The organism is Streptomyces sp. NPDC091272 (assembly GCF_044757485.1).
Lineage (GTDB): Bacteria > Actinomycetota > Actinomycetes > Streptomycetales > Streptomycetaceae > Streptomyces.
This window is the reverse complement of the sequence record NZ_JBIVVC010000011.1, coordinates 166,047-276,649: the sequence shown is the minus strand read 5'-3', so window position 1 is coordinate 276,649 and position 110,603 is coordinate 166,047. Positions and strand designations below refer to the sequence as shown.

91 protein-coding genes, 1 pseudogene and 1 riboswitch are annotated in these 110,603 nt (G+C 72.0%); of the genes and pseudogenes, 32 read left to right on the top strand and 60 right to left on the bottom strand.

Features of this window, described 5'->3' with window-relative positions; all coding sequences use genetic code 11:
- Window positions 1-404 precede the first annotated feature (404 nt).
- Together ACIQM4_RS27595 and ptsP are read left to right on the top strand one after the other, a co-directional pair.
- On the top strand, window positions 405-854 hold the full coding sequence (locus ACIQM4_RS27595) for a PTS glucose transporter subunit IIA (RefSeq protein ID WP_401596838.1): 450 nt from the start codon (window positions 405-407) through the stop codon (window positions 852-854).
- Window positions 855-931: 77 nt separating this feature from the next.
- Window positions 932-2,602 carry a phosphoenolpyruvate--protein phosphotransferase gene (gene ptsP, locus ACIQM4_RS27590; protein WP_401596835.1) on the top strand — a complete coding sequence of 557 codons (1,671 nt, stop codon included), beginning with the start codon at window positions 932-934 and terminating at the stop codon, window positions 2,600-2,602.
- 81 nt (window positions 2,603-2,683) lie between these two features.
- On the opposite strand, the gene ACIQM4_RS27585 is transcribed toward ptsP, so the two are convergent.
- Together ACIQM4_RS27585 and ACIQM4_RS27580 are read right to left on the bottom strand one after the other, a co-directional pair.
- On the bottom strand, window positions 2,684-3,592 hold the full coding sequence (locus ACIQM4_RS27585; protein ID WP_401596832.1) for a hypothetical protein: 909 nt from the start codon (window positions 3,590-3,592) through the stop codon (window positions 2,684-2,686).
- Between the two features lie 139 nt (window positions 3,593-3,731).
- A complete protein-coding gene (locus ACIQM4_RS27580) occupies window positions 3,732-5,735 on the bottom strand; it encodes an acetoacetate--CoA ligase (RefSeq protein WP_401596829.1) in 2,004 nt (667 codons plus the stop codon).
- Between the two features lie 637 nt (window positions 5,736-6,372).
- Between ACIQM4_RS27580 and ACIQM4_RS27575 the strand changes: the two genes are divergently transcribed.
- On the top strand, window positions 6,373-9,063 hold the full coding sequence (locus ACIQM4_RS27575; RefSeq protein WP_401596826.1) for a glycoside hydrolase family 31 protein: 2,691 nt from the start codon (window positions 6,373-6,375) through the stop codon (window positions 9,061-9,063).
- 166 nt (window positions 9,064-9,229) lie between these two features.
- Here the strand turns inward: ACIQM4_RS27575 and ACIQM4_RS27570 are convergent, their stop codons facing one another.
- Entirely contained in the window at window positions 9,230-9,730 is a 501-nt protein-coding gene (locus ACIQM4_RS27570; RefSeq protein WP_401596822.1) for an NUDIX domain-containing protein, read from the bottom strand.
- 194 nt (window positions 9,731-9,924) lie between these two features.
- On the opposite strand from ACIQM4_RS27570, the gene ACIQM4_RS27565 reads away from it, so the two are divergent.
- The 4 genes from ACIQM4_RS27565 (at window position 9,925) to glpK (ending at window position 14,007) form a co-directional block, all read left to right on the top strand.
- Window positions 9,925-10,773 (top strand): M15 family metallopeptidase, encoded by an 849-nt coding sequence (locus ACIQM4_RS27565; RefSeq protein WP_401596819.1) that lies wholly within the window; start codon window positions 9,925-9,927, stop codon window positions 10,771-10,773.
- Window positions 10,774-10,900: 127 nt separating this feature from the next.
- Window positions 10,901-11,332, top strand: a complete 432-nt coding sequence (locus ACIQM4_RS27560) for an Mpo1-like protein (protein ID WP_401596817.1) — start codon at window positions 10,901-10,903, stop codon at window positions 11,330-11,332.
- A gap of 350 nt (window positions 11,333-11,682) precedes the next feature.
- Window positions 11,683-12,417 carry an MIP/aquaporin family protein gene (locus ACIQM4_RS27555; RefSeq protein WP_401596815.1) on the top strand — a complete coding sequence of 245 codons (735 nt, stop codon included), beginning with the start codon at window positions 11,683-11,685 and terminating at the stop codon, window positions 12,415-12,417.
- 69 nt (window positions 12,418-12,486) lie between these two features.
- Window positions 12,487-14,007, top strand: a complete 1,521-nt coding sequence (glpK, locus tag ACIQM4_RS27550) for a glycerol kinase GlpK (RefSeq protein WP_401596812.1) — start codon at window positions 12,487-12,489, stop codon at window positions 14,005-14,007.
- A gap of 208 nt (window positions 14,008-14,215) precedes the next feature.
- Here glpK and ACIQM4_RS27545 read toward each other — a convergent pair whose 3' ends face one another.
- The 4 genes and pseudogenes from ACIQM4_RS27545 to ACIQM4_RS27530 all read right to left on the bottom strand — a co-directional run bounded on the left by ACIQM4_RS27545 (window position 14,216) and on the right by ACIQM4_RS27530 (window position 18,823).
- Entirely contained in the window at window positions 14,216-14,830 is a 615-nt protein-coding gene (locus tag ACIQM4_RS27545) for a GTP-binding protein (RefSeq protein ID WP_401596810.1), read from the bottom strand.
- 105 nt (window positions 14,831-14,935) lie between these two features.
- Window positions 14,936-15,364: pseudogene (locus ACIQM4_RS27540) on the bottom strand (DUF742 domain-containing protein); the annotation flags it as partial.
- Window positions 15,365-15,554: 190 nt separating this feature from the next.
- Window positions 15,555-15,995 carry a roadblock/LC7 domain-containing protein gene (locus ACIQM4_RS27535; RefSeq protein ID WP_401596807.1) on the bottom strand — a complete coding sequence of 147 codons (441 nt, stop codon included), beginning with the start codon at window positions 15,993-15,995 and terminating at the stop codon, window positions 15,555-15,557.
- Complete coding sequence (locus ACIQM4_RS27530) at window positions 15,992-18,823, bottom strand: nitrate- and nitrite sensing domain-containing protein (protein ID WP_401596805.1); 2,832 nt, start codon at window positions 18,821-18,823, stop codon at window positions 15,992-15,994. The genes ACIQM4_RS27535 and ACIQM4_RS27530 overlap by 4 nt, the downstream gene beginning before the upstream one ends.
- Window positions 18,824-19,338: 515 nt before the next feature.
- Between ACIQM4_RS27530 and ACIQM4_RS27525 the strand changes: the two genes are divergently transcribed.
- Window positions 19,339-19,911, top strand: a complete 573-nt coding sequence (locus tag ACIQM4_RS27525) for a hypothetical protein (RefSeq protein WP_401596802.1) — start codon at window positions 19,339-19,341, stop codon at window positions 19,909-19,911.
- Between the two features lie 167 nt (window positions 19,912-20,078).
- On the opposite strand, the gene ACIQM4_RS27520 is transcribed toward ACIQM4_RS27525, so the two are convergent.
- From ACIQM4_RS27520 to ACIQM4_RS27500, 5 genes are all read right to left on the bottom strand, one after another.
- Window positions 20,079-25,001 carry a hypothetical protein gene (locus tag ACIQM4_RS27520; protein ID WP_401596800.1) on the bottom strand — a complete coding sequence of 1,641 codons (4,923 nt, stop codon included), beginning with the start codon at window positions 24,999-25,001 and terminating at the stop codon, window positions 20,079-20,081.
- Window positions 25,002-25,068: 67 nt separating this feature from the next.
- Window positions 25,069-25,962, bottom strand: a complete 894-nt coding sequence (locus tag ACIQM4_RS27515; RefSeq protein ID WP_401596798.1) for a hypothetical protein — start codon at window positions 25,960-25,962, stop codon at window positions 25,069-25,071.
- 180 nt (window positions 25,963-26,142) lie between these two features.
- Window positions 26,143-27,681: a hypothetical protein gene (locus ACIQM4_RS27510; protein WP_401596796.1), complete on the bottom strand. Its 1,539-nt coding sequence runs from the start codon at window positions 27,679-27,681 to the stop codon at window positions 26,143-26,145.
- A gap of 409 nt (window positions 27,682-28,090) precedes the next feature.
- Window positions 28,091-29,509 carry a HEAT repeat domain-containing protein gene (locus tag ACIQM4_RS27505; RefSeq protein ID WP_401596793.1) on the bottom strand — a complete coding sequence of 473 codons (1,419 nt, stop codon included), beginning with the start codon at window positions 29,507-29,509 and terminating at the stop codon, window positions 28,091-28,093.
- Between the two features lie 281 nt (window positions 29,510-29,790).
- Window positions 29,791-30,183 (bottom strand): ankyrin repeat domain-containing protein, encoded by a 393-nt coding sequence (locus ACIQM4_RS27500; RefSeq protein WP_401596790.1) that lies wholly within the window; start codon window positions 30,181-30,183, stop codon window positions 29,791-29,793.
- Window positions 30,184-30,439: 256 nt separating this feature from the next.
- Here ACIQM4_RS27500 and ACIQM4_RS27495 point away from each other — a divergent pair, with 256 nt between their 5' ends.
- Window positions 30,440-30,634 carry a hypothetical protein gene (locus tag ACIQM4_RS27495; RefSeq protein ID WP_018534760.1) on the top strand — a complete coding sequence of 65 codons (195 nt, stop codon included), beginning with the start codon at window positions 30,440-30,442 and terminating at the stop codon, window positions 30,632-30,634.
- 36 nt (window positions 30,635-30,670) lie between these two features.
- The gene (locus ACIQM4_RS27490) at window positions 30,671-32,317 is read left to right on the top strand and encodes a hypothetical protein (RefSeq protein ID WP_401596787.1); all 1,647 of its coding nucleotides are present in this window, start codon (window positions 30,671-30,673) and stop codon (window positions 32,315-32,317) included.
- Window positions 32,318-32,443: 126 nt separating this feature from the next.
- Here ACIQM4_RS27490 and ACIQM4_RS27485 read toward each other — a convergent pair whose 3' ends face one another.
- A complete protein-coding gene (locus ACIQM4_RS27485) occupies window positions 32,444-33,940 on the bottom strand; it encodes a PLP-dependent aminotransferase family protein (protein WP_401596785.1) in 1,497 nt (498 codons plus the stop codon).
- A 100-nt stretch (window positions 33,941-34,040) separates the two neighbouring features.
- Between ACIQM4_RS27485 and ACIQM4_RS27480 the strand changes: the two genes are divergently transcribed.
- From ACIQM4_RS27480 to ACIQM4_RS27465, 4 genes are all read left to right on the top strand, one after another.
- Window positions 34,041-34,712 (top strand): YitT family protein, encoded by a 672-nt coding sequence (locus ACIQM4_RS27480; protein ID WP_401596782.1) that lies wholly within the window; start codon window positions 34,041-34,043, stop codon window positions 34,710-34,712.
- On the top strand, window positions 34,709-35,479 hold the full coding sequence (locus ACIQM4_RS27475; protein WP_401596780.1) for a glycerophosphodiester phosphodiesterase family protein: 771 nt from the start codon (window positions 34,709-34,711) through the stop codon (window positions 35,477-35,479). Before ACIQM4_RS27480 ends, ACIQM4_RS27475 begins: the two co-directional genes overlap by 4 nt.
- A 48-nt stretch (window positions 35,480-35,527) precedes the next feature.
- Entirely contained in the window at window positions 35,528-36,886 is a 1,359-nt protein-coding gene (locus ACIQM4_RS27470; RefSeq protein WP_401596777.1) for an MFS transporter, read from the top strand.
- Between the two features lie 260 nt (window positions 36,887-37,146).
- Window positions 37,147-37,521 carry an RNA polymerase-binding protein RbpA gene (locus ACIQM4_RS27465; RefSeq protein ID WP_142215978.1) on the top strand — a complete coding sequence of 125 codons (375 nt, stop codon included), beginning with the start codon at window positions 37,147-37,149 and terminating at the stop codon, window positions 37,519-37,521.
- A gap of 138 nt (window positions 37,522-37,659) precedes the next feature.
- On the opposite strand, the gene fxsA is transcribed toward ACIQM4_RS27465, so the two are convergent.
- From fxsA to ACIQM4_RS27445, 4 genes are all read right to left on the bottom strand, one after another.
- Window positions 37,660-38,274: an FxsA family membrane protein gene (gene fxsA, locus ACIQM4_RS27460; RefSeq protein ID WP_401596773.1), complete on the bottom strand. Its 615-nt coding sequence runs from the start codon at window positions 38,272-38,274 to the stop codon at window positions 37,660-37,662.
- 153 nt (window positions 38,275-38,427) lie between these two features.
- Window positions 38,428-39,195: a polyprenol monophosphomannose synthase gene (locus ACIQM4_RS27455; RefSeq protein WP_401596771.1), complete on the bottom strand. Its 768-nt coding sequence runs from the start codon at window positions 39,193-39,195 to the stop codon at window positions 38,428-38,430.
- A gap of 503 nt (window positions 39,196-39,698) precedes the next feature.
- On the bottom strand, window positions 39,699-41,351 hold the full coding sequence (locus ACIQM4_RS27450; protein ID WP_401596769.1) for an amidohydrolase: 1,653 nt from the start codon (window positions 41,349-41,351) through the stop codon (window positions 39,699-39,701).
- Window positions 41,352-41,463: 112 nt separating this feature from the next.
- Window positions 41,464-41,904 (bottom strand): Lrp/AsnC family transcriptional regulator, encoded by a 441-nt coding sequence (locus ACIQM4_RS27445; protein ID WP_401596766.1) that lies wholly within the window; start codon window positions 41,902-41,904, stop codon window positions 41,464-41,466.
- Between the two features lie 253 nt (window positions 41,905-42,157).
- Between ACIQM4_RS27445 and ACIQM4_RS27440 the strand changes: the two genes are divergently transcribed.
- Window positions 42,158-42,565, top strand: coding sequence for a hypothetical protein (locus tag ACIQM4_RS27440; protein WP_401596763.1), 408 nt, complete (start codon window positions 42,158-42,160; stop codon window positions 42,563-42,565).
- Here ACIQM4_RS27440 and ACIQM4_RS27435 read toward each other — a convergent pair whose 3' ends face one another.
- From ACIQM4_RS27435 to ACIQM4_RS27420, 4 genes are all read right to left on the bottom strand, one after another.
- Window positions 42,566-43,681, bottom strand: coding sequence for a phosphotransferase family protein (locus tag ACIQM4_RS27435; protein ID WP_401596760.1), 1,116 nt, complete (start codon window positions 43,679-43,681; stop codon window positions 42,566-42,568).
- A gap of 42 nt (window positions 43,682-43,723) precedes the next feature.
- Complete coding sequence (locus ACIQM4_RS27430; protein ID WP_401596895.1) at window positions 43,724-44,788, bottom strand: hypothetical protein; 1,065 nt, start codon at window positions 44,786-44,788, stop codon at window positions 43,724-43,726.
- A gap of 592 nt (window positions 44,789-45,380) precedes the next feature.
- Complete coding sequence (locus ACIQM4_RS27425; RefSeq protein ID WP_401596757.1) at window positions 45,381-46,562, bottom strand: acyl-CoA dehydrogenase family protein; 1,182 nt, start codon at window positions 46,560-46,562, stop codon at window positions 45,381-45,383.
- 227 nt (window positions 46,563-46,789) lie between these two features.
- Window positions 46,790-47,434: a TetR/AcrR family transcriptional regulator gene (locus ACIQM4_RS27420; RefSeq protein WP_401596754.1), complete on the bottom strand. Its 645-nt coding sequence runs from the start codon at window positions 47,432-47,434 to the stop codon at window positions 46,790-46,792.
- A 109-nt stretch (window positions 47,435-47,543) separates the two neighbouring features.
- Between ACIQM4_RS27420 and ACIQM4_RS27415 the strand changes: the two genes are divergently transcribed.
- Together ACIQM4_RS27415 and ACIQM4_RS27410 are read left to right on the top strand one after the other, a co-directional pair.
- Window positions 47,544-48,170 carry a DUF6230 family protein gene (locus tag ACIQM4_RS27415; protein ID WP_401596751.1) on the top strand — a complete coding sequence of 209 codons (627 nt, stop codon included), beginning with the start codon at window positions 47,544-47,546 and terminating at the stop codon, window positions 48,168-48,170.
- A 201-nt stretch (window positions 48,171-48,371) separates the two neighbouring features.
- Window positions 48,372-49,481 carry a DUF6114 domain-containing protein gene (locus ACIQM4_RS27410; RefSeq protein ID WP_401596748.1) on the top strand — a complete coding sequence of 370 codons (1,110 nt, stop codon included), beginning with the start codon at window positions 48,372-48,374 and terminating at the stop codon, window positions 49,479-49,481.
- A gap of 69 nt (window positions 49,482-49,550) precedes the next feature.
- Here ACIQM4_RS27410 and ACIQM4_RS27405 read toward each other — a convergent pair whose 3' ends face one another.
- Complete coding sequence (locus ACIQM4_RS27405) at window positions 49,551-49,706, bottom strand: SCO1431 family membrane protein (RefSeq protein ID WP_401596745.1); 156 nt, start codon at window positions 49,704-49,706, stop codon at window positions 49,551-49,553.
- A gap of 108 nt (window positions 49,707-49,814) precedes the next feature.
- A complete protein-coding gene (locus tag ACIQM4_RS27400; protein WP_401596743.1) occupies window positions 49,815-51,227 on the bottom strand; it encodes a peptidase C39 family protein in 1,413 nt (470 codons plus the stop codon).
- A 260-nt stretch (window positions 51,228-51,487) separates the two neighbouring features.
- Here ACIQM4_RS27400 and ACIQM4_RS27395 point away from each other — a divergent pair, with 260 nt between their 5' ends.
- On the top strand, window positions 51,488-52,090 hold the full coding sequence (locus tag ACIQM4_RS27395; RefSeq protein ID WP_401596740.1) for a uridine kinase: 603 nt from the start codon (window positions 51,488-51,490) through the stop codon (window positions 52,088-52,090).
- 424 nt (window positions 52,091-52,514) lie between these two features.
- Complete coding sequence (locus tag ACIQM4_RS27390) at window positions 52,515-54,404, top strand: AAA family ATPase (RefSeq protein WP_401596893.1); 1,890 nt, start codon at window positions 52,515-52,517, stop codon at window positions 54,402-54,404.
- 58 nt (window positions 54,405-54,462) lie between these two features.
- On the opposite strand, the gene ACIQM4_RS27385 is transcribed toward ACIQM4_RS27390, so the two are convergent.
- From ACIQM4_RS27385 to ribD, 10 genes are all read right to left on the bottom strand, one after another.
- Entirely contained in the window at window positions 54,463-55,623 is a 1,161-nt protein-coding gene (locus ACIQM4_RS27385; RefSeq protein WP_401596738.1) for a hemolysin family protein, read from the bottom strand.
- Entirely contained in the window at window positions 55,620-56,981 is a 1,362-nt protein-coding gene (locus tag ACIQM4_RS27380; RefSeq protein ID WP_401596735.1) for a hemolysin family protein, read from the bottom strand. The genes ACIQM4_RS27385 and ACIQM4_RS27380 overlap by 4 nt, the downstream gene beginning before the upstream one ends.
- Before the next feature lie 238 nt (window positions 56,982-57,219).
- A complete protein-coding gene (locus ACIQM4_RS27375) occupies window positions 57,220-57,666 on the bottom strand; it encodes a PH domain-containing protein (protein WP_401596733.1) in 447 nt (148 codons plus the stop codon).
- 70 nt (window positions 57,667-57,736) lie between these two features.
- Window positions 57,737-58,585 (bottom strand): ATP phosphoribosyltransferase, encoded by an 849-nt coding sequence (gene hisG, locus ACIQM4_RS27370; RefSeq protein WP_401596730.1) that lies wholly within the window; start codon window positions 58,583-58,585, stop codon window positions 57,737-57,739.
- Between the two features lie 64 nt (window positions 58,586-58,649).
- On the bottom strand, window positions 58,650-58,922 hold the full coding sequence (locus ACIQM4_RS27365) for a phosphoribosyl-ATP diphosphatase (RefSeq protein WP_401596727.1): 273 nt from the start codon (window positions 58,920-58,922) through the stop codon (window positions 58,650-58,652).
- A gap of 35 nt (window positions 58,923-58,957) precedes the next feature.
- Window positions 58,958-59,443, bottom strand: a complete 486-nt coding sequence (ribH, locus tag ACIQM4_RS27360; RefSeq protein WP_401596724.1) for a 6,7-dimethyl-8-ribityllumazine synthase — start codon at window positions 59,441-59,443, stop codon at window positions 58,958-58,960.
- 35 nt (window positions 59,444-59,478) lie between these two features.
- Window positions 59,479-60,825, bottom strand: a complete 1,347-nt coding sequence (locus tag ACIQM4_RS27355; protein ID WP_401596721.1) for a bifunctional 3,4-dihydroxy-2-butanone-4-phosphate synthase/GTP cyclohydrolase II — start codon at window positions 60,823-60,825, stop codon at window positions 59,479-59,481.
- The gene (locus ACIQM4_RS27350) at window positions 60,822-61,478 is read right to left on the bottom strand and encodes a nicotinamide riboside transporter PnuC (protein ID WP_401596718.1); all 657 of its coding nucleotides are present in this window, start codon (window positions 61,476-61,478) and stop codon (window positions 60,822-60,824) included. Before ACIQM4_RS27350 ends, ACIQM4_RS27355 begins: the two co-directional genes overlap by 4 nt.
- Window positions 61,475-62,092, bottom strand: coding sequence for a riboflavin synthase (locus ACIQM4_RS27345; RefSeq protein WP_401596716.1), 618 nt, complete (start codon window positions 62,090-62,092; stop codon window positions 61,475-61,477). The genes ACIQM4_RS27350 and ACIQM4_RS27345 overlap by 4 nt, the downstream gene beginning before the upstream one ends.
- A gap of 5 nt (window positions 62,093-62,097) precedes the next feature.
- Window positions 62,098-63,213 carry a bifunctional diaminohydroxyphosphoribosylaminopyrimidine deaminase/5-amino-6-(5-phosphoribosylamino)uracil reductase RibD gene (gene ribD / locus ACIQM4_RS27340; protein ID WP_401596890.1) on the bottom strand — a complete coding sequence of 372 codons (1,116 nt, stop codon included), beginning with the start codon at window positions 63,211-63,213 and terminating at the stop codon, window positions 62,098-62,100.
- A 200-nt stretch (window positions 63,214-63,413) separates the two neighbouring features.
- A riboswitch (FMN riboswitch) is annotated at window positions 63,414-63,544 on the bottom strand.
- Window positions 63,545-63,881: 337 nt separating this feature from the next.
- Here ribD and ACIQM4_RS27335 point away from each other — a divergent pair.
- Window positions 63,882-66,296 carry a chitinase C-terminal domain-containing protein gene (locus ACIQM4_RS27335; protein WP_401596713.1) on the top strand — a complete coding sequence of 805 codons (2,415 nt, stop codon included), beginning with the start codon at window positions 63,882-63,884 and terminating at the stop codon, window positions 66,294-66,296.
- A 31-nt stretch (window positions 66,297-66,327) separates the two neighbouring features.
- On the opposite strand, the gene ACIQM4_RS27330 is transcribed toward ACIQM4_RS27335, so the two are convergent.
- Window positions 66,328-67,491 (bottom strand): ROK family transcriptional regulator, encoded by a 1,164-nt coding sequence (locus tag ACIQM4_RS27330; protein WP_401596710.1) that lies wholly within the window; start codon window positions 67,489-67,491, stop codon window positions 66,328-66,330.
- Between the two features lie 114 nt (window positions 67,492-67,605).
- Here ACIQM4_RS27330 and ACIQM4_RS27325 point away from each other — a divergent pair, with 114 nt between their 5' ends.
- Both ACIQM4_RS27325 and ACIQM4_RS27320 read left to right on the top strand, forming a co-directional pair.
- Entirely contained in the window at window positions 67,606-68,790 is a 1,185-nt protein-coding gene (locus tag ACIQM4_RS27325; RefSeq protein ID WP_401596708.1) for an MFS transporter, read from the top strand.
- An 80-nt stretch (window positions 68,791-68,870) separates the two neighbouring features.
- Window positions 68,871-70,379 carry a uracil-xanthine permease family protein gene (locus ACIQM4_RS27320; protein ID WP_401596706.1) on the top strand — a complete coding sequence of 503 codons (1,509 nt, stop codon included), beginning with the start codon at window positions 68,871-68,873 and terminating at the stop codon, window positions 70,377-70,379.
- A 242-nt stretch (window positions 70,380-70,621) separates the two neighbouring features.
- Here ACIQM4_RS27320 and ACIQM4_RS27315 read toward each other — a convergent pair whose 3' ends face one another.
- Complete coding sequence (locus ACIQM4_RS27315; RefSeq protein WP_401596887.1) at window positions 70,622-71,743, bottom strand: glycoside hydrolase family 6 protein; 1,122 nt, start codon at window positions 71,741-71,743, stop codon at window positions 70,622-70,624.
- A 239-nt stretch (window positions 71,744-71,982) separates the two neighbouring features.
- Between ACIQM4_RS27315 and ACIQM4_RS27310 the strand changes: the two genes are divergently transcribed.
- Window positions 71,983-72,711 carry a DUF5995 family protein gene (locus ACIQM4_RS27310; RefSeq protein ID WP_401596704.1) on the top strand — a complete coding sequence of 243 codons (729 nt, stop codon included), beginning with the start codon at window positions 71,983-71,985 and terminating at the stop codon, window positions 72,709-72,711.
- Window positions 72,712-72,761: 50 nt separating this feature from the next.
- On the opposite strand, the gene ACIQM4_RS27305 is transcribed toward ACIQM4_RS27310, so the two are convergent.
- The 4 genes from ACIQM4_RS27305 to ACIQM4_RS27290 form a co-directional block, all read right to left on the bottom strand.
- A complete protein-coding gene (locus ACIQM4_RS27305) occupies window positions 72,762-74,456 on the bottom strand; it encodes a flavin monoamine oxidase family protein (protein ID WP_401596702.1) in 1,695 nt (564 codons plus the stop codon).
- A gap of 91 nt (window positions 74,457-74,547) precedes the next feature.
- The gene (locus ACIQM4_RS27300; RefSeq protein ID WP_401596700.1) at window positions 74,548-75,375 is read right to left on the bottom strand and encodes a carbon-nitrogen hydrolase family protein; all 828 of its coding nucleotides are present in this window, start codon (window positions 75,373-75,375) and stop codon (window positions 74,548-74,550) included.
- 342 nt (window positions 75,376-75,717) lie between these two features.
- On the bottom strand, window positions 75,718-76,173 hold the full coding sequence (locus tag ACIQM4_RS27295; RefSeq protein WP_266656338.1) for an Lrp/AsnC family transcriptional regulator: 456 nt from the start codon (window positions 76,171-76,173) through the stop codon (window positions 75,718-75,720).
- 18 nt (window positions 76,174-76,191) lie between these two features.
- Complete coding sequence (locus tag ACIQM4_RS27290) at window positions 76,192-77,676, bottom strand: amino acid permease (protein ID WP_401596696.1); 1,485 nt, start codon at window positions 77,674-77,676, stop codon at window positions 76,192-76,194.
- Window positions 77,677-78,155: 479 nt separating this feature from the next.
- On the opposite strand from ACIQM4_RS27290, the gene ACIQM4_RS27285 reads away from it, so the two are divergent.
- From ACIQM4_RS27285 to ACIQM4_RS27255, 7 genes are all read left to right on the top strand, one after another.
- Window positions 78,156-79,142 carry a GDSL-type esterase/lipase family protein gene (locus ACIQM4_RS27285; RefSeq protein WP_401596693.1) on the top strand — a complete coding sequence of 329 codons (987 nt, stop codon included), beginning with the start codon at window positions 78,156-78,158 and terminating at the stop codon, window positions 79,140-79,142.
- A gap of 160 nt (window positions 79,143-79,302) precedes the next feature.
- Complete coding sequence (locus ACIQM4_RS27280) at window positions 79,303-80,184, top strand: STAS domain-containing protein (RefSeq protein ID WP_401596690.1); 882 nt, start codon at window positions 79,303-79,305, stop codon at window positions 80,182-80,184.
- Complete coding sequence (locus ACIQM4_RS27275; protein ID WP_401596687.1) at window positions 80,181-80,585, top strand: STAS domain-containing protein; 405 nt, start codon at window positions 80,181-80,183, stop codon at window positions 80,583-80,585. The genes ACIQM4_RS27280 and ACIQM4_RS27275 overlap by 4 nt, the downstream gene beginning before the upstream one ends.
- A complete protein-coding gene (locus tag ACIQM4_RS27270) occupies window positions 80,569-81,039 on the top strand; it encodes an anti-sigma regulatory factor (protein ID WP_401596684.1) in 471 nt (156 codons plus the stop codon). The genes ACIQM4_RS27275 and ACIQM4_RS27270 overlap by 17 nt, the downstream gene beginning before the upstream one ends.
- Before the next feature lie 109 nt (window positions 81,040-81,148).
- Window positions 81,149-82,420, top strand: coding sequence for a PP2C family protein-serine/threonine phosphatase (locus tag ACIQM4_RS27265; RefSeq protein ID WP_401596681.1), 1,272 nt, complete (start codon window positions 81,149-81,151; stop codon window positions 82,418-82,420).
- The gene (locus ACIQM4_RS27260; RefSeq protein WP_401596678.1) at window positions 82,417-82,893 is read left to right on the top strand and encodes an STAS domain-containing protein; all 477 of its coding nucleotides are present in this window, start codon (window positions 82,417-82,419) and stop codon (window positions 82,891-82,893) included. The genes ACIQM4_RS27265 and ACIQM4_RS27260 overlap by 4 nt, the downstream gene beginning before the upstream one ends.
- Window positions 82,894-82,910: 17 nt before the next feature.
- Entirely contained in the window at window positions 82,911-83,294 is a 384-nt protein-coding gene (locus tag ACIQM4_RS27255; protein WP_401596676.1) for an ATP-binding protein, read from the top strand.
- Window positions 83,295-83,469: 175 nt separating this feature from the next.
- On the opposite strand, the gene ACIQM4_RS27250 is transcribed toward ACIQM4_RS27255, so the two are convergent.
- The 7 genes from ACIQM4_RS27250 to fmt form a co-directional block, all read right to left on the bottom strand.
- Complete coding sequence (locus tag ACIQM4_RS27250; RefSeq protein ID WP_401596673.1) at window positions 83,470-84,309, bottom strand: RNA polymerase sigma factor SigF; 840 nt, start codon at window positions 84,307-84,309, stop codon at window positions 83,470-83,472.
- A 193-nt stretch (window positions 84,310-84,502) separates the two neighbouring features.
- Entirely contained in the window at window positions 84,503-85,165 is a 663-nt protein-coding gene (locus tag ACIQM4_RS27245) for a response regulator (protein WP_401596670.1), read from the bottom strand.
- A gap of 300 nt (window positions 85,166-85,465) precedes the next feature.
- Complete coding sequence (locus tag ACIQM4_RS27240; RefSeq protein WP_401596668.1) at window positions 85,466-86,908, bottom strand: GuaB1 family IMP dehydrogenase-related protein; 1,443 nt, start codon at window positions 86,906-86,908, stop codon at window positions 85,466-85,468.
- Between the two features lie 290 nt (window positions 86,909-87,198).
- Window positions 87,199-88,212, bottom strand: coding sequence for a sugar-binding transcriptional regulator (locus ACIQM4_RS27235; protein WP_401596884.1), 1,014 nt, complete (start codon window positions 88,210-88,212; stop codon window positions 87,199-87,201).
- A gap of 161 nt (window positions 88,213-88,373) precedes the next feature.
- A complete protein-coding gene (rpe, locus tag ACIQM4_RS27230; protein WP_401596665.1) occupies window positions 88,374-89,060 on the bottom strand; it encodes a ribulose-phosphate 3-epimerase in 687 nt (228 codons plus the stop codon).
- Window positions 89,061-89,211: 151 nt separating this feature from the next.
- Entirely contained in the window at window positions 89,212-90,672 is a 1,461-nt protein-coding gene (locus ACIQM4_RS27225; protein WP_401596662.1) for an RsmB/NOP family class I SAM-dependent RNA methyltransferase, read from the bottom strand.
- A 34-nt stretch (window positions 90,673-90,706) separates the two neighbouring features.
- Window positions 90,707-91,648, bottom strand: coding sequence for a methionyl-tRNA formyltransferase (gene fmt, locus ACIQM4_RS27220; protein WP_401596659.1), 942 nt, complete (start codon window positions 91,646-91,648; stop codon window positions 90,707-90,709).
- A 282-nt stretch (window positions 91,649-91,930) separates the two neighbouring features.
- On the opposite strand from fmt, the gene ACIQM4_RS27215 reads away from it, so the two are divergent.
- A complete protein-coding gene (locus tag ACIQM4_RS27215; RefSeq protein ID WP_401596658.1) occupies window positions 91,931-92,707 on the top strand; it encodes a hypothetical protein in 777 nt (258 codons plus the stop codon).
- A gap of 95 nt (window positions 92,708-92,802) precedes the next feature.
- Here the strand turns inward: ACIQM4_RS27215 and ACIQM4_RS27210 are convergent, their stop codons facing one another.
- The 14 genes from ACIQM4_RS27210 to pyrR all read right to left on the bottom strand — a co-directional run bounded on the left by ACIQM4_RS27210 (window position 92,803) and on the right by pyrR (window position 109,682).
- On the bottom strand, window positions 92,803-94,974 hold the full coding sequence (locus ACIQM4_RS27210) for a primosomal protein N' (protein WP_401596655.1): 2,172 nt from the start codon (window positions 94,972-94,974) through the stop codon (window positions 92,803-92,805).
- 209 nt (window positions 94,975-95,183) lie between these two features.
- Window positions 95,184-96,392 (bottom strand): methionine adenosyltransferase, encoded by a 1,209-nt coding sequence (metK, locus tag ACIQM4_RS27205; RefSeq protein WP_401596653.1) that lies wholly within the window; start codon window positions 96,390-96,392, stop codon window positions 95,184-95,186.
- Window positions 96,393-96,705: 313 nt separating this feature from the next.
- On the bottom strand, window positions 96,706-97,938 hold the full coding sequence (gene coaBC, locus ACIQM4_RS27200) for a bifunctional phosphopantothenoylcysteine decarboxylase/phosphopantothenate--cysteine ligase CoaBC (protein WP_401596651.1): 1,233 nt from the start codon (window positions 97,936-97,938) through the stop codon (window positions 96,706-96,708).
- A 126-nt stretch (window positions 97,939-98,064) separates the two neighbouring features.
- Entirely contained in the window at window positions 98,065-98,337 is a 273-nt protein-coding gene (rpoZ, locus tag ACIQM4_RS27195; RefSeq protein WP_003970369.1) for a DNA-directed RNA polymerase subunit omega, read from the bottom strand.
- Between the two features lie 81 nt (window positions 98,338-98,418).
- Window positions 98,419-99,012: a guanylate kinase gene (gmk, locus tag ACIQM4_RS27190; protein WP_401596648.1), complete on the bottom strand. Its 594-nt coding sequence runs from the start codon at window positions 99,010-99,012 to the stop codon at window positions 98,419-98,421.
- Window positions 99,013-99,071: 59 nt separating this feature from the next.
- The gene (locus ACIQM4_RS27185; protein ID WP_014157387.1) at window positions 99,072-99,395 is read right to left on the bottom strand and encodes an integration host factor; all 324 of its coding nucleotides are present in this window, start codon (window positions 99,393-99,395) and stop codon (window positions 99,072-99,074) included.
- 256 nt (window positions 99,396-99,651) lie between these two features.
- On the bottom strand, window positions 99,652-100,491 hold the full coding sequence (gene pyrF, locus ACIQM4_RS27180; protein WP_401596646.1) for an orotidine-5'-phosphate decarboxylase: 840 nt from the start codon (window positions 100,489-100,491) through the stop codon (window positions 99,652-99,654).
- The gene (locus ACIQM4_RS27175; protein ID WP_401596644.1) at window positions 100,488-101,597 is read right to left on the bottom strand and encodes a quinone-dependent dihydroorotate dehydrogenase; all 1,110 of its coding nucleotides are present in this window, start codon (window positions 101,595-101,597) and stop codon (window positions 100,488-100,490) included. The genes pyrF and ACIQM4_RS27175 overlap by 4 nt, the downstream gene beginning before the upstream one ends.
- Before the next feature lie 80 nt (window positions 101,598-101,677).
- Entirely contained in the window at window positions 101,678-104,989 is a 3,312-nt protein-coding gene (gene carB / locus ACIQM4_RS27170) for a carbamoyl-phosphate synthase large subunit (protein WP_401596641.1), read from the bottom strand.
- Window positions 104,982-106,118 (bottom strand): glutamine-hydrolyzing carbamoyl-phosphate synthase small subunit, encoded by a 1,137-nt coding sequence (gene carA, locus ACIQM4_RS27165; protein ID WP_401596638.1) that lies wholly within the window; start codon window positions 106,116-106,118, stop codon window positions 104,982-104,984. The genes carB and carA overlap by 8 nt, the downstream gene beginning before the upstream one ends.
- Window positions 106,115-106,705 (bottom strand): hypothetical protein, encoded by a 591-nt coding sequence (locus ACIQM4_RS27160; protein ID WP_401596635.1) that lies wholly within the window; start codon window positions 106,703-106,705, stop codon window positions 106,115-106,117. Before ACIQM4_RS27160 ends, carA begins: the two co-directional genes overlap by 4 nt.
- Window positions 106,702-107,988: a dihydroorotase gene (locus tag ACIQM4_RS27155; RefSeq protein WP_401596632.1), complete on the bottom strand. Its 1,287-nt coding sequence runs from the start codon at window positions 107,986-107,988 to the stop codon at window positions 106,702-106,704. Before ACIQM4_RS27155 ends, ACIQM4_RS27160 begins: the two co-directional genes overlap by 4 nt.
- Before the next feature lie 2 nt (window positions 107,989-107,990).
- The gene (locus ACIQM4_RS27150; RefSeq protein ID WP_401596629.1) at window positions 107,991-108,974 is read right to left on the bottom strand and encodes an aspartate carbamoyltransferase catalytic subunit; all 984 of its coding nucleotides are present in this window, start codon (window positions 108,972-108,974) and stop codon (window positions 107,991-107,993) included.
- 99 nt (window positions 108,975-109,073) lie between these two features.
- Window positions 109,074-109,682: a bifunctional pyr operon transcriptional regulator/uracil phosphoribosyltransferase PyrR gene (gene pyrR, locus ACIQM4_RS27145; protein ID WP_401596626.1), complete on the bottom strand. Its 609-nt coding sequence runs from the start codon at window positions 109,680-109,682 to the stop codon at window positions 109,074-109,076.
- 240 nt (window positions 109,683-109,922) lie between these two features.
- On the opposite strand from pyrR, the gene bldD reads away from it, so the two are divergent.
- Window positions 109,923-110,423: a transcriptional regulator BldD gene (gene bldD / locus ACIQM4_RS27140; RefSeq protein WP_401596623.1), complete on the top strand. Its 501-nt coding sequence runs from the start codon at window positions 109,923-109,925 to the stop codon at window positions 110,421-110,423.
- The last annotated feature ends 180 nt before the right edge of the window (window positions 110,424-110,603 follow it).

Genomic DNA, 110,603 nt, shown 5'->3' with positions numbered 1-110,603 from the left:
TCAGACCGTTTCCAGTGCCGATTTCCTCGGTCCCGCTCGCTTTCCAGGTTCTTCGCTTTCGCGTTTTCCCTTTCCGGCGGTTCCGACTCTATCAGGGCTTTTCCGTCTTCCTGACCGCTCGATCCAAGGCATACGGAAAGAGAGATTCAGGTTAGGATCTGCGTTCTAGAGGCGCTGCCGACGCAACGAACCGCAAGAGAGCGGGACGTGTTGGGGTCAGGCAGGAGAACGACACTACAGGGCACCGGGTTGTTGAGGCAAATCGTTTCCGGTGCATCCCAAGGTCGTCCAAGTGGCACCTCTCGTGCGGAACCGGGACTTCTTATGACATACCCTCTGAAGCAGGTATGCCGTCCAGGACAGGTAGTGACGGCGCCGCACAAACTCCGCCCCTGGGAGGCCCCATGACCAGCGTGACGTCCCCTCTTGAAGGTCGTGCCATCGGACTCGCCGCAGTCCCCGACCCCGTGTTCTCCGGAGCGATGGTCGGTCCCGGCACCGCGATCGACCCCGTGCGCGAACCCTCCGCGGCGGTGTCGCCCGTCGACGGTGTCGTCGTCTCCCTGCACCCGCACGCTTTCGTCGTCGTCGACGGTGAGGGCCACGGCGTGCTCACCCACCTCGGCATCGACACCGTGCAGCTGAACGGCGAGGGCTTCGAGCTCCTCGTCAACAAGGGTGACAGCGTGACGCGCGGCCAGGAGATCGTGCGCTGGAACCCCGCCGCGGTCGAGGCCGCCGGCAAGTCGCCCATCTGCCCGGTCGTGGCGCTCGAAGCCACCGCGGACGCGCTCTCGGACCTGGTCGAGAGCAACGACGTCAAGCTTGGCGACGCTCTCTTCAACTGGAAGTAGACGTCATCGCCGTCCTGACGGCAGGCAGTACATCCACCGCGGCGGTTGGTTCCGTCGCAACTAGCGGAGACGGTGAAATGGAGACAACGCTGCGAGGCGTCGGCGTGAGCCACGGTGTGGCGATCGGCGAGGTTCGGCACATGGGCACGGCGGTTCTCGAGCCGCCGGCCAAGCAGATTCCCGCGGAGGAGGCCGAGCGCGAGCAGGGGCGCGCCCGGCAGGCCGTGGAGGCTGTGGCCGCCGACCTGATGGCGCGTGGCAATCTGGCGGGCGGCGAGGCTCAGGCCGTTCTCGAGGCCCAGGCGCTGATGGCCCAGGACCCCGAGCTGATGGCCGACGTGGACCGTCGGATCGCCGTCGGCAGCACGGCCGAGCGTGGGGTGTACGACGCGTTCGCCGCGTACCGTGCGCTGCTCGCCGGTGCCGGGGAGTACCTGGCCGGCCGGGTGGCCGACCTCGACGACGTGCGGAATCGTATCGTCGCCCGTCTGTTGGGCGTGCCGATGCCGGGCGTGCCCGACAGCGACGAGCCGTACGTGCTCATCGCGCGGGACCTCGCGCCTGCGGACACCGCTCTGCTCGACCCGGCGCTGGTGCTCGGGTTCGTGACCGAGGAAGGCGGGCCGACCAGCCACAGCGCGATCCTCGCGCGGGCGCTGGGTGTGCCCGCTGTGGTGGCCCTGCCGGGCGCCGGTGAGCTGGCCGAGGGCACGGTCGTGGCCGTCGACGGCAGCACGGGCGAGATCTTCGTCGAGCCGAGCGCCGAGAAGCGGACCGAACTGGAGTCCGCTGCCGCGGCCCGCAAGGCGGCGCTCGCTGCCACCACGGGTCCGGGTGCGACGTCCGACGGTCACAAGGTGCCGCTGCTCGCCAACATCGGTGGCCCGGCGGACGTGCCGGCCGCCGTCGAGGCGGGCGCCGAGGGTGTCGGTCTGTTCCGGACCGAGTTCCTCTTCCTCGACGACAGCAAGCAGGCTCCTTCGGAGGAGTCGCAGGTCGAGGCGTACCGCAAGGTGCTGGAGGCCTTCCCCGAGGGCCGTGTGGTCGTGCGCGTGCTCGACGCCGGTGCGGACAAGCCGCTCGACTTCCTGACGCCCGCCGAGGAGCCGAACCCGGCGCTCGGTGTGCGTGGTCTGCGTTCGCTGCTGGAGCACCCCGAGGTGCTGCGGACGCAGCTGACCGCGCTGGCCAAGGCCGTCGAGGGTCTGCCCGTGTACCTGGAGGTCATGGCCCCGATGGTGGCGGACCGCACCGACGCGAAGGCGTTCGCGGACGCCTGCCGTGCGGCCGGTCTGGAGGCCAAGTTCGGCGCGATGGTGGAGATTCCGTCCGCAGCGCTGCGGGCCCGCTCCATCCTGCAGGAGGTCGAGTTCCTCTCGCTGGGGACCAACGACCTGGCGCAGTACACCTTCGCGGCCGACCGCCAGGTCGGTGCGGTGTCGCGTCTGCAGGACCCGTGGCAGCCCGCGCTGCTCGACCTGGTGGCGGCTTCGGCCGATGCCGCCAGGGCCGAGGGCAAGAGCTGCGGCGTCTGTGGCGAGGCCGCTGCCGACCCGCTGCTGGCCTGTGTGCTGACCGGTCTTGGTGTCACGTCCCTGTCCATGGGTGCGAAGGCCATTCCTTACGTCCGCGCGACGCTGGCCAAGTACACGCTGGCGCAGTGCGAGCGGGCGGCTGCCGCGGCGCGCGCCGTGGACACCGCCGACGAGGCCCGAGCGGCCGCGCAGGCGGTGCTGTCCGGGGAGTGACCCGACCAGCGCTGACGCTTTCCTGGGCCCGAGGGGCTGCCGGCACGGCCGGCAGCCCCTCGGGCTTTTCCCGGGGTCCTCTCAGTGGCCGCTCCCGGGCGGCTCGTCGAGAGGGTGCCCCGCGCAGTATTCGACGCCGTGTTCCGGTGCCACCGGTTCGCCGGTCTCGGCGTCCGTGCAGTACGCGCTGAACACCTCGCCCGCGGTCAGGGCGACCAGGTTCCCCCGGTCGAGGCGCCAGCCGTGCAACCGGTCGGGTTCGCCGGGGCGGGTGGTCCGCAGGACGATTCCGCCGGGGCTTTCGAGCGCGACTCCCACGGCGAGGACCGTTACGAATTCGGCGCCCTCGTCGTCGTCGAGTTCGGGGATACCGTCGTCGCCCACCTCTGCGTGGAGGACGGCGAGGAGTTGTTCCTCCTCTGCGGGAACGCTGCACACGAGGTGGTGGAGACCGGTGCCGGCTCCCTGCAGCAGGGTGACGAGGAGGTGCGAGGACCGCTCGAAGGCCTCACGTCCGACGTCCTGCCCGCACTCCGCGCAGTTGCCGAGGTCGGCGAGGAGCAGGGACGCACAGTCCCAGGTGGCCTGTCGGACCGCCGCGTCGACGAGCAGGGGCACGAGTCGGTCGAGCGGTTGGCCCGTGTACGGGAGGCAGACACCACGGGACGCCGTGTGCGCGGTGAAGCGGGCGCGGGTCTCCGGCCGGTCCGGGTCGAGTCCCCCCGTCGTACAGAACTCCGCGAACTCTCCCGGGTCGAAGAGCGTGACGCTGGTGTGCAGGCCCTGGGCTGCGAGCGTTCTGAGCAGCGCGTCGACCTGCTGAAGGTAGGCCCGGTGGTCGTCAAAGATGAAGGTGCGGTACCCCGTCATGGTGGCGAAGTCCTCGGCGTCGGCCAGCACGCCCACCGTGCTGGGCGCCTCGCGGCGCAGGACGCGGCGCATCGACTTGGTGGTGCGGGTGCGGTTCCGGTCGTTGCTGATGTGCTCCATTGCTCCCCCTGAGCGCGGTTGAATATTGCTCACTCACAGTAACCAGGGGGACTGACAACGCCCGCTCCTCGACAGGCGAGGAGCGGGCGTTGCGCGGTCAGCGGCGGGTGCGGGCCGGTCGGGTGCGGGCGTTTGCGGGTCAGCGGCGGGTGCGGGCCAGCTCCTCGTAGAAGTGCAGGAGGCCGATGTTGTCGACCGAACCCGGGTTGACCGCCTTCGCCAGAGGGGTGCCCTGGAGGAGACGTTTCACCGGTACCTCGATGCGCTTGCCGGTGAGGGTGTGCGGGACGGCGGGGATCTCGATGACCTCGTCGGGGACGTGCCGGGGGGAGAGTGAGGTGCGGATGGTGTTCTTGATGCGGGTACGTAGGTCCTCGTCGAGTACCGCGCCCTCGGTGAGGTGGACGAAGAGCGGCATCCAGTAGCCGCCGTCGGGCTCTTCGAGTCCGATGACCAGGGACTCGCGGATCTCGGGGAGCCGTTCCACCGCCTCGTAGATGTCGGCGGACCCCATCCGGACGCCCTGCCGGTTGAGAGTGGAGTCCGAACGCCCGTGGATGATCACGGAGTGGTGGTCGGTGAGCGTGATCCAGTCCCCGTGCCGCCAGACACCGGGGTAGGTGTCGAAGTAACTGTCGTGGTAGCGGCTGCCGTCGGGGTCGTTCCAGAAGCGGATCGGCATGGACGGCATCGGTTTGGTGACGACGAGTTCGCCGACCTCGGCGGTGAGCGGCTTGCCCTGCGGGTCCCAGGCCTGTAGGTCCGTACCGAGACAGGCGGCCTGGAGTTCCCCGATGTGTACGGGGAGGGTGGGGACCGCGCCGGCGAAGCAGCTGCAGACGTCGGTACCCCCGCTGACCGAGGCGATCCACAGGTCGTGGTCCTGGGCGGCGAATTCGTCGTGGAGCCAGCGGAAGCCGTCGGGCGGGAGCGGGGAGCCGGTCGTGGCGACGCACTTGATGCGGGACAGGTCGTGATCGGCGGCCGGGTGCACGTCTGCCTTGCGGCAGGCCATGACGTACGCGGCGGAGGTGCCGAAGAGGGTGGCGCCGGTGCGCTCCGCGATCTCCCACTGGGCGCCGGTCCCGGGGAAGCCGGGGCTGCCGTCGTACAGCACGATGGTGGTTCCGGTGAGCAGCCCGGAGATGAGGAAGTTCCACATCATCCAGCCGGTGGACGTGTACCAGAAGAAGCGGTCCTGCGGGCCGAGATCGCAGTGCAGGCCGATCTGCTTGAAGTGTTCCAGCAGGATGCCGCCCTGGGACTGGACGATGGCCTTGGGGAGTCCGGTGGTGCCGGATGAATAAAGAACCCAGAGCGGGTGGTCGAAGGGAACTTGCTCGAAGACCGGCTCGTTGTCACTCTCAGTAAGGGAAGACCATTCGAGAGTGCCGGCGGGGGCGGGTGTGTTGAGCAGGGGGATGTGGACGACCGCGCGGAGGGTCGGTAGTTCGCGGCGGAGTTCGGCGACGGTTTCCGTGCGGTCGTGGGACTTGCCGCCGTAGCGGTAGCCGTCGACGGCGAAGAGCACGACCGGCTCGACCTGCTGGAAGCGGTCGAGGACGCTGCGGGCGCCGAAGTCCGGGGCGCAGGAGGTCCATACGGCGCCGACGGCGGCGGTGGCGAGGAGGGCGGTGACGGCTTGCGGGATGTTGGGGAGGTAACCACTCACGCGGTCTCCCGGCTGGACGCCGAGGGCGCGGAGTTCGGCGGCCAGGGAGGCCACCTGACGGCGGAGTTCGGCCCAGGAGACGGGCTCGGGGTGCTGGGACTCGTCGACGTGCAGCAGGGCGGGTTCGTCGGCGCGTGCCGGGTCCTCGGCGGTGCGCAGGGCGTGCTCGGCGTAGTTGAGGGTGGCGCCGGGGAACCACTGGGCGCCGGGCATGGCGCGATCGCCGAGGACCTTCTCGTACGGGGTCGAGAAGCGGACGTCGAACCAGTCGGCGACGGCTTTCCAGAAGGTGTCGAGTTCGTTGACGGACCAACGGTGGAGAGCGTCGTAGCCGCCTTCCGCGGGGGCGCCGTAGCGCTCGGCGGCCCAGGCCTGGAACCGGGTGACCGCTGCCTCGGCGATGCGGTCGGGACCGGGTTGCCAGAGAGGGGTGGGCTGGGACGCGGCGTTCGTCGCGGGGGTTGAGGTCATGGGGCGGCTCCCGGGTCTTCGGCTCTGCTGCTCTGCGGCTCTGCGATGCGGGCTGGGAATGAGGGGTGGGGCGGGCGACGGGTGTGGCTGTCGGTGGCGGTGGGGCCGCGCGTTACGGGCTTGTCGGTGCGGGACGGGGTGGACGTGTCGGTGCGGGGCGGAGCTGGACCTGTCCGTACGAGGCTCTGCACGGAATGGGCTGGACCAGTCCCTGCGGACGGGACAAGACCAGTCCCTGCGGACGGGACAAGACCTGTCCGTGCGGACGGGACAAGACCTGTCCGTGCGGGACGGGACAAGACCTGTCCGTGCGGGACGGGCTGGACCTGTCCGTGCGGGACGGGCTGGACCTGTCCGTGCGGGACGGGGCTGGAGGGGACGATGCCATGTGATCGACTCCCGCACCAGGGCGGGCGGCGCGCGTGTGTACCGCGCGCGGCGCGCCTCGGTGGGGCGGCGAGGTGGCTGCTCTCCCTCCCCTCCCCCGCTGGGTCTGCGCTGCGGAGCGGCCGCCGGCTGTGCGTGCTGGGTCTGGGCGTGGGGTCGGACCCGCAAAGGAGAGACCGTGATTGAGGGGTGGGTGAACGGGAGTTGAACGGGCGGCGCCGGTGCGAGGACGGGTGGCAGGGTGAGGGGTATGGACGGTCATGACCTGGTGCGCTCGGTGAAGATGGTCGGTTCCGTGCGGGGGCTTAGGTCCGTGCGGGCCGCTTGGCGACGGAAGCGCGCGGATGCTTGGGGACTGCCACCTCGCACGGCCGAACGGGCGCGGGTGCCGGGAGCGGTGACGGGGGCCGAGCCGCTGCCCGGCGGCGGGGTCGTCAGGTTCGCGCGCTCCGAACTGCGGATCTTCGTCGCGGCGGGCGGTGCGGTGTTCTGGGGGTGGGACGGGACCGGGCCCGAGCCGTCGTACGCGCTGGCCGGGACGTGTCCCGCCGCGGACGTCCGGGTCGTTCTGGAGCCGGACAAGGACGGCGGGTGGCAGGTCGTGTCGGAGCGGGTCACGGTCGCGGTCTCCCGGCACGGTGCGATCGAGATCCGTACCCCGGGCGGGGTACTGCTGCGGCGGGAGCTGCCGCCGCGCTGGTGGGAACCGGTGCGGGGCGAGGCGGGGGCAGCCGGTGGCCGCGGTCCACACGGCGGGACAGGGCGCGGCCGGGGCCACGAAGGGGCGGGGGAACCGAGCCGCACCGCGGTACGAGGCGTGAGCGGTGGTGGCGCTGAGGCGCACGGGCAAGGGGCGGACCCGGCCGGACGGGACCCGGGTCGCGGTGTGGAGGGGGGTGCCCCGGGCCCAGCGGGGAGCGGCAGCGGTGACAGCGGGGGTGCTGGTCAGGTCGAGCGCGGTGGTGTGCGTGGGACAGGTGCGGCGGGCCGGTGGTTGCAACGGTCGGAGGTGGCGGCGGACGCACGGTTCTTCGGACTCGGTGGGCGGGCCGGCGGGCCCCGGCTGCGGGACGGGACGTACCGGTTGTGGAACACGGACCCCGGCGGGCAGTTCGAACCCGCGGACGATCCGCTGTACCTCACGATGCCGGTGCAGTTCGTCGTGGCCGATGCGGGTACGCACCTCGCGTTCTACGACAACACCTGGGACGGCCGGGTCGATCTGCGCGAGGGCGAGGAGGGTGGCGGTTCGGGCCACGACCGGCGGGGGTGCAGCGAAGTCCGCATGACAGGGGGCCCGTTGCGGTGCTGGGTCGTGGTCGGCTCGCCCGCGCGCGTGCTGCACGGGTGGACGGCACTGACCGGGCGGCCCGCGGTGCCGCCGTCCTGGGCGCTCGGCCCGCAGCACGCCCGGTGGGGGTTCGGGAGTGCCGAAGAAGTACGGCGGGTCGTCGCCGGCTATCAGGAGCGGCGGCTTCCGCTGTCCGCGCTGCACCTGGACATCGACCACTTCGACCGGCACCGGGTGTTCACGGTCGACCGGGAGGCGTTCCCCGACCTCCCCGGGCTGGCGAGGGAGCTGGGCGAGGGCGGCGTACGGCTGGTGTCGATCGTGAACCCCGCGGTACGGGCGGAGGCCGGGACCGCCGTGTACGACAGCGGGGTCGAGGCCGGGGCCTTCGTACGTGACGCGCGGGGGCGTGAGGTCCGGGGCGAGGTGTGGCCCGGGGAGTGCGCCTACCCCGACTTCACCGATCCGCAAGCACGCGAGTGGTGGGGCAGCTTGTACGCGGAGCGGCTGGCTCAGGGGTTCTCCGGCATGTGGCACGACATGAACGAACCGGTGTCCCTCTCCGCCTTCGGCGACCCCACGCTGCCGAGATCCGCCCGCCATGTGCTGGAGGGCCGGGGCGGCGATCACCGGGAGGCGCACAACGTGTACGGGCTGGCGATGGCCCGCGCCGGTTACGAGGGTCTGCGCCGACTGCGCCCCGAGGAGCGGCCGTTCCTGTTCTCCCGGTCCGGGTGGGTGGGGTTGCAGAGGTACGGGGGAACCTGGTCGGGGGACGTAACGACCGGGTGGCCCGGGTTGCGGGCATCCCTGTCCCTGGTGCTGGGGCTCGGACTGTGCGGCGTTCCGTACTCCGGTCCGGATGTGGGCGGATTCGGCGGGAGTCCCGGGGCCGAGCTGTATCTGCGCTGGTTCCAGTTGGGGGCGTACCTCCCGCTCTTCCGTACCCATGCGGCGATCGACGCGGGACGGCGGGAACCGTGGGAATTCGGACCGCGGGTGCTGGAGCACGCACGGGCCGCGCTGGCGGAACGGGAGCGGCTGCGCCCTTACTTCGTCACGCTGTCCCACCTTGCGCGGCTCACCGGCGCGCCCTACGTACGCCCCGTGTGGTGGGAGGCGCCCGACGACCGCGCGTTGCGGGGCTGTGAGGACGCGTTCCTGCTGGGGGACTCGCTGTTGGTGGCACCCGTGCTGGAGCCGGGGGCGGACCGCCGGGCGGTGCGGCTGCCGCGGGGACGCTGGTACGACACCGTCACCGGTGTGTCGTACGAGGGGCCGGGCCAGGTGCTGCTGGACGCACCGGGCGTCGACGGTTCCTGGCCGGGCAGGGCTGGAGCCGTCGGGGAGCGGACCGGCGCCTCCCGGATTCCCGTACTGGCGCGGGCCGGAGCGGTGATCCCGGTGTACGACGAGAGTGGCGGGCTGCAGTTGGAGGTGTGGGCTCCGGCCACCGGAAGGACAGGGAGCGGGCTGGTGGTGCGAGACCCGGGTGACGGTTGGGAGCAGCCGGGGGTCGAGCGGTACACGTCACGTGTACGGGAGGGCCGGGTCGTGGTCGAGCGGGAGGGAGGTCACGAGGTGGATCTCCCGGTGCGGGTGAGGGGCGGGGACGCGGACGGGGTGGCAGGCGGGGCGGAGCGGGAGTGAGCCGGTGCGGGTGGGCGCACGGACGCGGGGCGGTGGCGGGAGGGGGACGGATGCCGGGGCGTGAGCCTCGGGCGTGAAGGCTGGCGCCGGGGCGTGGGGCGCCTGCCCGTGCGGTGGTTGGTTCGGGGCGGGGGCGGAGCATGTCGCGCTCGCGGGGGGCGGGTGGTCAGGAGTACGTGCCGGAGAACCACGAATGGGCGGCAGCGGTGTGGAGGGGGAAGGCCAGGGGCGCCGGGGTGTGCAGCAGGTGCCAGCCTGCGGTCTCAGGTTTCGGCTCCGACGGAGGTAGTTCCGCGGCGTCCTGCGTGGGGAGCAGCCCGAAGATCAGCAGGTGGCCCGCCGGGGAGCTCATCGCGTCGGCGAGATGGACCTCCGCGGCCGGGATCTCGATTCCGGTCTCCTCCCGGAGTTCGCGGACGACCGCGTCCCGCCAGTCCTCACCGTGGTCGATGAACCCACCGGGCAGGGCCACGCCACCGAGGCACGGCTCGATGGTGCGGGTGATCACCACCAGGCCGGTCCGTTCGGCCGACCGTACGGGAAGCAGCGCGACCGCCACCGGCAACGGGTTCCGGTACGCCGTCTCGCCGCACGCGGCGCACGTGCGGGGCCAGTCCGTGGTTCCGGCGTACGACGCGCCGCAGTGGGCGCAGTGGGAATGGTTCACGGCGAAGACTCTAGGGCCCGGACCGGTCCGGCCCGCGGGTTCGGGTCGTACGAGCGGCGGGATTGCCACAGCGCGGGCGGGGGCATCCGCGGGGTCCGCAGGGTCCACGGAAGTAGCCGGCCCGGGTTGTTGGTAGGGGTGGCGGTCTCCGTGGGGCTCTTTCGCCGGTGGGCGGGGAGTGGTAGACGGGGCGCATGAGACCACGACTTGGTTCCCTGTGCGCCTTCGGTGCCGCCGCCCTCGCCTTCCTGACCGTTGCCGCCGGGCCCGTCTCCGCGGCCCCTTCGGCGCCCGAGGGCATGGAGACCGCTGCCGGGTCCCGGCCGGCGAGCACCGATCGTGCGCCCGCCGCGTTCGTATCGCTGCGGTCGGTCGATCCGACGATCCTCCAGGACATGCGGTACGCCACCGCCCACAACTTCATGGGTGAGGCCGTGGACGGTTACCGGCAGCCGCTCTGCCTCCTCACCCGCCCCGCCGCCCAGGCCCTCAAGAAGGCCCAGCGCACCTTGCTCCGCTCCGGCCACACCCTCAAGGTGTACGACTGCTACCGCCCGCAGCGCGCCGTCGACCACTTCGTGCGTTGGGCCAAGGACCTCGACGACACAGCGATGAAGGACGAGTTCTACCCCAGGGTCGACAAGTCCCGGCTTTTCGCCGACGGGTACATCGCGGAGAAGTCCGGGCACAGCAGAGGCAGCACCGTCGACCTGACGATCGTCCGGCTGCCGGCCAAACCCACAAGACCGTATGTGCCGGGCGAGCAGCTGAAGCCCTGCTTCGCACCTCAAGGTGAGCGTTTTCGCGACAACTCCGTGGACATGGGCACGGGTTACGACTGCTTCGACACTCTTTCGCACACCGATGATCCGCGTGTCCAGGGCGTGCAGCGGGCCAACAGGGAACTACTGAAAAGCACCCTCGCCGCGCAGGGATTCACCAACCTGCCCGAGGAGTGGTGGCACTTCACGCACAAGCCCGAACTCTTCCCCGACACCTATTTCGACTTCCCGGTCTCGCGGCGGTCCCTCGGCGGCCACTGACACCGTCGAACGGGCTGCCAGGCCCACCCCCGTCGGCCCCGGCAGCCCGTTCTCTCCTACCGGACGCCGGATTCCCATGTCCGGTTCTCCGTTTCGCGATTTACGGCGAACGAATACGGTGCCCCCCATGACACAGACGCCCACGACCCGGACAACCGGGGCGCAGCCGGCCGGGGCCCATGCCACCGGAGCGCCCGCAGCCGCGGCAGCGGACGAGGGACGCACCTTTGCCTCGTACGAGGAGTTCTGGCCGTTCTACGTCGCCATGCACTCCCGCGCCGCCACCCGCTGGATCCATCTGACCGGCACTCTGACCGGCCTCGCCGTCACCGTGTACGGCTTGGCGCGCGGGCGCAGGCGGTACGCCGCCGCGCTGCCGCTCATCGGGTACGGCACGGCCTGGCCCGCCCACTTCCTGATCGAGAAGAACAACCCGGCCACCTTCGGCAACCCCGCCTGGTCGTTGCGCGGCGACGCGCAGATGATCCGGATGATGCTGGCCGGGCGCGACCGGGAACTGGCCGAGACCGCGGCGAAGTGGCTCGCCGAGAACCGCTGAGCGCAGTTCGCCGCCGTTCCCGGACGGGGCGCGAAGGACCAGTTAGGACGCAAGTACCGGTGCTGTTCAGCTTCTTGACGCTCACTCACCATCGGTGAACACTTCCCGTTGTCAGTCGGCGTCGCCTGCACCACCGGCCCGGCGTGCGCGGGGCTCCGCCGCGCCGCGCCCTCCCCCACCGGCGGTCCCGACCGGCCCGGCAGCGCGCCGGGTGTGTATCGCGGGCACCGGCGGGGGGACGGGACTCCCTGCTTCCGGCCCCCGCGGTCACGGCCTCCGCCGCCGGGTACGCCCCCTGCACCTTCAGGACCGGGGCCCCGCCCCGGGCGAAGCCTAGGAGCCGCCACCTCATGACCACCTGGAGCAACTGGGAAGTGTTCCGCGGGGAGTTGATCGGTACCGCGATCCTCATCCTCTTCGGCGCGGGCGTCTGCGCCGCCGTCACCCTGAGATTCTCCAAGGCGAGGGCCGCGGGCTGGCTGGTCATCGCCTTCGGCTGGGGCTTCGGCGTGCTGGCCGGCGCGTACACCGCGGCCCCCCTGTCCGGCGGCCACCTCAATCCCGCGGTGACCCTGGGCATCGCCGTCGACACCGGCCGGTGGAGTCAGGTCTGGGTGTACGTACTCGGGCAGATGGTCGGCGCCATGACCGGGGCCGTGCTGACCTGGCTGGTGTACCACGCGCAGTTCGGTGCCAACAGGGAGCAGGAGACGGCCCTGCCGACCCTGGGAATCTTCTCCACCGTCCCGGAGGTCCGGAACCCGGTCGCCAACCTCGTCACCGAGATCATCGCGACCTTCGCGCTGGTGCTGCCCATCCTGGCCTTCGGGCTGACCAAGGGACTCGGCACCTCGGGCACCCAGACCCTGATCGTCGCCTTCCTGGTCGTGGGCATCGGTCTGTCGCTCGGCGGGCCGACCGGGTACGCCATCAACCCGGCCCGGGACCTGGGCCCGCGGCTCGTGCACGCGATGCTGCCGATCCCCAACAAGGGTCCGTCCGACTGGGGTTACGCCTGGGTGCCGGTGGCAGGACCGCTGATCGGCGGCGCCCTCGGCGGTCTCGTCTACAACCTCGCCTTCTAGCACCCGGCTCTCCGGTGCGGCCGGTACCGCGGGTACCTGCCGGACGCAGCTTCCGAACGAGGGGACCTCATGACCGACAGCAGTGAGAAGTTCGTCGCGGCGATCGACCAGGGCACCACGTCCAGCCGCTGCATCATCTTCGACCACGACGGGGCCGTCGTCGCCGTGGACCAGCGCGAGCACCGCCAGATCTTCCCCAAGCCGGGCTGGGTCGAGCACGACGCAGGCGAGATCTGGTCGAAGGTCCAGGCGGTCGTCGCGGGGGCACTCGCCAAGGCGGGTATGCGCGCCGACCGGTTGAGCGCGCTGGGCATCACCAACCAGCGTGAGACGACGGTGCTGTGGGACCGCGCCACCGGCAAGCCCGTGCACAACGCGATCGTCTGGCAGGACACCCGTACCTCCGCCCTCTGCACGGAGCTGGGCGGGGCCGACGGGCAGGACAGGTTCCGGGAGAAGACCGGGCTGCCGCTGGCGAGTTACTTCTCCGGGCCGAAGGCCGCCTGGCTGCTCGACAACGTGCCCGGACTGCGCAACCGTGCGGAGCGGGGCGAGATCGCCTTCGGCACGATCGACTCCTGGCTGATCTGGAACCTGACCGGCGGCACCCAGGGCGGGGTGCACGTCACGGACGTGACCAATGCCGGGCGGACCATGCTGATGAACCTGGAGACCCTCCAGTGGGACCAGGAGATCCTCTCCGCGATGCGGGTGCCCGAGGCCGTGCTCCCGGAGATCAGGTCGTCCGCCGAGGTGTACGGAACGGCCGTCGGGCAGCTGGCCGGGGTACCGGTGGCGTCCGCGCTGGGTGACCAGCAGGCTGCGGTGTTCGGGCAGGCCTGTTACGACACCGGCACGGCCAAGAACACGTACGGGACGGGCAGCTTCCTGCTTCTGAACACCGGCAACCGGCCGGTGCCCTCGAAGAACGGACTGCTCACCACGATGGGTTACAAGATCGGCAGCGATGCGCCGGTCTACTGCCTGGAGGGCTCGATCGCGATCACCGGGGCCCTGGTCCAGTGGTTCCGCGACCAGTTGGGGATCATCCGCAGCGCCGAGGAGATAGAACCGCTCGCGGCGAGCGTGGACGACAACGGAGGTGCCTACATCGTCCCGGCGTTCTCCGGTCTGTACGCGCCGTACTGGCGCTCCGACGCGCGCGGAGTGATCACCGGGCTGACCCGGTACGTCACCAAGGCGCATCTGGCGCGGGCGGTGCTGGAGGCGACGAGCTGGCAGACCCGCGAGGTCGTCGACGCGATGTACCAGGACTCCGGCGTGCCGATCACCACGCTCAAGGTGGACGGTGGGATGACGGTGAACAGTCTGCTGATGCAGCATCAGGCGGACGTGCTGGACGTGCCGGTGATCAGGCCGAAGGTGTCGGAGACGACCTGTCTGGGCGCCGCCTACGCGGCGGGGCTGGCGACCGGCGTGTGGTCGGACCTCGACGAGCTGAAGGCGCACTGGCAGCGCGACGTGGAGTGGACGCCGCGGATGGCGGCACCGGAGCGCGAGCGCGAGTACCGGAACTGGCGCAGGGCGGTGGAACGCAGCTTCGGCTGGCAGGAGGACGGCCAGGAGTAACGGCACTACGATCGTCCTGCGCCGTGCGGTGTCTCGCGCGGCGCGCGGGAGAGGCAACTGCCGCGGCTCGCACCCCAGTCGGCGGGGGTGCGGGCCGCTTCCCGAGCGCGGGGCGCCGGCGACGCCCCCGGCCGGTCCGCGCCGTCTGCTCGGTCCACCTGGTCTGCTCGGTCCACCCGGCTTGCTCGGTCTGCTCGGTCCGCCCGGTCTACGAAGTGACGGACGCGGCGGCCCTGCGGCGGCTCGCGGAGACTTCCAGGGCGTGCTCGACCACCGCGATGAGGACCTCCTTCACCGACTCGCGGTCGCGGGCGTCGCACAGCATCACGGGGACGTCGGGGTCGAGGTCGAGGGCCGCGCGGATCGTCTCGGCGGGGTGCCTGTCCGCGCCGTCGAAGCAGTTGACCGCGACCGTGAAGGGGATGCTGCGGCGCTCGAAGTAGTCCACGGCCGCGAAGCAGTCCTCCAGCCGGCGGGTGTCCGCCAGCACGACCGCGCCGAGTGCGCCCTGTGCCAGCTCGTCCCAGAGGAACCAGAAACGGTCCTGCCCCGGCGTTCCGAAGAGGTAGAGGACGAGGTCCTCGCGCAGGGTGATGCGTCCGAAGTCCATGGCGACGGTGGTGGTCGTCTTGGTCTCGACACCGTGGGTGTCGTCGACCGGCCGGCCCGCCTCGCTCAGGGTCTCCTCGGTGCGCAGCGGTCTGATCTCGCTGACCGCGCCGACCAGGGTGGTCTTGCCCACCCCGAATCCGCCGGCGACCAGAATCTTCAGCGTCACCGGCTCCACGAGCCGCTTCTTGCGGCTGGAACGCCCGAAGACCATCGTTTGGGTTCTCCCGATCTCGCTGCTCTCGCCGCGCGAACGGCTGTGTCCACGCGGTGTTGGGCGGTGTTTTCCGTACGGCGGCGTAGCCGGGCGCGCGGTGCCTCAGAGCGCTCTGAGGCCGTCGATCACTTCGCGCAGCAGGCTCTCGTCCGGCAGCTCGGCAGGTTCCACCGGCCGTGTGACGTGCACGAGCTGATCCTCGACCAGGTCGCCGACCAGGACCCGGACCACACCGACCGGCAGGTCGAGGGTCGCGGCCAGTTCGGCGATGGACTGCGGGCTCTCGGCGCACAGTTCGACGATCTCGACGTGCTCGGGTGCCAGCGTCCGGTCCCGGCCCGGGTCGTCGACCGCGGGCTCCGGGATGACGATCGCGATGAGGTCCAGGCGGTGCCGGGTGGCACTGCTGGTGCGCCCTCTGGTCATCGCGTACGGGCGTACGACAGGTCCCGCGTCGTCGTCGAACCAGTGCGGGGCCGGCTGCCGCCCGCCCGGGTCGGGCCCGGGGCCTTGGCGGGCGTCCGCGGCTGCGCGTGCCGCGGCGTCCGCCCTTCGGGCACGCCCGGCGGCCGGACGGCCCTCGGCGTCGAAGTCTCCTTCGCCCCCCGGACGCTCTGCTCCGTCCAGGTGCCTTCCGGCGGTCCGGGCGCCCGGCGGGCCGGCTGCACCCGTCGGTCCCGCCCTGCCCGTCTCCGTACCTGCGTCGCTCATCCCGGTCCGCTCACCCTCCGGCGGGCAGGCCGGTCCGTGGCGCCGTCCGGAGGTGGGCGCCGACGCGCTTGACCATCAGCGTCATCTCGTAGGCGACCTGTCCGACGTCGGAATCGGCGTCGGACAGGACGGCGAGACAGCTGCCGTCGCCGGCCGCGGTGACGAAGAGGAACGCGTCGTCGAGCTCGACGACCGTCTGGCGGACCCGGCCCGCCTCGAAGTGCCGGCCGACGCCCTTGGCGAGGCTGTGGAACCCGGAGGCGACCGCGGCCAGGTGCTCGCCGTCCTCGCGGGTCAGGCTCTGCGAGGCGCCGGTGGGGAGCCCGTCGCTGGAGAGCACCAGCGCCTTGCGGATGCTCTTGACGCGTTCGACGAGTTCGTCCAGGAGCCAGTTGAGCTCGCCGGAGCCGCGGCCCGAGGCGTTGTGTACTGCGGCGTTCGGTGCGGTCATCGACCGTCCCCCTCTGCTGTCGTTCCTGATGCTGTCCTGGCCGTTCCTGCGGTGCCGGCCGGGGCAGTCGTGCCGGTGGTGCCGGCCGGCTCCGGGTGGGCCGGGTCCGGGTCGGCCTCGTTCTGGAGGCGGCCACGCTGCCAGCCGCGCTGGAGGGAGGCCATCCGGCTGCGTACCTCTTCGGCGTCGCGCTCGGTGTCCTCCTCGGCGGCCGGGCGGACGCTCCCGGCGGTGCGGGCCGCTTCGGTTTCCTTCTTCAGCTGTGGGGCCAGACTCGCCTGCCGCACCCGGCGCGGAAGTCCGCCGAGGGACGGCGTGGCCTCGTGGCCGGCCACGGCGCCGTCCTCGTGCCCGTTCGTCGGGCCGGTACGCCCCGTGGGCCGCAACTGCCGGGTCTCCGCGGGCTGCCTGGCCTCTTCCGGCCGCTGCGGTCCGACGCGGCGGCCGTGCTCGGCGACCAGCGAGGGCTTGCGCCGGGGCAGCGGCACCGGGCCTCCCGGCCTGGCCGTGTCCGCGCCGTCCTGGGCGAGGTCGGCCGCCTGCTGGTGCTGTACCCGGGACGCGTCGGCGATGCGGCCCCGCGGGGCGCCGCGGCTCGCGCCCGTAGCGTCTGCGGCGGTGCGGCGGTGCGTTTCGCGGCTGCGCGGCTTGTCCAGCCCGCGGGACCGGAAGATGCCGCCGCGCTCGCTCTCGCTGTCCTCCAGGTCGCCCAGCGGGTCGCCTGAGCCGTGGCCGAGGGCAGGTGCGGGTTCGAGGCCCAGTGTGCCCAGCGGCGGTTCCAGCTCGACCGGGCCGTCCAGGACCGCCGGTCGGGAGGTCGCACGGCCCACGGCGGCCATGTCCCGGCGGCGGCCGGGGCCGGTCGTGGCCGGCTCGCCCACCGGTGCCCTGTCCGGTTCGCGGTCGACGCGGAATCCGCTGCCGTCGGTGTCCGGGGCCTCGGTGAGGAGGGCGGCGGGGATGAAGACGACCGCCGTGGTGCCGCCGTACGGGGACTGCTGGAGGGAGACCCGGACGTTCTGCCGCTGGGCGAGCCGGCTGACCACGAAGAGGCCGAGCCGGTCGGTGTCGGACAGCTCGAACTCGGGGGTCTCCGCGAGCCGCAGGTTCGCGTCGAGGAGGACGTCGGCGGCCATGCCCAGGCCCCGGTCGTGGATCTCCAGCGTGAAGCCGTTGGCGACGCGCTCGCCGAGCACCTGTACCGCGGTGTGCGGGGGCGAGAACACCGTGGCGTTCTCCAGGAGTTCGGCGATCAGGTGGGTGAGGTCGGCGACGGCAGGGCCCCCGACGCCGATCCTCGGCAGCCTCCGTACCTCGATGCGCTCGTAGTCCTCGACCTCGGCGACCGCGGCGCGTACGACGTCCATCAGCTGAACGGGCTTGCGCCACTGCCGGGACGGCGCCGCCCCGGAGAGGATCACCAGGCCCTCGGCGTGCCGGCGCATACGGGTGGTGAGGTGGTCGAGACGGAAGAGGTCGGCGAGCTCGTCGGTGTCCTCGGTGCGGCGCTCCATCGTGTCGAGGAGCGTCAACTGGCGGTGCAGCAGCACCTGGTTGCGGCGTGCGAGGTTGACGAAGACCTCCGAGACGCCGCGGCGCATGTCGGCCTGGCGCACGGCCGACTCGACGGCGGCCCGCTGGAGGGTGTTGAGGGCCTGGCCGACCTGCCCCATCTCGTCCTTCGGGTAACTCAGCCGGGGGGCCTCGGTCTCCACGTCGACGCTCTCGCCCGCCGCGAGACGGCGCATGACGGCCGGAAGCCGCACGCCCGAGGCCTCGTGAGCCTCCTTGCGCAGCCGGTTCAGGTCACGGACGAGCTCGCGGCCGATGCGGACGGAGACGACGACGGAGACGATCAGGGCGAGGAAGCCGAGCACACCGGCGGAGCCCGCCTTCAGGAGGACGCCGAAGGCAACGGGCTCGACACGGTCCTGGAAGTTGTCGCTGGTCTCGGCGCCCTGCCTGGCGAGACGTTCGAGCACCGGCGGGGCCGCGTCCTTCCAGGAGGCGGTGGACACCGCGGTGGGACGGCGTTTCGCCCCTTGCTCCAGCAGCCTCTTCTCTGCGGCGAGCAGCGCTCCGGTGTCGGGGCCGTTCCAGATCTGTTCGTAGTCCTGCCGGTCGGACGCGGGCAGCTGCTCAAGGCTGGTCTCGTACAGGATCCGGCGGCCGGCTATCAGCCCGGTGAGGTCGCGCAGCTCCTCGGCGGTGATCTCCCGGGCGACGAGCGCGGAGGCGACCAGGGCGTCCTCGCGGGCGAGGAGTTCGCGGGCGCGGGCGGCACCGACCAGCGCGCGGCCCTGCTTGTCCATCTCGACGTCCCGCACCACGTGCAGGTTGGCCAGGAAGGTGTGGCAGGGGTCGACGAGCCGGTTGTAGAGCGTGAGTGCCTGGCTGCGGGAGAGGGTGCTGTTCTCGACGGAGCGGCGCAGGGCGGAGATGCCGTCGAACGCCTCCAGGAGCGAGCTCAGGCGCTGTGCGGCCTGCGGGCTCAACTCGCTGTTGACGTCCGGGTCCTGGGAGTTGCGACGGATCCTGGCGACGGCCCCGTCGGTCTTGTCGCGTTGGACGCGCAGGGCGGTGAGCGCCTCCGAGCCGCGCTCGTCGGCGAGGTAGACCAGGGTCTGGCGGCGTTCCTCCTGAACGACCTGGACGGCTTCCTCGACCGGCGACCCGATCCTCTCGACGACATAGGCGATGTCCATCAGTTCACTCGCCTCGCGGCCCGTCAGTACGGTCGCGAATCCCCAGAGCGCGGTGAGGGACACGAGCGGCACCAGCAACAACGCCACGATCTTCCGGCGGATGGACTTCCCGCGAAAGCGCATGGCCTCCCCCAGCTCAACCCCGCGCGGCGGGGGTGGTGTTCCGTTTGGTCGATCTTGTCGATCTGGTCGAACTGGTCCGCCCGGTGATCTGGTCCGTCCGGAGGATCCAGCAGCGCGTTCGTCAACGCAGCGCGTCAACAAACGGCGTGAGCCTACTACTGACCCCCTGGTAACTCGAAGACACGTCCGGTCGGTTTTCGGCCGACACCTCCGGAACCGATCATGACTTGTCCCGGAATCAAGGGAGTTGGAAACGTTGCCTGTGGCACGGGACACCCGCCGAAACAGGCCCTTCCGCATCTCGGGGGATGGCTGGAAGTGTTCGTTCCGTGTCCATTCGGCGGGAATCTTTCAAGCTGGATGTTCGTCTCTGTGTACGGGGAGACGAAAGTCCTGGGGTACGGGTACGGGGAGACGAAGGGGAGCAGTAGTGGCTGCGTGAAGCGGCACAAGCCGGGCAGTCACTCCTGAAGGCGCGGATTCCGGGCCTGGGTTGAGCGGTGGGGAGTGGGGACATGAAGGCGCAGGAGCTTCCGGCGGTCGCGGGCACGGTGGCGAGGGGCCGACCGGGCACGGACACGACGGCGGTGCGGACGGACGCGGGCACGACGGCGGGGCGGACGGACGCGGGCAGGGACACGGGCACGGGCAGGGACACGGATCCGGGCACAGGAGCCGTGGCAGGACGGGGCGCCGGCCCCGCGGTACGGCAGTTGTGGGTGGAGGAGCCGGCCCTCAGGTGGCGGCTGCCCGATCCGGTCCGTACCTCCGCGGTGCGGGCGGTGATCATAGTTTCGCTGACGCTGATCCAGGCGATGGTGGCCTACCTGTCCACGTTGGCGGGGTCCTGGCTCGCCTTCCCGATGACGGTGAGCAGCGTGGCGAGCACGGTTGCCGCGACATGGGGTGTGCTCGACGTGTGGATCACCCGCCAGGTGTGGAACCAGCGCAACGGCGTGGTGTCCGTCCCGAGCAGTACGGCACGCCGGCTTCGGCGCGAGCGCCGCAAGGCACGGCGCACCGCCCGGAAGGACGCCCGAATACAGGACCGCGGCCGCGGGAACGCGGGGCGGCTGTCGCGGGCGTGAGCGGACGGCGCCGTGCCGCGCCGTGCCGTGCCGTGCCGTGCCGTCCGCATGAGCCGACGGCCGGACCGACGGTGCGTCTTCGTCGGTCCGCCCGGAGACCGGGCCGGGGCCGGGATTGGGACCGGAGCCGGAGCCGAAGCGGGGGCCGGTGCGGCCCCCGCTCCCGACTAGTCCACCTGGGCCGTTTCCCCTTGTGTCCGCCTGAACATCCGGGTCGCGGTGATCTCGCCGTGGATGGTCTCGCCCTCGGTGCTCTGCTGCGGCAGTCCGGGCCGCAGGTGCTCCTCCACGCTGATGTACTTCAGGCCCGCCCTGAGGTCCGCGTCGTTCCGCAGCCGGATGACCAGCGGGAACTCGGCGAGAGCCGTCGTGTCGAACAGGCCGGTCGTGTAGAGCAGTTGGACCCCGAGCGCGTCGGAGACCGCCCGCTGGAGCTCCAGCAGATACGTCGCGTTGGCGCGCCCGATCGGGTTGTCGAGGAAGAGCGTGCCCGCGTGCCGGTGCTTGTCGCGGCCCCGGTCGTTGCTGCGCAGCGCAGCCATCGTGCAGTACAGGGCGATGGCTGCGGTCAGCAGCTGACCGCCGGAGAAGACGTCGCCCATCTGCCCGACGGGCACCCGCTCGGCGCGCAGCACCGCGTCCGGCTTGAGGATCTCCACGGCGATTCCCCTGGGTTCCAGGGCCGCCTGCACCCCGCGCAGCAGCAACGACATGCCGTCCCGCCGCATGTCGGAGTTCTTCCGCACCGCGGCACTGGTCGCCTCGTCGATCACCTCGCCGAGCCGCTCGGCGAGCGTCGCCTGGTCGGGCTCCTCGAAGCGGATGCGCAGGAACTCCTGCCCTGACCACTCCCCCAGCCCCTCGGGCAGCTGCGACAGCCGCTGCGCCGAACGCAGCGTGGCCAGCGCGGACTCGACGAGGCCGCGCAGCCGGTCGACAATGCTGTCGCGGTTGCGCTCCAGCTGCGCCAACTCGTCCGTCAGGACCCGCAGTCGGGGGGCGAAGGCAGCCGCCCAGGCCGCCGCGTGCTCGGGCAGCGCGGCAGCGGGCAGTTCCCTGATCTGCTGGCGCGCGGGGGTGCGTACCTGCTCGTAGCGGGTCGAGTTGGCGTGCCGTACGAGCACGTCGCTCGCCTCGCGCACGGCGGCCTCGGCCGCCGAGAGTTCCCCCGCGCAGCCGCGCAGCGAACGACGGGCCTCCGTCGCCGAGTGACGGGCCTCCTCCAGCGTGCCGGGGTAGGGCGCGGGGGTCTCCTGGCCCTCCTCGTCCTGGTGGTCGCGCAGCAGGTCACGCAACAGGGCCGCGGTCTCGTCGAACCCGCCCGCCGCGTCCTCGGCGGCGCGGTGCGCGTGCAGCAGGTCACCGTGTGCGGCGCGGGCGGTGTCCCGCGCGTCGCTGCGGGTGGCGAGTTCGGTGCTGGCCGTGCGGAGCAGCGCCTGCGCGTGCTCGGCGTCGGAGGGTACGAGGCCCTCGGGGAGCTCCGTGTGCGCGTCACCGTCCTCGGGGGCCAGGCGTTCGGCCTCGCCGCGCAGCCGGCCGAGCTGCTCGCTGGCGGCGGACGCGCGGGTCTCCAGGGTCTGTACGAGGGATTCGGCGCGGGCTGCCGCGGCCTGCCGGGACGGGCCGTCGGCGCCGTCGTTGCTCTCCAGGAGCTGTCCGGCCCGGTTGCGGACCTTGTTGGAGAGGCGGTTGAGCTCCGCGAGGGCGGCGCTCTCGTCACTTTCCGAGCGGGCCTGTTCGGCGCGCAGGTCGGCGCCCACGCCGACTTTCTCGTACAGCTGGGACGCGGCGCGGTAGGCCTCGCGCAGGGCGGGGAGCGCGGCGCGCGGGGCGTCCGGGTCGGGTTCGGGCAGCGTCTCGGGGGCGCCCGCGATCTCGGCGCGCTCGGCCCGCAGGGTGCGGGAGGTGCGGTGGGCGTCGTCGGCGGTGCGCTGGGCGGTGCGGCGGTCCTCGTCGGCGGCCTTGGCGCGGTCCAGGAGGGTGGCGGCGCGGGCCTCGGACTCAGCTGCCTCGTCGGCGAGTTCGCGCAGCCTGTGCTGCCAGCCTGCGCGTTCGCGCAAGCGGTGGGCGAGTCCGGCGAGGGCGTCGGCGACCCGGCGGGCACGCTGTGCGGCGTCCTGCCGCTCGTCGCGTACCCGGGCCGCTTCGGCCGCGGCCTCGTCCGCTTCCGTCCGGGCCGACCGGGCCTCGGCTCGGACCGCCTCGGCCGTCTCGGCCGCCGCACGGGCGGCTGCCGCGGCCTGCGCCAGTTCGGTGAGCATCCCGGGCGGGCAGTCCTCGCGCCAGGAGCCGAGCCTGGCCGCCAGGGTGCGGTCGCCGGTCAGCCGGGCGGCCAGTGCGCGGATCTCCTCGTCGCGGGCGGTGGCCCGCGCGCGCAGGGTCTGCCTTTCCTCGTCCGCGGCGTGCTCGTCGTGCATGGCCGGGTTCGGCGGTACGAGGAAGACTGCGCCCTCGTCGGCGCTGCCGCTGCCCGCCGCGGGTACGGGCGCGAGCAGGGCGGACGCCGTGCCGACGGCGACGGCGGAACGCGGCAGCAGGGCCGCGCCCGCGAGGACCTCGCGGGCTCGGGCGTGCGACCGGGGGTCGGTGATGACGACGCCGTCGACGAGCTCCGGCCGGGCGGCGAGAACGGCGGCGTGGTCGGCGGGGTCGACGGACTGGGCGAGGTAGCGCCAGCCGGGCAGCGCCGGGATGCCGTGCTCGCCGAGGTGTTCCACCGTCGCGAGGACGTCGGCGCTGGGCGGCAGCAGCCCGCCGTCGCCGAGGGCGCCGAGGATGCGGGCGTCGTCGGCCGCGGCGGTGCGCAACTCGAAGAGCTGGCGTTCGGCGGACGCCACGCCCTGGTCCAGGAGGGCCAGCAGGTCCTCGGCGCCGCGGTCCAGCTCCTCGACGGTGAGGGGGCCTTCGGCGACGGGGCGCGGGGCGCGGCGGACGGGCCCCACGGTGGCGGTGGAGCGGCCGTCGCCGTCCGAGGCGGCGTGCTGGGAGCCGCGCCGGGCGCCGTCCGACACCGGGTGCGGCCGGAAGTCCCGCCGGTCGCCGTCCGAAGCGGCCTGCGGCCGGGGGTCCCGCCGGTCGCCGCCCGAGACGGGGTGCGGCTGGGAGCCCCGCCGGGCGCCGAGGGGGTCGCGGCCCGTGGATCCGCTGCCGTACGCTCCCGGGTTCTCCGCTGCGGACGCGCCGTCGTCCTCGCCGCTGCGGGGCTGCGGGAAGCCCGCGGCGGCGACGCCCGCAGGCGCGACGGCGTGCGGCAGACTGAGCAGCTCCGCGAGGCGTTCCTCCGCCGCGATGGACGCCGCCGCGCGGTGCTCCGCCTCGTACGCGGACGAGGCGGCGTGTGCCGCGTCCGCCGCGCGTGCGGCGCTGAGTTCGGCGCGGGCGTCCTGCGCTGCCGCCTCGCGCGCCCGCTCCGCCGTCGTACGGGCGGCTTCCCGCGCCACGTCCCACGCGTCGACGGCGCTCTTCTCGGCGTCGGTGGCGGCCAGGGCGGCACGCGCCGGGTCGGCGTCGGGTGCGGTGTCGTCGAGCCACCCGGCCCGTACCGCTTCGGCCGTCTCCTGCTCGACCTCGGTGAGGCGCTGGCGCAGGTGGCCGATCTCGCTGCGGGCGCGCTGCGCCTCGGTCGCGGCGACGGTGGCGTCACGGTGCGCGGCCTCGCCGGCCTCCTGGAGGGCCGCGGACCGCTCCTCCTGCTCGGCGGCGATGCGCTCGCCCTCTTCCGCCGCACCGTGCAGTGCCCGTACGAGATCACCGGCGGCGCCGGCGCGCGCGGCCAGCGCGGGGGCGGCGTCGCGCTCGGCATCGCGGATGGCGACGGCCACGCGTGCGGAGCGGTCGGCGGCGGCCCGGTGGCGCAGCACCGCCTCGGCCCCCTGCCATGCGGAGTGCAGGGTGCGGGCGTCGGCGAGCTCACGGCGCTGGAGTGCCGCGCTCTTCTCGGCGGCGGCGAGGGACAACGAGGCGTGCCGGTAGGCAAGTTCGGCGGAGATCAGGGCGCTGTGGGCGCGCGCCTGCTCGGTCTCGGTGACGGTGTGCGCCGCGGCGGCGACCTGCTGGGCGAGCTCTGCCGTGCGGCCGCGCTCGTCGGCCGCGCGCGCGGACAGCCGGCGGGACAGGGTACGGGTGCGCCGTTCGGCGGCGTTGTGGACCTCGCGGGCCTGTGCGCGGGTGCCGGTGGCGTCGACGATGCGGCCGAGGAGGTCGACGGATCCGGCGGTGAAGTCGCGTTCGGCCATCAGCTCGGCGCGGCGGCCGAGTTTGTTGCCGAAGCCGTGGACGAGGTCGGCGAGGCCGTCGGTGTCGCGGGTGTCGGTGACGGCGCGCAGCAGCAGGTCGGTGAAGTCGGAGTCCTTCTTGACCGCGAAGAGGCCGGCGGCCTCGCCCTCGTCGGCGTTCATCTCGCGTTGGTAGCGGAAGAGTTCGGGGTCCAGGCCGAGCTCGCCGAGGTGCTCGTTCCAGCGGTCGTGGATCTCTTCCCAGTGGATGTCGAGGTGCGGGTACGCCTTGCCCGCCTCGGTGATCGCGTCGCGGAAGCCCTTCATGGTGCGGCGGCGGCCCTGTGCGCCGGACGCACCCTCGACGGGGCGCCGCACGGCGGTGGACTCGGCGACCGGCAGGGAGTCCAGGCTGAGACCGGGGCCCGGGCGGAAGGAGTACCAGGCCTCGGCGAACTTCCGGGGGTCGCCCGAGACCTGGCGTCCGCGCCATTCGCTGACCTTGCCGACGACGACGCACTCGCCGGTGAGGGTGTGCTGCCACTCCAGCGCGACGTGTCCGCAGTCGTCGGCGAGCAGGAACTTGCGGAGCACGCCGGAGCTGGCACCGCCGAGGGTGTTGCGGTGGCCGGGCAGCATGACCGAGAAGATCAGCTTGAGGAGGACGGACTTGCCGCCGCCGTTCTCCAGGAAGAGGACGCCCGCGGGCGCCGGGCGGCGCGGCGGCCCGACGGGCTCGTCCTGGAAGAACTCCGCCTGGGCGGGGGCGGGGTGCGGCACGGGGGCGCCGACCCCGCGCAGGTCGAGCACGGTGTCGGCGTAGCGTGCGCCGGCGGGCCCGATGGAGTAGAGGCGGACCCGGGACAACTCGTACATGGCGGCGGACTCTCAGTCGTCTGGAACGGGCGCTGGTGAAGGCGTGACAGGGCGGAAGGCGGCGCGGTTACGCGTGGAAGGGCAGGCCGGCGTCGGCTGCCAGGTCGAGGTCGTCGGCGTCGGACGGCGGCACCAGCGTCGCGGTGCCGTCGGTCACGGGGACGACGCCGAGTTCCAGCAGTTCGGCCATGGCGGCGCTGCCCGCCATGTCGCGGACCTGCAACTGGTAACGGGCGGTGGTGCGGTAGGCGCCGCCCGCATCGTCCCCGGTGCGCTGGAGGAAGCCGGACTCGGTGAGGAAGGAGACGGCCTTGCCGACGATGCCGGTGGTGGAGCCCGCGAGGCGTCGGGCGTCCTTGGTGGCGCCGGTGGCGCTGCGCCGCGAGTAGATCCGCCAGGCGGACTCCAGTCCCGGCGCTTCGGTGGCGGGGTCGGTGTTCTGCCCGGCCTCCTCGGCGCGCTCCTCAAGCCGGCGGCAGGCCTGCCGGACGAAGGCGTCCGCACCGTTCACGGTCAGCCGGCCGATGTACCCGTCGTCGGCGAGGTCCTCGGGCCGGGGGAAGGCCATGGCGGCGACGGCGAGGTGGGCGAGGCCGTGCAGGAACCGGTCGGCGGACTCGGCGGAGGCGCGGCGCGCGTAGTCGCCCATGCGGACGGCGAAGACCGAGTCCTCGTCCGCGGACACGGCCATGCCGGCGCGGGTGGAGACTTCGAGCACGACCAGGCCGAGGCCGGTGGCGACGGCGTCGGCGAGCCGGGCGAAGGGGGCTTCCTCCCGGTAGCGGCGCAGCAGTTCGGCGTACTCGGCGTCACGGGCCGGCAGCAGCTTGGGCTGGAGCCCGAAGGAGACGAGCCGCGCGGCGTCGGCCGCGTCGGCGGGGGTGAGGGGGGCGGGAGCGGGAGGAGCCGTGTCGACGGGGTCGCTGCTCCACGCGGGGGGTTCGGCGTGGGGGTCGATCACGGGTGGTGCTCCTTGGGGGGTACGGGGGTGGAAGGTTGGGCGCGGCCCGAACGGTTTGCGGGGGTGGGGGGTTGGGGGGTTGGGCGCGGCCCGAGGGGTTTGCGGGGGTGGGGGGTTGGGCGCGGCCCGAGGGGTTTGCGGGGGTGGAAGCTGGGCGCCGCCCGAGGGGGTGTGGTGGGTTCATGGTGTCTCTGCCCGTCCCGATGCCATGCCCGCCGCGTCCAGCAGGGCGGTGCCCACGATGAGGTCCGCGCCGCCGAACTCGGGGTCGTCCAGCAGGGTTCCGTCGTCGACGGCGAACAGCAGCCGTTCCTCGCCCTGCCGGTACGCCGTGCCGACGGGCGGGCTCGCCGCGTGCACGGCGAGCAGCGCCACCAGGTAGGGCAGGTCCGCGTCGCGGCGGCGGGCGTCGGCGAGCAGCCCGGACAGCCGGCGTGGGGCGTCGTGCGGGAGGTCGAGCAACTCCATGGCGACGGCGAGTTGCGCCTCACTGAAACGGCTGTCGTCCGGGGTGGCGATGAGGTCGGGCTCGGGCATCTCGGCGCCCAGGTGTTCGCGCTCCTGCGGCGGGGCGAGCAGTATGTCCACCAGGTCGCCGACTCGGACCGAGACGGGCGTGCGCAGGCCCGCGCCGTGGGCGAAGAAGGCGTCTGTGACGCGGATCGCCCGCTCCAGGGGCAGTGGCAGCAGCGGTGCGACGAGCTGTCCGTACAGGTCGAGTCCGGAGTGTGCGGAGAGCGGGGCGAACGCCTGGCGGTCCTGCTCGGCGCGGAACAGCGGCCCCGCTTCCAGGAGCCGGGACTGGAGCTGGGTGTGGCGGCGGATGCAGTCCTTGACGATGTCGACGAGCTCCGCGGCGCGGCGCTTCTGCTCGGGGTCCTCGGACTCGTCGCGGGCCTTGCGGATGTTGGTGAGGATCGCGTTCTCGTGGCGGTAGCGGTCGGCGACGTGGTCGAGGGCCTCGGCGATCATGTCGGGGACGGCGTTGAGCCAGTCGACGGCCCGGACGTTGCGCCGGGTGGCTTCCAGTGTGCGGCGCAGCGTCTCGGCGTACTGGACGGTGCGGTAGCGGGCCTGTTCGGCCGCGAGCTGGGCGTCGGCGAGGCGGCCCCTTCTGATCAGGACCTCCAGCTTGACCTCGGCCGCGATCTGGGCGCTGGTGACGTCCGTGTCGAGGGCGCCGACCAGGACGTTGACGGCTTCGTCCGTGGTGCGCAGGAAGACTCCGCCGCCGAACCCCGCGACTTCCTCGACGAGTTTGAAGTCGTAGTCGCGGCGGGTGTAGACGCCGTCGGCGGAGAAGGTGCCGTAGACGGCGCGGAAGCCGCGGTCGACGCTGCCGACGTTGATCAGGTTCTCCAACACCCAGCGGGCGACGCGCTCGTGCTCGGCGGCCGGGCGGCCGGGCGCCTGGGCGGCGGCCCGGGGCAGCAGCCGCGAGACGATCTGCTCGTGGTCCGCGCCGGTGTCGAAGTCCATGTTCAGCGTGATCAGATCAATGGCGGCGAGGGCGACTTCGGCCATGGCGTAGACCGTGTACTCACCGGCGAGGTTCGCCTTGCGCACGTCGAGGTCGTGCAGCGGGGCGGTGCAGGCGAGCGCGCGCAGCCGCCGCGCCAGCCCTTCGTCGGCGGCCGGGCCCTGAGCGGGCCGCGGCCCCGCGCTGAGCTGGGGCGGAACGAATTCCGCGGGCGTATCCGTCGAGGCAGGCGAAGTCACGAGGCACAGATTAGGTCCTCACACTGACAACGGTCGAAACGGCCCAGATGGGAACGCTTGCCCCGGGAGTTCCGGCGCCTGCCCGACGCGGGCGCGGTGCCTGTCCGACGCGGGTCCAGCCGGTCCGATGCGTGTCCGACGCGGGTCCAGCCGGTCCGATGCGTGTCCGACGCGGGTCCAGCCGGTCCGATGCGTGTCCGACGCGGGTCCGGCCTGCCCGTCGCGTGTCCGGCGAGGGGCGGGGCGGCGGGCAGCCGACAGGGGCTGCGCCCAGGAGCCACGTCTGCCGGGGAGGGGCCGTGCTCGAGGAGCACGACCCCTCCCCCTCCGACGCCCGGACGGCGGGGACGGCCCGCCGCGTCAGGTCGGACCGCCGTGGGGGTCCGGTCAGACCACCGTGGGGGTCCGGTCAGACCGCCGAGGTGTCCGGCCCGATCCTGCTGCGTACGGCGGTCTGCACCTCGGCCTCCTCGGCCGGGTCCGCGGCCAGCCGGCGCAGCCGGTCGGCCACTCGCGCGTCGCCCGTCTCCGCGTGCAGCGCGGCGACCTCGCGCGTCGTCTCCTCGCAGTCCCACAGGCACTCGACGGCGAAGCCGGAGGCGAAGGACGGATCGGTGGCGGCCAGGGCGCCTGCCGCGCGCTGCCGCAGATGGGAGGAGGCGGTCTCGCGGTAGACGTGGCGCAGCACGGGTGCGGCGGCGCAGATGCCCAGGCGTCCGGTGCCGTCCACCAGGGTCCACAGCAGCGGTGCGTCGGGGCCGTCGGCCCGTACGGCTTCACGCAGCGCCCCGAGGACGAGCGGCGCGTCCTGTGCCGTCCCCCGGGAGGCCAGCACGCCCGCGGCGGATGCGCCCAGCGTGTCCGGCCGGTGCACCCAGCCCCTGGCCCGGTCCACGGCTTCGGGTCCGCACATCCGCTCGAACGCGGCGACGGCGGCGTCCGACACGGTTCGCGACGGGCTCTGTGCCGCGGCCTCGATCAGGTCGAGGACTGCGGGGTCCCGGCCTTCCGCGAGGTGGTGGAGCGCCGCACAGCGCGCCCCGTCGGTCCCGTCGCGTGCCGCTCCGAGGATCGCGGAACGGTCCTCGGGCCCCGCGACGGCGGAGAGGCAGCGGGCAGCGGGCACGTGCAGCACCGCGCCCCGCTCAAGGCCCTCCTCGGCCCAGTCAAAGATTGCCTGCACGCTCCATCCCGGGCGGGGCCCCGCGGGTCGCAGCTGGCGCTGCCAGCGGTCGAACGAGCCCTGCTCCTGCGCGGCGCGCACCCGGCCGCCCACCGCATCGCGCGGGTCCTCCGCCCACAGCCGCCAGGGCCTGGGCTCGAAGGCGTCGCGCACGGCGGCGGACAGCTCCGCCTCCCCCTCGGCGGAGACGGCGAACCGAGCGAGCACCGGGCCCGCCAGCGACCGCAGTCCGGCGTCGTCGTCGCGCAGCGCGAGCTCGTCGAGCGCCCAGGCCCAGTTGGTGCCGGTCCTGGCGTACTTGCGCAGCAGCACCAGGGCGTCGTCCCTGCCGTACGAGGCGAGGTGCCCGAGGACGGCGAGCGCGAGCCCGGTCCGGTTCTCGTCCGTGTCGAGGACGTCCTCGGCGTCGAAGAGGTGGCTCTCGATCTCGTCGAGGCCGCCGTCGAGGTCGAGGTAGAGGCGGGCGTAGTAGAGCGACCTGTTCTCGACCTGCCAGTCGTGGCGGGGGTCGTTCAGCACGCAGTGGTGCAGGGCCGCGAGGGCTTCCGGGCGGGGCGCGGCGAGCGCGTGCAGCGTGCCGTCACCCCGGCCCCTCTGCAGGAGGCCGAGCATGGTACCGCTCGGCGCTATGGCTGGTTCAAACATGGGAAAAAGCCTCACATCAAGCTGTCGACGCAACCGGGAAACGTGCCGTGCCTACGCCGTGCGCCAACATGCCGGGCCGCCCGTAACCGTCTCGTGCTTGCTGAAGACCATCTTCCTCTGCCTCTCGTAGGTGGCCCGGAGCGGGCCTGTTCCACATATCCGTAATGCGGCGACTTCCGCCCGCACCTGGTGTTTGTGAATCCGTCGTCATGATGGCCCAGCGATTTCGCCACCGCGACCACATTTACGACGCCCCCCGGGACTCCCTCACCAGGAAGCCTTCACTGGGCTCCGAACAGCCCCAGCAGGTCCTTCTTGTCGAACATCCGCGCGGTGTCGACGGCGGAGGGCGTTCCGGCCGAAGGATCGGCCCCGCCCGCCACGAGTACCCGCACCACGGCGTCCTCACCCTTGAAGACGGCGCCCGCGAGCGGTGTCTGCCCCCGGTCGTTGGCACGGTTCGCGTCGGCCCCGCGCGCCAGCAGCGCCTCGACCGCGCCCGCGTGCCCGTGGTACGCCGCGAGCATCACCAGGGTCTGCCCCTGGTCGTTGGTGAGGTTCGGCGAGACCCCCGCGTCGACGTACGCGGCGAGCGCCTCGGCCTCCCCCTGCCGGGCAAGATCGAAAATCTTGGTCGCCAGCTCGACGACCTCGGGGTCCGGAGCTTCGCTCATCGCGGGAAGCCTGCCTTTCTCATGCCGTGACCAGGCACGCACGACCGGAGGGCCGTACGGGTGAATCGTCAGGGTACTGCCCGCCGGGCGACATGACCCGGGCCCCCGACGGCAAAGATCACCGCGAGGACAGCGGGCTCTGCCAGTGCAGTGAAAAGGACGAAAAATAACCCGATTGCACGATTTCCGGCGCGGGTACTTTCTGTGAGCCTGGAAGGACTCATGGTGACTGTCCCCATCGACCAGGAGAACACTCATGATCCTGTCCATCTCGGGTGTCGTGCTGCTCGGCATCATTGTCTTCCTGTTCTTCAGGAAGGACGGACTCAAGGCGTCCCACGCCCTGGTCTGCGCACTCTTCGGCTTCTACCTCGCGGGCACCGCCATCGCCCCGAGCATCAAGGCCGGAGGCGCGAGCCTCGCCAGCCTCTTGGGCGGGATCAAGTTCTGACCCCGCGTTTCCCCACTCTCACCTCAGGAGTCCGACGTGGCCCGGCGCCCCCTCCCCCGCATTCTGAGCAGCAGCAGTGCCTCGGTGGCCCGCAGCCGGGAGCTGGCGCGCACTGCCGCCGACAGCGCCACGGACGTGCTCCATCCGCTCATCACGATCAGCCGCGGTCTGCGCAAGCTCGCCGCGGCCGCTCGGACCAGGTGGTCCGGCACCCCCAAGGAGCGGCGCGGTCCCGCGCTGTTCCTGACGGGCTCCGTCGTCCTGGTGGTCGCTCTCATGCCGTACGGGCCGCTGCTCGCCCTGATCACGGTGATGGCCGCGGCTGCCTGGAAGGGCCGTGACCACGCGCCCGTGCAGACCGGGCCGTCCCCGGAGCAGACGGAGCGTCTGCAGTCCCTCTACGAGGCGCTGGTGCCCTACCTCTCCGTGCCCGAGGACCCCGACCCCCTCTTCGCGTACGGCGGCGAGTGGGACAGGGCCTTCAGCGAGTACGAGTTCGACGGGACCGGCCGCCCGTCCCGGCTGCTGATCCGCTACCCCGCGTACTTCCCCGACGGCGAGGCCCCGTCCCGGGCCCGCATCGAACAGCTGCTGTACGCCAAGTCCGGGCGGGGCCGGGAGTACCGCTTCGACTGGGACGAGGAGGGCAACCAACTGGTCATGACGGTGCTGGACGCGCTGCCCACCACCATCGCCGCCCAGCGCTTCGTCACCGCCCCCGGCGAGACCGTCCTCGGCTTCACCGACGCGGGCGCCGTGCCCCGCACGGTGCCGGTGCAGGGAGCGGGAGGGACGGCCGACGCGACACCGGTGATCTGGCGGACCGGACCACGCTCCGGCGAGCCGCACCTGCTGATCGTCGGCCAGCCCGGCAGCGGCACCACCGGCCTGCTGCGGTCGATCGCCCTGCAGGCCCTGGAGGACGGCGACGTGCTCGTCGCCGAGGGCAGCGGCACCGGCGAGTACGCGTGCCTCACCGGACGCGACGGCGTACTGGCCGTCGAGTGCGGTCTCTCCGGCGCCCTGGCGAGCCTGGAGTGGGCCGCCGCGGAGACCGAGCGGCGGCTGATCTCCGCCAACCTCGCCCGGCAGGCGGGCCGACCCGCCCCGGACGACACCAGGCGTCCGCTGTGGATCCTGCTGGACCGCCCCGGTGTCTTCGGCCACCTGGCCGCCGCCGACGGGCGCACGGACCCGCAGCAGCTGCTCCAGGTGCCGTTGCGGCACGGCCGGGCGGCCAACGTGACGGTGGTGGTGGCCGAACAGTTCGACACACTGGACACCTTGAGCGACTCGGTGCGCGCGCACACCCGCGCGCGGGTGGTGCTCGGGCCGGCCGCGCCCGCCGAGGTGGAGGCCGTCCTCGGCGCCCCGCCGCACACCACCCCGACCGCACACGTCCCGCCGGGGCGGGGCTACGCCCGGCTCGGCGCCGGCCAGGTGATGCGGCTTCAGGTGCCCGCCACTCCCGACCCGTACGACGACGCCACGAGCGAGGAACACCGGCAGGCCGTACTGGCGCTGCTGCCGGAGCGGCCCGTCCCCGTGCAGGACGCCCAGGACGTGCCGGACGGCCAGGACCCGGAGGGCGCGGAGGGCGCGCAGCGCGTCCCCGCCGACCGCGCCCCGGCCCCGGCCCGGAGCGAGGACCGGAATCCGGACCCGGTGCCCGCGGAGAGCTGACCGGCCCACCGGCCGAGACCCTTCACCGCCGAGGCCCGGGCGGTCTCACGCGCCCGGCGCCCCTACGCCGCCGACGTGCACGGAGTCTCGGCCCCCGGCACTCGTCTCCGGCGCCGCCCGGCGCCCCTACGCCGCCGAGGTCCGCGACGTCTCCGCGCCCGGCGCAGCACCGGTCTCCACGAGCCGTGCCGCGGCGGCGAGCCGTACGGCGGCCTCCTCGGCCACCGGGCCGCCCACCGTGAACGGCAGCCGCACATACCCCTCGAAGGCGCCGTCGACACCGAACCTGGGCCCCGAGGGCACCCGTACACCCACCCGCTCGCCCACCGCGGCGATCCGCGACCCCGACAGGCCCCCCGTACGCACCCAGAGGGTGAGCCCGCCACCCGGCACGTCGAACTCCCAGTCCGGCAGTTCCCTGCGCACGGCGGCGACCAGCGCGTCGCGGTTCTCCCGCGCCTGCTCCCGGCGGACCGCGACGGCCTGTTCCCAGCCGCCGGTGCCCATCAGCCAGTTGATGGCCAGCTGTTCGAGGACGGGCGTGCCCAGATCGGCGTAGGCGCGCGCCGAGACCAGACTGCGGATCACCTCGGGGGCGGCCCGCACCCAGCCGATGCGCATGCCCGCCCAGAACGCCTTGCTCGCCGAGCCGACCGTCAGCACGGTGGAGCCCGCCGGGTCGAACGAGCAGACCGGCCGGGGCATCGTCAGGCCCTCGTCCAGGTGCAGTTCGGTCATCGTCTCGTCGACGACCAGGACGGTTCCCGCCGAGCGGGCCGCCTCGACGAGCTCGCGGCGCTGGTCCTCGCCCGCCAGCGCCCCGGTCGGGTTGTGGAAGTCCGCCACGACGTAGGCGAGCCGGGGCGCGGCGTCACGCAGTACCTGCCGCCAGCGCGGCAGGTCCCATCCCGTCAGTCCCTCCGCCATCGCGACGGGCACCAGCCGGGCCCCGGCCTCGCGCATCAGCTGGAGGATGTTGGCGTACGAGGGGGACTCGACGGCGATCCGCTCGCCACGGCCGGCGAAGAGGTGGCAGATCGCGTCCATGGCGCCCATCGCGCCGGTGGTGACCATGATCTGCTCGGGCATGGTGGGGATGCCCCGCGCGGTGTACCGGTCGGCGAGCATCTGCCGTAGCGCGGGCAGCCCGGCCGGGTAGTCGCCGTGGGTGTGCGCGTACGGCGGCAGCTCCTCCAGCGCACCCTGCACGGCGCGGGTGAGCCAGGGCTCGGGGGCCGGCAGGGCGGCCGTACCGAGGTCGATGACGGACCCGAGGGACTCCGGCGGAAGCGGCTCCAGGCCACGGGCGGGCAGCGGATTGCCCGCGGGCACGGCGGTCCAGCTGCCCGCGCCCCTGCGGGACTCCAGGAAGCCTTCCGCGCGCAGGGCCTCGTACGCGGCGGCGACGGTGGTGCGGCTCACCGCGAGGGCCACCGCGAGCTCGCGCTCGGCGGGCAGCCGGGCGGCGACCGGGACGCGGCCCTCCAGCACGAGCAGCCGGATTCCGTCGGCCAGCGAGCGGTAGGCCGGCGGCCTGCGGACGCCCGGGCCCGCGGGGCGGGACTGGGAGCTCAACTGGCGGGCGAGCTGGGCCGCCCCGACCGCCGAAGTCCACTGCACCATGAAATCAGTCCACCTTCCCCGAATTGGCCATGGCTGGCCTGTCCTTACGGGCCACAGAGTGTCATGCGTCGGTCCACCCACACCACACAGGGGGCGCTTCGTGTCCGGGTCATCGCTGTCCACCACCCATCTCTCGCGACGGCTCGGGCAGCTGTACGTGGGACTTGTGCTGTACGGGGTGAGCTCCGCGGTGCTGGTGCGCGCGAACCTCGGCCTGGAGCCCTGGGGCGTGCTGCACCAGGGCCTCGCGGAGCGCACCGGGCTCGCGATCGGGGTGGTCTCCATCATCGTGGGGGCGCTCGTGCTGCTGCTGTGGATCCCGATGCGCCAGCGCCCCGGGCTCGGCACCGTCTCCAACGTGGTGGTGGTCGGCCTGGCCATGGACGGCACCCTGGCCCTGCTGCCGGAGCTGCACTCATTGGGCGCGCGGATCCCCCTGATGGTGGGCGCGATCGTGCTCAACGGGCTCGCGGGCGGGCTGTACATCGCGGCCAGGTTCGGCCCCGGCCCCCGTGACGGCCTGATGACGGGGGCGCACCGGTTGACCGGGCGCTCCATCCGCCTGGTGCGCACGTGCATCGAGCTGGCGGTCGTGGCGACGGGCTTCGTGCTCGGTGGCTCGCTGGGGGTGGGCACCGTCGCGTACGCCCTGTCGATCGGCCCGCTGTCGCAGTTCTTCCTGCGGCTGTTCGCCGTGCCGGAACGCCAGGTGCGCCCGGCGGACGGGCCCGCCGTCGCCCCGCCGCGGGGCCGGGCGATACTTCCCCGGTGAACCACGCACCGCGGCACAGCTATCTGGACCACCCCGGTCCTGTCCTCCCGTTCGCCCACCGCGGCGGGGCGGCCGGCGGCCTGGAGAACACCGCTGCCGCGTTCAGGACCGCCGCCGCAGAGGGCTACCGGTACTTCGAGACCGATGTGCACGCCACGGCGGACGGCAGGCTGGTGGCCTTCCACGACGCGACCCTGGACCGGGTGACGGATGCGCGGGGGCGCATCGCCGACCTGCCGTGGAGCCGGGTGCGCGAGGCGCGGGTGGCTGGCACCGAGCCGCTCGCGCTCTTCGAGGAGCTGCTGGAGGAGTTCCCCGGGGCGCGCTGGAACGTCGACGTCAAGGCGGAGCCCGCCCTGCTCCCCCTCGTCGAGCTGGTACGCAGGACGAACTCGTGGGACCGGATCTGCGTGGGGTCCTTCAGCGAGAGCCGGGTGGCCCGTGCGCAGCGTCTCGCGGGACCGCGCCTGGCCACCTCGTACGGCGTCGGCGGTGTCCTGGCACTGCGGCTGCGCTCGCTCGGCGTCCCGGCGCCCCTGCGGCGCGGTGCGGTGTGCGCCCAGGTGCCCGAGGAGCAGCACGGCATACGCGTGGTGGACGGCCGCTTCGTGCGGACCGCGCACGCGCTGGGCCTCCAGGTCCACGTCTGGACGGTCAACGAGGCGGACCGGATGGCCGCTCTTGCCGATCTTGGCGTGGATGGCATCATGACCGACCAGATCGCCACGCTGCGGTCGGTGCTGACCGAGCGGGGGGCCTGGGCCTGATCCCGGCCCCGCCGCCCGTTCACGCGTCGGCACGGGGACCAACAGGGAGTGCACGTGGCGTCCGGTTCAGCAGCACCGCCAGCGAAGACCCCCGCGGAACGCAGACGGGAACAGCGGGGCTGGTACTTCTACGACTTCGCCTGCTCGGTCTACTCGACGAGCGTGGTGACCGTCTTCCTCGGCCCCTACCTGACCTCGGTGGCCAAGGCCGCCGCCGACGCGGAGGGCTTCGTCCATCCACTGGGCATACCGGTGCGGGCGGGCTCCGTGTTCGCGTACTCGGTGTCCCTCTCGGTGATCGTCGCCGTCGTGCTGATGCCGGTGGTGGGGGCGGTCGCCGACCGCACGGGACGCAAGAAGCCGCTGCTGGCGGCAGCCGCGTACCTGGGGGCCACCGCGACGGCGGGCATGTTCTTCCTGGAGGGCGACCGCTATCTGCTGGGCGCGCTGCTGCTGATCGTCGCCAACGCCTCGCTGTCCGTCTCGATGGCGCTCTACAACGCCTATCTGCCGCAGATCGCCGAACCCCACGAGCGCGACAGGGTCTCCTCCAGGGGATGGGCCTTCGGCTACACCTCGGGCGCACTGGTGCTCGTACTCAATCTTGTGCTCTACACCGGACACGACAGCTTCGGTCTGACCGAGGCGACGGCGGTGCGGATCTGTCTGGCGTCGGCGGGGCTCTGGTGGGGTGCCTTCGCGATCGTCCCGCTGCGGCGGCTGCGGGACCGCGCGGTGGCGACGGACGGGGCCCGGATCGGCATGGGGCAGGGCTGGCGGCAGCTGATCGCCACGCTCAAGGACATGCGCCGGCATCCGCTCACCCTGTCGTTCCTGCTCGCCTATCTGGTCTACAACGACGGCGTCCAGACGGTGATCTCCCAGGCGTCGGTCTACGGCTCCGAGGAGCTGGGGCTCGACCAGACGACCCTCATCGTCGCGATCCTGCTGGTCCAGGTGCTCGCCGTGTTCGGGGCGCTGGGGATGGGACGCCTGGCGCAGCGGTACGGGGCGAAGCGGACCGTGCTCGGCTCCCTCGTGGCGTGGACGGCGACGATCGGGGTGGGCTTCTTCCTGCCGGCCGGCGCGCCCGTCGGCTTCTTCCTGCTCGCCGCGGCGATCGGTCTGGTGCTCGGCGGCAGCCAGGCGCTGTCCCGTTCGCTGTTCTCACACATGGTGCCGCGCGGCAAGGAGGCCGAGTACTTCTCCGCGTACGAGATGAGTGACCGGGGCATGAGCTGGCTGGGACCGTTGGTGTTCGGTCTGGCGTTCCAGCTGACGGGGAGCTACCGGGACGCCATCATCTCTCTGGTGGTCTTTTTCGTGGTGGGATTCATCCTGCTCGCGCGGGTACCCGTGAGGGAGGCCGTCGCGGCGGCGGGAAACCCCGTACCGGAAAGAATTTAGACCTTGAAGTAAAAGGCCGGTAGTGTACGCCTTTGGCTTGCCAGGCGGACCGTTACTGCGCACTTGTGCAGGAAAAAGACTGGGTGACATCTGATGTCAGATGTGACAAAGCGGTCACTGGTGGGTACAACAAGGGGCGGCACGACGGGCGACGCACTGACCCGCAACGGGAATCTTTACCGCCGACCGGACGTTGACCGGATGACGACGACAGCGACAAATACCTGTCCTGTGGGCGACAAGCCCGGGAGGCACGATTCATGAGTGAGCGAGCTCTCCGCGGTACGCGGCTCGTGGTTACCAGCTACGAGACGGACCGCGGCATCGATCTGGCCCCGCGCCAGGCGGTGGAGTACGCATGTGAGAAGGGCCATCGCTTTGAGATGCCCTTCTCCGTGGAAGCGGAAATTCCGCCGGAGTGGGAGTGCAAGGTCTGCGGGACCCAGGCACTCCTGGTGGACGGCGATGGGCCGGAGGAGAAGAAGGGCAAGCCCGCGCGCACGCACTGGGACATGCTCATGGAGCGACGCACCCGTGAGGAACTCGAAGAGGTCCTGGCCGAAAGGCTCGCGGTACTGCGTTCAGGCGCCATGAACATCGCGGTGCATCCGCGGGACAGCCGCAAGTCCGCCTGACGTCCAAGGACGCCCGGCACTGGAGAAGTACAGCGCAAGAGCCGAGGGGCTCCGGCACACCGAGTGTGTGCCGGAGCCCCTCGGCTCTTGTCGTCGCTCCCCCGCCACGTGGTCAGCGGGGGGGGCCTGCCACCGCGCTCACGGAATCAGCGGGGTCCTCGGGCCTTCGTCACGACGCGGCGGGTGGGGCTGTGACGACGGCGCCCCGTCCCGGATGACCTCGCCCTGGACGACCTTTCCGTCCGGCTGGTGGATCCGCGCCTGCTGGAACATGTCCCCCACACTGCCGGGCTGCTGCGCCGCGTTCATCCGGCGCTCCAGGGACACCTGCGTGTACTGCCCGAGCTTCGCGCGCACCGGCGGCAGGAGCACCAGCAGGCCCAGGACGTCCGAGATCAGGCCGGGCAGGATCAGCAGCAGTCCGCCCAGCATCACGAAGCCGTTGCCCGAGCCCTTGCGTCCCTGGGCCTCGGCGGGGTCGTACGCGCCGCCGCCCTGCTGCTGGCGCTGGACGGTCTCGCTGAGGTTCTTGAAGGCGCGCCGCCCCGCCCGCTTGATCACGGCCCCGCCCAGCACGACCCCGCCGACCAGCAGCAGGAAGACGGTCAGACCGCCTGCCGCGCCTGCCACCAGGGTCAGCAGCCAGATTTCCAGAGCCAGCCAGACGGCGATGCCGAGCGGTACGAACGTACGGGCGCGGGAGCGCTTGCGGGCGGTCGTCGGGGCGGGCGGGGGCGGGGTGCCGGTCGTCATGCTCCCAGTGTGCCTGGCAGGGCGCCTGAACGGCGTAAAGAGGGCGTGAGTGACCGCTCGTGGTGGCCCGCGCCCCCGGAAGGCGCTCCGCTCCTGTCGGGGGCTCACGGACGCCGCCAGGGCTCCTGCGGCAGCGGCAGGCTGCCGGCCCGGCTAGAGGGGCTTACGGCCGAGCAGCTTGTTGGCGCGCGTGCCGACCCCCCAGGCGGTGACCCGCCACAGGGCCTCGACCAGGATGTCGTTGCTCATCTTCGACTCGCCGATCTCGCGCTCGACGAAGGTGATCGGCACCTCCACGACGTGGAAGCCCGACTCGACGGCGCGCCGGGCCAGGTCGACCTGGAAGCAGTAGCCCTGCGAGGCGACCTCGTCGAGCCCAAGGCCCTCCAGGGTCTCGGCCCGGAAGGCGCGGTAGCCGCCGGTGACGTCGCGCAGCGGAACCCCCAGCAGCATCCGGGAGTAGAGGCTGCCGCCGCGGGAGATGAACTCGCGGGACTTGGGCCAGTTGACGATCCGGCCGCCCGGCACCCAGCGCGAGCCGAGCACGAGGTCGGCCCCCTTCAGGGCGGTCAGCAGGCGGGGCAGTTCCTCGGGCTGGTGGGAGCCGTCGGCGTCCATCTCGACGAGGACGCCGTAGCCGTGCTCGATGCCCCAGCGGAAGCCCGCCATGTAGGCGGCGCCCAGGCCTTCCTTGCCCTGGCGGTGCATCACGTGGACCTGGTCGTCGACGGCCGCGAGTTCGTCGGCGAGCTTGCCGGTGCCGTCGGGGCTGTTGTCGTCGGCGACGAGGACGTGCGCCTCGGGAACGGCCTCCCGGACCCGGGCGACGATCGGCTTGACGTTCTCGGCCTCGTTGTAGGTCGGAATGATCACCAAAACACTGCCGAGCGGGCCGTAACGCCTCTGACCGCCGTCGTTCACTGATGCCCCTTTTCACGCCCGTACACAGAGGACCACCATAGCGAGCGGGTACGGGGGCGGGGTCGAGGCCCCGGTGGGAAGGTGCCCCGCGATCTGCGGATGGGGGCCCGGCGTCCTTCGGGCCGACCAGGTGCCCGCCGGCTGCGGACATCCTTGCCGTTGTCTACTGAACGCCGGGGCCCTACCCGGGTCGCACCGTCGGCCGGAAAAAACCTTCCCTCGCCCCCGAGGCGCGGGCGCTGAACCTGGTTCCGGGACGTGTGCGCCGTGTGGCGCACCACCCATGACCCAGCGGCGTTCGACGACTGCGTGGAAGGTTTCCGGCCGGACGTTTCGTGGTGGACCCGGCCGAACCTACCCGCCGATGGCCGCTTTCTGTCAACACCCGTGCGACCTGCGGTGTTTGCCGGCGGTTCGCCAAATCACCAGGTCAGTGCCGAGAGGACGAGGCGGGTCGCGGTGGCTCTCGGCGCACCGATCGGCGGTACGCGACCCGCCGGGCGTCACGCGTTCGGCCGTACGAACACCGTGTGCCCGGCGACCACGGTCCGCAGGCAGACCGGGAGTTCGGTGCCGGGGGTGAGGTCCGGCAGCCCCGGCGTGCCCGAGCGGGGATCGGTGGACCAGCGGGCGACCCGGTCGTCCGGCGCCTGGACCACCAGGTCGCCGGTGTGCCAGATCGCGTAGTCGGCGGGCGCGCCCGGGACCAGCGTGCCCGCGTCGTCGCGGCCGACCGCCCGCCAGCCGCCCCGGGTGTGCGCGGTGAAGGCGGCCCGTACGGAGACCCGGTGCGCGGGGGTGCGGTGGAACGCCGCGGCGCGGACGGTGCCCCAGGGGTCGAGCGGGGTGACCGGGCTGTCGGAGCCGAGGGCGAGCGGGATCCCGGCCTTGAGCATGGCGGCGTACTGGTTGAGGGTGCGGGCCCTGTCGACGCCGAGGCGCTGGGCGTACATGCCCTCCTCGCCTCCCCAGGCGGCGTCGAAGGCGGGCTGCACGGAGGCGGTGAGGCCGAGGTCGGCGAAGGCGGTGAGAGTGGCGGGGGTGAGCATCTCGGCGTGCTCGACGCGGTGCCTGGCGGCCCGCACGCGCGGGAGGCCGATCCGGTCGGCGGCGGCCCTGACGCCGTCGGCGACCGCACTCAGGGCGGCGTCGCCGATGGCGTGGAAACCGGCCTGGAGGCCCGCCTCGGTGCACGCGGCGACGTGCGCGGCGATCGCGGCCGCGTCCAGGTGGGCGGCGCCGGTGTGCGGGGCGTCGGCGTACGGCTGGTGCAGACAGGCGGTGTGCGAGCCGAGGGAACCGTCGACGAAGAGGTCACCGGCCGCGCCGACGGCCCCGAGTTCACGGATTCGCCGGGCGTCCTTCGCATTCGCGACCTGTTCTGCCCAGTAGCCGAAGACGCGGGGGCCTGGTTCTTCGGCGGCCAGCTTCAGCAGTCCCGTGAGATCTGCCTCGTCGGAGATCTCGGGCCCCGCGCACTCGTGCACGGTGCCGATGCCGAGCGAGGCGGCGTGGGCGAGCGCGGCGCGCTGGGCGGCGGTCCGCTGGGCCGTACCGATGGCACCGTGCGCGGCGGCCCGTACGGCGTGGTGGGCGGCGCCGGTCAGCGGCTCGTCGGCGGCGTAGCCGCTCAGCCCGGTGATTCCGGGGACGGAGTCCAGCAGGGCGGTGCTGACGACTGCCGAGTGCACGTCGACGCGGGGCAGGTAGAGCGGGCGTCCGCCGGCGGCGGAGTCGAGTTCGGCGCGCGAGGGGTGGCGCTGCTCGGGCCAGCGGGAGGCGTCCCAGCCGCCGCCGAGCAGCACCTCGCCCGTCGGGCGGGCCGCCGCGTGGGCGCGTACGAGAGCGAGCGCCTCGTCCAGGGTGCGGGCCCCTGACAGGTCGAGGCCGGTGAGGGCGAGACCGGTCGACGTGGTGTGCACATGTGCGTCCGTGAACGCGGGGGTGACGAGTGCACCGTCGAGGTCGAGCACCTCGTCGACCCCGCCGGCGAAGGCGTCGGCCGCCCCTTCGGAGCCCACCCACGCGACATGCCCCCGTTCGACGACCATCGCGGTGGCGAAGGGGTCGGCGGGACTGTGGACCTCTCCGCCGCGCAGCAGCACGGTGCGGTCGGAGGGGGTGGCGGGCGAGGAGGGGGAGGTGCGCTCGGTCATGACCACAAGTCTCGCCCAGCGCGCACACCCGTCTCGACCAGGGTCCCCGTGGGTTCGGGTGGGGCGGGTCGGCCCGCCGGCCCGGACGGGGCCAAGGACGCCCGATGCCCGGTCAGACGCGGGGCGGGCGCGCCTCGTACGGGGTGGAGAGGACGACCGTGGTGCGGGTGGAGACTCCCGCGAGGGTACGGATGCGGGAGAGCAGGTGCTCCAGCTCCAGCGGGGTCGCGACGCGCACCTTGAGGATGTAGTTCTCGTCGCCGGCGACGCTGTGACAGGCCTCGATCTCGTCGACGCCCGCGAGCCGGTCCGCGATGTCGTCCGGGGCGCTGGCGTCGAAGGGGGCCACCGAGATGAACGCGGTGAGCGGCAGACCGACCGCCTCGGGGTCCACGACCGCGGCGTACCCACGGATCACTCCGCGCTGTTCGAGCCTGCGGACACGCTGGTGCACCGCCGATGTGGACAGGCCCGTGGCCTTGCCCAGGTCGGTGTAGCTCATCCGCCCGTCCTTGACGAGCAGGTCCACGATCTGACGATCCAACTCCTCCATGGGCCAAGAACCTACAGGGCTAAGGGGTGCACGGTGCACCTGAGCGCCGTGCGTCTTGCCTGGTGAACAACCGGTGCCGGGTGCGCCTCCCCGAGGCGACCGGCACGCGTCTGCGCGGGGCATGTGACGAAGACCACACACCTGTAACCGTGTCCTTCGGCCTTGTGCGGTTATCGCGCAGGCGCGCAGGGAAGTGCTTGGTGTGGTCGAGGCCGCAGCGCCTTGTCGGCCCACCTCTAGGGGGAGAGTCTCCATGCAGAGTTTGAAGCGCACCGGACGTACCCAACCGGAACCCGTCACTGTCGTTTCCTTCGACAGCGGCGAGGACGACGGTTCCGACTCCTGCGACACCTTCGAGATGTACCGGGTGATCTGCCCGGACTGCGCGCAGCCGATCGCGCTGCTCGCGGAGGAGGACGTCCTGCCGGAGCACGCGAAGTGCCCCACCCCGTGGAACCCCTTCGGGCTGACTGCCTGCGCCGGTACGGGGCGTCCCGCGGCCGACGCGAAGCCGGCCGACGAGACGCTGACGGTGCAGGAGCAGGACACCGCACTGCTGCTGACGCTCCCCCAGGGCCTCGACTGGCGGACCCAGCCCTTCTCGCACGTCGGCGGCCCGGGGTCGCGACCGGTGAAGGTCCCGCCGCAGCGCGCGGCGTGACTAGCGCCCCTCGCCGCCCGGTTCGGCCCAGTAGCTGCCTCGTACCATCGCTTCGAGCGACGCCCGGTGCAGGATGAGTGCGTCCGGGTCCTCGGGGATCCGGACCTCGCCGAAGTGCACCTGCCGGTAGGCGATGCGCAGCATGACGACGGCGTGCCGCAGCGCGGCGTAGAGGGTGTGGAACTCCATGTGCCGCGGGGTGTGGCCGGTCAGCCGCGCGTAGCGGCTCTCGATCGCGTCGCGGCGCAGGAAGTCCGGCAGCCCGTCCTGCCCGAAGGTGACCGTGAGGTCCTGGAAGAAGCGGTGCAGGTAGACCGTCCAGCCGAGGTCCAGCTCGCGGGGGCCCAGGGCGGCCATCTCCCAGTCGAGCACGGCGGCGGGGACGAACCCGTCGTAGACGATGTTGCCGATCCGGGCGTCGCCCCAGCACAGGACGGGCTCGCCCTCGTCGTCGGGCCAGTGCGCGTCGAGCCAGTCGAAGGACTCCTCGATGAGGGGCGAGCGGGGCAGGCCGTCAACGACCCATGCGTAGTAGTCCCGTTGCGCCGCCACGTGCCGGCGCAGCGGTGACCCCGCGCCGTCGGGGAGCAGGAACTCCGCCTCCTTTGCGGGGAACTGGTCGTGCAGCCGGGCGAGGATCGCGATGCTGGCGGCCTCGAGTCCCGCGCGCTCGCCGTCGGTCGCCGCGTGCAGCCAGTTGCCCTCGTACGTGTAAGGCATGACGTCGGGCGGCACGCGGCCCTCGGCGCGCGCCATCACGAAGAAGGGCGCGCCGAGCGGGCCGGGGTCCTCCTCCAGCCACAGGACGCGCGGCACCGGCAGGTCGGTGTGGGCGGCGACGAGGCTCATCACCCGGTGCTGGCGGGCCATGTCGTACACGGGGAAGACGGTGTACGCGGCGGGGTCGGCGGCCAGCCGCAGGGCGCAGCCGGTGACCGGGGCCTCGGGGTGGTCCAGGTCGAGGAGCAGGGTCTCGCTCGACATGCCGTTGGAACCGGGGACGCGGACACCGGTGACACGTGCACCCGGAAGCCGGGTGTCCAGCCACGCGGTGAGCCGGCGGCCCAGTTCCTCGGGATCGCGGGTGGTGGTGCGGGGGCGGGGTGCGGTGGCCATGTCCGTACTCCTCCATGGGGGCGTGATGGATCGCGGTCCCGGTCAGGGCGCTGTGGACTCGTAACCGGTGAAGCCGCTCGGGTCGTGGCGGCCGAAGGTGCCGTGCTCGAAGATCCCGTAGCCGGTCCGCCCGTCGAGCGTGAAGCGGGCGGCGTGGTCGATGACGCCGTACGCGGCCATGGGGTGGGCCGACGGGTCGGACAGGTCGTAGGCACGGCGGTCCGTCCAGCCGCGGCCCTGCCAGCTGCCGTGCTGCCAGTCCGCGGCGGGCGGGTAGCCCGCGCCGACGGCGAGCGGTGAGGAGGCGAGGATCTCGACGCCCAGTTCGAGGGGTTTGCGGGCCGGGTCGACGAGGTGCACGACGGCGCGCTCGGGGTGGCGGGTGCCGGAACGGTAGGTGATGTCGGTGTGCGGCCAGCCGAGTTGGACGTCGTGCGTACCGTTGCGGACGAGCAGGGCCTCGTTGAGGTTGCGGCGGCCTTCGGCGTCCTCCTGGGCGATCACCATCACGAAGCGGTCGTCGAACCTGGCCGGTATCCAGAGCCAGTGGAAGCCCTCAGGGCGCAGCTCGGCGGCGGCCCGCCCGCCGTCCTCGCCGGGTATCGGGCGCACCCCCCAGCTGCGGTCGCGGGTTCCGGTCCACTCCCCCGCCACGACGGCGATCTGCTCCCCGCCGACACGGATCATGCCGCTGCAGCCGCCCGCCTGGACGAAACGGCGGCCTTCGAGCATCAACCGGTCGCCGCGGTACTGGACGTGGTGGGGCTCCCAGACGGCCGGGAAGTCCGCGGTCCAACTGATCTCGTACGAGAGCGAGTCGGGGTCGCCGGGGTCGGTGTCGCAGCTGAGGGTGAAGCGGCGCAGCGGCTCGTCGACCGTGATGCGCAGAGGACCCACCGAGAGGTTCATCCGGTCGTCGGTGAGGGCGTCGGACGCGCGTACGGCGTGCAGGGTGTCGCCGATGCGGAGGGTCGCATAGGCGTCGATGACACCGGTGTTGGGGTAGACGCCGAGGCCGGCGACGAGGAGGGCGCGTCCGGTGTGGTCCACGAGGTGGAAGATGCAGCGGTCGTAGGCGTTCCGGTCGCCGGTGACGACGTGCTTCATCGACAACGGGGCCTGGTGGACGGGGTATTCGTCGAGGGCGACGGGACGGTCGTCGTCGGGCACGGGGCCTCCTGGCGGGAGTGGCGTGGGGTGGGGTGGGGTGACGCGGGGCGGGCGCGGGGCCGTGCGTCTTGTTGCGGGGCGGCTTGCTGCGGGGCACGGAAGGGGTGGGGCGCGGAGGGTGCGGCTCGGCGACTTGCTGACGGTACGTCAGGAATTGGGGTGAGGGCCAGAGTTGTGCGGGCAGGTGGTGCCGGTCGGGGCTGTGGTACGGGTCTGCGGTGCCGGCGGGGCTGCGGCGCGGGGCTGCGGTGCGGCGCGGGGCTGCGGGTGATGCGGGGCTGCGGGTGGTGCGGGGCTGCGGTGCCGGCGGGGCTGCGGTGCGGCGCGGGGCTGTGGGTGGTGCGGGTTGCCTGCGGCGCATGCCCCTCCCCGCCCCTTCCCGAAACTGCTCGCCGCAGGGCGGGGCACCGCCGGGGCCGGTGGGGGCGGGGGTCCGGGCTGCGCCCGGTGCACGGCTGCGCCGCGCGTCCTCAAACGCCGGACGGGCTGAGCTTGCCCTCCGTGCGGCATTCGCGGGTGCGCGGTGTTCTCAGCGGGACTCCGGGCCCGCCAGGTGGCGGGCGATCACCATGCGCTGGATCTGGTTCGTGCCCTCCACGATCTGGAGCACCTTCGCCTCGCGCATCAGCCGTTCGACCGGGAAGTCGAGCGTGTAGCCGTACCCGCCGAGCACCTGCACCGCGTCCGTGGTGACCTTCATCGCCGCGTCCGTGCAGTAGAGCTTCGCCATCGCGGCCTGCCGCGTGAAGGGGCGGCCGGCGTCCCGCAGCCGTGCCGCCGCCAGGTAGAGCGCCCGACCCGCCTCGATCTGGGTGGCCATGTCGGCCAGCATGAAGCGCAGCCCCTGGAAGTCGGCGATGGGGCGGCCGAACTGCCGGCGCCCGGTCGCGTAGGAGAGTGCTTCGCCGAGGGCCGCCTGGGCGACACCCACCGCACAGGCCGCGATGCCGAGGCGGCCGGAGTCGAGGGCGGACAGCGCGATGGCGAAGCCCTGGCCCTCCTCGCCGATACGTCGCGCGTCGGGCACCCGTACGCCGTCGAAGTGCAGTTGCGCGGTGGGCGAGCCCTTCATGCCCATCTTCCTCTCGGGGGCCGCCGCGCTCAGGCCCTCCGCGTCGCCCGGTACGAGGAAGGCGGTGATGCCGCGCGCTCCCTCGGCGCCCGTGCGGGCCAGGACCGTGCAGAAGTCGGCGATGCCCCCGTGGGTGATCCACGCCTTGGTACCCGTGATCACCCAGTCCTGCGAGGCGCCCGCCCGGTCCCGGACGGCTTTCGTACGGAGCGAGGCGGCGTCCGAGCCGGACGTGGGCTCCGAGAGGCAGTAGGCGCCGAGGAGCCCGCCGCCGAGCATCGCGGGCAGGTGGGCGGCCTGCTGCTCCTTGGTGCCGTACCCGGCGAGCGCGTGGCAGGCGAGAGTGTGCACGCTGACGCCCAGGCCGACGGTCAGGCGGGCCGCGGCGAGCTCTTCGAGGACCTGGAGGTAGACCTCGTACGGCTGGTCGCCGCCGCCGTACTCGGAGTCGTACGGCAGGCCGAGCAGTCCCGAGTCGGACAGGAGCGTGAAGACCTCGCGGGGAAAGTGCCCCGCTTCCTCCTCGGCGGCGGCCCGCGGAGCGATCTCCCGCTGGGTCATGTCGCGTACGAGCGCGAGCAGGTCGCGGGACTCCTCGGTGGGCAGCTGTCGTTCCACCGGCTGCGGGGCGTCGGGCATCGCGGCGCTCTCCTGACTGCTCGGGCCCTGTCGGGCGCGGCGGCGGGCGCACGCGCAGGGTGTGGCGGCGCCGCCGGGTGTCTGGTGTCCAGCCTGGGGCACGGTTCCGGGTTACGGAAGCGGACTGGCCGGGGCCGGGGCGGCCGAGTATGCCCGATCGAGGCTGTCCCGTCGCCGGTCATGAGGCGTCGCCCCCCTGTGTCCGCGTCGCCGCGGCAGGCGTCGCGCTACGCGTCGTCCGTCGTGTCGTCGAGGTGCGGGGCCGGGCACTCCGGCACCAGTGCGGCCACCGTGTCCAGCGTCGCGCGCAGCAACCGTACGACCAGTTCGCAGACCTCCTCCTGCGCCGGCTCCCCCGTGTCGATCCAGTCGAGGGTGATGCCCTCCACGCCCGTCATCCAGCCGAGCAGTGCCAGCCTGGCCGTCGGCGGGATGTCGGTGCGCCCGTACGCCCCCTCGGCGAGGGTGGTGATCAGTTGCTCGCGCACGGTGTCGCGGATCTTCTGGACCTCGATGTCGAAGCCGACGCCTCCGGTGACGATGGTCCGGTACGCCGCCTGGTGGTGCCGTGCGTAGTGCAGGAAGCCGTCGACGGTGCGCCGCACCCGCTGCCCGCGTGGCAGTTCGCGATGGCTGCCCGCGCGCGCGACGAGGTCGGCGACGGACTCCTCCACGACGGCCAGGTAGTAGCCGCGCTTGTTGGCGAAGTAGTAGTAGATCAGCCCCTTGGCGACGCCCGCGTGGCGTGCGATGTCATCCATCGACAGCGCGTCGTACGAGGTGTCGGCGAACAACTTCCGCCCGGTCACTATGAGTTCGGCTCTGCGCGCCTGCGATTTGCCGGTCGCGCCGCGCTGTTGACTCTTATTCAAATTAGGCCCTAGTCTCCCAGTCCGGAAGGATGGCCGCAGTATTCCACGGGCCTCCCTCCGCTTCTCATGCACTTCCCCTGCGCAATTTCGCGACGTACGGGAGGAACAGGTGAGCGCAGCAAAGAGGCCGCCGAAGCAACTGCCCCCGGAGGGCAGGACGGGCTGGCGCAGAACCGCGGTGACGGCGGTGCCGGCCGTTCTCGCGGTCGCGGCCATGGCGGCGATGATGGGCCAGGGCGCGCTCGCCGCGTCGTTCGCCGTGTCGGGCACCAGCTTCCAGGTCGCCTCCGGCAAGCTGACCAGCAACGGCCTGTCGTCGTACGTGCAGACCGACCGGTCCGTGGACGGCAAGGGGCACCCGGTGGCCCTGCTCGGCATCGGAGACGCCAGGCTCTCGGACATCTGTCAGTCCGCGGAGGTCGAGACACCGCTGGGCACCGTGGTGTTCAAGCTGACGGCGGGCGGCGAGGCTGGCGAGGTCACCGCCAGCAGCCTGATCATCGACGGCGAGGACCTGACGGGTGACGCCCGCTTCGGCACCGCCCAGATCGGCCGGGACGCCTCCACCCTGGACGCGGTGCCGGGCGTCAAGGGAGAGCCCGGCAAGTTCGGGCTCCAGGCCGGGGACATCGAGGTCGCCGGGGTACGGTCGCACGCCTGGTCGGCGACCGGCGGGAACTTCCGGCTCAAGGGCCTGAAGCTCGCGGTGAGCCTGGACGGCAAGCAGTGCTTCTGAACCGGGACGAGGGCGGGAGCCCGCGCCGGGGCCGGAACCTGAGCAGGGACAAGCACCGAGGCAGGCTCCCGGGCCGGGGCGGTGACCTGGACGGAGGGGTGCACCGGGGCGGACTCGCGGGCCGGGGCGAGGGGCCGGGGCCGGGCCGCCGGTCCGGGCCACGACCAGGCCAGCGGACCCGGCCACGATCAGGCCGGCGATTTGGGCCACGATCGGGCCGGAGGGCCGGGCCAGGGCCGGGCCGCCGGTCCGGGCCACGATCGGGCCGGGGGGCCGGGCCACGACCAGGCCAGCGGACCCGGCCACGATCACGCCGGAGGGCCGGATCCCGGCGGCCGGTCGAAGCCGGTCCTCCTGCGCAAGGGATGGCTCGACGAACGGCTGCCCTGGCCCGAGCGGCGCCGGCAGTTCCGGTCCTGGCGGCGACGCCGGCCGTTCTGGGCGGGGCTGCTGTTGGCGCTGGCCGGCGCCGAGCTGCTGCTCGTGCCGCTCTCGCCGCTGACGATCCTGGTGAGTCTCGGCCTCGGCGGGCTCGCCGCGCTCGGTATCGGGCTCGCCCTGATGGCGGCGGCCCTCTTCCTGTGGTTCCTGCCGCACACCCGGCACTACGTCAGTATCAACGCGCTGATTCTCTCGGTGCTCTCGTTCGCGGCGACGAACCTGGGCGGTTTCCTGGTGGGCACCATGCTGGGGATCGCGGGCAGCGCGATGGGTTTCGGGTGGTCGCCGCTGCCGGAACCCGGCGCACCGGACGCGGAGCCGGATGACGGGCGGCGCCGGGCTCCGACCGTCCGGGAGCACCAGGGCCCGCGCACCCTCGCCCTGGCGTTGCCCGTCGTCCTGCTGGTCGCGATCGCCGGGCCCGTGCACCGGGCCGAGGCCGCGGCGGCGGTGCCCACCGCCCCTCGGACCCCTCCGACGGTCACCACGACCCGCTTCGCCCCCGACGGCTTCCTGATCGCCGGGGTGAAAGAGGTGCAGACCATTGACGGCCCGCTCAAGGTGATGGTCCTGAGGATGAAGGCCGCCTCCCTCTCCGACTACCGGCTGCGGACCCGCGACGGCCGCGACGAACTCGCGCTGGGCGCGGACACCCTGGATCTCAGCGGCAACGTCACCCTCTACCTCACCCGGTTCAGCGGGTGCCTGGAGGGGCTGATCTGTCTGACCTTCACCCCGGACGGGCTGCCGGTGCCCCCGGTGGTGCCGCCCTTCGTCTTCATGACCGACGTCACTGCCGAACAGGCGCTGGTCACCTCGGACTCGATCGTCACCAACGGTCTGACGCTCGGGGCGTCCGGAGGTTCCTGAGACCGCCGTACCTGCCGGTACCCGCCGGCGGGCACCAGGGATCACCGGATTACAGGCCGCAGGGGCAGGTCACAGCAGGCCCGCTCCCGTGACGAACATCGCCACGACGACCACCAGGGCCCAGCCGAGCACGTGTTCCAGGAGCTTGGGCCCGTCGAAGTCGTCGTCCGGGCCGCCGGTACGGGCACGGACGCGGGCGGACAGGGCGGCGGAGGCAGCAGTCATCGGATCTCGCAGTGCAGGAGGAAAGCGGAACGGATCCCTCCACAGTGCCAGCGGGCCCGGCCCCGGAACAGATGACGTTCATCACTGCCCAGGGGCCGGAACGCGCCCTCAGCGGACGCCGACGGCCTCAAGGGCCTTGCGCTGCGCGGGTGTCGCGCGCACCGGCCAGAACAGGTAGCAGACGCCCCCTGTGCCGGAGGCCACTTTCCCGCTCGCGTTGTACCGCTTGGTACGCAACCAGATGTTCTCCCACTCCCGCCGCCGGTAGACGCGGCGGACGGCCTCGTTGCTGGGGGCCGCCGGGTCGTTCGCGATCACGTCGCCGTCGGCGGTGAAGCCGATGACGGTCATCAGGTGGCCCGCGGTGCCGTAGCCCGCGCCGGTCAGCTCCTCCTTGAGGAACGACTGCGACGTTATGGCCGGGATGCCCGCCCGGACGAGCACCTCCAGCTGGTCCAGCGTTTCCAGCCGGGTGACCACCGCGTTCATGTCCCGGTACGTCGCCGCGTACGCCGTGTTGAAGGGCCAGTTGCCGCAGCCCTGGTACTGGTGGTCGTAGGTCTGCCGGGCCGCGTGGCAGACCTGGGGATCGGCGTACGCGGGGTCGACCCAGGCCAGTTCCTCGGGGGTGGGCCCGCGCCCCCAGTACTCCAGGATCATGGTCGACGAGGTCGGGCTGCACCACGCCTCTCCCCCGTTGTCGTACTCCGGGTACTGCCCCTTGTGGATCTCCTGCGAATGGCGCGGCACCCGCAGTTCGTGGGGGCGACCGGGCTCGGAGGCGGGGACGGTGAACCTGTCCGGCACGTCGGACGCCATCGCGCCGAGGCGCCACACGGTGGGCGTACGGCGGCTGCCCGGCGTCCGGTGCAGGACGAGCCGCAGCTGGTAGCCCGTGAGCCGGGTGCCGGACGCCGGGTCGTCGACCGCGAGGGTGTCGGTGTAGACGCTGCTGCGGCCGTCGCCCTGCCCGTCGACGGAGGTGCGCCGGATGTCGCTCTCCCCCGCGGCCCAGCGGCCCATCACGTACCAGGGGGTGCGCGAACCGTCGGCGTACGCGGCGGAAAGCTCGACGGCGATCCAGGTGCCGGGCGGGGTGTCGGCGTTCCAGGACGCGATGATCTCGGTGGCGGGCACGCGGCTGCAGTGCAGCGGCGAGGTCCACACCGCGTACTCGTAGCTGGCGGTGCGCCCCGTGTGCGGGTCGCGGTAGGGGGCCACCCCGTCGGGTGCCCCGATGACGAGCCCGGGGCGGGGCCCGCCGACGGCACGGGTGCCGGGGCCAGTGCCGCAGCGCCAGTCCGTGTACGTCGTCCAGAAGTGGTTGTCCACGGCTCCGGCCCCCTCGGGAGGAGGGGCGGAGGCGGAGGATGAGGCGGACACGGCCGCGGATTCGGACGCGCCCGCAGGTCGTGGCGCGGGCTCGGCGGCGGCTGCCGGCAGCACCGGTGCGGCGGCGGCCGCGAGGGCGGCGGTCAGTACGGTCCGGCGAGCGGCGGGCGGCAGATCGGGTCTGGTCACGGTGGAGGACCCCCAGTCGGATGGCGGATGAGCACGGTCCGGGCAGGCGGTATGGCTACCCCGCCGGAGCCGGTGGCACCCCGAACCCGCCCCATACTGCGACCGGCCGGCCCCCGACCCGCGACGGCACGCGGGCCACGCCCGCCAATCGGCTCCCGGGGACGGGGGTCGCAGACAGCGGGGACCGCCCATCACCCTCGCCCATACCCGCACCCGGCACCGGGCACCCCGCACCCCGCGCCCCGTCTAGGGTGGCCGCAATGAACAGCGCCGCCCCTCCCGACTCCCTCGTCCCTCTCGCCGCGCGGCTCCGTGCCCTGCCGCCGTCCTGCGGTCCGGTGCGGCTGATCGCCGTGGACGGTCACGCGGGCTCCGGCAAGAGCACCTTCGCCGGGCACCTCGCGGACGCGCTCGGCGGGGCTCCCGTGCTGCACCTGGACGACCTGGCGAGCCATGAGGAATTGTTCGCCTGGACGGACCGGCTGTGCACACAGGTCACCGGACCGCTGTCGCGGGGCGAGCGTGCGCGGTACGCGCCGTACGACTGGACGCTCCGCCGCTTCGGCCCCCAGCGGTACGAGCTGCCGCCCGCCCCCGTCGTCCTGGTGGAGGGGGTGGGGGCGGGCCGCCGCGCGCTGCGCCCCGTTCTCGCGCACCTGCTCTGGATGGATCTGGACGCCGATCGGTCCTGGCGGCGCGGCCGGGAGCGGGACGGAACCGAGCAGTCCGCCTTCTGGGACGGCTGGACGAGGGCCGAGACGGAACACTTCTCCGCGGATCCCTCGCGCCCGTTCGCCGACACCCTGGTACGGCAGTTGCAGGAGGGCTACGAGTGGCGGCAGGGCGCTCACGCGACCGCGTGAGCACACCACTCCGTCACCGACCGTGACCGCTCACCCCGGACTTGCGGAACGTGCCGAAAAGCGCCCCCGCGAGTGCCCCAACTCCGCTTGACCCGGGGGGCGTACAGGTCTTACGTTCTCAATGTGCGGCTTTCCGGAGTCGCCCGCAGACACGAAGCCCCCGGTTGTTCCCCCGTGACCGGGGGCTTCGTTCTGCCCTTACCGGTCATTCCGGAGCGCACATTGACCCTCTTCGCTCACCCAGGGTCACCAACCGTGCAGGCCTCGCGCCACCCTTATTTCCCTCTCCCTGCCCAGGTACGATGCCCTTCGGTGCGGTCAATTCCCGTCCGGGACACAGCGGTTCGGGCATATGCCAACGACAATGGGTCACTGGCACACGCCCGACGGCACATCACGGGGGGCACGGTCTGTGGGGGACGTGATGGACTTCGGCGCGCAGGGCACGCACGCCCCGGCCGACCTCGCCTGGCTGCGCGGCGTGGACGCCTACACCATGGGGGCGTACCCGCAGGCGGAGGAGGAGTTCCGGACGGCGGTACGGCTCGATCCCGGGATGGCGGACGGCTGGCTCGGTCTGCACGCCCTGCGCATCGACACGACGACGGCGCTCTTACGCATGTACCGCCACCGCGAACGGTTCGGCGAGCAGCGTGCCAGGCTCCGCAGGACGCTCAACTCCTGGTACTGGCTCGGCTGGTGGGTGCAGCCGGTGCTGGAGAGCCCGCGGGACCTGCTGCTGGCGCATGCCTCGCACTGGCTTGACGGGCGCCATGTCCCGGAACTGGACCGGGCGTTGGCGGGGCTGCCGCCCGTGGACACCGACCAGCAGGTGCGGTTCCTGCACGGGTGCCGCGCGTATCTGGTCAAGGACTGGGAGCAGTTGGTCCGGCACACGGACCCCCTCGTGGACGATCCGCTGCTGGGCATCGAGTCGGGCCTCTTCGGCGGGATGGCCCGGGTACGGCTGGAGGAGTTCGGGCAGGCGGAGCCGCTGCTCGCCGCCTCCTTGATGCGCTGCCGCAGCGAGCAGCCGCAGCGCAAGGAGCTGCGTTACTGGCTGGCGCGCGCGCACGAGGGCACCGGGCGTTCCGCGGCGGCGCTCCCCCTGTACCGGGCGGTGCACCGGGTGGATCCGGCCTTCATGGACACGGCGGCCCGGCTGGCGGCGATCTCCGAGGGCGACGGTCTCGACGGGTACGACGAGTCGGCGGCCGGCCTCGCGACGGTGTCGATGGCCGGGATCGGACAGGACGCCGCGGAGTTCCAGGGTGAGTTCGACCCCGTGGAGGGCGCCGGGGAGCTGCGGATGGGCGGCGACGGCCAGCTGCCGTTCGGCGGCGCGGTACCGCCGGGCCCGCCCGCGGGCGTACGGGAGAAGGCGGGGCCGCCGCCGGCCGGGCTGCCGCCGTTCCCCGCCGGGCCCTCCGACCCCGCGCTGCTGGAGCAGGCGCTCGGCGAGCTGGACCGGATGGTCGGCATGGAGCCGGTCAAGCGCCAGGTGCGCGCGCTGTCCGCCCAGTTGAACATGGCCAGGCTGCGGGCCGGGCAGGGGCTGCCGGTCCAGCCTCCGAAGCGCCACTTCGTCTTCTCGGGGCCCTCGGGGACCGGGAAGACGACGGTGGCGCGAATCCTCGGCCGGGTGTTCTACGCCCTGGGCCTGCTGGGCGGGGATCACCTGGTGGAGGCCCAACGCGCCGACCTGGTGGGCGAGTTCCTGGGCCAGACCGCGGTGAAGGCGAACGAGCTGATCGACTCGGCGATGGGCGGGGTGCTCTTCGTCGACGAGGCGTACAGCCTGGCCAACTCCGGCTACAGCAAGGGCGACGCGTACGGCGACGAGGCGTTGCAGGTGCTGCTCAAGCGGGCCGAGGACAACCGGGACCACCTGGTGGTGATCCTGGCCGGGTACCCGGAGGGCATGGACCGGCTGCTGGCCACCAACCCGGGGCTGTCGTCCCGCTTCACCACCCGCGTGGACTTCCCGAGCTACCGCCCCGCGGAACTGACCAGCATCGGCGAGGTCCTGGCCGGGGACAACGCGGACGCGTGGGACGAGGAGTCGCTGGAGGAACTGCGGAGCATCAGCGGACACGTCGTCGAGCAGGGCTGGATCGACGAGCTGGGCAACGGGCGGTTCCTGCGCACGCTCTACGAAAAGAGCTGTGCCTACCGCGATCTGCGGCTGTCCGGGTACGCGTCGACGCCGACACGGGACGAGCTGGCGACGCTGCGGCTGCCGGATCTGATGCAGGCGTACGGGGAGGTGCTTTCGGGGCGGGGGCCGGTGGGGAGGGGGCAGACGGAGGGATGAGCGCACCCTTGCCCGTGCGCCCGCCCCTCCCCCTGCCCCGCGCCCTCGGCGGCCCGGCCTACCGCGCCAGTACCCCCGCCTCCGTCTCCGTCTCCGCCCCGGCCCTCGGCTGCGAGAGCACCTGCACGGGCACGGCGGGTACGCCGCCGGGCGCGCCCGGGGCGGCGGTCGTGCCGGGCTCCTTGCCCCGGTGCGCCGGGTCCCGTACCTCTCCCACCAGTGTCTCCAGTACGTCCTCCAGGGCGACGAGCCCCAGCACCCGCCCCGAGGCGTCCGCCACCTGCGCCAGGTGGGTCGCCGCGCGCCGCATCACCGACAGCGCCTCGTCCAGCGGGAGTTCCGACCTGAGCGTGGTCATCGGGCGCCACACCTGCTGCGGCACCGCCCGGTCCGCCTCGTCCAGGTCGAGGACGTCCTTGACGTGGACGTACCCCATGAAGGCGCCCGCAGGGCCCGTCGCGCAGACCGGGAAGCGGGAGTAGCCGGTGCGGACCGTCAGCTCCTCGATCCGGCGCGGGGTGACCGACGGATCGACGGTCACCAGGGCGGAGCGCCGCAGCAGGACGTCCGTGATCGGGCGGCTGCCCAGTTCCAGGGCGTCCTCCAGCCGCTCCTGCGCGCCGGGGTCCAGGAGTCCGGCCTGGCCCGAGTCCTCGACCAGCCGGTTGAGCTGTTCGCTGGTGAAGACGGACTCGACCTCTTCCCTGGGTTCCACCCGGAACAGCTTCAGGACCATCCGGGCGCACCAGCCGAGCGCCGCCGTGACCGGCCGGCAGAGCCGGGCGAAGCCGACCAGGCCGGGGCTGAACCACAGTGCGGTCTTCTCGGGGGCCGCCATCGCCAGGTTCTTCGGCACCATCTCGCCGATCACGAGGTGGAGCGAGACGACGACCGCGAGCGCGATCGCATAACCGAGCGGATGAATCAGCCCTTCGGGCACGTGCGCCGCGTGGAAGAGAGGCTCCAGGAGCCGCGCGACGGTGGGTTCGGCGACGGCGCCCAGCGTCAACGAGCAGACGGTGATGCCGAACTGGGCCGCCGCCATCATCTGCGGCAGGTGCTCAAGGCCGTACATCACCTGTTTGGCGCGGGCGGAGCCCGCCGCCGCGAGGGGTTCCATCTGGCTGCGCCGCACGGAGACGAGGGCGAACTCGGCGCCGACGAAGAAGCCGTTGGCCAGCACCAGGAACAGTGCCAGCAGGAGTTGGAGGGCGCTCATCGGGCGGCCTCCGTGAGCTGTTCGGCCCGGTGGGCGAGGGGAAGCGCGGTCGTACGCACCAGGCGTACCCGCTCGGCCCGGTAGCGGTCGACCCGGCGGACCGAGAGGGTCCAGCCGGGCAGTTCGGCCCGGTCGCCGGGGGCGGGGATGCGTCCCAGCAGGTCGGCCACCAGGCCCGCCACCGTCTCGTAGGGACCGTCGGGCACGTCCAGGCCTATCCGGCGCAGGGTGAGCACCCGGCAGCTGCCGTCGGCCTCCCAGGACGGGCTGCCGTCGTCGGCGGGGGCGACCGCGGCCAGCTCGGGCCGGTCGGCGCCCTCGGCGTCGTGCTCGTCGCGGACCTCGCCGACGAGTTCCTCGACGATGTCCTCCAGGGTGACGACGCCCGCGGTGCCGCCGTACTCGTCGACGACGACCGCTATCGGCTGCTCGCTGCGCAGCCGCTCCAGGAGCCGCTGCACGGGCAGGGTCTCCGGTACGAGGAGCGGCGGTACCGCGATCCGGCCGACCGGGACACGCATCCGCTCGTGCGCAGCCACCCCGAGCGCGTCCTTGAGGTGCACCATGCCGACGATCTCGTCGATGCGCTCCCGGTAGACGGGGAAGCGTGAGAGTCCGGTGGCCCGGGTGAGGTTGAGTACGTCGGCGGCGGTCGCGGACGACTGGAGCGAGCTGACCTTCACGCGCGGTGTCATCACGTGCTGCGCGGTGAGGTGGCCCAGGGACAGGGTCCGTACGAACAGGTCGGCGGTGTCCTGCTCCAGCGTGCCGGCCTGCGCCGAGTGCCGGGCCAGGGAGACGAGTTCGCCGGGCGTGCGGGCGGATGCCAGCTCGTCCGTCGGTTCGACCCCCAGGGACCGTACGAGACGGTTGGCGACGGTGTTCAGCAGGGAGATCACCGGCCGGAACACGGTCGAGAAGCGGTGCTGCGGGCCGGCCACGAACCGGGCCACCTGGAGCGGCCTGGAGACCGCCCAGTTCTTGGGCACGAGCTCGCCGATCACCATCTGCACGGCGGAGGCCAGCAGCATGCCGACCACGACGCTGATGCCGGAGACGGCGCCCGCCGGGATGCCGGTGGCGGTCAGCGGCCCGTCGAGGAGCGCGGCGAGCGCGGGTTCGGCGAGCATGCCGACGACGAGGGAGGTGATCGTGATGCCGAGTTGGGTGCCGGAGAGCTGGAAGGACAGCTCGCGCAGGGACTTCACGACCGTACCGGCTCGTCTGTCGCCGGCTGCGGCGGCGCGTTCGGCTTCGGGCCGCTCCACCGTGACGAGGCCGAATTCGGCCGCCACGAAGAAGCCGTTGGCGAGGATCAGGAGGAACGCTGCGGCGAGCAGCAGTAGCGGGATGGTCATGCCGCCGCCTGGGCGGGAGAGGGGGCGGCGCAGGTACTACCGGACGATCCGTCCATTGCTGGAGGGAGTCACTCCTTGGGTCGAAGGTGCGACCCCGCCGGCCGCGTGGGCCGTTCGGGCGGGGTTGGGGCGCACTTGGCGCCCCACCCCAGAGTAAACAGGACTGCCCGCGCGACGGCAGGGGCTCCGCCGGTGAGTGTCCGTCCGCGGCGGGCGGAGGGCGGGAAGCCGGCTCCGGTCAGCCGCTGTGCGTGCCGCGCGCCTCGACGAGGGCGCGCAGCGCGCGGGCGTCCCTGATGGCCTGCTCCTTGGCGATGCCGGGCTGGATGCCGAGGGCGGGCAGGCTGGTGCCGTCGCTGAGGTCCAGGAACACCCAGGCGTCGCCGGGGCGCAGGTTGACCTGCAGGATCTCCGCCCACTCCAGGTGCCGCTTCGTGGTGAGGTTCACGACGGTGACACCTGACTCGTCCGCGACGACCTTGGGCCGGCTGAGCAGCACCAGGACGGCGAAGAGCAGTGCTCCGGTGAGGATGAAGCTCAGCCGCTCCCCCGGGCTGAGCATCTCCAGCATCAGTCCGATCGCCGAGACCACGGCGAACAGCGCCACCCCCACGCTCAGCAGGACGGCCCGGGTGCGGTTCGGCCGGAAGGTGACCGGAAGGGCGGGGAGAGCGGGCTGCGGCACGGCGGACGGCATCCTTCTGCGTACGTGACGAAAACTGGCGGACCGGCGGCGAACCCGAAGGCCCGCTGGTTCAGAGCCGGCAGGCGTGGATGGCGGTGGTGAGGATGGCCCGCGCGCCGAGCGCGTACAGGTCGTCCATGATCCGCTGGGCCTCCTTGGCGGCGACCATGGAGCGGACGGCGACCCAGCCCTCGTGGTGGAGGGGGGAGATCGTCGGGGACTCCAGGCCGGGGGTGAGGGCCACGGCCTGCTCCAGGTGCTCGACCCGGCAGTCGTAGTCCATCATCACGTAGGACCTGGCCACCAGGACGCCCTGGAGGCGGCGCAGGAACTGCTGCACCTTGGCGTCCTCGGGGTCGGCGCCGGTGCGGCGGATGACGACGGCCTCGGACTTCATGATGGGCTCGCCGATGACTTCCAGGCCCGCGTTGCGCAGTGAGGTGCCCGTCTCGACGACGTCGGCGATGATCTGCGCGACACCCAGTTCGATGGCGGTCTCGACGGCGCCGTCCAGGTGGACGACGGAGGCGTCGATGCCCTGCTCGGCGAGGTGCCCCGCGACGATGCCCTCGTACGAGGTGGCGACCGTCATGCCGGAGAAGTCCTGCACGCCGGTCGCGGTGCCCGGACGGGTGGCGTAGCGGAAGGTGGAGCGGGCGAAGCCGAGCTGGAGGATCTCCTCGGCCTTCGCCCCGGAGTCGAGCAGCAGGTCACGGCCGGTGATGCCGATGTCGAGCTTGCCGGAGCTGACGTAGATCGCGATGTCCCGGGGGCGGAGGTAGAAGAACTCGACCTCGTTCTCCGGGTCGACCAGGACGAGCTCCTTGGACTCCTTGCGCTGCTGGTAGCCGGCCTCATGGAGCATCGCCGACGCAGGTCCGGAGAGGGAGCCCTTGTTCGGGATGGCGATGCGCAGCATGAGGTCAGCTTCCTTTGGTGCGAAGGGAATTGCGGAGGGAACTCGCGGAGGGGGAGAGTCGTGCTCAGAGGTGGGCGTAGACGTCGTCGAGGGAGATCCCGCGGGCGACCATCATCACCTGGACGTGGTACAGCAGCTGCGAGATCTCCTCGGCGGCTGCTTCCTTGCCCTCGTACTCGGCGGCCATCCAGACTTCGGCGGCCTCCTCGACGACCTTCTTGCCGATGGCATGCACGCCCTTTTCCACCAGTTCGGCGGTGCGGGAGGTGGTGGGGTCGCCTTCGGCGGCCTTCTGCTGGAGCTCGGTGAAGAGATCTTCGAAAGTCTTGTTGGCCATGATGGTCCTTAGGGTACGGGGTCCGCCTCCCGCACTCAGCGCCAGGGTTCGGCGACCGTGCGCAGCGTGGTCGCGGTTGCGACGGCGGCGGTGACGGCCTCGTGCCCCTTGTCCTCGACGGACCCGGCGAGTCCGGCCCTGTCCAGGGCCTGCTCCTCGGTGTCGCAGGTCAGCACGCCGAAGCCGATGGGTACGCCGGTGTCAACGGAGACCTGGGTGAGGCCGTTGGTGACGCCCTGGCACACGTACTCGAAGTGGGGGGTGCCGCCGCGGATGACGACTCCGAGGGCGACGATCGCGTCGTAGCCGCGGCCCGCGAGGACCTTGGCGACCACGGGAAGCTCGAAGCTGCCGGGGACCCTGAGCAGGGTGGGCTCGTCGATGCCCAGCTCGTGCAGGGCGCGCAGGGCGCCGTCGACGAGTCCGTCCATGATCTTCTCGTGCCACTGGGCCGCGATCACCGCCACCCGGAGGTCGTTGCAGTTCTTCACGCTCAGTTCGGGTGCGCCCTTGCCGCTCACGCTGGTTCTCTTCTCTGTGGATCGATGAGGTGTGGTTACTGGTTGCCGCAGGTGGGGGTGGCCGCGCCGTCCAGCCAGGGCAGGTCGTGGCCCATCCGGTCCCGCTTGGTGCGCAGGTACCGCAGGTTGTGCTCGCTCGCCTGTACGGGCATGACCTCGCGTCCGCTGACGGTGAGGCCGTGCCGTACCAGCGCGGTGATCTTGTCCGGGTTGTTCGTCATCAGCCGGACGCTGTGCACGCCGAGGTCGGTGAGCATCTGCGCGCCGGCGGCGTAGTCGCGGGCGTCGGCGGGCAGCCCCAGTTCGAGGTTGGCGTCCAGGGTGTCGACGCCGCGCTCCTGGAGTTCGTACGCGCGCAGCTTGGACAGCAGGCCGATGCCGCGCCCCTCGTGGCCGCGCAGGTAGACCACGACGCCGCGGCCCGCCTCGGTGACCTTGCGCATGGAGGCGTCGAGCTGGGGCCCGCAGTCACAGCGCAGCGAGTGGAAGATGTCGCCGGTGAGGCACTCGGAGTGCAGCCTGACCAGGACGTCCTCGCCGTCGCCGATGTCGCCGTGGACCAGGGCGACGTGCTCGACGCCGTCAGAGGCGCGGTAGCCGTAGGCGGTGAACTCGCCGAGGGAGGTCGGCAGGTGGACCGCCGCCTCACGCCGTACGGCGCTGTCGGCGGGCTGCACCGCTTCGGGGGCCTCGGTGGCGCGGCGGTGGGCGATCAGGTCCTCGATGGAGATGATCGTCAGGCCGTGCTTACGGGCGAAGGGGACGAGTTCGGGCAGGCGGAGCATCACGCCGTTCTCGTCGGCGATCTCCACGATGGCCCCGGCGGGACGCAGACCCGCGAGGCGGGCCAGGTCGACGGCGGCCTCGGTGTGACCGTTGCGGACCAGGACGCCGCCGGGGCGGGCGCGCAGCGGGAAGATGTGCCCGGGGCGTACGAAGTCGCCGGGGGTGCTGTCGCCCGATGCCAGCAGCCGCAGGGTGGCGGCGCGGTCGGCGGCGGAGATGCCGGTGGTCACGCCGTGCGCGCCGGAGGCGTCGACGGAGACGGTGAAGGCCGTCCGCATGGACTCCGTGTTGTGCTCGACCATCTGCGGCAGGGCGAGGCGTTCCAGCTCCGGGCCCTCCATGGGGGCGCAGATCAGTCCGCGGCACTCGCTCATCATGAAGGCGACGATCTCGGGGGTGATCAGTTCGGCGGCGACGATCAGGTCGCCCTCGTTCTCCCGGTCCTCGTCGTCGACGACGACGATCGGGCGGCCGGCCGCGATGTCGCGGATCGCCTGCTCGACGGGGTCGAGGGCGAGGCCCAGGTCGTCGTGGAGGTCGTCGCTCACCAGTGCCTCCCGGCTGTCGTACGGGGCGGGGGTCAGGGCGGTGGTCATACCGTGGCTCCTTCGAGGGCGGGCGCCGCGGCGGCGCGACGGGAGCGCAGCCACCAGTCCCGCATCCCCCACAGGACGAGGACGAGGTAGATGACGTAGACGAAACCGGAGAAGGCGAGCCCGCTGGTGAAGGCGAGCGGGACGCCGACGAGGTCGACGAGCAGCCAGGCGAACCAGAACTCGACCAGGCCCCGGGCCTGCGCCACCATCGCGGCGAGGGTGCCGACGAAGATGTACGCGTCGGCCCACGGGCTCCAGGACAGCGACGGGTAGAGGCTGAAGAGGCCGCCGACCGCGAGGGTGCCGAGCGCGGCGCCGCCGAGCAGCAGACCGCGCTCGCGCCAGGTGGCGAAGCGGACGGCGATCGTGCCGTCCTGTGCGTGCTGCCTGCCGCGCTGCCACTGCCGCCAGCCCCACAGGGCGACGCCGATGACCAGAAGCTGCTTACCGACCCCGCCGCTGAGCTGCACGGACGCGTACGCGGCGACGAGGATGACACCGGAGAGGAACTGGGCGGGCCAGGTCCATATCGAGCGCCGCCAGCCCAGCGCGAGGGCCAGCAGACCGATGGTGTTGCCGACCATGTCGGACCACAGGATGTGCTGGCCGAAGGCCGTGAAGGCCTCGGAGTTGAGCCAGTCGAAGGCACTCACTTCACGGACTCCTCAGAGGTGTGGTCGCGGGTGGTGAGCAGTCGCTCGACGTACTTGGCGAGGACGTCGACCTCCAGGTTGACCGGGTCGCCCGCCTTCTTGATGCCGAGCGTGGTCAGCGCGAGGGTGGTGGGGATGAGGCTGATGGTGAAGTGGTCGTCGCCCGCGTCGACGACGGTGAGGCTGACACCGTCGACGGTGATGGAGCCCTTCTCGACCACGTACCGCGCGAGCCCGTCCGGCAGGGCGACCTTGACGATCTCCCAGTGCTCGGAGGGCTTGCGGTCGACGATGGTGCCGGTGCCGTCGACGTGGCCCTGGACGAGGTGGCCGCCGAGCCGCCCGCCGAGCGCCGTCGGACGCTCCAGGTTGACCCGGGAGCCGACGGCGAGGGCGCCGAGGCTGGAGCGGTTGAGGGTCTCGGCCATGACGTCGGCGGTGAACTCGCCGTCGGCGGTGTCGACGACGGTCAGGCAGACCCCGTTGACGGCGATCGAGTCGCCGTGCTTGGCGCCCTCGGTGACCAGGGGGCCGCGCAGGCGGAAGCGGGAGGAGTCGCCGAGGTTCTCGACGGCGGTGATCTCACCCAGTTCTTCGACGATTCCGGTGAACACGCTGCTCAGCGCTCCTTCGGGAGGGCAGTGGTGGGGACGGCCTTGGTGGCGGGGACAGCGGTGATGCGCAGGTCGGGCCCGAGGCGGACCGTTTCGGTCACCTCAAGGCGCAACGCCTCGGCGAGAGTGCTGATTCCTGCGTCGGCGAGCACGGCGGGGCCGGCGCCGAGGAGTACGGGGGCGAGGTAGCCGACGACCTTGTCGACGGCGCCCGCGGCGACGAACGCACCCGCGAGGGTGGGCCCGCCTTCGAGGAGCACGGAGCGGACCCCGCGTGCGTACAGGGCGTCGAGCAGGGCGCTCACGTCCAGCCCGGTCGCGGCGCGCGGCAGCCGAAGGACCTCGGGGCCCGAGCCGCCGGCAGCGGGCGTCCGCAGCGCCTCGGTGGCGCTGTCCTTCGCGTCGTCGGCGACCGCGATCAGCGTCGGCGCCGCGTCGTCCAGGACCCGGGCGCCGGGGCGGACCGTGGCGTTCGTGTCGAGTACGACGCGCAGAGGCTGCACGGCGTCCTCGATGCCGCGGACGGCCAGGTGCGGGTCGTCCGCGCGCAGGGTTCCGGAGCCGACCACGACCGCGTCGGCCTCGGCGCGCAGCCGGTGCACGTCGGCGCGGGACGCGTCCGAGGTGATCCAGCGGCTGGTGCCGTCCGCGGCGGCGACGCGGCCGTCGAGGGTGGCCGCGTACTTCCACAGGACGTACGGGCGGTGCAGTCGTACGGAGGTGAGCCAGGCGGCGTTCCCCGCGGTGGCCTCGGCCTCAAGGAGGCCCTGCTCGACCTGGATCCCGGCGGCGCGCAAGGTGTCGGCGCCCCCGGTGGCCGTGGGGTTCGGGTCGGCGACGGCGTACAGGACGCGGGTGATGCCCGCGTCGATGAGGGCCTGGGCGCAGGGACCGGTGCGTCCGGTGTGGTTGCAGGGCTCCAGGGTGACGTAGGCGGTGCCGCCGCGGGCCCTGTCGCCCGCTTCCCGCAGGGCGTGGGCCTCGGCGTGCGGGCCGCCCGCCCGCCGGTGGTGGCCCTCGCCGGCAAGGGCGCCCGAGGCGTCGGTGATGACACATCCGACGACCGGATTGGGGCTGGTGGCGCCGAGTGCGCGAGCGGCGAGCCGTACGGCTCGGTGCATCGCTGTCTCATCGGCTGCGGCGGTTGCCACCGGGTCCTCCTGCCTCTGGGGGCACGGACTCCGGGGCCTGTCGATGACGACAGATGAACGGACTCGTCACGGGTACGTCAGCGGCCACGCCGGGCCGGGAAAGAGGGGCCTCCCCGGGTAGGGGGCGCCCGCCGACGGCGGCGTACCGAGAAAAGACCTGTGAGGGCCCGCCGCGCACTGCCTCCCATCCGGACTTTCACCGTCGGTCCAGGAATTACACCTGGTCAACCGACCACTGGAGGTGGCCGGGTCGCGGACTATAACCGCCGGTTCGGAATTACACCGACCCCGGAGTGCGCTGCTGCTGGTACCCGCTCAGTGTGCCACGACTGATCCGTGCGGGGCCATAGCGATCCTGTGCGGTCATTCACAGACAAGTGGGAGTCAAGTCCGGTGCGAGGAGCCGCGGCCCGCCGACGGGACGTGTGGGCGTGATCTGCGGGGCCGGCGCGTCGGAGCGACATGTGGGACGAGTCACATTCAAAGGTCCAGACCTATTGACGCGCTGGTCTAGTCCTCTTAACGTCTGCGTCACCTCCCTGGAGACAGCCCGCCGGGTGTGCGCACACCCCGGGCACGCAACACGGACCATCCCCCGTCCCTTCGTGTGACGCCGAGCCTCCCCAGGAGGACCTGACGTGCTGTCCCCCACCCGTCCCAGATCCGCGTCCGGCCGCAGTGCCGGATCCGCCCGCGCCACGCTGCTGGCGGCGGGCACCGCCACCGCCGCGCTCGCCGCCCTGCTCGCCGGCACCCTGTCCGCCGAGGCGGCGCCCGCCGCACCGGCCGCCGCAGCCGCTCCTGCCGCCGTCGGCAACGAGTCCTGTCGACCGGACGGGCTGTACGCGACGCCGGGCGTGGACGTGCCGTACTGCTCGGTCTACGACACCGAGGGCCGCGAGAAGATGGGCGCCGACCACCAGCGCCGCGTCATCGGCTACTTCACCGGGTGGCGCACCGGCAAGGACGGCCTGCCGTCCTACCTGGCGTCCGACATCCCCTGGGACAAGGTCACCCACCTCAACTACGCGTTCGGGCACATCGACGGCGCGAACAAGCTGTCCGTCGGCGCGGACGGCGAGAAGAACGCCGCCACCGGTATGACCTGGCCGGGCGTCGCAGGCGCCGAGATGGACCCCGCACTCCCCTACAAGGGCCACTTCAACCTGCTGAACAAGTTCAAGAAGCAGCACCCCGACGTCAAGACCCTGGTGTCGGTGGGCGGCTGGGCCGAGACCGGCGGTTACTTCGGCGAGGACGGCAAGCGCGTCGGCTCCGGCGGTTTCTACACGATGGCGACCAACGCCGACGGTTCGGTGAACCAGGCCGGCATCAACACCTTCGCCGACTCGGCCGTCTCGTTCATCAAGAAGTACGGCTTCAACGGCGTCGACATCGACTACGAGTACCCGACGTCGATGAAGGACGCGGGCCACCCGGCCGACTTCGGCATCTCCAACGCCCGGCGCGGCGGCCTGGTCAAGGGCTACGCGGCGCTGATGAAGACCCTGCGCGAGAAGCTCGACCGGGCCGGCGCCGCCGACGGCAGGCACTACCTGCTGACCGTCGCCGCCCCCTCGTCCGGCTACCTGCTGCGCGGCATGGAGACCTTCCAGGTCCAGAAGTACCTGGACTACGTCAACATCATGTCCTACGACCTGCACGGCGCCTGGAACGAGCACGTCGGCCCGAACGCGGCCCTCTTCGACAACGGCAAGGACGGCGAACTCGCCGGGGCCAACGTCTACGGCAGCGCGCAGTACGGCGGCATCGGCTACCTCAACACCGACTGGGCGTACCACTACTTCCGCGGCTCGATGCCCGCGGGACGCATCAACGTCGGCCTGCCGTACTACACCCGCGGTCACAAGAACGTGCAGGGCGGCACCGACGGACTGTGGGGCAAGGCGGCGGCCACCAGCTGCCCGGCCGGGTCGGGGCTCACCAAGTGCGGTGACGGCGCGGTCGGCATCGACAACCTGTGGCACGACAAGGACGACAACGGCAAGGAGTCCCCGGCGGGCTCCAACCCGATGTGGCACGCGAAGAACCTGGAGAAGGGGATCGTCGGCGACTACGTCACCAAGTACGGCTTCGCGGCCGGCACCACGCTGAGCGGCACCTACGCCCGCAAGTACGACTCCTCGCTGGTCGCGCCGTGGCTGTGGAACGCCGAGAAGAAGGTCTTCCTGTCCACGGAGGACGAGCAGTCGATCGGCGCCAAGGCCGACTACGTGGTGGACCGCGGCATCGGCGGCACGATGATCTGGGAACTGGCCGGCGACTACGGCTGGAACGCGGCCAAGGGCCAGTACGAGACCGGCTCCACGCTGACCTCGCTGATGTACGACAAGTTCAAGGCGGCCAAGCCGTACGGCGCCTCCGTCTCGAACAAGGCGCTGCCGAAGAAGGCCGTGAACATCGGCGTGGAGTTCGGGGAGTTCAAGCTCGGCGACTCCAACTACCCGATCACGCCGAAGCTGAAGATCACCAACAATACGAAGGCCACGCTGCCGGGCGGCACGGAGTTCCAGTTCGACTACTCGACCTCGGCCCCGGCCAACGCGTCCGACCAGTCGGGCTTCGGCACCAAGGTGATCAGCAGCGACCACACCGGAAGCAACGTCGGCGGACTGAAGGGCGACTTCCACCGGGCCTCGCTGAAGCTCCCGGCCTGGCAGACGCTGGCACCCGGCGCTTCCGTCGACCTGTCCTTCAACTACTACCTGCCCGTCTCCACCCCGTGGAACTGGACGGTGAACATCGGCGGCACCTCGTACGCGCTCGCCGGTGACCTGGCGCGCGGCACCGAGCCCGTGGAGCCGGGCACGGGCACCGGGCCCGGCCCCGACCCGACGCCCACCCCGACCCCGACCCCGACCCCGACCCCGGGCGCGTGCACCGCGCCCGGTTACGCCGCAGCCACCGCGTACAGCGGCGGCGCGACCGTGTCCCACAAGGGGCACCAGTGGAAGGCCAAGTGGTGGACGCAGGGCGCCGAGCCCGGCACCACCGGCGAATGGGGCGTCTGGCAGGACCTCGGTACCTGCTGACATTCCCCGCCCCACCTCTTCGCCCCGGCTGTCATGGCGCCGGGGCGAAGAGCTCTTCCTGGGCCGCCTCGCGGGCGATGAGCAGGGCGCCGCCCAGGACCGCGCCGCCGCCGAGCTCGCAGGCCCGCACCTCGGTGCGCAGCGGGGACAGTCCGGCGAGACGGGCCTCGACGCGGCCGGCCAGGGCCTTGCCGCCGGCGAGGCCCATCTCGCCGCCCAGGACGACGCAGCCGGGGTCGAGGACGGACACGACGGCGGCAACCCCCAGCGCGAGACGCTCCGCGAGCGCGTCGAGGAACGGCTCGGCCCGCTCGCCCGCCTCCAGGGCGCCGGTGATGACCGCAGGCGCGTCGGGGCCGCCGGCGAGACCGTGCGCGGTCGCCAGCGCACGGACCGCGGCTCCTCCCACCAGGGAGTGGAAACCACCGCCGCAGTCCGTGGCCGAGGGGAGCCCGGTGGTGCCCGGCACGGGCAGGAAGCCGATCTCCCCCGCACCGCCGGACGCCCCTCTGCGTACCTTTCCGTCCAGCACGAGCGCGGCGCCCACCCCGGTTCCCAGCCAGAGGAACGCGAAGGTGTCGTGGTCCCGCGCGGCGCCCAGGCGCTGTTCGGCGACGGCGGCGAGATTGGTCTCGTTCTCGACGAGGACGGCGGCGGGCAGCCGTTCCTGCAGTACGGCGACGAGCCTGCGGTGCCAGGCCGGCAGCCCGGAGGAGTCACGCAGCTCCCCGGTGGCCGGGTCGATCAGGCCGGGCGCGCCGATCCCGACGGTGTGCAGGACACCGGCCCCCGCGCCGCGGGCGGTGCGCTCCAGCAGGGCGACGGCGGCCTCGACCGCCTGGTCGGTGGACACCTCGTCCTCCATCGCCAGGGTCGCCTCGGCAAGGGTCCGGCCGAGCAGGTCGGCGACACCGACGGCGACGCTGTCGGTCCGTACGTCCAGGGCTGCCAGATAGGCGCGGCCGGCGACGATTCCGTACACGCGCGCGTTGGGACCGCGGCGCTCGGCGCCGCTCTCGCCGACGACCGCGATCAGCCCCTCCCCCTGGAGCCGTTCGACGAGGTCGGCGACGGAGGGGCGGGAGAGACCGGTGAGGGTCTTGAGCTGTCCCGCGGTCAACGGGCCCTCCTCCTGGAGCAGTTGCAGGGCGCGCCGGTCGTTGATGGCGCGGGCGGTGCTCGGAGAGGCGGGCATGGGCCAGATCCTTCCAGATCTATTTATCAGGCAGGCTTCCTGATAGTTTACGGCGCGAAACGGAGACCCGGGCCGTACCGGGCCGAGCGGGACCAGCGGCGGGAAGAGGGAGACATGGAGATCGGTACGCAGCGGTTGAAGCGGGCGAGGTACGCCGTCGCGGCCGTCTTCTGCGTCCACGGAGCGGTGACCGGCAGCTTCGCCACCCGCATCCCGTGGATCCAGGACCACACCTCGATCAGCGCGGGCCAGCTCGGGCTCGCCCTCGCCTTCCCGGCGATCGGTGCGTCCCTGGCCATGCCGCTCGCCGGGGCGATAAGCCACCGCTTCGGCGCCCGCAACGCGCTGCGGGGCCTCCTCGCCCTGTGGACGCTCTCGCTGGTCCTGCCCGCGCTGGCCCCCAACATCTGGACGCTGTGCGCGGTGCTCGCGGTGTACGGGGCGTGCGCCGGCATGTCGGACGTGGCGATGAACGCGCTCGGCGTCGAGGTCGAGAACCGGCTCGACAGATCGATCATGTCCGGGCTGCACGGCATGTGGAGCGTGGGCGCGCTGCTCGGCTCGGCCGGAGGCACGCTGGCCGCCCATCTGGGCAGCGACGCGCGGTTGCACCATCTGCTCGCCGCCCTGGTGCTGACCGTCGTCGGGCTGCTCGCGTGCCAGGGCGTGCTGAATCTGCAGAGCGCGCCGGACGCGCAGGCTCCGCCGCGCTTCACCCTGCCGCCGAAGTCCGCGCTGGTGATCGGCGCCGTCGGTTTCTGCGCGGTCTTCGCGGAGGGCGCGAGCCTGGACTGGTCGGCGGTCTACCTGCGGGACGTGCTGGACACGGAACCGGGGCTCGCGGCGGCGTCCACCACGGCGTTCGCACTGACCATGGCGGTGGCGCGGCTCGCGGGCGACAGGGTGGTGGACAGGTTCGGCCCCGTGCTGACCGTACGGGTCGGCGGCGTGCTGGCGACCGTCGGCGGACTGCTGGTGACACTGGCCCCCGGCGTGCCGGTGGCGCTGGCCGGGTTCGCCCTGACGGGTCTCGGCATCGCGGTCGTCGTGCCGTTGGCCTTCGCCGCGGCAGGCCGCAGCGGGCCGAACCCGAGCCAGGCGATCGCGGGCGTCGCCACGATCACCTACACCTCGGGGCTGCTCGCGCCGTCGGCGATCGGGGCGGTGGCGGACACGACGTCACTGGTGGTGTCGTTCGCCCTGGTGACGGTGTTGAGCTTCGGTCTCGTGGTGGGCGCGCAGGTGCTGCGCGGCGCGGGCCGGGCGGCCGTCCCGGCCGAGACGCCGGTCGGGAAGTAAGAGGTCCTTTTCAGCCATAGCATTTGGTTCGATCGTTTTCGATCGCATCGGATCTTTTGGAAAGCTGAACGGGAGCACTCATGGGCCTCGGCGTCCGCTGGACCTTGCACGGCGACGGGCGCAATCCGGCGCCGGGAGCCGTCGTCCGCCCCGACGAGCGGCTGTCCTGGCCGCGGACCGCGGGACTGGGCGCGCAGCACGTGGTGGCGATGTTCGGGGCGAGCTTCGTCGCGCCCGTCCTAATGGGTCTCGACCCGAACCTCGCCATCATGATGTCGGGTGTCGCGACGATCGTCTTCCTGCTGGCGACGAAGGGCCGGGTCCCCTCCTACCTGGGCTGTTCCCTGGCCTTCGTGGGCGTGGCCGCCGCGATCCGGGCGACCGGCGGCAACAGCGCCACGGTGACCGGTGCGGTCTTCGTGGTGGGCGGCGTGCTGTTCCTGGCGGGCCTCGCGGTCCAGCGGTTCGGGGCACGGATCATCCATGCCGCGATGCCGCCGGTGGTGACCGGTGCGGTCGTCATGCTGATCGGCTTCAACCTGGCGCCGGTGACCGCCTCGACCTACTGGCCGCAGGACCAGTGGACGGCGCTGCTGGTGATGCTGTTCACCGGTTTGGCCGTGGTGGCGCTGCGCGGCTTCCTCTCGCGCATCGCGATCTTCCTCGGACTGGTCTTCGGGTACGGGATCTCCTGGGTCTTCGACCAGCTGTTCGGCAAGATCCACTCGTCGGTGGGCGGCGGCGCCGCCGTCGATCACTGGCGGCTGGACCTGTCGGCCGTCGGCAAGGCGGACTGGATCGGGCTGCCGTCGTTCCACGCGCCGAGCTTCGAGTGGTCGGCGATCCTGGTGGCTCTGCCGGTCGTGATCGCGCTCATCGCGGAGAACGCCGGACACGTGAAGGCCGTCGGCGAGATGACCGGCGACAACATCGACGACAAGCTCGGCACGGCGATCGCGGCGGACGGCGCGGCGTCGATGCTGTCGACGGCCGTCGGCGGGCCGCCCAACACGACGTACTCCGAGAACATCGGCGTGATGGCGGCCACCCGCGTGTACTCGACGGCGGCGTACTGGGCGGCGGCGTTCTTCGCCCTGCTGTTCGGTCTGTGCCCCAAGTTCGGGGCGGTCGTGGCGGCGATCCCGGGCGGGGTGCTCGGGGGAATCACCGTGATCCTTTACGGAATGATCGGGCTGCTGGGCGCACAGATCTGGATCAACGCGAAGGTGGACCTGAGCAATCCGCTGAACCTGGTGCCGACGGCGGCGGGCATCATCATCGGGGTCGGCGGGGTCAGCCTGAAGTTCACGGACAGCTTCGAGCTGAGCGGGATCGCGCTGGGGACGCTCGTGGTGATCACGGGTTACCACGTGCTGAGGGCGCTGGCGCCTGCGCACATGCGGGAGAGCGGTGGGGGTGGGGAGCGGGGGGCGTTGTTGGACTCGGGGACGTCTTCGTATGACGAGGGTGGGGGTTCGGGGGATTCGGGTGGTCCGGGTGGGGCGGATGGTCCCGGTGGGGCGGATGGTCCCGGTGGGGCGGCTCGTCCCGGTGGGGCGGATGGTTCGGCTGGTCCGGGCGAGCGCTGAGCCGGGGTGCATAGCGGGGCAGGGCAGGGCCAGGGCGGGCGGTCGCGGGGGGTGGGGGCCTCCGGGGGGCCGCCCCTGTGCCCACCCGTTCCGCCCCCAGGGGCGGCCCTGATGCCCACAGGGGCGGGGGCGGGCCTGATGCCCACAGGGGCGGGGGCGGGCTTGATGCCCACAGGGGCGGGGCGGGGGCTGATGCCTATAGAGGCGGGAGCGCGGGGCGGGCCTGATGCTGCTCGTTGCGGTCAGCCGGTGGCCAGGTCCATGGCGTAGTCCGGGGTGAAGCTGCCTGCGGCGCCCTTGCAGCCGTCGGACTCGCCCGGGAGTTTCACCCACAGGTAGGCGTCGATCCGGGACTCGCCGGTGCGGGTGGTCGGCGGCCGGCCCAGGGCGCGGCCCTCCGGGTCGCACCACTCGCCCGCCGCCGGTGCGCCGTTGCCGTTGCGGCTGGTGTCGATGACCGCGCCGAGGGACGAGGGGCCGCCCACGGCGGCAAGCACCTGGCGAGCGTACGCGACCTCGTCGGCCGTGCGGTGGAAGTTCGACACGTTGGTGAAGATGCCGTCGCCGCTGGTCGCCACGTTCGCCTGGCGGAGTTGGCCCGCCATCTTCTCGGGGGCGTGCCAGCCGGAGTGTCCGGCGTCGAAGTACACCCGGGCGTTCGGATTGGCGGCGTGGACGGCCTTGCCCGCCCGGGAGAGCGCGGCGAAACGATTGGCCCGCTGACTGTCGTCGAGGCAGTCGGTCTGCGCCATCGAGTCCGGTTCGAGGATCACGATCACGTCGCCCTTGCCGAGCCCGGACGCGAAGTTGCGTATCCAGCCGTCGTAGGCGTCGAAGTCCGGAGCTCCGCCCTGGGAGGCACCGCCGCAGTCCCGTTCCGGGATCGCGTACGGGACGACGACGGGCACCCGCCCGGCCGCCGCAGCGCCGGACGTCACGGCGCGGACCTTGCTCGCGATGGTGCTGGGGTTGTACTCGGCGAACCAGACGGCGGCCGGCTGCGCGGCGATCCTCGACTGGATGAGCGCGCGACGCGGATCCCCGCGGTTGGCCCGTACCCAGTCCAGGACCTGCGAGTCGGGGTGGAGGTAGAGGCTGCCGGAGACCGGTGCGCTCTGCTGCCGGGGAGGCTGTTTCTGCTTCGGCGGCTTCTTGGCCACCGGCTTCTTCGTCGCGGTGGCCGTGGCCGTGGGCGTCGGTGACGCGGTGGTCGCGGACGGGCTGGGCACGGCGGGCAGCGGGGGCATCACCGGCGACCTGGTCACTTCGGGGACCGCCGTGGTGCGCTCGGTCTCACCGGAGGACGCGGAGACCACTCCGCTGACCGTACCGACGGCCACCACCGCCGACGCGAGGACCGTCATCGCACCGCGCAGGGACGAAGCGTTCACCCGCTTGTCACCCCTGGCGGCGGCGCGGCCCCGTCCCGCGGCGCCGTGACCGCTTCTGCTCCCGGCGCGGCCCTTGCGGCGCCGGCCCGATATCCCTGACACCGTGCCACTCCCCCCTCTCCCCCCGGTTCCGGGGGCTCGTCGTTCCCTCGTTCTGGGGAAGCCCCGGCCCGGCTGTGTCGCGCACAGCCTATGACTGGGACGCTGCCCCCATGGCACAGATCGAGCACTACGCAGTTCAGAGGGACCGTACACGGCTCTTCGCACTGCTCACTCCACGGCCGACCGTGGACAGCGTGGTGGAGCGGATGCGTACGGTGCGCTCCGGCTGGCACCCCGACGACGGGGTCGCGGTCTTCAACCGGGTGTATCTGACGGTGACCGAGGAGATCGGCCGGCAGATCGACTTCGGCCGTTTCGCCGACCGCCACGCCGCGGCGACGCTGGACGTGCTGTTCGCGGAACGGTACCTGGCGGCCGTGGAGGCCGCGGCCTCGGGCCGCCGGACCCCCGCCTGCTGGCGACCGCTGTTCCAGTACCGGCGCCACCCGGGGCTGCGTCCGCTGCAGTTCGCGCTCGCGGGGATCAACGCGCACATCGGGCACGACCTTGCGCTCGCGGTCGTGGACACGTGCACGGCGCTCGGCTGCGAACCCGCCGACGTGGAGGCGGACTTCGACCGGGTCGGGGCGACGCTGGTCGCGCTGGAGGAGCGGATCCGGGAGGAGCTGATGCCGGGCCCCGACCTGCTGGAGATCGCGGACCCGCTGACGCACCTGGTGGGGACGTGGAGCCTGGAGCGGGCCAGGGACGCGGCCTGGTCGGCGGCCCGGGTGCTCTGGAGCCTGCGTGAACTCCCCGAACTGGCCGAGGAGTTCACGCAGCGGATGGACGCGGGCGTGGGGCTGGTGGGGCGCTTCCTGCTGACCCCGCTCCGCTAGGGTCGCCGGGGGGCCGACGGACCCCGGCACGGCGCGGGGCGCCCGGTCGGTCAGTCCTCCGGCAGTTCCACCGGGGCGATGTCGTCGTACACGTCCCCCGGGCCCGGATTCGTGCTGTCGGTCGTGCCGCCGAAGTGGTGCATGACGCCCCAGACCGCGTTCAGCGCGGTCTGGACCGCGCCCTCCGCCCAGCCGGCCGTCCACGAGATGTCGTCGCCCGCGAGGAAGATGCCGCGCTTGTCCTCGGGGAGGCGGTCCTGCATGAAGTGGGTGAACAGACGCCGCTGGTAGCGGTAGTGGCCGGGCAGGTTCGCCTTGAAGGCGCCCATGAAGTACGGCTCGTTCTCCCAGGACACCGTCACCGGGTTGCCGATGATGTGCTTGCGGATGTCGACCTTCGGGTAGATCTCGCCGAGCGACTTGAGCATGACCTCCATCCGCTCCTGGGCGGAGAGCGGCAGCCACTTGAGGCTGTCGTCGCACCAGGTGTACGAGAGGCAGATGGTCGCGGGCCGGTCCGGGCCGTCGTCCAGGAGGTACGTGCCCCGGGTCATGCGGTCGGTGAGCGTCATCGACATCACGTCACGCCCCGTCTCCTCGTCCTTGTCCAGCCAGAACGGCCGGTCCACGGGCACGAAGAGCTTGGAGGACTCCATGTAGTGGGTGCGCTCCATCGCCGTCCAGTGATCGATGGGGAAGAGCGAGTCGTCGCACTCGATCTTCGACAGGAGCAGCCAGGACTGGGCGGTGAAGATCGCAGCCGGGTACGTACGGATGTCACCCGAGGCGTCCGTGACGGTGATCCGGTTGCCTGCGGTGCGGTTCAGCCGGGTCACCGCGGGCTTCGGGTCGCCCCCGTGCAGCGAGGCCAGCGAGGTGCCGAGCGGCCAGTGCACGAGCTTGTGCGGTTCGCGCTCCCACAGCCGCACCGGGAGCTGCTGGCTGCCGCCCTCGATGCCGCGGTGGTGGTCGTCCGCCTCGGTGTAGACGACCCGGAGGATCTCCAGGATCGAGTTGGGGAAGTCGGTGTCCCAGCCGCCGGTGCCGAAGCCGACCTGGCCGAAGATCTCGCGGTGCCGGAAGGACTTGAAGGACTCCGACTCGCAGAGGAAGCCGTAGAAGGTCTGGTTGTCCAGCTTCTCGACGAGCTCCGCCCAGATCTCGCGGATGCGGGGCACGTCGCGCTCGCGCATCGCCTGGTTCATGTCGGAGAAGTCGGCGCCCTCCTCCAGGCAGGCGTTCCAGGCGGCGGCGACGTCGCGGTAGACCTGCGGGAGGTCGGCCACCGTCTCGGCGTAGTGGGACTCGCCCTTGAGGTCGACGACGGTGGAGGGGGTGCCGGGGGCCAGCGGGTTGGGGAACGGCCGGGTGGTGAGGCCCACCAGGTCGATGTAGTGCTGGAGCGCGGTGGAGGACGGCGGGAAGCGCATGGCGCCCATCTCCGCGGTCAGGCCCTCGGTGCTGGGGCCCTCGAAACCGACGGTGCGCAGCCGGCCGCCGATCTGGTCGGCCTCGTAGACGACGGGCCGCAGGCCCATCTTCATGAGCTCGTACGCGGCGACGATCCCGGACAGGCCGCCACCGATGACGGCCACCTCGGTGCCGTGCGCGGCCGCGGGTATCTGACCGAGGCCCGCCGGGTGGGCGAGGAAGTCGTCGTACGCGTACGGGAAGTCCGGTCCGAACATGGTGATCGGCGGCTGCGCGTCGGTGTGCTGGACGGCGGTGGGCACCGTGGACGTCATGAGGGTACGGACTCCTTGCGGGACGGAACAGAAGGCAGGAAAAAGGCGGGCTCGACGCAGCTGAGCTCAGGTCAGCTCAGGTCAGCTCAGCTCAGCTCAGCGAGTCGTACAGCCCGGGGCGGCGGTCGCGCAGGTACGGGTTGGTCTCCCGCGAGGCGGCCAGCAGGGCCGGGTCCACCTCGCCGACGAGGAGTTCCTCGCCGTGCCCGCCACGGACCCTGGTGGCCCCGTCGGGCCCGGCCAGGCAGCTCAGTCCGACGAATTCGAGGGCCGCGTCGCCCTCGCCCTCGGGGCCGGTCCTGTTGACGTACGCGACGTACATCTGGTTCTCCCAGGCACGTACCGGGACGACGGACTCGGCGACGAACTGGAAGGGGTGCATCTGGGCGGTGGGCACCAGGAGGAGGTCGGTGCCGGCCAGTGCGTGGGCCCGTACGTTCTCCGGGAACTCCACGTCGTAGCAGACCATCAGCCCCACCCGCAGACCTGCCAACTCGACCTGGACGACGGGCTGTTCGCCGGGCACGAAGACCTCGCGCTCGAAGCCGCCGAAGAGGTGGGTCTTGCGGTAGCCGGCGCGCCGGGTGCCGCTCGCGTCGATCAGCTGGACGGAGTTGAAGACCTGGGTGCCGTCGCGCTCGGGATAGCCGTAGACGATGGCGACGCCGTGTCGTGCGGCGATCTCGGCGACCGCGTCGGCGCCCTCGCCGTCGGCGCTCTCGGCGAGGTGGTGGACGTCCGCCCCGATGGCGTACCCGGTCAGGAACAGCTCCGAGGTGACCAGCAGCGAGGCCCCGGCGGCGGCGGCCCGGCCGGCGGCCTCGTCGAGTGCCTTGAGGTTCGCCGCCACGGAGCCGGGACGCCCGGAGCTCTGGAACAGGGCGAGGCGCAGCGGCTGCGCGGACAGGGGCGACGGCATGGCGGACCTCGGGCGGTGGGAAGGGTGGGGTGGAAGACGTAATGACGGTACGGTCCGCCACTCACCCCCGACAAGACTCGACCGTTGCGCACCGACCGCCGATCCGTTGCGCAGAAAACCCCCGAAACAGCGATTCGTTGCGCCTCGCCCCTCAGGAGTACGGGGAGCCGCGCCACCACCCACGACGGCCCCCACCACAAGGGGCACGGGGAACTGCGCGACCACCCACGACGGCCCACAGCAAGGGGCGCGGGGAATTGCGCGACCAGCCACGACGCACCCGCACGGAAATCCACTCCCCCGCCCGCCCGGCCCCCGCCCCGCGCAACCGCCACGGCCCGCCTAGGCCGGCGACCCCGACGAATACCGCCGCAACAGCGGCGAAAGCACCAGCACCGACTTCGTCCGCTCCACGAACGGCTCCCCCGCGATCCGCTCCAGCACCCGCTCGAAGTGCCGCATGTCGGAGGCGAAGACCTGGACGATCGCGTCCGCCTCACCGGTGACGGTGGAGGCGGACGCGACCTCGGGGTAGCGCTCAAGACCCCGGTTGATCGCCTCGGGCGACGTGTTGCGACGGCAGTAGATCTCGATGAAGCCCTCGGTCTCCCAGCCGAGCGCCGCCGGGTCCACCCGTACGGTGAACCCGGTGATGGCACCCTCCGCCCGCAGCCGGTCCACCCGGCGTTTCACCGCGGGGGCGGACAGGCCGACCAGGGAGCCGATGTCGGCGTAGGAGCGGCGGGCGTCCGCCGCCAGGGCGTGGACGATTCGCTCGTCGAGATCGTTGAGTCGCACTGCGGGTGGATCACATTTCTACGCGTCTGCGGAAGTCTTCTCCGGCGCGCCCTTCGCCAGCCGGGAGTGACGAATGCCGTACCCGAAGTAGAACACGAGACCGACGGCCATCCAGATTCCGAAGACGATCCACGTCGGCGTGCCGAGCCCGAACATGTTGTACACGCAGAAGCCGAAGCCCAGGATCGGGAAGAGGGGGCCGAGCGGCACCCGGAAGGTCCGGTTCATGTCCGGCCGGGTCCTGCGCAGGATGACCACGGCGATGTTGACCAGGCCGAACGCGAAGAGCGTGCCGATGCTGGTGGCGTCCACGAGGTTGCCCAGCGGGATGGCGGCGGCCAGGACGCCGCAGAACAGCGACACGATGACCGTGTTGACCCTCGGCGTGCCGGTGCGCGGGCTGACCTTGGAGAAGACCCGCGGCACGAGACCGTCGCGGGACATCGCGAACAGCACGCGGGTCTGGCCGTACAGCACGGTCAGCACGACGCTCGCGATGGCGATCACCGCGCCCGCCGCGAGCAGCGTGCCCCAGAAGGCCTGCCCGGTGACGTCCTTCATGATCCCGGCGAGGGCGGCCTCCGAGCCCTCGAAGCCCTTCCAGTTGCGCGCGCCGACGGCGACGGCCGCGACCAGGACGTACAGGGCGGTGACGATGATCAGCGAAAGCATGATCGCGCGCGGCAGGTCGCGCTGCGGGTTCTTCGCCTCCTCGCCGGCCGTGGAGGCGGCGTCGAAGCCGATGTAGGAGAAGAAGAGCGAGGCTCCGGCGGCGCTGACACCGGCCATGCCCAGCGGCATGAAGTCGGCGTAGTTGCCGGACTTGAACCCCATGAAGCCGATCACGCAGAACAGCAGCAGGGCGGCGATCTTCACCCCGACCATGATGGTGTTGGCACGGGCGGACTCACGGGCCCCGCCGAGCAGGAAGACCATCGCCAGGAGCACCACGACCAGCGCGGGCAGGTTGAAGACGCCCCCGTCGCCCGGCGGGGCGGAGAGCGCGTCGGGGATGGTGACGCCGATCGTCCCGTCGAGCAGTTCGTTGAGGTACTCGCCCCAGCCGACGGCCACCGCCGCCACCGAGACGCCGTACTCCAGGACCAGGCACCAGCCGCAGATCCAGGCGATCAGCTCACCCATCGTTGCGTACGCATACGAGTAGGAGGATCCGGAGACCGGGATGCTGCCCGCGAGCTCGGCGTACGAGAGTGCCGAGAAGAGGGCGGTGAGGCCCGCGATCACGAAGGAGATCGTGACGGCGGGGCCGGCCTCGGGAACGGCCGTGCCCAGCACGACGAAGATGCCGGTGCCGAGGGTGGCGCCGATGCTGATCATCGTCAGCTGCCACATCGAGAGCGACCGTCGCAGCGATCCTCCCTCGCCCTGGCCTCCCTCGCTGACCAGCAGTTCCACCGGCTTGCGGCGCATCAGGCGAGAGCCGGCACAGGCTCCGGAAGCGGGCGGTGGGGCAACGGGGGACGCTGCGCCTTGATCCAACACGGGGGTGGCTCCTTCTGGCTTCCTCATCGGGCGGCGGTGACCGCGGCGGAGCGTTCCGCGGACACGGCGAGACTGCCGCACACCCGGGGGGCCGCCGAGCAGGCGGTCCCCGCCACTCCACGTACAGCGGTGAAGCCTATGAGGTGTCCGTTCCCACACGTAATGCAGCAACCTTGCGCATCGACAGTTGATCATTGCGCGCAACGTCCACCGATGGCTGTTCGTTGCGCCTCAGTTTTCGATTTCCCTTTTGTCCGGTACGGGAGGCCGGTGGTGCGAAGATCCCGCTCATGTCCTGTGCCGGGAGTGGGCAGGGTGACGGGAACCACCTGCACAACTGCTGCACAACCGGGACCGCCGCGCGAACCTGGTGGCGACACCGTCCGCACCACCACCGCGACCGGCGCCACCGCACGGGCCCGGCCGCGTGCGGCCCGGCGCCCCGCACGCACGCACGCACCACCGAGGGGGACACACCGATGACCTGGCTGGATCCGGAGCTTTTCCTGCGCGGAGCGGCATGGCGCGACGCGGAGGGCCGGCCGCTGCGGGCGGCCCCGGACGACCTGGACCGGCTGCCGTGGGACATCCTGGAACGGGCGCGGGTGCCCGTCGGCGTACGGCTGGAGTTCGTCTCGTACGGGGCGCGGGCCGTGGAGCTGCACTACCGCGCCGACGCGGGCTCAGTGCCGCACGCGTTCGGTCTCTGGGAGGACGGCTCCCAGCTCGCGGAGACGCTCTCCGACCCGGCCGAGGAGTCCGTGGTGCGCCTCGAACTCCCCCCGCGCCAGGGCCCGTTCACGGTGTACCCGCCCGAGTCGCAGTCACCGCACTTCCAGGGCGTACGGGCCGTGGGCGGGCGCGTCGAACCCGCCGGACCGCGCCCGCGCTGGCTGGTGCACGGCGACTCGATCACCGAGGGCTGGTGGTCGACCCGCCCCGCGCACGCCTGGCCCGCGACGGTCGGCCGGCGCCTCGCACTGGACACCGTGAACCTCGGCTACGCGGGCGCCGCCCGAGGCGAACTGGCCACCGCGCAGCAGCTCGCCGCACTCCCCGCCGACGCCCTCACCCTCGCCTTCGGCACCAACTGCTGGGGCAGCACACCCTGCACCCCGGCGCTGCTGCACGAGACGGTGCGTGCCTTCCTCGCCCTCGTACGAAAAGGCCACCCGCGCACCCCGCTGCTGGTGCTCTCCCCCGTCCTGCGCCCCGAGGCCGAGCACGCCCCGAACGCCCTGGGGGCGACGCTGGCCGCACTGCGCGAGGCACTGGAGGACGCCGTACGGCGGGAGATGTCGGCAGGCGACGAGGGGCTCGCGCTGCTGCCGGGGCACGGGCTGCTGGGCCCCGAGCACCTCGCGGACGGGCTGCACCCCAACGACGCGGGGCACGCGGCCCTCGCCGACGCTGTCGCGGGAGCGCTGGGCAAGCTCCTGGGGACCTCGTCGCCCCCACTCACGTGACCGGACGCATGGTTGGCGACTGATGGGGTAGCCGGGGCCCCGTGGGCTGCACGACTGCGGGCAGCCGGCCGCGGCGACCGGAGCCGGGGCCGAGCGCCACGCGGGAGGCGGTCCGGCAGGCTGCCGCCCCGGCAAGCGATGCCAACGGCGAGAGGTGTGTGTGAGTACCAGCGAGTCAACCGTGCGGGAGCGTCTGCTGGACGCCCTGCGCGAACGGGAACAGGAGATCGCAGATCGCTGGGTCCGGCTTCAGCTCGAACAGTCGGCCCCCGGCGCCGACCTGAGGGAACGCGAGCTGCGCGAGGAGGCGGACCTCCTGATCTCCGCCCTCGGCGGAGCCCTGGCCGCTGACGTGCCCGTGGAGCGGCTGGTGACGTCCCAGCACGAGCTGCGCAGCGCGGTCATAGAGCTCTCGCTGTGCCGCGCCCGCGCGGGCGCGTCCCCGACGGCCACCTCCCTGGCTGTGCTCTCCCTCAAGGAGGCCCTGCTGGAGGCCGTGCAGCACACCACCACGGACACCGCCGAGCTGTTCTGCGCCGCGGTGCTCGTGAACCGGCTGCTCGACGCGGCGGGCGCGCTGTCCTTCGAGACATACGTGGAGGGGCGCGAGGAGATCATCCAGCGCCAGTCGCAGCAGCTGACGGAACTGTCCACGCCCGTCGTGCGGCTGTGGCACCACGTCCTGGCCGTATCGCTGATCGGCACGCTCGACACGGCCCGTACGCAGGTGGTGACGGAGAACCTGCTGCAGGGCATCCAGGAACACGAGGCCAAGGTGGCCATCGTCGACATCACCGGCGTCCCGGCAGTGGACATCGCCGTCGCGCAGCACCTGATGCACACGGTGAACGCGGTGCGGCTGATGGGCGCGGACTGTGTGATCTCCGGCATCCGGCCGCCGATCGCGCAGACCATGGCCCAGCTGGGCATCGACCTGTCCACGATTTCGACCTGCGCGACCCTCGCCGACGCGCTGACCGCCGCGGTGCGCCTCACCGACCGGGCGCCGGTCCTCGCCAGTGCCGTGCCGGCGGGCGCATGAGTACGCCCGGCGGGGTACCGATCCTGCGGCTCGGCGACGTCCTGGTCACCGGCGTGCTGAACGAACTCGACGACAAGTCCGCGGTGGCCTTCGCCGACGAACTCACCGCGCGGATCGTGAGCGACTCGGCGAACGGCGTGCTGATCGACATCTCCCGGCTGGAGATCATCGACTCGTTCGTCGCCCGTATGCTGATGGAACTCACCACCATGGCAAGGCTGTTGGGCGCCCGCGTGATCGTGGCGGGGATGCGCCCCGCCGTGGCGATCACCCTGGTCGAGCTGGGCCTGCGACTGACCGGCGTGGAGACGGCCCTCAACGCCGAACAGGGCCTGGTCGCGCTGGGCTGGCAGCGGATGCCCCAGCGCCCCGGGGAGGCCCCTCATGACTCTCTACGATGAACAGCTCGCCACAGGAGCCGAGTTCGCCCCGCACGCCGGATCCGCGGGCGGATCCGGCGCCTCGACGTACGCCGTCGTCACCGAGGAGGACCTGCTGACGGTCCGTCATGCGGTGCGCTCGGCCACCGTCGAGGCGGGCTTCGGCCTGGTCGACCAGACGCGCGTCGTCACCGCGGCGAGCGAGCTGGCACGCAACGCCTACATCCACGGCGGGGGCGGCAGCCTCGTCGTCGAGCAGGTGCAGCAGGGCGGCAAGCGCGGTCTGCGGCTGACCATGCGCGACACCGGGCCCGGCATCCCGGACCTGGAGGTGGCGCTGACGGACGGCTACACGACCGGCGCGGGCCTCGGGCACGGCCTGGGCGGGGCGCGTCGGCTGATGCACGAATTCTCGGTGCACAGCACGACCGGCGAGGGCACCACCGTCGTCGCCACCCGCTGGAACGGTCGCTGATGCCGGCACAGACATCGCAGAGGTCGCAGAGGTCCGCCTCGCACAGCCCGTCGTCGCCGAGTACCCCCTCGCAGGGGAGCAGGCCGCGGGGAACCCCGAATCGAGACGCATGATCCCCCACAGCACCACCCACCATTCCCTGCCGGGCCTGCGCACCGCTCTGCGGCGCCTCGCCCACCAGTTGCGGCTGCCCGTCGATCAGCGGGCCAGGCTCGCACTCGCCGTGACGAAGGTGGCCGCGGGGGAGCTGGTTGCGGGCCGGTCCGTCACCCTGCACGCCTGCCGGGAGACCGACCCCGCGGACGGCGGGCGGGCGGTACTCACCGTACGGCTCCGCACCCCGCTCGCCCCGCGCCAGCCGTCGCTGGCCGACCTTCCGCTGCCCGCCGAGCGGATGCCCGGGGCGGCGGCCGTGTGGCGGTTGCCCCAGCCCCCGGACGACCAGGGCACCCCGATACCCGCCCCCAGGGCGCACAGCGACGGCAACGGGCAGCCGCCCGGCCTCGTGGACCTCCTGGAGGAGGAGCTGAGCGCCGCCGTCGCACGGGCCGACTCCCTCGCCGAGGACCACAAGCGGCTCAAGCACGAACTGGCCGAGACCAACAGCGGCGTGCTCGCCCTCTACGTACAACTGGAGGAGCGCGACGAGCAGTTGCGCCGCGCGCACGGTCAGATGCTGCGAGAGCTTGAGGACGCGCTGCGGCCCTCGCCGGTGCGGGTGCCTGGCCTGGAGATGGCGGTGCACTACGAGCCGGCCGGTACGGACGCCCCGACCGGTGGGGACCTCTACGACTGGTTCCCGCTGCCCGACGGGCAGGTGCACATCACCCTCGTCGACGCCCTGGGGCACGGCGTCACCAGCACCCGCAGCGCGCTCGACGTGACCCATGCCGTGCGGACGCTGGCGCTGGAGGGCCACCAGTTGCAGTCGATCGTGGCACGTACCGACGAGATCCTGCTGCCCTTCGACCGCGAGCTGATGGCGAGCGTGCTGCTGGCCAGGATCGACCCGGCGGACGGCCGGCTGACCCTGGCCAACGGCAGCCATCCGCCCGCCCTGGTGGTGCGCGAGGACGGCAGCGCGCAGTACCTGGAGGTACGCGGCCGGGGCATCGGCTACCCGCTGCCGGGCAGCGAGACCCTGCTGCACGACACGCTGGCCCACGGCGACCTACTGGTGATGTACACCGACGGACTGACCGAGAGCAGACGCGACCCCCGCGAGGGCGAGCAGCGGCTCCTGGAGGCCGCCAGGCGCCACCGGCACCTGCCGATAGACCAGATTCCCGGCGCGATCGCCGCCGACATGCACACCGTCATCCTGCACCCCGACGACACCGTGGCCCTGACCGTACGCCGCACCCGCGAGGACAGCTCATGAGCCGTGACCGTGACGTGAACCGTGACCGTGACGCGAGCCGGGACCGTGGCACCAACCGTGACCTCGGACCGAGCCAGGAACTCACCGTCGCCGTGCAGCACCGGGAGGCGGGGCTGGTGCTCGCCGTCCACGGAGACCTGGACTTCGACAACGCGCCCCGGCTGCGCACCACCATCGCCCGGCTGACTCTCGCTCCCGGGCAGTTGCTCGTCCTGGACCTCTCCGGGCTGACCTTCTTCGACTCCAGCGGCGTCACCATGCTGATCATCGCGCGGAAGGTGGCGCTTGCCGCCGGTGCGCAGATCGCGATCAGCGGGGTCTCCTCGATGGCGGCGAAGATCTTCCGGATCACCGGCCTGGACAGTGTCTTCCCGTTCTTTCCCGACCCGGCGGCGGCGTTCGGGAAAGGACGCGGACATCCAGGGGCCGGCGGGTGCGATGAGCGGGGCGACTCGGGGTATGCGACCGGTTGATGACTGAGGAGCCGCCCGTGGTTGTCCTGGATTCACCGCACGGAGCACAGGGAGACAGCGCGTCCGCCCGGGAGACCGCTGCCGCCTATCTCACGCAGCACTGCCCCTGGGCCGATTTCGACGCCGTCCTGCTGGTGGTCAGCGAGCTCGTCACCAACGCCGTACGGCACACCTCCGGCTGGTGGCGGCTGCGGCTGCGCGCCGGACAGGGGAAGCTGGTGGTCGAGATGGACGACTCCTGCCCGGACCCGCCGGTGCCCAGGGAACCCGACTTCGCCGGGGGCGGGGGCTTCGGCTGGCACATGGTGCAGCGGCTGGCGGGACAGGTGGAGGTGCGTCCGCTGCCCGAGGGCAAGCGGGTCCGCGCGACATGGCTGCGCCCGGTGGAAGGCGCCTACTGAGCCTCTCCCCCGGCGTCGCGCCCGCTGAGCATCTACCCCGATGTCGGCACCTACGCGCACGCAGCACCCCGGACGGTACGAAGGAAGAGGCCCGGCCGCCCCGACGGGGGGCTACCGGGCCTCTTCTGCGTACGTCACTCACTCAGGGCTGTACGTCACTCGCGCACGAGCGGTCTCACTCCTGGGTGAGCAGTCCCTCGCGCAGCCTCTTCGTGATGCGCGTCAGCAGCCGGGACACCTGCATCTGGGACACGCCCAGTTCGGCGCCGATCTGCGACTGCGTCATCTCCGCGCCGTACCGCATGCTCAGGATCTGCCTGTCGCGCTCGTCGAGCTCGTCGATGAGCGGCTTCAGCGCCTGGACGTTCTCCACGATCTCCAGGTCGGCGTCGGTGTCACCGAGCCGGTCGGCGAGGGTCTGCGAACCGGAGTCCGCACCGTCGTCGAGCGGGATGTCGATGGAACCGGCCGTGTAGCCGTTGGCGGCGACCAGGCCCTCGACGATCTCCTCCTCCTCCATGTCGAGGTAGGCGGCGAGCTCGGAGGTGGTGGGCGCACGGTCGAACTGCTGGAACAGCACGTCGGACGCCTTCGCGAGGTCTATCCGCAGCTCCTGCAGCCGGCGCGGCACGTGCACCGACCAGCTGGTGTCCCGGAAGAACCGCTTGATCTCACCGACGATGCACGGCATGGCGAAGGTCGCGAACTCGACCTCGCGGGTCAGCTCGAACCGGTCGATGGCCTTGATCAGACCGATCGTGCCGACCTGGACGATGTCTTCCATCTGGTCGGCGCGGTTGCGGAAGCGGGTGGCCGCGTACTTCACGAGCGCCAGGTTGAGCTCGATCAGGGTGTTGCGGGCGTACTGGTACTCGTGCGTGCCCTCCTCAAGGACGGCGAGCCTGGCGAAGAAAAGCTTCGACAGCTCCCGGGCGTCCTTCGGGGCTACCTCCGCCGGATTCTCCACATACGGAAGTACCTGCTCCGTGGGCACGGTCGCGGTGTCTTCCGTCATGGTTCCAGTCGGGACTGCGGTCGCCATGGACACGGTGTCCTCCCCTTCATCGGTGTATCAGCGCAAGGGCGCGTGTACCCGAAGGCAGGCTTGCCATTCGCGTTCACCCCCTGCGAATTTATTCAACACCACCTTCGCATCCCGGATTTACACCATCTCCCCCCGCCAACCCGTCCGAAACCCCCACCGCGGCCTACTGTCCCTCGTCCGGAACGAGCCCCGCCTCGTACGCGAGGATTGCCGCCTGCACCCTGTTCCGGAAGTCGAGCCGGGCCAGGATCTGGCTGACGTACGCCTTCACCGTCCCCTCGACGACATGCAGCCGGCGGGCGATCTCGGCGTTGGAGAGGCCCGCACCGAGCAGGGCGAGCACGTCGCGCTCCCGCGCGGTGAGCGCCTCGACCCTGGCGCGGGCACCGGCCTGCTTGCCCAACTGCCCGGTGCCCAGATGGGTGATGACGCGCCGGGCGACGCTCGGCGAGAGGTACGCGCCGCCCTCGGCGACGGCCTGGACCCCGGCGATCAGTTCACGCGGGTCCCCCGACTTGAGGACGAACCCGGCGGCCCCCGAACCGAGCGCGCTCGCGATGTACTCGTCCTCGGAGAAGGTCGTCAGCATCATGACCGCCGCCTGCGGCAGCACCCGGCGAAGTTCCCGGGCCGCGTCCAGCCCGTCGAGCCGGGGCATCCGGATGTCGAGGAGACAGATGTCCGGCCGGTGGCTGAGGGCCAGTTCGACCGCCTCGTGACCGTCCCCGGCCTCGGCGACGATCTCGATGTCGTCCGCGGCCGAGAGGATGGCCCGCACCCCGGCCCTGATCATCACCTCGTCGTCCGCCAGCAGTACCCGTATCACTCGCGCTCCCCCCAGCCCCGGCCGAACCACCGCCGCAGGCTAACGCAACGGGCCCGCGGCCCCAGGAGGGGGGCCACGGGCCCGTTCAGGGACGCGGGAACGGCACGACAAGCAGCCCGGTTCCTACGGGCGACGGCACTACAAGCAGCCCGGTTGCTACGGGCGACGGCACGAAAAGCATCCCAGGGGCCACGGGCGACGGCACGACAAGCAGCCCAGCGGCTACGGGCCGGCGGCACGACCAGCAACCCAGGGGCTACCGGCTGCGGACCGGCCCCGGTCCGTCCCCGCGACCGACGGTCAGCTCCAGCTGGCGTGCAGCGGCTTGCCCTCCGCGTACCCGGCCGCGCTCTGCACCCCGACGATCGCCTTCTGCGCGAACTCCTCAAGCGAGGCCGCCCCCGCGTAGGTGCAGGACGAACGCACTCCGGCGACGATCGAGTCGATCAGGTCCTCGACGCCCGGACGGGACGGGTCGAGGAACATCCGCGAGGTGGAGATGCCCTCCTCGAAGAGCGCCTTGCGGGCACGGTCGTAGGAGGACTCCTCGCTGGTGCGGTTCTTGACCGCACGGGCGGAGGCCATGCCGAAGGACTCCTTGTACCAGCGGCCGTCGGCCGACTGCTGGAGGTCGCCGGGGGACTCGTAGGTACCGGCGAACCAGGAACCGATCATGACGTTCGACGCCCCGGCCGCGAGCGCCATGGCCACGTCGCGCGGGTGCCGGACACCGCCGTCGGCCCAGACGTGCTTGCCGTGCTTCTTGGCCTCGGCGGCGCACTCCATCACGGCGGAGAACTGCGGGCGGCCGACGCCGGTCATCATGCGGGTGGTGCACATGGCGCCGGGACCCACGCCGACCTTGATGATGTCGGCACCGGCCTCGATGAGGTCGCGCACGCCCTCGGCGGCGACGATGTTGCCCGCGACGATCGGGACCTGCGGGTCGAGCGCACGCACGGCCTTGACCGCGGTGATCATCGATTCCTGGTGGCCGTGCGCGGTGTCCACGACGAGCGTGTCGACGCCCGCGTCGAGGAGCTGCTTGGCCTTGCCCGCGACGTCGCCGTTGATGCCGACGGCCGCGGCGATGCGCAGCTTGCCGTTGGCGTCGGTGGCGGGGGTGTAGAGGGTCGCGCGCAGGGCGCCCTTGCGGGTGAGGATGCCGGCCAGGCGGCCGTCCTTGTCCACGGCGGGGGCGTAGCGGCGGTTGGCACCGTCGAGCTTGTTGAACGCCTCGCGCGGGTCGATGTCCGCGTCCAGCAGGACGAGGTCCTTGGACATGACCTCGGAGAGCTGGGTGAAGCGGTCGACCCCGGTCAGGTCCTGGTCGGTGACGACGCCGATCGGCCTCTGGTCGGCGTCGACGACGACGCCCGCGTTGTGCGCCCGCTTGGGCAGCAGGGAGAGCGCGTCGGCGACAGTCTGGGTCGGGGCCAGCACGATCGGCGTGTCGAGGACGAGGTGCCGGGTCTTCACCCAGGAGACGACCTCGGTGACGACCTCGATCGGGATGTCCTGCGGGATGACGACGAGACCGCCGCGGCGGGCCAGCGTCTCCGCCATGCGGCGGCCGGCGATCGCGGTCATGTTGGCGACGACCAGCGGGATCGTGGTGCCGGTGCCGTCGGGGGCGGAGAGGTCGACACCCTGGCGGGAACCGACCGCGGAGCGGCTCGGCACCATGAAGACGTCGTCGTACGTGAGGTCGTACGGCGGCTTGAGATCATTGAGGAAACGCACGCGCGGAACATCCAGTCGTTCGGTGTTGGCCCCGGGGCATTTCAGCCCGGGGGAAAACGCACGTACTTGATTCTCCCACGACTGCCCGCATTCGCGCGCCGGGCCGATCCTCCAGGCCGGACGTCGTGGCCATGGTCGATGCTCCAAACCGGCCGCGCCGACGCCCCCGGCACGGCCCTCCGGCGCCTCTGGCAGGGCCCCACCTGGGCCCCCGGCACGGAAAAGGGGCGCACGGCATCACACCACGCGCCCCCCTTGTCCGTACGGGTACTCCCCGCCGGCCGTCCGGATCAGTCGTCCGGGTCCGCCCGGTCCAGCGCGGGACGCGGCGGCGGCCCGCCCGCGTGCAGGAGGTAGTCGGCCGCTGCGGTGTCCGTGACCAGGCTCGTCACCAGGCCGGAGCGGAGCACCGCGTCGATCGCCGCGGCCTTGCGCAGCCCGCCGGCGATGGCGACGACTTCGGGTATGCGGCGCAGCCGGTCCGCCTCGACGGTGATGCAGCGCTCGCCGAGGTCACGGCCGACCCTGCGGCCCTCCGCGTCGAAGAGGTGCGCCGAGGTCTCGGCGGCGACGCCGAGCGAGGCGTAGTGCGACCGCTCCTCGTCGGTGAGCATGTCGTGGACCGTGGAGATGCCCCGCTCCCACGAGCCGATGGACACGCACGCGACCGTCACCTTGTCGAAGTACTCGAAGGCGCGGGCGATCCCTGTCTGGTTGCGCAGCGCGGCAGCCGTCGCCGGGTCGGGCAGCAGCATGGGCGCGTAGATCGGGTGGGCCTCGCCGCCGGAGACCTGGGCGGCCCGCCGGACGGCCTCCACCGAGCCGCGTTCCGCCGTGCCCGCGTCGTACACACCCGTCAACTGCACGACCGTGCACGGCGGGAGGTGGTGCAGGGCGGCGGCCATGTGGATCGTCGACCGGCCCCAGGCCAGGCCCAGCACATCGCCCTCGTTGACCAGTTCGCCGAGCAGGTCGGCGGCGACCTCTCCCAGGTTCTCCGGGTCGGGGGCGTCGTCGGCGGCGTCCGCGGGGGACTCGACGACGACCGCATGGCGCAGGCCGTACCGGGCGCGCAGGGCGTCGGAGCGCTCCGCGTCCAGTTCGGCGGGGACGCGGATCTCGATCCGGACGAGATCACGTTCGAGGGCGGTCTCCAGGACCCGGGCCACCTTGAAGCGGCTGACGCCGAACTCCTCGGCGATCTGGATCTTGGATTTGCCCTCAAGGTAGAAACGGCGGGCCATGGCCGCCGCCTGAACCAGCTCAGCGGGTCCCATCCGCATGGCCGACCGGCCCGCTGACATCGCAGACACCGCGATCTCCTTAACCTTGGTTCACTTTCACACAATGGTTCGTCGTTCATCCTGTCAGATGTGACGGACCTTGATCAGCCCTGTGGGCCCACGTTCATTTTGCCGTCTTGTTACCGTGGCCGTACCGCTGCTGCGCCACCGCTCTCCGGGTGTCAGTGCGCGCAGGCCCACGACGCCTTGGCCGTGGTCTCGTCCGCCTGGTGGCGCAGCATACGCACGGCGGCGGCGGGGTCGTCGGTGTTGTAGACGGCGGACCCCGCGACGAAGACGTCGGCGCCCGCGTCGGCGCACCGCTCGATGGTGCTCGCGGAGACCCCGCCGTCCACCTGGAGCCAGAGCTCCAGTCCGTGCTTGGCGATCAGCTGCCGGGTACGACGGATCTTCGGCAGCATGATGTCGAGGAACGACTGCCCGCCGAATCCGGGCTCGACCGTCATGATCAGCAGCATGTCGAGCTCGGGGAGCAGGTCCTCGTACGGCTCGACGGGCGTGGCCGGCTTGAGCGCCATGGAGGCGCGGGCGCCCTTGGCACGGATCTCACGTGCGGTACGCACCGGGGCGGCGGCGGCCTCGGCGTGGAAGGTCACGGAACCCGCGCCCGCCTCGACGTACTGCGGCGCCCAGCGGTCCGGGTCCTCGATCATGAGGTGGCAGTCCAGCGGAATGTCCGTGGCCCTGCTCAGCGACTCCACGATCGGCACACCGAGGGTGAGGTTGGGCACGAAGTGGTTGTCCATGACGTCGACATGGAGCCAGTCGGCGCCTTCGACGGCCCTTGCCTCGTCGGCGAGCCGGGCGAAGTCGGCGGACAGGATGCTGGGGTTGATCTGGGCTGCCATGCCCCCAAGACTGCCATGCCCGCGGAACCCCCAGCCCTGCCAACCCCGTATTCACCGACCGGCCCGACCTCCGTGCCCGGCCTCCGCGCCCGGCCTCCGCCGTCCGGCCTCCGCGTCCGAGGCCGGACGGCGGAGCCGGACCGCGGGGTCCTCAGCCCACCCGACGCAGAATCGCCAGATACATCGCGTCCGTCCCGTGCACATGCGGCCACAGCTGCACGTCCGGTCCTTCGCCCAGCGCCGAGACCCCCGGCATCAGCGGGCGCGCGTCCACCCACTCCACCTCGAACGGCTCGTTGCCCGCGCCCTTGCCCTTGATGACGTCGTCCACGACGGTCCGCGTCTCGGCGAGGTGCGGCGAGCAGGTCGCGTACCCCACGACTCCCCCGACCCGTACCGCCTTCAACGCCTCCCGCAGCAGCCCGCGCTGGAGCGGGGCGAACCCCTCCAGGTCCTCAGGCCGGCGCCGCCACCGCGACTCGGGACGCCGGCGCAGCGCGCCGAGCCCCGAGCACGGGACGTCCATCAGCACCCGGTCGAAGGTGCCGGGCCGCCACGGCGGACGGGTGCCGTCGGCCGTGACGACCTGATAGGGCCCCGGGTTGCCGGCGAGCGCCTGCTCGACGAGACGGGCCCGGTGCGGCTGCTTCTCCGAGGCCAGCAGCGCCGCGCCCCGCTCGGAGGCGAGGGCCGCGAGCAGTGCGGCCTTGCCGCCGGGTCCCGCGCAGCCGTCCAGCCACCGCTTGTCGGGGCCCTCCACGGGGGCGTTGGCCAGAGCTACCGCCACGAGCTGGCTGCCCTCGTCCTGGACGCCGGCGCGTCCGTCCCGTACCGCTTCCAGCGCGCCCGGCTCGCCACCCTCGGCCATCCGTACCGCGTACGGCGACCAGCGGCCCGGCAGGGCGGAGTCCTCGCCGAGCCTGTCGAGGAGTTCCTCGGGGGTGGACCGGCCGGGCCGGGCTACTAGGGTCACCTCGGGCCGCTCGTTGTCGGCCTCCAGGAGGTCCTCAAGTCCGCCACGGCCACCGCCCAGCGCGTCCCACAGCGCGGAGACGATCCAGCGCGGGTGCGAGTGCACGACGGCGAGATGCTGTTCGGCGTCGTCCTCGTACGGCGGTGCCACCTGCTCCACCCAGGCTTCCAGGTCCTGCTTGGAGATCTTGCGGAGCACCGCGTTGACGAACTTCGCCCGTCCCTCACCGAGCACCACCCGGGCCAGCTCCACGCTCGCCGAGACGGCGGCGTGGGTGGGGATGCGGGTGCCGAGCAGTTGGTGCGCGCCGAGGGCGAGGACGTCGAGGACGGGTGGGTCGACCTCGCGCAGCGGCCGGTCGATGCAGGCCGCGATGATCGAGTCGTACGTACCCTGCCTGCGCAGCGTGCCGTAGACGAGCTCGGTGGCGAGCGCCGCGTCGCGCCCGTCGAAGCCCTCGTTCTTCTCCCTGGCCTTCTTCAGCAGCGGCGGCAGCACCAGGTTCGCGTACGCGTCCCGTTCGTCGACGGCGCGCAGCGCCTCGAAGGCGAGGAAGCGGACAGGGTCCTTCTGGGGCTTGCGGTGCGGCTTGTACGGCCCCCGCGCGGGACGGCTCTGTCGGGGCTTCTGGTCGCTCACAAGGTGCTCCGCTTATCGAAAGGGTCGAACCCCCTCAGCCTACTTCCGCCTTGGCCAGGACCTCTCCCGGGGCGATGCGCACGCCCCTCGCCCAGTCGGCGGCGCGCATCGGCTTCTTGCCCTGCGGCTGCACCCAGAGCAGCTCCACGGCGTGCGAGCCGGTGCCCACGTGCACGTGGTTCTTGCCCGCGGACAGCTCGCCGGGGGCCAGGTCCGTGCGGTCCTGGGCCGGCGCCGTCTGCACCAGTTTCAGCCGCTCGCCGCGGAAGACGGTCCAGGCGCCCGGCGCGGGGGTGCAGCCGCGCACGACACGGTCGACCCGCAACGCGGGGGCGTGCCAGTCGACCTGTGCGTCCTCCACGGTGATCTTCGGGGCGAGGCTGACCCCGTCCTCGGGCTGCGGCACGGGCTTCAGCGACCCGTCCTCGATGCCGTCCATGGTGGCCACGAGCAGCCCCGACCCCGCGAAGGCGAGCCGGGTCAGCAGGTCACCGCTGGTGTCCGTGGCACGCACGTCCTCCGTGACCACCCCGTACACCGGCCCCGAGTCCAGGCCCTGTTCGATCTGGAAGGTCGACGCACCGGTCACCTCGTCGCCGGCCATCACCGAGTGCTGCACGGGAGCCGCGCCGCGCCACGCGGGCAGCAGCGAGAAGTGCAGGTTGACCCATCCGTGGGCGGGGATCTCCAGGGCCGACTTCGGCAGCAGCGCTCCGTACGCCACGACCGGGCAGCAGTCGGGGCCGATCTCCCGCAGCCGGGCCTGGAACTCCTCGTCGCGCGGCTTCACCGGCTTGAGCACCTCGATCCCCGCCTCCTCGGCCCGGTCGGCCACGGGGCTGGCGACGAGGCGGCGGCCACGGCCCGCGGGAGCGTCGGGGCGGGTCACGACGGCCACGACCTCGTGCCGGGAGGCGATCAGGGCGTCCAGTGCGGGAACGGCGACCTCGGGGGTGCCGGCGAAGACGAGCTTCATGGATGTACGAGCCTCTCGGTCGGCGATCGGGCAGCGTCGGCGATCGGGGCGCCACCGGCCCGGTCGGGGCAGCGCACCAGTCTATGGGCGATGCCCGGGGCCTGCCCCAGGGGGCGTACGCACGTCCGTGCGCCCCGCGCATATGCGGACACGCCCCTGGAGCGTGACCACAACACCGGGTGGCGCGTTGGTCAAAAGAGATTGACCGAACCGGGTCGCCAACCTGACGGCCCCGTCCTTCTTCGTCCTTCTTCACTCAACGCCGGTTCGAGAGGCTTTTTCATGGCCGACCACGCAACCCATGACGCCCAAGCGCGGGCCAGCCTGCACCTGTTGGTACGGGACATCGAGCGGGTCCGCCGGCAGGTGGACGCGCTGCGTACCCTCACCGCCCAGCTGGGCAACGTCTATCGCCCGCGCCGCTCGGGTCCCTCCACGGGCTTCGTCGTGTACGGGCGGGCCCCCGCCCCTACCGTCCGCCTCGCCCAGGAACTGCGGGACAGCGTCGAGACCCTGGTGACCGCTGCCGTGGACTTCGACCGTTCGCTCGGTTTCTCGTGGGACGCGGTGGGTTCGGCGCTCGGAGTCACCAAGCAGGCGGTGCACCGCCGTTACGGCGCACGCCGGGCGACGGCGCCGTCCGCGAACGGTACCGCCACCGACCCGGGCGGCACGGAATCCGGCCCCGCCCAGTCCGGGCCGACCGGCACCCTGGGCTCGCTCACCCCCAACCCCACCCCCGCCGCAGCATCCGCCTCCGCGCATGCCTCCGCCTCTGCCTCCGCCGCAACGAACGCCGCCGCCCCGGCGAACGGCTCCACCACCCCCGTCGGCTCCCCCGGCCCCGGCACCCCCGGCAGTCCCGTTGGCGCCCCCGCCACCCCGGCCGCCCCCGGCTCCACCGCGACCGCCACGGTCCCCGCCACGACGCGCACCCTGCCGGGGAACCTCCCCGCGGTCCCCGCCGCCCGCTCCATGCCGCCCCAACCGACGGCCGGCAGCCAGTCCCTCCGCGAAGAGCCCCGCCCCGCCCCCTTCCCCGGCCCCCGCAACGGCTGACCCACCCCGGTGCCCCCTTCCCCCGCTGGGGCCCCCGGGCGGGGGCACCCCGGCGGGGGAAGGGGAACAAGCAGCGGGTGCAGAAGCCAGCGAACTCACCCGATGTCCGGTGGATCCACCCGGATCCGCACCCCCTCGCCCGTCCCGCCGCTCGCGCCGCGCGCCATCCGGGCCGCCTGCGCCACCTTCAGTGCCGCGGCCAGCGCCGCTCCCCGTCCCGGCGGTACCCGTACCAGCGCGCGCTCCCACTGCTCACCCATCGGCGGATCCTGGGCCCGCCGCGGGCGGCCCGGGTCGGGCACCGGCAGCGGGATCGGTCCCAACACCTCGGACTGTGCCGGTAGTTCCGCCACCCGCAGGAATTCCGCCACGTCCTCCCCACGACCGCTCACCGCCGCCATCCGGGACACCGGCGGGAAGCCCAGCTCGGCCCGTTCGGCCAGTTCCCGTTGCGCACTGCCCACCGGGTCCCAGCGCACCAGTGCCTGCACGGGCCGCAGCGTCGGCTCGGCGACGATCACCACCGTCCCGCCATCGGCCTGCCCCCGCACCAGCGAGGCCGCCGCGATCCAGCGCCGCAGCGCGTCCTCGCCGGCCCGCAGGTCGGGCCGGCCGAGCATGGCCCAACCGTCGAGCAACAACGCCGCCGCGTACCCGCCGTCGGCCACCGGCTCGGCGCCGGGAGTGCTCACCACCAGCGCGGGCGCCCCCGGTACGACGTCCAGCACATGGTCACGCCCCGAGGTCCGGACCGGCACGGCGGGAAAGGCCCGGCCCAGCTCCTCCGCGGTCCTTCGCGCCCCGACGATCTGTGCGCGCAGCCGGTTGAACCCGCACTCCGCGCAGTGCCAGCCCGTCTCGGTGCGCCCGCACCACCCGCAGTGCAGCTCTCTCGCGTCCGGCGCCTCCAGCGGCCCCGCGCAGTGCCGGCACCTGGCCGGCGTCCGGCACCGCTCACAGGCCAGCCGGGGCACGTACCCCCGGCGCGGCACCTGCACCAGCACCGGCCCGCTCCGCAACCCCTCGCGCACCGTCTGCCATGCCAGGCTCGGCAGCCGTGCGGCCCGCGCCGCCTCGTCCCGCGCGAGCTCCTGGTCCCCCACCGTCCGTACCAGCGGGGCGGCCAGCCGCACCTGCTCGCGGCTCGCGGCCAACGGCCTGGCCCAGCCGCTCTCCACCAGCTGCGCGGCTTCCACCGTGCAGCTCGTGCTCCCCAGCAGGAACGCACACCGGTCCTGGCCGGCCCGCAGTTCCAGCACCTCGCGGGCATGCGGCAGCGGCGCGTGCTGCTCGCTCAGATTGCTGTCCCCGTCGTCCCAGAGCACCACCAGGCCCAGGTCGTGCACCGGGGCGAACATCGCCGACCTCGTCCCCACCACGGCCCGCACCGCCCCGCGCCGCACGGCGAGCCACTCCCGGTACCGCTTCTCAGGCCCCGCGTCGGCGGTCAGCACGGCATGGCGCCCCTCCCCCAGCACCTCGACCAGCGCCCGGTGCACCCGCTCCACGCTCCGCCCGTCGGGCACGACGACGAGCGCCCCGCGGCCGGATGCCAGGGTCGCGGTGACGGCCCGCGCGATCTCCTGCGCCCACAACGGACCCGGCAGGGCGGTCCAGACGGCCCGTGGCGCGCCGCCCTTGGCCAGCGACCCTACGAACGCAGCCCCCTGCTCGTACCGCCCCCAGCTACCCGCCTCCGGCGGAGCCGGCGCGGGGAGCGCGGCAGGGAACTCCTTCTTCTCCGCCCGCGCGTTCCGTGGCGGGATCGCCAGTTGCAGCACGTCCGCGAGGCTGCCCGCGTACCGGTCGGCCACCGCGCGCGCAAGCCCCAGCAGCTCGGGGCTCAGCACCGGCTCGGGCGACACCACCTGGGCCAGCGCGGCCAGCGGCCCCTGGTAATCCGACTCGGCGACCCGCTCCACGAGGAAACCGTCGATCAGGCCGCCGCCCTCACGCCGGCCGTCCCGCACCCGGTGCGCCCCCGCCCCGAACCGCACCCGCACCCGCACCCCCGGCTGGGCGTCCGCGTCCAGTTCCTCGGTCACGGCGTAGTCGAAGTACCGGTCGAGGTGCAGCACGCCCTTGTTGACCATGACCCGCGCCACCGGCAGCTCCTTGGCGAGCGGCGCCCCCCGCCACGTCCGCGGCTTGGCCTTCGGCACCTGCTTCTCGTGCCGCAGGAACTCCCGCATCAGCGCAAGCTGCTCGGGCGGTCCGTCCTGCGGACCGCCCGCCACGCCCTGCCGCTGCTCGTCGTCGCTGCTCACAGCCAAATTCCTACCAGACAGCACTGACAGCCGACGCGCGGCGGCCGCGCGCCCGCACGTGCGGCCCCCGCCGCCGCAGCCGCTCGCGGACACACGGAAAACGCGACGGCCCCGGACCGCCTGAAAAAGCGGTCCGGGGCCGTCGCGCGGTCGGAAACCATGAGCCCGCGCGCCGCGGCACGCGGGCCCGGCACGGTCCGAACGGAGACCTAGAGGCCGGCAGCCTTCTTCAGCGCGTCCACGCGGTCCGTGCGCTCCCACGTGAAGTCGGGCAGCTCACGGCCGAAGTGGCCGTACGCGGCGGTCTGCGCGTAGATCGGGCGCAGCAGGTCCAGGTCACGGATGATCGCGGCCGGACGGAGGTCGAAGACCTCGGCGATGGCGTGCTCGATCTTGTCGGTGTCGACCGTGGCGGTGCCGAAGGTCTCGACGAAGAGACCGACCGGCTCGGCCTTGCCGATCGCGTACGCCACCTGGACCTCGCAGCGGGCCGCGAGACCGGCGGCGACCACGTTCTTGGCGACCCAGCGCATCGCGTACGCGGCCGAGCGGTCCACCTTGGACGGGTCCTTGCCCGAGAAGGCGCCACCGCCGTGCCGGGCCATGCCGCCGTACGTGTCGATGATGATCTTGCGACCGGTGAGGCCGGCGTCGCCCATCGGGCCGCCGATCTCGAAGCGTCCGGTCGGGTTGACCAGCAGGCGGTAGCCCTCGGTGTCGAGCTTGATGCCGTCCTCGACGAGCTGCTTGAGGACGTGCTCCACGACGAACTCGCGGATGTCCGGGGCGAGGAGCGACTCCAGGTCGATGTCGCTCGCGTGCTGCGAGGAGACGACGACCGTGTCGAGGCGGACGGCCTTGTCACCGTCGTACTCGATGGTGACCTGGGTCTTGCCGTCCGGGCGCAGGTACGGGATGGTCCCGTTCTTGCGGACCTCGGACAGGCGGCGCGACAGGCGGTGCGCGAGGTGGATCGGGAGCGGCATCAGCTCCGGGGTCTCGTCGCACGCGTAGCCGAACATCAGGCCCTGGTCGCCCGCGCCCTGCTTGTCGAGCTCGTCCTCATCGCCCTCGACCCGCTTCTCGTACGCGGTGTCGACGCCCTGCGCGATGTCCGGGGACTGCGCGCCGATGGACACCGACACGCCGCACGAGGCGCCGTCGAAGCCCTTCTTCGAGGAGTCGTAGCCGATGTCGAGGATCTTCTCGCGCACGAGCTGTGCGATCGGCGCGTACGCCTTCGTGGTGACCTCACCAGCGACGTGGACCAGACCCGTCGTGATCAGGGTCTCCACGGCGACCCGGGACGTCGGGTCCTCCCGCAGGAGCGCGTCGAGAATCGTGTCGCTGATCTGGTCAGCGATCTTGTCGGGGTGGCCCTCGGTCACAGACTCCGAGGTGAAGAGACGACGGGACACAACGCTCCCTGGGGTTGCAGCGGCTGCTGGCTGATCATTGGTGGACCGGCCGGGAGCTGCGCCCGGCATCGATCCGCCTCCACTTTATCGGTCGCTCTTGCCTGTTGGACCACGTGTCTCACCGAATCGCACTTGTGTGATCCGCGGCACTGCGCCGTGCGGGAGCCAGAAGGGCGGAGTCAGGGGGGCAGTGATCCTTTTCATGGCGCCTCCCGGCCCGGAGGACACCGGCAAAACTAGGGAAACACCCGGAAACGCCAGGACGGACGGCCGGGGTGTCCGAACACGCACGCGCGGCGGACTGCGGCCCGCCCTATCCGGAGAGCCCCTGGCGGGGCAGGCGGGGGACGGTCAGGTCCCACACGACGTCGGCGAGGCTCTCCTTGGGCCCGTACGGCACCGCGGTCTCCGCCCCGTCCGCGGCGAGCACGACCGCCTCGTTCTCCTCCGAGCCGAAGGTCTTGCGCTCGCCCACCTCGTTGACGACGAGCAGGTCACAGCCCTTGCGCCGGAGCTTCTTGCGGCCGTTGGCGAGCACGTCGTCGGTCTCGGCCGCGAATCCCACGACGACCTGGCCGGGGCGCAGCCGCTGCCCCGTCCCCGCTCCGGCCACCTCGGCGAGGATGTCCGGGTTGCGGACCAGGGTGAGGGGCGCGGGCTCCTCGCCGTCCTGCTTCTTGATCTTCCCTGTGGCGTACGTCCCGGGGCGGAAGTCCGCGACGGCTGCGGCCATCACCACCGCGTCCGCGTCGGCGGCGGCCTTCAGGACCGCTTCCCGCAGCTGCTCGGCCGTGCCGACCCGTACGACGTCGGCGCCCGCCGGGTCGGGCAGTCCCGTGTTGGCCTCGATGAGCGTGACCCGGGCGCCGCGGGCGAGCGCGGTGCGCGCGAGGGCGTAGCCCTGCTTGCCCGAGGAGCGGTTGCCCAGGTAGCGGACCGGGTCCAGCGGCTCACGGGTGCCGCCCGCGCTGATGACGACGTGGCGGCCCGCGAGGTCGGGCTCGGCGATTCCGCGCGCGAGGACGCGCCGACAGGTCTCGAAGATCTCGACGGGGTCGGGGAAGCGGCCCTTGCCCGTGTCGACGCCGGTGAGCCGGCCGACGGCGGGTTCCAGGACGACGGCGCCGCGGCGGCGGAGCGTCGCCACGTTCTCCTGGGTGGCCGGGTGCTCCCACATCTCGGTGTGCATCGCGGGGGCGAAGAGCACCGGGCAGCGGGCGGTGAGGAGCGTGTTGGTGAGCAGGTCGTCGGCCAGGCCGTGCGCCGCCTTGGCGAGCATGTCCGCGGTGGCCGGGGCGACGACGACGAGGTCGGCGTGCTGCCCGATGCGGACGTGCGGGACCTCGTGGACGGAGTCCCAGACCTCGGTCGAGACCGGGTTCCCGGACAGCGCCGACCAGGTGGCGGCGCCCACGAAGTGCAGCGACGCCTCGGTCGGTACGACCCGTACGTCATGGCCGGACTCGGTGAGCCGGCGCAGCAGCTCACACGCCTTGTAGGCGGCGATGCCCCCGCTGACTCCCAGGACGACCTTCGGCTTCTCCACGGTTTCGGCTCCCCGCGCTCATCGGATTCGTACACGACCCATCGCACCCATCACACACCACAGGCCCGGCGGACGGGCCGCCGGGCCTGTGACGAAGTTACTGGTGCTACCGCTCGGTGCTACTGGCTACTGCGCCGGGCCCTCGATGGCCTCCGACGTCAGCAGACCCGCGTTGATCTCACGCAGGGCGATCGAGAGCGGCTTCTCGTGGACGTGGGTGTCCACCAGCGGACCGACGTACTCCAGCAGGCCTTCGCCGAGCTGGGAGTAGTACGCGTTGATCTGACGCGCGCGCTTGGCCGCGTAGATCACGAGGCTGTACTTCGAGTCCGTGGCCTCGAGCAGCTCATCGATCGGCGGGTTGATGATGCCCTCGGGCGTGGTGATGGAAGAGGACACGCTCTACCTTCCGAAAACTTCCGGGATACCCGGCTTCCCGGAGGACCGGTCTTCTGGGACGCCCGAAAAAATGGACAAAGATCAAACAACTTCCATCAAGGCTAGCAGCTCACGCGCCACGTCCTCGACGGAGGTGTTGACAAGGGTGGTGTCGAACTCGGCCTCGGCGGCGAGTTCGATCTTGGCGGCGGCCAGTCGCCGCTCGATGACCTCCGGCGACTCGGTGCCGCGGCCGGTGAGCCGGCGGACCAGCTCGTCCCAGCTCGGCGGGGCGAGGAAGACCAGCTGGGAGTCGGCCATCGACTCCTTGACCTGGCGCGCGCCCTGCAGGTCGATCTCCAGGAGCACGGGCTCGCCCGCCTCCAGGCGCTCGTTGACCGCCTTGCGCGGGGAGCCGTAGCGGTTGCCCGCGAACTCGGCCCACTCCAGCAGCTCGCCGTTGGCGATCAGCTTGTCGAACTCCTCGTCGGTGACGAAGAAGTACTGGACACCGTGCCGTTCGCCGGGGCGCGGCTTGCGGGTGGTGGCCGAGACGGAGAGCCAGACCTCGGGGTGGACCTTGCGCATGTGCGACACAACCGTGCTCTTGCCGACCCCTGAGGGGCCGGAGAGCACGGTCAGCCGCGGACGTACGTCCGGGGGTGCGGGGGACGTCCCCCGGGATGTTGCAGCCATGGAGCGATTATTCCAGCTGTCCGGGAGTGCCCGGAACGCCGGTCGTCCGGCGGAGGCGCTCAGGCAGCGCTGCCACCGAATTCACGCTCCAGGGATGCGATCTGGTTGGAGCCGAGACCGCGCACCCGCCGGCTCTCGGAGATGCCGAGCCGCTCCATGATCTGCTTGGCGCGGACCTTGCCCACACCGGGCAGGGATTCCAGGAGGGCGGAGACCTTCATCTTCCCGATGACGTCGTTCTCCTGGCCCTGCTTGATGACCTCGTGGAGGGAAGCGCCGGAGTGCTTGAGTCGATTCTTGACCTCGGCCCGCTCCCGGCGAGCCGCGGCGGCCTTTTCGAGCGCGGCTGCGCGCTGTTCAGGGGTAAGGGGCGGAAGAGCCACGCCTACGTCACCTCGGATGTCGAACTGTCGGATACGGACCGGTGAGGAGCTAGTAACCCCGCACTCGGTGAGCAAACACACGGTGGAGCTGTGCGTTTGCTCTCGTCGGAGACTAGCGGGGATGGCCGCTCCCGTCAGTGAGAACGGACTAAAAGTCCTGGTCAGCCTCAGACGACCGGGACATATAGCCCATAACACCCGGGTTTTGGGTAAGGAATTCGTCAACACCGCGCCCCGGACGTTCCCGTCAGGGTGTTCACACCCCCGAAACGGCCTCGCGCACCTCGTCCGCGAAGCGCCGGGCGGAGTCCCTCAGTCCGTTCAGGTCCGGACCGTGCCGCAGTACGCCGCGGCTCACACTCGGCACGACATTGGCGACCGAGGGGCCGAAGACCCCGGGGAGGTCGGCGGGGGTCGCGCCCTGGGCCCCGATGCCGGGCGCGAGCAGCGGGCCGTTGATCGCGAGGTTCGCGTCCGCGTCGCCCAGCGTCGCGCCGACCACCGCGCCGACGGAACCCAGCGGGTCGGCGCCCGCGTTCTCGGCCGCCATGTGGTCGAGCATCAGCTGGGCGAGGGAGCGCCCGTCTGCCGCCGTGGCGCGCTGGACCTCGGCGCCCTCCGGGTTGGAGGTGAGGGCGAGGACGAAGACGCCCGCGCCGTTCTCCTTCGCCAGGTCGAGCGCGGGGCGCAGCGAGCCGAAGCCGAGGTAGGGCGAGACGGTGACCGCGTCCGAGAACAGCGGGGAGGCCGGGTCCAGATAGGTGGCGGCGTACGCGCCCATGGTCGAGCCGATGTCGCCGCGCTTGGCGTCCATCAGGACCAGGGCGCCGGCGGCCCGGGACTCCTCGACGGCCTTTTCCAGTACGGCGATCCCGCGCGAGCCGAAGCGCTCGAAGAACGCGGACTGCGGCTTGAGGACGGCGACCCGGTCCGCGAGGGCCTCGACGACGGTGCGGGTGAAGGTCTCCAGTCCCTTGATGTCGTCGTCCAGGCCCCAGGCGTGCAGCAGCGAGGCGTGCGGGTCGATGCCGACGCAGAGCGGACCGCGGGTGTCCATGGCCGTACGGAGTCGGGTGCCGAAGGGGGTCACGGTCATGCGGCGGCCTTCCTGGTGCCGGCGCCGACCGCGTCGGCGAGGGTCTTGTACGGGCTGTTGGCCAGGCGCGCGGCCAGGCCCTTGTGGATCGCGCGGGCGTAGCAGGGGCCCTCGTAGATGAAGGCGCTGTAGCCCTGCACCAGCGTCGCGCCCGCGAGGATGCGCTGCCAGGCGTCCTCGGCGTTCTCGATGCCGCCCACCCCGACCAGGGTGAGCTCGTCGCCCACGCGGGCGTACAGGCGGCGCAGGACCTCCAGGGAGCGCTCCTTGACGGGGGCGCCGGAGAGGCCGCCGGTCTCCTGGTACAGCTCGGGCGAGGACTTCAGGCCCAGGCTCTCGCGGGCGATCGTGGTGTTGGTGGCGATGATGCCGTCGAGGCCGAGCTCCAGGGCCAGGTCGGCGACGGCGTCGACGTCCTCGTCCGCGAGGTCGGGGGCGATCTTGACCAGGAGCGGCACGCGGCGGCCGGTGACGGTGCGGTCGGCCGCCTCCCGTACGGCCGTGAGCAGCGGCCGCAGCGACTCGGTGGCCTGGAGGTTGCGCAGGCCCGGGGTGTTCGGGGAGGACACGTTGACGACGAGGTAGTCCGCGTGGGCGGCGAGGCGCTCGGTGGAGGTGACGTAGTCGCCCACCGCGTCCTCCTCGGCGACCACCTTGGTCTTGCCGATGTTGACGCCGACCGTCGCCCTGAAGACGGGGTTACGGGCCGCCAGGCGGGCCGCGACGGCCTGGGAGCCCTCGTTGTTGAAGCCCATCCGGTTGATGAGCGCACGGTCCTCGACCAGGCGGAAGAGGCGCTTCTTCGGGTTGCCAGGCTGCGGCCTGGCGGTGACGGTGCCGATCTCGACGTGGTCGAAGCCGAGCATCGTCATGCCGTCGACGGCGACGGCGTTCTTGTCGAAGCCTGCGGCGAGGCCGAAGGGCCCGTGCATGCGCAGGCCGAGGGCCTCGGTGCGCAGTTCCTTGTACCGGGGCGCGAGGGCTGCCGCGACGAAGGTGCGCAGGACGGGAACGCGGGCGGCCAGCCGGATCCAGCGGAAGGCCAGGTGGTGGGCCTGCTCGGGGTCCATCCGCTTGAAGACGAGCTGGAAGAAGAACTTGTACATGGGTGCCTTCGGAAGTCTGGGAGGGGCGGTCTCGCGAAGAGGGGGACACCGGATGTTTCCGGTGTCCCCCTCGGTGGCCGCTAGTCCTCGCGGGCCGCGGTCAGATGTTCCGCGTGTTCCTGGAGTGAGCGGACCCCCACGTCACCGCGGTTGAGCGCGTCGATGCCCTGCACGGCGGCGGCGAGCGCCTGCACCGTGGTGAGGCAGGGCACGGACCGGGCCACGGCGGCCGTACGGATCTCGTAGCCGTCGAGCCGGCCGCCCGTGCCGTACGGGGTGTTGATGATGAGGTCGACCTCACCGTCGTGGATGAGCTGGACGATGGTCTTCTCACCGTTCGGGCCCTCGCCCTCCGACTGCTTGCGCACGACGGTGGCGTTGATGCCGTTGCGCTTGAGGACCTCGGCGGTGCCGGAGGTGGCGAGCAGCTCGAAGCCGTGGGCGACGAGCTCGCGGGCCGGGAAGATCATCGAGCGCTTGTCGCGGTTGGCGACCGAGATGAAGGTGCGGCCCTTCGTCGGCAGCGGACCGTACGCCCCGGCCTGCGACTTGGCGTACGCCGTGCCGAAGACCGAGTCGATGCCCATGACTTCGCCGGTGGAGCGCATCTCCGGGCCGAGCACGGTGTCGACGCCGCGTCCGTGCATGTCGCGGAAGCGGCTCCACGGCATCACGGCCTCCTTGACGGAGATCGGCGCGTCCTGCGGCAGCGTGCCGCCGTCGCCGGTGGCCGGGAGCATGCCCTCGGCGCGCAGTTCGGCGACGGTTGCGCCCAGCGAGATGCGGGCGGCGGCCTTGGCGAGCGGCACCGCGGTCGCCTTCGAGGTGAAGGGGACGGTGCGCGAGGCGCGCGGGTTGGCTTCGAGGACGTAGAGGATGTCCCCGGCCAGGGCGAACTGGATGTTGATGAGTCCGCGTACGCCGACGCCCTTGGCGATGGCCTCGGTCGAGATCCGCAGGCGCTTGATGTCGTGGCCGCCGAGGGTGATCGGGGGCAGCGCGCAGGCGGAGTCGCCGGAGTGGATGCCGGCTTCCTCGATGTGTTCCATGACGCCGCCGAGGTAGAGCTCGGTGCCGTCGTAGAGGGCGTCGACGTCGATCTCGATCGCGTCGTCGAGGAAGCGGTCGACCAGGACCGGCCGCGAGGGGCTGATCTCGGTGGACTCCTCGATGTAGGAGGACAGGCGGGTCTCGTCGTAGACGATCTCCATGCCGCGTCCGCCGAGCACGTACGACGGGCGGACGAGGACGGGGTAGCCGATCTCGTCGGCGATGGCCTTGGCCTCGGCGAAGGTGGTGGCCGTGCCGTGCTTGGGGGCGGGCAGGCCGGCCTCGGCGAGCACCCGGCCGAACGCGCCGCGGTCCTCGGCGGCGTGGATGGCCTCGGGCGGGGTGCCGACGACGGGCACGCCGTTGTCCTTGAGCGCCTGGGCGAGACCGAGGGGGGTCTGGCCGCCGAGCTGGACGATGACACCGGCGATCGGGCCCGCGAGCGACTCGGCGTGCACGATCTCCAGCACGTCTTCGAGCGTGAGCGGCTCGAAGTACAGGCGGTCGGAGGTGTCGTAGTCGGTGGAGACCGTCTCCGGGTTGCAGTTGACCATCACGGTCTCGTAGCCCGCGTCGCTGAGCGCGAAGGAGGCGTGGACGCAGGAGTAGTCGAACTCGATGCCCTGGCCGATGCGGTTGGGGCCCGAGCCCAGGATGATCACGGCGGGCTTCTCGCGCGGCGCGACCTCGCTCTCCTCGTCGTACGAGGAGTAGAAGTACGGCGTCTTCGCGGCGAACTCGGCGGCGCAGGTGTCGACCGTCTTGTAGACCGGGCGCACGCCCAGCGCGTGCCGCACCTCGCGCACGACGTCCTCGCGCAGACCGCGGATCTCGGCGATCTGCACGTCGGAGAAGCCGTGCCGCTTCGCCTCCGCGAGCAGTTCGGGGTCGAGCTTGTCGGCCGCCGCGAGCTCGTCCGCGTACTCCTTGATCAGGAACAGCTGGTCGACGAACCAGGGGTCGATCTTCGTGGCGTCGAAGACCTCTTCCTGGGTGGCGCCGGCCCGGATCGCCTGCATGACGGTGTTGATGCGGCCGTCGGTGGGGACCTTGGCGGTTTCGAGCAGTTCCTTCTTGTCGCCGATCTCGCCGACGAAGGTGAACTGGCTGCCCTTCTTCTCCAGGGAGCGCAGCGCCTTGTTGAGGGCCTCGGTGAAGTTGCGGCCGATGGCCATGGCCTCGCCGACCGACTTCATCGTGGTGGTGAGGGTGGCGTCGGCGGCCGGGAACTTCTCGAAGGCGAAGCGCGGGACCTTCACGACGACGTAGTCGAGGGTCGGCTCGAAGGACGCCGGGGTCTTCTCGGTGATGTCGTTGGGGATCTCGTCCAGCGTGTAGCCGACGGCGAGCCTGGCGGCGATCTTGGCGATCGGGAAGCCGGTGGCCTTGGAGGCGAGCGCCGAGGAGCGGGAGACGCGCGGGTTCATCTCGATGACGATGATCCGGCCGTCGGTCGGGTCGATCGCGAACTGGATGTTGCAGCCGCCGGTGTCGACGCCGACCTCACGGATGATCGCGATGCCGATGTCGCGCAGCCGCTGGTACTCGCGGTCGGTGAGCGTCATCGCCGGGGCGACGGTGATGGAGTCGCCGGTGTGAACGCCCATCGGGTCGAAGTTCTCGATGGAGCAGACGACCACGACGTTGTCGGCCTTGTCGCGCATCAGCTCCAGCTCGTACTCCTTCCAGCCGAGGATGGACTCCTCCAGGAGCACCTCGGTGGTCGGGGAGAGCGTGAGGCCCTGGCCCGCGATGCGGCGCAGCTCCTCCTCGTCGTGCGCGAAGCCGGAGCCGGCGCCGCCCATGGTGAAGGAGGGGCGGACGACGACGGGGTAGCCGCCGAGCGTGTCGACGCCCTTGATGACGTCGTCCATCGAGTGGCAGATGACGGAGCGGGCGGACTCGCCGTAGCCGATCTTGGCCTTGACGGCCTCGACGACGCCCTTGAAGAGCTCGCGGTCCTCGCCCTTGTTGATGGCCTCGACGTTGGCGCCGATCAGCTCCACGCCGTACTTCTCCAGCACACCCTGCTCGTGCATGGAGATCGCGGTGTTGAGCGCGGTCTGGCCGCCGAGGGTGGGGAGCAGCGCGTCGGGGCGCTCCTTGGCGATGATCTTCTCGACGTACTCCGGGGTGATCGGCTCGACGTACGTGGCGTCGGCGATCTCCGGGTCGGTCATGATCGTCGCGGGGTTGGAGTTGACCAGGATCACCCGCAGGCCCTCGGCCTTGAGGATGCGGCAGGCCTGGGTGCCGGAGTAGTCGAACTCCGCGGCCTGGCCGATGACGATCGGTCCTGAACCGATGACCAGGACGGACTGGATATCGGTGCGCTTAGGCACGCTGGCCCTCCATGAGCTCTACGAAGCGGTCGAACAGGTACGCGGCGTCGTGCGGGCCCGCGGCTGCCTCGGGGTGGTACTGGACGCTGAAGGCCGGCTGGTCGAGCAGCTGGAGGCCTTCCACCACGTTGTCGTTGAGGCAGACGTGGGAGACCTCGGCCCGGCCGAAGGGGGTGTCGGAGACCTTGTCGAGGGGTGCGTCGACGGCGAAGCCGTGGTTGTGCGCGGTGATCTCGACCTTGCCCGTGGTGCGGTCCTGCACCGGCTGGTTGATGCCGCGGTGACCGTACTTCAGCTTGTACGTGCCGAAGCCGAGCGCGCGGCCCAGGATCTGGTTGCCGAAGCAGATGCCGAACAGCGGGGTCTTCTTGTCGAGGGCCGCCCTGATGAGGGTGAGGTCGACGGTCGAGGGGTCGCCGGGGCCGTTGGAGAGGAAGACACCGTCGGGGTTGACGGCGTACAGCTCCTCGGCGGTGGCGGTGGCGGGAAGCACGTGCACCTCGATGCCGCGCTCGGCCATCAGGTGCGGGGTCATGCCCTTGATGCCCAGGTCGATGGCGGCGACGGTGAAACGCTTCTCCCCGACCGCGGGGACGACGTACGTCTCCTTGGTGGCGACCTCGGCGGAGAGGTCGGCGCCCTTCATCTGCGGGGCCTGCCTGACCCGCTCCAGGAGGGTGGCGTCGTCGGCCAGCGCCTCGCCGGAGAAGATGCCGACGCGCATGGCGCCGCGCTCGCGCAGGTGGCGGGTGAGGGCGCGGGTGTCGATGCCGGAGATCCCGACGACTCCCTGCGCGTCCAGCTCGTCGTCCAGGGTGCGGCGCGAGCGCCAGTTGGACGGGATGCGGGCGGGGTCGCGGACGACGTAGCCCGCCACCCAGATCTTCGCCGACTCGTCGTCCTCGTCGTTGACGCCGGTGTTGCCCACGTGCGGGGCGGTCATCACGACGACCTGGCGGTGGTACGAGGGGTCGGTGAGGGTTTCCTGGTAGCCGGTCATGCCGGTGTTGAACACCGCCTCGCCGAAGGTCTCCCCCACGGCCCCGTAGGCGCGGCCGCGGAAGCTGCGGCCGTCCTCCAGGACGAGTACGGCGGGAGCCTTGCCGGCTCCCCGGGTGGAGATCGTCATCGTGCGGTGCCTTCCGTAGAACTGATCTTGGTGTGGTGCATGGAGTTGAGGGCCTCGACCCAGGCCGCGTGCTCGGCGGCCCGGTCGGAGCGGAAGCCGGAGTCGAGTCGCTTGCCGCCGTGCTCCCAGGTGACGACCAGCAGGCCGCCCTCCGCGAGGACCTTGCCCGCGATGCCCTTGTCGAGGCGGGCCTCGACGAGCTGCGCGCGCGGGACGAAGAAGTCGTCCGCGCCGGGGCGTACGACGTCCAGACCCTGATCGGTCAGGGTGAGCTCGACGCGGCTGCGGGTGCCGAGCCCGTGGGCCACGATCCGGTCGAGCCACTGCCCGGCCGTCGTGGACCCGTGGTACCTGCCGCTCATCCTCAGCTTCGCCTCGCCGGGGGCGGACGGCGATTCGGGGAGCTCGGGCAGGTCCGACTGGAGGGTGGCGCGCCACTTCCAGCCCTGGCGCATCAGCCAGTAGACGAGGACGACGAACAGGGCGAGTCCGACGAGCCAGCCGATCCGTCCTGACCAGTTCGTCACCTCGGCCGACTTCTGCTCGGCCGCGAGGCCTGCCGCCGCCAGCGTAATGAGAGATGTCACGCGAGTTTCCCGTCCACGACCGTTGCCCGGCCCCGCAGGAAGGTGTGGGTGACGCGTCCCGGCAGCTCACGGCCCTCGTAGGGGGTGTTGCGGCTGCGGGAGGCGAAGCCCGCGGGGTCCACCTGACCACGGTAAGCGGCGTCGAGAAGCGTCAGGTTCGCGGGCTCCCCCACGGCGACGGGGCGGCCGTGGCCCGCCAGGCGGCCGATGGCGGCGGGCTTGGCGGACATGCGGTCGGCGACGCCCGCCCAGTCGAGCAGCCCGGTCTCCACCATCGTCTGCTGGACGACGGACAGCGCGGTCTCCAGGCCCACCATGCCCATGGCGGCGGCGGCCCACTCGCAGTCCTTGTCCTCGTGCGGGTGCGGGGCGTGGTCGGTGGCGACGATGTCGATCGTGCCGTCGGCCAGCGCCTCGCGCAGCGCCATGACGTCCTTCTCGGTGCGCAGCGGCGGGTTCACCTTGTAGACCGGGTTGTACGAGCGGACCAGCTCGTCGGTGAGGAGCAGGTGGTGCGGGGTGACCTCGGCGGTGACGTCGATGCCGCGCGACTTGGCCCACCGTACGATCTCGACCGAGCCCGCGGTCGACAGGTGGCAGATGTGCACCCGCGAGCCGACGTGCTCGGCGAGCAGCACGTCCCGGGCGATGACCGACTCCTCGGCGACGGCGGGCCAGCCGCCGAGGCCGAGCTCGGCGGAGACGGTGCCCTCGTTCATCTGGGCGCCCTCCGTGAGGCGGGGCTCCTGCGCGTGCTGGGCGACGACACCGCCGAAGGCCTTCACGTACTCCAGGGCGCGGCGCATGATGACCGCGTCGTCGACGCACTTGCCGTCGTCGGAGAAGACTTTCACCCCGGCGGCCGAGTCGTGCATCGCACCGAGCTCGGCGAGCTGCTTGCCCTCCAGGCCGACGGTGACGGCGCCGATGGGCTGCACGTCGCAGTACCCGGACTCCTTGCCGAGCCGCCAGACCTGCTCGACGACGCCCGCGGTGTCGGCGACCGGGAAGGTGTTGGCCATGGCGAAGACCGCGGTGTAGCCGCCCGAGGCGGCGGCGCGGGTGCCGGTGAGGACGGTCTCGGAGTCCTCCCGGCCCGGCTCGCGCAGGTGGGTGTGCAGGTCGACGAGGCCGGGCAGCAGGATCTTGCCGTCGGCCTCGATCACCTCGGCGCCGTCCGCCGGCAGCCCGGCGCCGATCTGGACGATACTCTCGCCGTCGATCAGAACGTCCTGGACCTCGCCGCCCAGCACCTTCGCACCACGGATCAGGGTCTTGCTCATGGTTACTTGCTCTCCTCGGTACGAGTGGTGTGTGCGGCGGCGGATTCGTTCCCGCCGAGAAGCAGATAGAGGACGGCCATCCGCACGGAGACTCCGTTGGCGACCTGCTCGACGACCGTGCAGCGGTCGGAGTCGGCGACCTCGGCGGTGATCTCCATGCCGCGGACCATCGGGCCGGGGTGCATGACGATGGCGTGCTCCGGCATCTTCGCCATCCGCTCGCCGTCGAGCCCGTAGCGCCGCGAGTACTCGCGCTCGGTCGGGAAGAAGGCCGCGTTCATGCGCTCGCGCTGGACGCGGAGCATCATCACCGCGTCGGACTTGGCGAGCACGCTGTCGATGTCGTACGAGACGTCCGCGTGCCAGTGCTCGACACCGATCGGCAGCAGGGTGGGCGGTGCGACGAGGGTGACCTGGGCGCCCAGGGTGTGCAGCAGGTCCACGTTGGAGCGGGCCACCCGGCTGTGCAGCACGTCGCCGACCAGCGTGATCCGCTTGCCCTCCAGGTCCCGGCCGAGGCCCGCGTCCCGGCCGACGAGCCGCCGGCGCATGGTGAAGGCGTCGAGCAGTGCCTGGGTGGGGTGCTGGTGGGTGCCGTCACCCGCGTTGATGACCGTCGCGTCGATCCAGTCGGAGGTCGCGAGGCGGTACGGGGCGCCGCTCGCGCCGTGCCGGATGACGACGGCGTCCACGCCCATCGCCTCCAGGGTCTGCGCGGTGTCCTTCAGCGACTCGCCCTTGGAGACCGAGGACCCCTTGGCGGTGAAGTTGATGACGTCGGCCGACAGCCTCTTCTCGGCGGCCTCGAAGGAGATCCGGGTCCGCGTCGAGTCCTCGAAGAAGAGGTTGACGACGGTACGGCCGCGCAGGGTGGGCAGTTTTTTGATCGGCCGGTCCGCGACCCGGGCCATCTCCTCGGCGGTGTCGAGGATCAGGACGGCGTCGTCGCGGGTGAGGTCGGCGGCCGAGATGAGGTGGCGCATCATCTTGGGTTCTCTCCAGGTGTACGGAGGAGGTGGGAAGGCGTGACGGCAGGCGGCAGCGTCCGTACGTCCCGGATCGCGGGCCGCACGGAGTGGGCGGAGTTAGTTGCCTTGCGCCGGGGAGGCCTGCTGGAGGCCGAGCAGCACGGTGTCGCGACCGTCCTCCTCGGCGAGCTGGACCTTGACCGTCTCCCGCAGGGACGTGGGGAGGTTCTTGCCGACGTAGTCGGCGCGGATCGGCAGTTCGCGGTGGCCGCGGTCGACCAGGACCGCCAGCTGGACCGCGCGCGGGCGGCCGAGGTCGCCCAGCGCGTCGAGCGCGGCGCGGATGGTCCGGCCGGAGAAGAGCACGTCGTCGACGAGGACGACCAGGCGGCCTTCGAGGCCGTCGCCGGGGATCTCGGTACGGGCCAGGGCGCGCGCGGGGCGCATCCGCAGGTCGTCGCGGTACATGGTGATGTCGAGGGAGCCGACCGGCATCGGACGGCCGGTGATCTCTTCGAGCTTGGCGGCGAGCCGGCGGGCGAGGAAGACACCGCGGGTCGGAATGCCGAGGAGTACGACGTCGTCGGCGCCCTTGGCGCGTTCGACGATCTCGTGTGCGATGCGGGTCAGTACCCGGGCGATGTCGGGGCCTTCGAGAACGGGCCGCGCGTGGTCAGTACTGCCGGGACCGCCGGTGCCGAGATCAGGGGTGCTGCTGGTGTCCATATGAAACGGACCTCCTTCTCCGCCTCACAGGACGGTTCTTAAAGGACGTCGGATGTACGCGCTCCACGGTACCAGGGGGCCCGGACGCATCCGCTCCCCGGGGTGGTGAAGGGCTCGGATCCCTTCTCTCACTGGGCTCCCACCCGTTCGGCTTGACGCATCCAAGTAACGCTGCGTAACCTCACAGTGAGTTACCAGCCACGCGGCGGAGCCGCAATGTTCCAGCGTCCGGGGAGCTTTATGTCCAGCGAATACGCCAAGCAGCTCGGGGCCAAGCTCCGGGCGATCCGCACCCAGCAGGGCCTTTCCCTCCACGGTGTCGAGGAGAAGTCCCAGGGCCGTTGGAAGGCGGTCGTGGTGGGTTCGTACGAGCGCGGCGACCGTGCCGTGACCGTGCAGCGCCTCGCCGAGCTGGCGGACTTCTACGGGGTCCCCGTGCAGGAGCTCCTGCCCGGCACGACGCCGGGGGGCGCCGCCGAGCCGCCGCCGAAGCTGCGTCTCGACCTGGAGCGTCTCGCGCACGTTCCGGCCGAGAAGGCCGGCCCCCTCCAGCGGTACGCGGCCACCATCCAGTCGCAGCGCGGCGACTACAACGGCAAGGTGCTGTCGATCCGTCAGGACGACCTGCGCACCCTGGCCGTGATCTACGACCAGTCGCCCTCGGTCCTGACCGAACAGCTCATCAGCTGGGGCGTCCTGGACGCGGACGCGCGCCGCGCCGTCGGCCACGAAGACGTCTGAGCCAGGCCTCTCACGCCAGACGCGGCAAGAGAAGAAACGTACCGCCGGGGGGGGGGGGGGGCCCCCGGGGGCCCCCCCCCCCCCCCCGGGTGGGTGGGGCCCCCCCCCCCCCCCCCCCAGGGGCCCCGGGGGGCCCCCCGGCCCCCCCCCCCCGGTTTCCGGACCCCCCCCCCCCCGGGG

Bases quoted from the DNA above. Each gene is read 5' to 3' on its own strand.
- ACIQM4_RS27595 (WP_401596838.1), top strand. From the start codon at position 405: ATGACCAGCGTGACGTCCCCTCTTGAAGGTCGTGCCATCGGACTCGCC.
- ptsP (WP_401596835.1), top strand. From the start codon at position 932: ATGGAGACAACGCTGCGAGGCGTCGGCGTGAGCCACGGTGTGGCGATC.
- ACIQM4_RS27585 (WP_401596832.1), bottom strand. From the start codon at position 3,592: ATGGAGCACATCAGCAACGACCGGAACCGCACCCGCACCACCAAGTCG.
- ACIQM4_RS27580 (WP_401596829.1), bottom strand. From the start codon at position 5,735: ATGACCTCAACCCCCGCGACGAACGCCGCGTCCCAGCCCACCCCTCTC.
- ACIQM4_RS27575 (WP_401596826.1), top strand. From the start codon at position 6,373: ATGGACGGTCATGACCTGGTGCGCTCGGTGAAGATGGTCGGTTCCGTG.
- ACIQM4_RS27565 (WP_401596819.1), top strand. From the start codon at position 9,925: ATGAGACCACGACTTGGTTCCCTGTGCGCCTTCGGTGCCGCCGCCCTC.
- ACIQM4_RS27560 (WP_401596817.1), top strand. From the start codon at position 10,901: ATGACACAGACGCCCACGACCCGGACAACCGGGGCGCAGCCGGCCGGG.
- ACIQM4_RS27555 (WP_401596815.1), top strand. From the start codon at position 11,683: ATGACCACCTGGAGCAACTGGGAAGTGTTCCGCGGGGAGTTGATCGGT.
- glpK (WP_401596812.1), top strand. From the start codon at position 12,487: ATGACCGACAGCAGTGAGAAGTTCGTCGCGGCGATCGACCAGGGCACC.
- ACIQM4_RS27545 (WP_401596810.1), bottom strand. From the start codon at position 14,830: ATGGTCTTCGGGCGTTCCAGCCGCAAGAAGCGGCTCGTGGAGCCGGTG.
- ACIQM4_RS27535 (WP_401596807.1), bottom strand. From the start codon at position 15,995: ATGACCGCACCGAACGCCGCAGTACACAACGCCTCGGGCCGCGGCTCC.
- ACIQM4_RS27530 (WP_401596805.1), bottom strand. From the start codon at position 18,823: ATGCGCTTTCGCGGGAAGTCCATCCGCCGGAAGATCGTGGCGTTGTTG.
- ACIQM4_RS27525 (WP_401596802.1), top strand. From the start codon at position 19,339: ATGAAGGCGCAGGAGCTTCCGGCGGTCGCGGGCACGGTGGCGAGGGGC.
- ACIQM4_RS27520 (WP_401596800.1), bottom strand. From the start codon at position 25,001: ATGTACGAGTTGTCCCGGGTCCGCCTCTACTCCATCGGGCCCGCCGGC.
- ACIQM4_RS27505 (WP_401596793.1), bottom strand. From the start codon at position 29,509: ATGTTTGAACCAGCCATAGCGCCGAGCGGTACCATGCTCGGCCTCCTG.
- ACIQM4_RS27500 (WP_401596790.1), bottom strand. From the start codon at position 30,183: ATGAGCGAAGCTCCGGACCCCGAGGTCGTCGAGCTGGCGACCAAGATT.
- ACIQM4_RS27495 (WP_018534760.1), top strand. From the start codon at position 30,440: ATGATCCTGTCCATCTCGGGTGTCGTGCTGCTCGGCATCATTGTCTTC.
- ACIQM4_RS27485 (WP_401596785.1), bottom strand. From the start codon at position 33,940: ATGGTGCAGTGGACTTCGGCGGTCGGGGCGGCCCAGCTCGCCCGCCAG.
- ACIQM4_RS27465 (WP_142215978.1), top strand. From the start codon at position 37,147: ATGAGTGAGCGAGCTCTCCGCGGTACGCGGCTCGTGGTTACCAGCTAC.
- fxsA (WP_401596773.1), bottom strand. From the start codon at position 38,274: ATGACGACCGGCACCCCGCCCCCGCCCGCCCCGACGACCGCCCGCAAG.
- ACIQM4_RS27450 (WP_401596769.1), bottom strand. From the start codon at position 41,351: ATGACCGAGCGCACCTCCCCCTCCTCGCCCGCCACCCCCTCCGACCGC.
- ACIQM4_RS27445 (WP_401596766.1), bottom strand. From the start codon at position 41,904: ATGGAGGAGTTGGATCGTCAGATCGTGGACCTGCTCGTCAAGGACGGG.
- ACIQM4_RS27440 (WP_401596763.1), top strand. From the start codon at position 42,158: ATGCAGAGTTTGAAGCGCACCGGACGTACCCAACCGGAACCCGTCACT.
- ACIQM4_RS27435 (WP_401596760.1), bottom strand. From the start codon at position 43,681: ATGGCCACCGCACCCCGCCCCCGCACCACCACCCGCGATCCCGAGGAA.
- ACIQM4_RS27430 (WP_401596895.1), bottom strand. From the start codon at position 44,788: ATGAAGCACGTCGTCACCGGCGACCGGAACGCCTACGACCGCTGCATC.
- ACIQM4_RS27425 (WP_401596757.1), bottom strand. From the start codon at position 46,562: ATGCCCGACGCCCCGCAGCCGGTGGAACGACAGCTGCCCACCGAGGAG.
- ACIQM4_RS27405 (WP_401596745.1), bottom strand. From the start codon at position 49,706: ATGACTGCTGCCTCCGCCGCCCTGTCCGCCCGCGTCCGTGCCCGTACC.
- ACIQM4_RS27395 (WP_401596740.1), top strand. From the start codon at position 51,488: ATGAACAGCGCCGCCCCTCCCGACTCCCTCGTCCCTCTCGCCGCGCGG.
- ACIQM4_RS27390 (WP_401596893.1), top strand. From the start codon at position 52,515: ATGGACTTCGGCGCGCAGGGCACGCACGCCCCGGCCGACCTCGCCTGG.
- ACIQM4_RS27385 (WP_401596738.1), bottom strand. From the start codon at position 55,623: ATGAGCGCCCTCCAACTCCTGCTGGCACTGTTCCTGGTGCTGGCCAAC.
- ACIQM4_RS27380 (WP_401596735.1), bottom strand. From the start codon at position 56,981: ATGACCATCCCGCTACTGCTGCTCGCCGCAGCGTTCCTCCTGATCCTC.
- hisG (WP_401596730.1), bottom strand. From the start codon at position 58,585: ATGCTGCGCATCGCCATCCCGAACAAGGGCTCCCTCTCCGGACCTGCG.
- ACIQM4_RS27365 (WP_401596727.1), bottom strand. From the start codon at position 58,922: ATGGCCAACAAGACTTTCGAAGATCTCTTCACCGAGCTCCAGCAGAAG.
- ACIQM4_RS27355 (WP_401596721.1), bottom strand. From the start codon at position 60,825: ATGACCACCGCCCTGACCCCCGCCCCGTACGACAGCCGGGAGGCACTG.
- ribD (WP_401596890.1), bottom strand. From the start codon at position 63,213: ATGCACCGAGCCGTACGGCTCGCCGCTCGCGCACTCGGCGCCACCAGC.
- ACIQM4_RS27330 (WP_401596710.1), bottom strand. From the start codon at position 67,491: ATGCCCGCCTCTCCGAGCACCGCCCGCGCCATCAACGACCGGCGCGCC.
- ACIQM4_RS27325 (WP_401596708.1), top strand. From the start codon at position 67,606: ATGGAGATCGGTACGCAGCGGTTGAAGCGGGCGAGGTACGCCGTCGCG.
- ACIQM4_RS27320 (WP_401596706.1), top strand. From the start codon at position 68,871: ATGGGCCTCGGCGTCCGCTGGACCTTGCACGGCGACGGGCGCAATCCG.
- ACIQM4_RS27315 (WP_401596887.1), bottom strand. From the start codon at position 71,743: ATGACGGTCCTCGCGTCGGCGGTGGTGGCCGTCGGTACGGTCAGCGGA.
- ACIQM4_RS27310 (WP_401596704.1), top strand. From the start codon at position 71,983: ATGGCACAGATCGAGCACTACGCAGTTCAGAGGGACCGTACACGGCTC.
- ACIQM4_RS27305 (WP_401596702.1), bottom strand. From the start codon at position 74,456: ATGACGTCCACGGTGCCCACCGCCGTCCAGCACACCGACGCGCAGCCG.
- ACIQM4_RS27300 (WP_401596700.1), bottom strand. From the start codon at position 75,375: ATGCCGTCGCCCCTGTCCGCGCAGCCGCTGCGCCTCGCCCTGTTCCAG.
- ACIQM4_RS27285 (WP_401596693.1), top strand. From the start codon at position 78,156: ATGACCTGGCTGGATCCGGAGCTTTTCCTGCGCGGAGCGGCATGGCGC.
- ACIQM4_RS27275 (WP_401596687.1), top strand. From the start codon at position 80,181: ATGAGTACGCCCGGCGGGGTACCGATCCTGCGGCTCGGCGACGTCCTG.
- ACIQM4_RS27270 (WP_401596684.1), top strand. From the start codon at position 80,569: ATGACTCTCTACGATGAACAGCTCGCCACAGGAGCCGAGTTCGCCCCG.
- ACIQM4_RS27265 (WP_401596681.1), top strand. From the start codon at position 81,149: ATGATCCCCCACAGCACCACCCACCATTCCCTGCCGGGCCTGCGCACC.
- ACIQM4_RS27260 (WP_401596678.1), top strand. From the start codon at position 82,417: ATGAGCCGTGACCGTGACGTGAACCGTGACCGTGACGCGAGCCGGGAC.
- ACIQM4_RS27250 (WP_401596673.1), bottom strand. From the start codon at position 84,309: ATGACGGAAGACACCGCGACCGTGCCCACGGAGCAGGTACTTCCGTAT.
- ACIQM4_RS27235 (WP_401596884.1), bottom strand. From the start codon at position 88,212: ATGTCAGCGGGCCGGTCGGCCATGCGGATGGGACCCGCTGAGCTGGTT.
- rpe (WP_401596665.1), bottom strand. From the start codon at position 89,060: ATGGCAGCCCAGATCAACCCCAGCATCCTGTCCGCCGACTTCGCCCGG.
- fmt (WP_401596659.1), bottom strand. From the start codon at position 91,648: ATGAAGCTCGTCTTCGCCGGCACCCCCGAGGTCGCCGTTCCCGCACTG.
- ACIQM4_RS27215 (WP_401596658.1), top strand. From the start codon at position 91,931: ATGGCCGACCACGCAACCCATGACGCCCAAGCGCGGGCCAGCCTGCAC.
- gmk (WP_401596648.1), bottom strand. From the start codon at position 99,012: ATGGCTGCAACATCCCGGGGGACGTCCCCCGCACCCCCGGACGTACGT.
- pyrF (WP_401596646.1), bottom strand. From the start codon at position 100,491: ATGACCGTGACCCCCTTCGGCACCCGACTCCGTACGGCCATGGACACC.
- ACIQM4_RS27175 (WP_401596644.1), bottom strand. From the start codon at position 101,597: ATGTACAAGTTCTTCTTCCAGCTCGTCTTCAAGCGGATGGACCCCGAG.
- carA (WP_401596638.1), bottom strand. From the start codon at position 106,118: ATGACGATCTCCACCCGGGGAGCCGGCAAGGCTCCCGCCGTACTCGTC.
- ACIQM4_RS27155 (WP_401596632.1), bottom strand. From the start codon at position 107,988: ATGAGCAAGACCCTGATCCGTGGTGCGAAGGTGCTGGGCGGCGAGGTC.
- ACIQM4_RS27150 (WP_401596629.1), bottom strand. From the start codon at position 108,974: ATGATGCGCCACCTCATCTCGGCCGCCGACCTCACCCGCGACGACGCC.
- pyrR (WP_401596626.1), bottom strand. From the start codon at position 109,682: ATGGACACCAGCAGCACCCCTGATCTCGGCACCGGCGGTCCCGGCAGT.
- bldD (WP_401596623.1), top strand. From the start codon at position 109,923: ATGTCCAGCGAATACGCCAAGCAGCTCGGGGCCAAGCTCCGGGCGATC.